The sequence below is a fragment of the Candidatus Ozemobacteraceae bacterium genome (assembly GCA_035373905.1).
Classification (GTDB): domain Bacteria; phylum Muiribacteriota; class Ozemobacteria; order Ozemobacterales; family Ozemobacteraceae; genus MWAR01.
In genome coordinates this window covers 1-115,343 of record DAOSOK010000005.1, presented here as the reverse complement: position 1 = coordinate 115,343, position 115,343 = coordinate 1, and the positions used below count along the sequence as shown (strand labels likewise).

91 protein-coding genes, 1 pseudogene and 1 riboswitch (1 of these 93 running past the window's edge) are annotated in these 115,343 nt (G+C 62.8%); of the genes and pseudogenes, 58 read left to right on the top strand and 34 right to left on the bottom strand.

Annotated elements, in window-relative coordinates; translation table 11 throughout:
* From PLU72_03720 to PLU72_03655, 14 genes are all read left to right on the top strand, one after another.
* Positions 1-280, top strand: partial view of a hypothetical protein gene (locus tag PLU72_03720; protein HOT27273.1) — the final stretch only. Its footprint begins 1,940 nt before the window's first position; only the last 280 of its 2,220 coding nucleotides appear in the window; its start codon lies off the left edge, out of view; the stop codon is at positions 278-280.
* On the top strand, positions 255-809 hold the full coding sequence (locus PLU72_03715; GenBank protein ID HOT27272.1) for a hypothetical protein: 555 nt from the start codon (positions 255-257) through the stop codon (positions 807-809). The genes PLU72_03720 and PLU72_03715 overlap by 26 nt, the downstream gene beginning before the upstream one ends.
* 14 nt (positions 810-823) lie before the next feature.
* Entirely contained in the window at positions 824-1,321 is a 498-nt protein-coding gene (locus PLU72_03710) for a hypothetical protein (GenBank protein ID HOT27271.1), read from the top strand.
* The gene (locus PLU72_03705; GenBank protein HOT27270.1) at positions 1,318-2,001 is read left to right on the top strand and encodes a prepilin-type N-terminal cleavage/methylation domain-containing protein; all 684 of its coding nucleotides are present in this window, start codon (positions 1,318-1,320) and stop codon (positions 1,999-2,001) included. Before PLU72_03710 ends, PLU72_03705 begins: the two co-directional genes overlap by 4 nt.
* 188 nt (positions 2,002-2,189) lie before the next feature.
* Entirely contained in the window at positions 2,190-3,857 is a 1,668-nt protein-coding gene (locus tag PLU72_03700; GenBank protein HOT27269.1) for an adenylate/guanylate cyclase domain-containing protein, read from the top strand.
* Positions 3,841-4,533, top strand: coding sequence for an HAD hydrolase-like protein (locus PLU72_03695; protein ID HOT27268.1), 693 nt, complete (start codon positions 3,841-3,843; stop codon positions 4,531-4,533). Before PLU72_03700 ends, PLU72_03695 begins: the two co-directional genes overlap by 17 nt.
* Positions 4,533-5,183, top strand: a complete 651-nt coding sequence (locus PLU72_03690) for a methyltransferase domain-containing protein (protein ID HOT27267.1) — start codon at positions 4,533-4,535, stop codon at positions 5,181-5,183. The genes PLU72_03695 and PLU72_03690 overlap by 1 nt, the downstream gene beginning before the upstream one ends.
* A 78-nt stretch (positions 5,184-5,261) precedes the next feature.
* On the top strand, positions 5,262-6,566 hold the full coding sequence (locus PLU72_03685) for a hypothetical protein (GenBank protein ID HOT27266.1): 1,305 nt from the start codon (positions 5,262-5,264) through the stop codon (positions 6,564-6,566).
* Positions 6,567-6,734: 168 nt separating this feature from the next.
* Positions 6,735-8,024: a hypothetical protein gene (locus PLU72_03680; protein HOT27265.1), complete on the top strand. Its 1,290-nt coding sequence runs from the start codon at positions 6,735-6,737 to the stop codon at positions 8,022-8,024.
* 8 nt (positions 8,025-8,032) lie between these two features.
* Positions 8,033-9,682: a glycosyltransferase gene (locus PLU72_03675; protein ID HOT27264.1), complete on the top strand. Its 1,650-nt coding sequence runs from the start codon at positions 8,033-8,035 to the stop codon at positions 9,680-9,682.
* A complete protein-coding gene (locus tag PLU72_03670; GenBank protein ID HOT27263.1) occupies positions 9,679-10,680 on the top strand; it encodes a radical SAM protein in 1,002 nt (333 codons plus the stop codon). Before PLU72_03675 ends, PLU72_03670 begins: the two co-directional genes overlap by 4 nt.
* Positions 10,677-11,537: a radical SAM protein gene (locus PLU72_03665; GenBank protein ID HOT27262.1), complete on the top strand. Its 861-nt coding sequence runs from the start codon at positions 10,677-10,679 to the stop codon at positions 11,535-11,537. Before PLU72_03670 ends, PLU72_03665 begins: the two co-directional genes overlap by 4 nt.
* Positions 11,534-12,433, top strand: a complete 900-nt coding sequence (locus PLU72_03660; GenBank protein ID HOT27261.1) for a radical SAM protein — start codon at positions 11,534-11,536, stop codon at positions 12,431-12,433. Before PLU72_03665 ends, PLU72_03660 begins: the two co-directional genes overlap by 4 nt.
* Positions 12,430-13,353, top strand: a complete 924-nt coding sequence (locus PLU72_03655; GenBank protein ID HOT27260.1) for a hypothetical protein — start codon at positions 12,430-12,432, stop codon at positions 13,351-13,353. Before PLU72_03660 ends, PLU72_03655 begins: the two co-directional genes overlap by 4 nt.
* A 2-nt stretch (positions 13,354-13,355) precedes the next feature.
* Here PLU72_03655 and PLU72_03650 read toward each other — a convergent pair whose 3' ends face one another.
* Positions 13,356-14,372 carry a polysaccharide deacetylase family protein gene (locus tag PLU72_03650; GenBank protein ID HOT27259.1) on the bottom strand — a complete coding sequence of 339 codons (1,017 nt, stop codon included), beginning with the start codon at positions 14,370-14,372 and terminating at the stop codon, positions 13,356-13,358.
* Positions 14,373-14,487: 115 nt separating this feature from the next.
* Here PLU72_03650 and PLU72_03645 point away from each other — a divergent pair, with 115 nt between their 5' ends.
* The 5 genes from PLU72_03645 to PLU72_03625 are packed head-to-tail and all read left to right on the top strand — an operon-like array spanning position 14,488 to position 21,816.
* Complete coding sequence (locus PLU72_03645) at positions 14,488-15,507, top strand: ankyrin repeat domain-containing protein (GenBank protein ID HOT27258.1); 1,020 nt, start codon at positions 14,488-14,490, stop codon at positions 15,505-15,507.
* 15 nt (positions 15,508-15,522) lie between these two features.
* On the top strand, positions 15,523-17,352 hold the full coding sequence (locus PLU72_03640; protein HOT27257.1) for a hypothetical protein: 1,830 nt from the start codon (positions 15,523-15,525) through the stop codon (positions 17,350-17,352).
* Positions 17,349-18,269 carry a hypothetical protein gene (locus tag PLU72_03635; protein HOT27256.1) on the top strand — a complete coding sequence of 307 codons (921 nt, stop codon included), beginning with the start codon at positions 17,349-17,351 and terminating at the stop codon, positions 18,267-18,269. The genes PLU72_03640 and PLU72_03635 overlap by 4 nt, the downstream gene beginning before the upstream one ends.
* A gap of 11 nt (positions 18,270-18,280) precedes the next feature.
* The gene (locus PLU72_03630; protein HOT27255.1) at positions 18,281-20,419 is read left to right on the top strand and encodes an ATP-binding protein; all 2,139 of its coding nucleotides are present in this window, start codon (positions 18,281-18,283) and stop codon (positions 20,417-20,419) included.
* A gap of 2 nt (positions 20,420-20,421) precedes the next feature.
* A complete protein-coding gene (locus tag PLU72_03625) occupies positions 20,422-21,816 on the top strand; it encodes a sigma-54 dependent transcriptional regulator (GenBank protein HOT27254.1) in 1,395 nt (464 codons plus the stop codon).
* Between the two features lie 34 nt (positions 21,817-21,850).
* On the opposite strand, the gene PLU72_03620 is transcribed toward PLU72_03625, so the two are convergent.
* The gene (locus PLU72_03620) at positions 21,851-24,487 is read right to left on the bottom strand and encodes an IPT/TIG domain-containing protein (protein HOT27253.1); all 2,637 of its coding nucleotides are present in this window, start codon (positions 24,485-24,487) and stop codon (positions 21,851-21,853) included.
* A gap of 228 nt (positions 24,488-24,715) precedes the next feature.
* Here PLU72_03620 and PLU72_03615 point away from each other — a divergent pair, with 228 nt between their 5' ends.
* Genes PLU72_03615 through PLU72_03605 form a run of 3 tightly spaced genes read left to right on the top strand, consistent with a single transcriptional unit; the run spans position 24,716 to position 32,682 of the window.
* Positions 24,716-30,109: an Ig-like domain-containing protein gene (locus PLU72_03615; GenBank protein HOT27252.1), complete on the top strand. Its 5,394-nt coding sequence runs from the start codon at positions 24,716-24,718 to the stop codon at positions 30,107-30,109.
* Positions 30,110-30,127: 18 nt separating this feature from the next.
* The gene (locus tag PLU72_03610; protein HOT27251.1) at positions 30,128-30,769 is read left to right on the top strand and encodes a tetratricopeptide repeat protein; all 642 of its coding nucleotides are present in this window, start codon (positions 30,128-30,130) and stop codon (positions 30,767-30,769) included.
* Positions 30,770-30,801: 32 nt separating this feature from the next.
* Positions 30,802-32,682, top strand: a complete 1,881-nt coding sequence (locus tag PLU72_03605) for a carboxypeptidase regulatory-like domain-containing protein (GenBank protein ID HOT27250.1) — start codon at positions 30,802-30,804, stop codon at positions 32,680-32,682.
* A gap of 87 nt (positions 32,683-32,769) precedes the next feature.
* On the opposite strand, the gene PLU72_03600 is transcribed toward PLU72_03605, so the two are convergent.
* The 3 genes from PLU72_03600 to PLU72_03590 form a co-directional block, all read right to left on the bottom strand.
* On the bottom strand, positions 32,770-33,525 hold the full coding sequence (locus PLU72_03600; GenBank protein ID HOT27249.1) for a hypothetical protein: 756 nt from the start codon (positions 33,523-33,525) through the stop codon (positions 32,770-32,772).
* Between the two features lie 221 nt (positions 33,526-33,746).
* A complete protein-coding gene (murJ, locus tag PLU72_03595; GenBank protein HOT27248.1) occupies positions 33,747-35,420 on the bottom strand; it encodes a murein biosynthesis integral membrane protein MurJ in 1,674 nt (557 codons plus the stop codon).
* Between the two features lie 19 nt (positions 35,421-35,439).
* The gene (locus tag PLU72_03590) at positions 35,440-36,918 is read right to left on the bottom strand and encodes an ion transporter (protein HOT27247.1); all 1,479 of its coding nucleotides are present in this window, start codon (positions 36,916-36,918) and stop codon (positions 35,440-35,442) included.
* Between the two features lie 127 nt (positions 36,919-37,045).
* Here PLU72_03590 and PLU72_03585 point away from each other — a divergent pair, with 127 nt between their 5' ends.
* From PLU72_03585 to PLU72_03565, 5 genes are all read left to right on the top strand, one after another.
* A complete protein-coding gene (locus PLU72_03585) occupies positions 37,046-39,241 on the top strand; it encodes a hypothetical protein (protein HOT27246.1) in 2,196 nt (731 codons plus the stop codon).
* Positions 39,238-39,750: a hypothetical protein gene (locus PLU72_03580; protein ID HOT27245.1), complete on the top strand. Its 513-nt coding sequence runs from the start codon at positions 39,238-39,240 to the stop codon at positions 39,748-39,750. Before PLU72_03585 ends, PLU72_03580 begins: the two co-directional genes overlap by 4 nt.
* Entirely contained in the window at positions 39,750-40,274 is a 525-nt protein-coding gene (locus PLU72_03575) for a hypothetical protein (GenBank protein HOT27244.1), read from the top strand. Before PLU72_03580 ends, PLU72_03575 begins: the two co-directional genes overlap by 1 nt.
* 4 nt (positions 40,275-40,278) lie before the next feature.
* Complete coding sequence (locus PLU72_03570) at positions 40,279-41,355, top strand: tetratricopeptide repeat protein (protein ID HOT27243.1); 1,077 nt, start codon at positions 40,279-40,281, stop codon at positions 41,353-41,355.
* Between the two features lie 154 nt (positions 41,356-41,509).
* A complete protein-coding gene (locus tag PLU72_03565) occupies positions 41,510-44,020 on the top strand; it encodes a hypothetical protein (GenBank protein ID HOT27242.1) in 2,511 nt (836 codons plus the stop codon).
* A gap of 207 nt (positions 44,021-44,227) precedes the next feature.
* On the opposite strand, the gene PLU72_03560 is transcribed toward PLU72_03565, so the two are convergent.
* Genes PLU72_03560 through PLU72_03545 form a run of 4 tightly spaced genes read right to left on the bottom strand, consistent with a single transcriptional unit; the run spans position 44,228 to position 49,825 of the window.
* A complete protein-coding gene (locus PLU72_03560; GenBank protein ID HOT27241.1) occupies positions 44,228-45,658 on the bottom strand; it encodes a tetratricopeptide repeat protein in 1,431 nt (476 codons plus the stop codon).
* Positions 45,658-48,489 (bottom strand): molybdopterin-dependent oxidoreductase, encoded by a 2,832-nt coding sequence (locus tag PLU72_03555; GenBank protein HOT27240.1) that lies wholly within the window; start codon positions 48,487-48,489, stop codon positions 45,658-45,660. The genes PLU72_03560 and PLU72_03555 overlap by 1 nt, the downstream gene beginning before the upstream one ends.
* Complete coding sequence (locus PLU72_03550; GenBank protein ID HOT27239.1) at positions 48,486-48,950, bottom strand: (2Fe-2S)-binding protein; 465 nt, start codon at positions 48,948-48,950, stop codon at positions 48,486-48,488. Before PLU72_03550 ends, PLU72_03555 begins: the two co-directional genes overlap by 4 nt.
* A 17-nt stretch (positions 48,951-48,967) precedes the next feature.
* The gene (locus tag PLU72_03545) at positions 48,968-49,825 is read right to left on the bottom strand and encodes an FAD binding domain-containing protein (GenBank protein HOT27238.1); all 858 of its coding nucleotides are present in this window, start codon (positions 49,823-49,825) and stop codon (positions 48,968-48,970) included.
* Positions 49,826-50,099: 274 nt separating this feature from the next.
* Here PLU72_03545 and PLU72_03540 point away from each other — a divergent pair, with 274 nt between their 5' ends.
* From PLU72_03540 to selD, 8 genes are read left to right on the top strand one after another with little or no spacing between them, the layout of a single operon-like run.
* On the top strand, positions 50,100-50,906 hold the full coding sequence (locus PLU72_03540) for an FAD binding domain-containing protein (GenBank protein ID HOT27237.1): 807 nt from the start codon (positions 50,100-50,102) through the stop codon (positions 50,904-50,906).
* Positions 50,906-53,776: a molybdopterin-dependent oxidoreductase Mo/Fe-S-binding subunit gene (locus PLU72_03535; GenBank protein ID HOT27236.1), complete on the top strand. Its 2,871-nt coding sequence runs from the start codon at positions 50,906-50,908 to the stop codon at positions 53,774-53,776. Before PLU72_03540 ends, PLU72_03535 begins: the two co-directional genes overlap by 1 nt.
* 9 nt (positions 53,777-53,785) lie before the next feature.
* A complete protein-coding gene (locus PLU72_03530) occupies positions 53,786-54,355 on the top strand; it encodes a nucleotidyltransferase family protein (GenBank protein HOT27235.1) in 570 nt (189 codons plus the stop codon).
* Entirely contained in the window at positions 54,352-55,140 is a 789-nt protein-coding gene (gene yqeB / locus PLU72_03525; GenBank protein ID HOT27234.1) for a selenium-dependent molybdenum cofactor biosynthesis protein YqeB, read from the top strand. Before PLU72_03530 ends, yqeB begins: the two co-directional genes overlap by 4 nt.
* Positions 55,137-55,835: a selenium cofactor biosynthesis protein YqeC gene (gene yqeC, locus PLU72_03520; GenBank protein ID HOT27233.1), complete on the top strand. Its 699-nt coding sequence runs from the start codon at positions 55,137-55,139 to the stop codon at positions 55,833-55,835. The genes yqeB and yqeC overlap by 4 nt, the downstream gene beginning before the upstream one ends.
* A 27-nt stretch (positions 55,836-55,862) precedes the next feature.
* Entirely contained in the window at positions 55,863-56,474 is a 612-nt protein-coding gene (gene yedF / locus PLU72_03515; protein ID HOT27232.1) for a sulfurtransferase-like selenium metabolism protein YedF, read from the top strand.
* 11 nt (positions 56,475-56,485) lie between these two features.
* On the top strand, positions 56,486-57,610 hold the full coding sequence (locus PLU72_03510) for an aminotransferase class V-fold PLP-dependent enzyme (protein HOT27231.1): 1,125 nt from the start codon (positions 56,486-56,488) through the stop codon (positions 57,608-57,610).
* The gene (selD, locus tag PLU72_03505) at positions 57,607-58,860 is read left to right on the top strand and encodes a selenide, water dikinase SelD (protein HOT27230.1); all 1,254 of its coding nucleotides are present in this window, start codon (positions 57,607-57,609) and stop codon (positions 58,858-58,860) included. The genes PLU72_03510 and selD overlap by 4 nt, the downstream gene beginning before the upstream one ends.
* Positions 58,861-58,976: 116 nt before the next feature.
* Here selD and PLU72_03500 read toward each other — a convergent pair whose 3' ends face one another.
* Positions 58,977-61,328, bottom strand: coding sequence for an HAD-IC family P-type ATPase (locus PLU72_03500; GenBank protein HOT27229.1), 2,352 nt, complete (start codon positions 61,326-61,328; stop codon positions 58,977-58,979).
* 119 nt (positions 61,329-61,447) lie between these two features.
* Positions 61,448-61,510: riboswitch (Fluoride riboswitch) on the bottom strand.
* A gap of 471 nt (positions 61,511-61,981) precedes the next feature.
* On the opposite strand from PLU72_03500, the gene rsgA reads away from it, so the two are divergent.
* From rsgA to PLU72_03485, 3 genes are all read left to right on the top strand, one after another.
* The gene (gene rsgA / locus PLU72_03495) at positions 61,982-63,052 is read left to right on the top strand and encodes a ribosome small subunit-dependent GTPase A (protein HOT27228.1); all 1,071 of its coding nucleotides are present in this window, start codon (positions 61,982-61,984) and stop codon (positions 63,050-63,052) included.
* 37 nt (positions 63,053-63,089) lie between these two features.
* Complete coding sequence (locus PLU72_03490; GenBank protein ID HOT27227.1) at positions 63,090-63,542, top strand: GNAT family N-acetyltransferase; 453 nt, start codon at positions 63,090-63,092, stop codon at positions 63,540-63,542.
* 166 nt (positions 63,543-63,708) lie between these two features.
* Positions 63,709-65,565, top strand: a complete 1,857-nt coding sequence (locus PLU72_03485) for a M48 family metalloprotease (GenBank protein HOT27226.1) — start codon at positions 63,709-63,711, stop codon at positions 65,563-65,565.
* Positions 65,566-65,676: 111 nt separating this feature from the next.
* Here PLU72_03485 and PLU72_03480 read toward each other — a convergent pair whose 3' ends face one another.
* The 4 genes from PLU72_03480 to PLU72_03465 all read right to left on the bottom strand — a co-directional run bounded on the left by PLU72_03480 (position 65,677) and on the right by PLU72_03465 (position 68,452).
* Positions 65,677-66,588: a class I SAM-dependent methyltransferase gene (locus PLU72_03480; protein HOT27225.1), complete on the bottom strand. Its 912-nt coding sequence runs from the start codon at positions 66,586-66,588 to the stop codon at positions 65,677-65,679.
* A 72-nt stretch (positions 66,589-66,660) separates the two neighbouring features.
* Complete coding sequence (locus PLU72_03475; protein ID HOT27224.1) at positions 66,661-67,311, bottom strand: TlpA disulfide reductase family protein; 651 nt, start codon at positions 67,309-67,311, stop codon at positions 66,661-66,663.
* Between the two features lie 41 nt (positions 67,312-67,352).
* The gene (locus PLU72_03470; GenBank protein HOT27223.1) at positions 67,353-68,279 is read right to left on the bottom strand and encodes a 4Fe-4S binding protein; all 927 of its coding nucleotides are present in this window, start codon (positions 68,277-68,279) and stop codon (positions 67,353-67,355) included.
* On the bottom strand, positions 68,276-68,452 hold the full coding sequence (locus PLU72_03465) for a CD1871A family CXXC motif-containing protein (GenBank protein HOT27222.1): 177 nt from the start codon (positions 68,450-68,452) through the stop codon (positions 68,276-68,278). Before PLU72_03465 ends, PLU72_03470 begins: the two co-directional genes overlap by 4 nt.
* Positions 68,453-68,585: 133 nt before the next feature.
* Between PLU72_03465 and PLU72_03460 the strand changes: the two genes are divergently transcribed.
* Both PLU72_03460 and PLU72_03455 read left to right on the top strand, forming a co-directional pair.
* Positions 68,586-68,855: a hypothetical protein gene (locus tag PLU72_03460; GenBank protein ID HOT27221.1), complete on the top strand. Its 270-nt coding sequence runs from the start codon at positions 68,586-68,588 to the stop codon at positions 68,853-68,855.
* 54 nt (positions 68,856-68,909) lie between these two features.
* Entirely contained in the window at positions 68,910-69,311 is a 402-nt protein-coding gene (locus PLU72_03455) for a YbjQ family protein (protein HOT27220.1), read from the top strand.
* Positions 69,312-69,485: 174 nt separating this feature from the next.
* Here PLU72_03455 and PLU72_03450 read toward each other — a convergent pair whose 3' ends face one another.
* Positions 69,486-71,273: a hypothetical protein gene (locus PLU72_03450; GenBank protein HOT27219.1), complete on the bottom strand. Its 1,788-nt coding sequence runs from the start codon at positions 71,271-71,273 to the stop codon at positions 69,486-69,488.
* 121 nt (positions 71,274-71,394) lie between these two features.
* Between PLU72_03450 and PLU72_03445 the strand changes: the two genes are divergently transcribed.
* The 3 genes from PLU72_03445 (at position 71,395) to PLU72_03435 (ending at position 73,695) form a co-directional block, all read left to right on the top strand.
* On the top strand, positions 71,395-72,675 hold the full coding sequence (locus PLU72_03445; protein ID HOT27218.1) for a DUF1576 domain-containing protein: 1,281 nt from the start codon (positions 71,395-71,397) through the stop codon (positions 72,673-72,675).
* Positions 72,672-73,214, top strand: coding sequence for a VTT domain-containing protein (locus PLU72_03440; protein ID HOT27217.1), 543 nt, complete (start codon positions 72,672-72,674; stop codon positions 73,212-73,214). Before PLU72_03445 ends, PLU72_03440 begins: the two co-directional genes overlap by 4 nt.
* Before the next feature lie 73 nt (positions 73,215-73,287).
* A complete protein-coding gene (locus PLU72_03435) occupies positions 73,288-73,695 on the top strand; it encodes a hypothetical protein (GenBank protein HOT27216.1) in 408 nt (135 codons plus the stop codon).
* A gap of 88 nt (positions 73,696-73,783) precedes the next feature.
* Here PLU72_03435 and PLU72_03430 read toward each other — a convergent pair whose 3' ends face one another.
* The 5 genes and pseudogenes from PLU72_03430 to PLU72_03410 form a co-directional block, all read right to left on the bottom strand.
* Positions 73,784-74,929, bottom strand: coding sequence for an FAD-binding oxidoreductase (locus tag PLU72_03430; protein ID HOT27215.1), 1,146 nt, complete (start codon positions 74,927-74,929; stop codon positions 73,784-73,786).
* Positions 74,930-75,021: 92 nt separating this feature from the next.
* Positions 75,022-75,285: pseudogene (locus tag PLU72_03425) on the bottom strand ((2Fe-2S)-binding protein).
* Between the two features lie 16 nt (positions 75,286-75,301).
* On the bottom strand, positions 75,302-75,787 hold the full coding sequence (locus PLU72_03420) for a 4Fe-4S binding protein (protein ID HOT27214.1): 486 nt from the start codon (positions 75,785-75,787) through the stop codon (positions 75,302-75,304).
* Positions 75,781-76,878, bottom strand: coding sequence for an NAD(P)/FAD-dependent oxidoreductase (locus tag PLU72_03415; protein HOT27213.1), 1,098 nt, complete (start codon positions 76,876-76,878; stop codon positions 75,781-75,783). Before PLU72_03415 ends, PLU72_03420 begins: the two co-directional genes overlap by 7 nt.
* Positions 76,875-77,189, bottom strand: coding sequence for a (2Fe-2S)-binding protein (locus PLU72_03410; protein ID HOT27212.1), 315 nt, complete (start codon positions 77,187-77,189; stop codon positions 76,875-76,877). The genes PLU72_03415 and PLU72_03410 overlap by 4 nt, the downstream gene beginning before the upstream one ends.
* A 220-nt stretch (positions 77,190-77,409) precedes the next feature.
* Between PLU72_03410 and PLU72_03405 the strand changes: the two genes are divergently transcribed.
* The 3 genes from PLU72_03405 to PLU72_03395 are packed head-to-tail and all read left to right on the top strand — an operon-like array spanning position 77,410 to position 81,029.
* A complete protein-coding gene (locus tag PLU72_03405) occupies positions 77,410-79,299 on the top strand; it encodes an adenylate/guanylate cyclase domain-containing protein (protein ID HOT27211.1) in 1,890 nt (629 codons plus the stop codon).
* Positions 79,296-80,432: a hypothetical protein gene (locus tag PLU72_03400; GenBank protein ID HOT27210.1), complete on the top strand. Its 1,137-nt coding sequence runs from the start codon at positions 79,296-79,298 to the stop codon at positions 80,430-80,432. Before PLU72_03405 ends, PLU72_03400 begins: the two co-directional genes overlap by 4 nt.
* A gap of 15 nt (positions 80,433-80,447) precedes the next feature.
* Positions 80,448-81,029, top strand: coding sequence for a hypothetical protein (locus tag PLU72_03395; GenBank protein HOT27209.1), 582 nt, complete (start codon positions 80,448-80,450; stop codon positions 81,027-81,029).
* Between the two features lie 12 nt (positions 81,030-81,041).
* On the opposite strand, the gene PLU72_03390 is transcribed toward PLU72_03395, so the two are convergent.
* From PLU72_03390 to PLU72_03375, 4 genes are read right to left on the bottom strand one after another with little or no spacing between them, the layout of a single operon-like run.
* On the bottom strand, positions 81,042-81,773 hold the full coding sequence (locus PLU72_03390; GenBank protein HOT27208.1) for a pseudouridine synthase: 732 nt from the start codon (positions 81,771-81,773) through the stop codon (positions 81,042-81,044).
* A gap of 6 nt (positions 81,774-81,779) precedes the next feature.
* Positions 81,780-83,525, bottom strand: a complete 1,746-nt coding sequence (locus PLU72_03385) for a hypothetical protein (GenBank protein HOT27207.1) — start codon at positions 83,523-83,525, stop codon at positions 81,780-81,782.
* Between the two features lie 57 nt (positions 83,526-83,582).
* Complete coding sequence (locus PLU72_03380) at positions 83,583-86,660, bottom strand: ATPase, T2SS/T4P/T4SS family (protein HOT27206.1); 3,078 nt, start codon at positions 86,658-86,660, stop codon at positions 83,583-83,585.
* Positions 86,653-88,092, bottom strand: a complete 1,440-nt coding sequence (locus tag PLU72_03375; GenBank protein HOT27205.1) for a tetratricopeptide repeat protein — start codon at positions 88,090-88,092, stop codon at positions 86,653-86,655. Before PLU72_03375 ends, PLU72_03380 begins: the two co-directional genes overlap by 8 nt.
* 110 nt (positions 88,093-88,202) lie before the next feature.
* Between PLU72_03375 and PLU72_03370 the strand changes: the two genes are divergently transcribed.
* Positions 88,203-89,642, top strand: coding sequence for an AAA family ATPase (locus PLU72_03370; protein ID HOT27204.1), 1,440 nt, complete (start codon positions 88,203-88,205; stop codon positions 89,640-89,642).
* A 62-nt stretch (positions 89,643-89,704) separates the two neighbouring features.
* On the opposite strand, the gene PLU72_03365 is transcribed toward PLU72_03370, so the two are convergent.
* Positions 89,705-91,522, bottom strand: coding sequence for a penicillin-binding transpeptidase domain-containing protein (locus tag PLU72_03365; GenBank protein ID HOT27203.1), 1,818 nt, complete (start codon positions 91,520-91,522; stop codon positions 89,705-89,707).
* A gap of 89 nt (positions 91,523-91,611) precedes the next feature.
* Positions 91,612-92,166, bottom strand: coding sequence for a LysM peptidoglycan-binding domain-containing protein (locus PLU72_03360; protein HOT27202.1), 555 nt, complete (start codon positions 92,164-92,166; stop codon positions 91,612-91,614).
* A 253-nt stretch (positions 92,167-92,419) separates the two neighbouring features.
* Here PLU72_03360 and PLU72_03355 point away from each other — a divergent pair, with 253 nt between their 5' ends.
* The 10 genes from PLU72_03355 to PLU72_03310 all read left to right on the top strand — a co-directional run bounded on the left by PLU72_03355 (position 92,420) and on the right by PLU72_03310 (position 109,520).
* Positions 92,420-93,634, top strand: coding sequence for an exonuclease SbcCD subunit D C-terminal domain-containing protein (locus PLU72_03355; protein HOT27201.1), 1,215 nt, complete (start codon positions 92,420-92,422; stop codon positions 93,632-93,634).
* The gene (locus PLU72_03350) at positions 93,631-97,308 is read left to right on the top strand and encodes an AAA family ATPase (protein HOT27200.1); all 3,678 of its coding nucleotides are present in this window, start codon (positions 93,631-93,633) and stop codon (positions 97,306-97,308) included. Before PLU72_03355 ends, PLU72_03350 begins: the two co-directional genes overlap by 4 nt.
* A 354-nt stretch (positions 97,309-97,662) precedes the next feature.
* Positions 97,663-97,917, top strand: a complete 255-nt coding sequence (locus PLU72_03345; GenBank protein HOT27199.1) for a type II toxin-antitoxin system prevent-host-death family antitoxin — start codon at positions 97,663-97,665, stop codon at positions 97,915-97,917.
* Positions 97,914-98,375: a type II toxin-antitoxin system VapC family toxin gene (locus PLU72_03340; GenBank protein ID HOT27198.1), complete on the top strand. Its 462-nt coding sequence runs from the start codon at positions 97,914-97,916 to the stop codon at positions 98,373-98,375. The genes PLU72_03345 and PLU72_03340 overlap by 4 nt, the downstream gene beginning before the upstream one ends.
* A 179-nt stretch (positions 98,376-98,554) precedes the next feature.
* Positions 98,555-102,169, top strand: coding sequence for an exodeoxyribonuclease V subunit gamma (locus tag PLU72_03335; GenBank protein ID HOT27197.1), 3,615 nt, complete (start codon positions 98,555-98,557; stop codon positions 102,167-102,169).
* Positions 102,166-105,627 carry a UvrD-helicase domain-containing protein gene (locus PLU72_03330; GenBank protein HOT27196.1) on the top strand — a complete coding sequence of 1,154 codons (3,462 nt, stop codon included), beginning with the start codon at positions 102,166-102,168 and terminating at the stop codon, positions 105,625-105,627. The genes PLU72_03335 and PLU72_03330 overlap by 4 nt, the downstream gene beginning before the upstream one ends.
* Positions 105,624-107,699 (top strand): exodeoxyribonuclease V subunit alpha, encoded by a 2,076-nt coding sequence (gene recD / locus PLU72_03325; protein HOT27195.1) that lies wholly within the window; start codon positions 105,624-105,626, stop codon positions 107,697-107,699. Before PLU72_03330 ends, recD begins: the two co-directional genes overlap by 4 nt.
* Positions 107,696-108,478, top strand: a complete 783-nt coding sequence (locus PLU72_03320) for an N-formylglutamate amidohydrolase (GenBank protein HOT27194.1) — start codon at positions 107,696-107,698, stop codon at positions 108,476-108,478. Before recD ends, PLU72_03320 begins: the two co-directional genes overlap by 4 nt.
* 116 nt (positions 108,479-108,594) lie before the next feature.
* Positions 108,595-109,200: a DUF6508 domain-containing protein gene (locus tag PLU72_03315; GenBank protein ID HOT27193.1), complete on the top strand. Its 606-nt coding sequence runs from the start codon at positions 108,595-108,597 to the stop codon at positions 109,198-109,200.
* Positions 109,197-109,520 carry a hypothetical protein gene (locus tag PLU72_03310; GenBank protein ID HOT27192.1) on the top strand — a complete coding sequence of 108 codons (324 nt, stop codon included), beginning with the start codon at positions 109,197-109,199 and terminating at the stop codon, positions 109,518-109,520. Before PLU72_03315 ends, PLU72_03310 begins: the two co-directional genes overlap by 4 nt.
* 44 nt (positions 109,521-109,564) lie before the next feature.
* Here the strand turns inward: PLU72_03310 and PLU72_03305 are convergent, their stop codons facing one another.
* The 7 genes from PLU72_03305 to PLU72_03275 all read right to left on the bottom strand — a co-directional run bounded on the left by PLU72_03305 (position 109,565) and on the right by PLU72_03275 (position 114,146).
* On the bottom strand, positions 109,565-109,891 hold the full coding sequence (locus tag PLU72_03305) for a hypothetical protein (protein HOT27191.1): 327 nt from the start codon (positions 109,889-109,891) through the stop codon (positions 109,565-109,567).
* Between the two features lie 50 nt (positions 109,892-109,941).
* Positions 109,942-110,148, bottom strand: a complete 207-nt coding sequence (locus PLU72_03300) for a hypothetical protein (GenBank protein HOT27190.1) — start codon at positions 110,146-110,148, stop codon at positions 109,942-109,944.
* A gap of 115 nt (positions 110,149-110,263) precedes the next feature.
* Positions 110,264-111,559: a VWA-like domain-containing protein gene (locus PLU72_03295; protein ID HOT27189.1), complete on the bottom strand. Its 1,296-nt coding sequence runs from the start codon at positions 111,557-111,559 to the stop codon at positions 110,264-110,266.
* Positions 111,556-112,650, bottom strand: coding sequence for an AAA family ATPase (locus PLU72_03290; GenBank protein ID HOT27188.1), 1,095 nt, complete (start codon positions 112,648-112,650; stop codon positions 111,556-111,558). Before PLU72_03290 ends, PLU72_03295 begins: the two co-directional genes overlap by 4 nt.
* A gap of 15 nt (positions 112,651-112,665) precedes the next feature.
* Entirely contained in the window at positions 112,666-112,983 is a 318-nt protein-coding gene (locus PLU72_03285; protein HOT27187.1) for an SWIM zinc finger domain-containing protein, read from the bottom strand.
* A 43-nt stretch (positions 112,984-113,026) separates the two neighbouring features.
* On the bottom strand, positions 113,027-113,569 hold the full coding sequence (locus tag PLU72_03280) for a hypothetical protein (protein HOT27186.1): 543 nt from the start codon (positions 113,567-113,569) through the stop codon (positions 113,027-113,029).
* A gap of 52 nt (positions 113,570-113,621) precedes the next feature.
* Positions 113,622-114,146, bottom strand: coding sequence for a hypothetical protein (locus tag PLU72_03275; protein HOT27185.1), 525 nt, complete (start codon positions 114,144-114,146; stop codon positions 113,622-113,624).
* A gap of 144 nt (positions 114,147-114,290) precedes the next feature.
* Between PLU72_03275 and PLU72_03270 the strand changes: the two genes are divergently transcribed.
* The gene (locus PLU72_03270) at positions 114,291-114,605 is read left to right on the top strand and encodes a hypothetical protein (protein HOT27184.1); all 315 of its coding nucleotides are present in this window, start codon (positions 114,291-114,293) and stop codon (positions 114,603-114,605) included.
* Positions 114,606-114,839: 234 nt separating this feature from the next.
* On the opposite strand, the gene PLU72_03265 is transcribed toward PLU72_03270, so the two are convergent.
* Positions 114,840-115,199, bottom strand: a complete 360-nt coding sequence (locus PLU72_03265; GenBank protein HOT27183.1) for a hypothetical protein — start codon at positions 115,197-115,199, stop codon at positions 114,840-114,842.
* Between the last annotated feature and the right edge of the window lie 144 nt (positions 115,200-115,343).

The window sequence follows — 115,343 nt, the reverse complement described above, 5'->3', positions numbered from 1 at the left end:
CTCGTACTCGATCGAAAACGTCTACCCGCCGCAGGCAGCCTCCGTCGAACTCCCGAACAACGCCTTCTCCACGCAACCTCTGCCCGTCATCTTCCGCGAACCGACCCCGCCCCTCAGCGGCGGGGCGAACCTCGCGACCCTTCAGAGCGGTAAGTTCCCCTGGGTCGAAGCCACGGTGCGCGATTACGCCGGCCAGACCAGAACGCTCAAAGTCTTCTTCACGGTGACCGATGAGAAAACCAGGATTCGCGTCCTTGAACAGAAGCATATCCGGAACTGACGCCGGCCGCCGAGGCCTGTCGCTCGTCGAACTGGTGATGGCGTTCTTTCTGATCGCCCTGATCATTCTGCCGATCATGCGGGCCCTGCCTCAGTCGTTCGGGATCGCGGGCAGGCAGGCGGACCAGGAAATCGCCATCAAGATCGGAGAGTCGACCGTCAACACGCTCCTTGCCGTTCCGTTCGAGACCGTCAGCGGATCCCCTGGAATCAAACACGTGCCGTTCGACCTGCAGACCGGTTCGGGAACCCTTCCCGTGAGCCTGCAGATCGACGGGCTCCTCGGCACCGGTTCCGTCCGGATCGGCCGCACGGACTACCTGATCCGGATCACGCTCAAGCCCGAGTATTCAGGCCCGCCCCATGCCGCGACGGCTCTCGTCTTCGGCTTCGCCGCACCGCCGCCGGGCGCCGGCGTCGCCTCGTATGCCTGCCCCGACCTGTTCATGATGATCCGGGTGGACGTCGAATACGGCCAGCGGGGGGCCCCCGTCACGCTCGCGACCTTCCGCGCGGACCTGAGGCAATGACCATGAGAAAACGCATGACCCCGCGCCACGGATTCGCCCTCTTCAGCGTTCTCCTGGCGGCCGTCATCATCTTCGTCCTCGCGGCAACCCTGTATTTCAACACCTGCTCCCAGACCGCCGTCCACACGAGACTCGCCGAACAGACGAAAGCCCTGATGGCCGCAAAAGGCGCGATGCAGCTCGCTCAGTACAAGTTCCGCATGCTCCCCTCGGAATTCTATATCCTCGAACATATTCACCGAACGGGCTCCCCCAACGACATCGCGCGCCACACTGCCGCCTGGATGGACGATTTCGACCCGGCCCGCCCCAATTCGCCCGCCGCGCGTCTCTCGGCATCGCTCAACGCCGTCGAAAGCGGCACCTACCAGCTCGGCGTCGCGACGTTCACCCTGGTCACCCGCACGGGAAAAGGGTACACGAAAGACTTCCTGCGCATCGAAAGCTGGGGAAGCTACAATGGCATCCGTCGCTCGCTGGAAACCCTGCTCGAAGTCGAGGTCACGCATTGAACCGCGCAGGCATCACCTTCATCGAGCTGATCGTCACCATCTTCATCGTCGGTCTCTTTTCGGGCGGATTGTATTTCGTTTACCGAAACAGCATGAACGCCTACCAAGCCGCTTCCTGGCGCCAGGAGCGAACCCGCCAGACGGAATTGTTCTGGACCGCCCTCCGGAAAGCCATCGAAGAGGCAACCGACACCCTCATCCGCGACGGCACCGGCCCGGAGTGGGTCGTGAGGGCCGATCCGCGGCCCTTGCGATGGAAACCAGCCACCTCGCCGGCGAACACGCCGGTCCTCGAATGGAAAACCGACCACCTCTCCCCGACCGGCGATCTGGAGTATCGGCTGGCCTACCAGGTCAGGCTGGTCGATCGCAGCCTGCGCATGAGCGCGAGCGTCGAGAGCGGTTCCCCGCCTCCGGGCTTTCAGGCAATGTCGGATCGGGTCATGGTCGATGATGTCGCATCGTTCGATGCGAAGGCAGCCCTGATCAGAGTTCATCCCGGCGATGAGTTTCGCGAATACATCGACACCGGCACCGGAAACCCCTCAGACCCTGTCGCGGGCAGCATTCTCGAGCTGTTCGTCGTGCTCGCCCCGCCGCCCGGAACGTCGTTTCCAGCCGGTCGCCTCCCCCTGAACGGAAAATTCAAACTCTCCATCGGCACGGCTGCCCTTCATTGAGTCCTGCTGAATGAAACCCACCCGTTCGCCCTCGAGGTGTCGAAGGGCGAGATCACCCCGGCTTTCCATTCGCTGGAATCAAGAAGGAAAGAGGGACGTTTGAAAGAGGAAGAGCAGCGTTTGAGTGCCGGGGGGGAATTGGTGTACAATTCCCGGCATCCGATGGATATAAACCGAAACTGAGCTGCATGCGACGCTTCATCCTGGCGCTGGCTTCACTTGCGATGTTTCCTGTCGCCGTTCGCGCGGCGGAGAGCGTCGAGTTCGTCATGCCGCAAAGCCCCCTGCCCTGGGCTCTGTTCGCGCTTTCGTCCGCGGCCGCGGTGGGGCTGGCGGGCGGCCTGATCTACGTCCTTCGGCATGTGCTCGGCGACCGGCGTGTCCGCCTGCGCGACGAGTCCCGGCAGCGCCTCGAAAAAGCCTATGCCGACCGCCTCCGCGAGGAGTATCAGAAAAAGAACGACGAACTCAAGAGCCGGCTGCAGCAGGTGCGTCGCCAAGCCTCGATGCTGTTCAGCAAGGTCAAGAACCTCACCACCACCCTCGATCCGGAAAAAGTCTTCACCGCCATTACGGAGATGCTCGTGCAGGAACTCGGGGTGGCGCGCTATATCCTGTTCCTCCACGATCGTTCCAGGAACGAGCTGTACCCGTTCCGATGGGCCGGCTTCAAGGACGAGATCAGGGACTCCCTCATCCTGCCCGTCGACAAGGTCGAGCATTTCCTCACCTGGTCGTTCTCCCGGGGCCAGCTCGTCTACCGGAACGCCGCCCTCGACGACCCGGAAACGCGCGGTCTCGTCGACCGCGATCCCCTTCCCGACACGCTCGTGGCGATGCCCATCGGCATTCCCGGAGAAACATTTGGTATGATATATATCGAGTCGTTTCAGGACAACCGGCAGGAAGTCGACGAAGCCGACCTGCGGTTCATGGTCTCGCTCGTCTCCTTCATGGGGATGGCAATCTCGAACGCGAACGTGTTCCTCCAGACCCGCACCGAACTGACATCGTCGAAGCAGCTCAGCGAGCGCGAACTCGCCGAGAAAAAGAAGCTCAAGGACATCTTCTCGAAATACACCTCGGCCGAACTGGTCGACACGCTCCTGGCGAATCCGGGTTCGGTCAACCTCGGCGGCATCGAGAAGAACGCGACGATCCTGTTCTCGGACATCGCCGGGTTCACGGCGTTCAGCTCGGGCCTTGCCCCGGCCCAGGTCGTCGCGGCGATGAACGAGTATCTGTCGGCGATGACCGACGTCGTTCTCGAGCACGACGGAGAGATCGACAAGTTCATCGGCGACGCCGTCATGGCCAGGTTCGGCGTTCTCGGCAACCTCCCGTCCTCCGGCAGGTCGGCGATCGAGGCCGCCCTCGCGATGCTCGACCGGCTGCGGCAACTCCAGGCCAAATGGGCGCAGGAGAACCGCGAATGTTTCAAAATACGTATCGGTATAGCAAGCGGCCCCGTTCTGGCCGGCAACATCGGCTCCGAACGACGCCAGGAGTTCACGGTCATGGGCTCCACCGTCAACCTCGCGTCGCGCCTCGAAGCGCTCAACAAGGAGTTCAAGACCACGATTCTCGTCGACGAGAATACTTTCGCCCAGGTGGCGAAAGAGGTGCGCGCCATCCCGCATGAGAACGTGCAGATCAGAGGAATGGAAGGGCGCCTCCGGGTCTACGAGATCCAGGGGATGGTCCGCGCGAAACAGGAAAATCGCAAGGAACTCGCGAACGTCCGCTCCCGCCTGGCCTCCGTCCGGACCGAACCCGTCGCCCCGGCCGAACCTGACAACGCGCCCGCGCCCTCCACATCGCCGCCTCCCGGAGAACCGCATGACGAGACCTCATGATCGCCTGATTCTGTTCGACATCGACGGTACGCTGCTTTCGGCGGACCGGAGCGGGTATTACGCGATCGAGCGGTCGATGATCGACGTGCTCGGCGCCGCGCGCGGTCTCGAAGGGATCCGGCTCGACGGCAATACCGATCTGAACGCGATCAGGCAAGTCTGCGACCGCGACGGAACGGCGTTTCCCGACCAGGAGTCGATCTCGAAATTCAAGGACCATTACACGGCGATCCTGCGCCGGGAAATCGCCGGCAAGGGCCATCTGAAACCTGGCGTCGGCCCTCTCCTGAACGCCCTCGCATCGTCCGGACGGGCCTGTCTCGGCCTGGTGACGGGGAACATTCGCGAAGGCGCCCGAATCAAGCTCGACCGGTTCGGCATCGCAGAGTATTTTCCCTTCGGCGCGTTCGGCTGCGAGCACCCGACGCGGGTCGAACTGGTCGGCCTCGCGATGCGTCGGGCCGCCGAACGCGTCGGAAAGCCGTTCGAACCGGAGACGGTGACCGTCGTCGGCGACACCGTTCACGACGTCGCTTCCTGTCACCCGTGGGGCGTGCGGAGTCTCGCCGTGGCCACCGGGTCAGCCTCCCGGCGCGAACTCGAAGCCGCCGGTGCGACCTGGGCCCTCGACGATCTCTCGGATCTCGACACCGTCCTGAACCTTCTGCTCGACTGATGACGCCATATCAGCCGTTTCGCGGGCGTGCCGCTCCGCCCGCCACAGGGCCGGATGAAAAGACCGTCGCCTACTACGACGAACGCGCCGACGTCTACGCCGAATCATCGTGGAAGCAGGATCTCTCGTTCCTGCTGTCGCCCTTCTGCAACCGGCTGCCCCCAGGGTGTCGCGTGCTCGACCTCGGCTCGGGCGCGGGCAGAGACTCGGAAGCCCTTCGTCGACGCGGGTTCGATGCCGTCTCTCTCGACGCATCGACCGGGTTGCTCGCGGCGCACAAGGCCCGGGGCGGCCGTCTCCTCCTGCGCGGCGATTTCCTGCGCCTTCCCTTCCGTGACGCATGCTTCGGCGGTGTCTGGGCCTGCGCGTCCCTGCTGCACGTGCCGGCCGCCCAGGCTCATGACGTATTATGCGATATCTACCGAGTGATGTCTCCGCGCGGGATTCTCGGCCTGTCGCTGAAAATCGGTTCTGGAGAAAACCGCGACGAGGAGGGCCGCCGCTGGACCTTTTACCTCCCCGAAACGGCGCGTGCCGCCCTCGAACGGGCCAGTTTCACGATCCTCGAGGAAACCCGCAATCTCGACACCTCCGGCCGCAGCATCGAATGGCTCAGCCTCCTGGCCTCCCCCGCCCGCTGCCGGAGCTGAGCTTGCCGGCTCTGGTTTTCTCTGTATAATGAAAAGATACTGGTACGCACAATGCTGCCATTTCGGGAGGATGAACGGATGAACGCACGAACGCCTACGCGACTCAGGCATATCACGGGGGTTGTCTGCATCTTCATGGTGCTGATCGCCTCCGCTTCCTTCGCATGGGACAGGCATTTTCTGCTGACCAGCGTCGCGGTCAACGCGCTCGAAGACGAACTGCCCGACCTGGACAAAGTGGTCAGGCCGACGACGCTCGCGTCGTTCGTCGCCCGAAACAACGAAGCGCTCAAAACGGCGCTCCGGCTGTTCCACGACTGGAAACAACGGGTGTATCCCCATCCGCAATGGCTCCTCTCGGATACGAACGCAGCTCTGCTGCGCCAGCCCGGAACGATGTCCCAGAAGCAATTTCTCGAGATTCTCGGCGTCGCCCCCGCCGCCTTTTCAAAAGTCGTCATCCCGCCCGGATTCGACGCCGTCCAGAACACCGCCCTGGCGAACCCGAGCATGGCACGCCGGTTCGGCGACTGGTTGGTCCTGTTCTCCGACGAACCCGACTGGGGAATGGATCAAGGCCTGTTCGGCGCCGGCGACCCGCGGTACGGCGAGATTCCCTACGGCTCGTTGAAAGGCACCGGTTCCCAGGCGCCGTTCCACATGTATTTTCCCTGCGAGAACTGGATTTCCCTCAAGATCAAGCCGTCCCTCAAGCAGGGCATGACGCATTTACGCTTTGTCGCATTCGCCAACCTGGCTCAGGTCGCCCTGTGCGCCGGCGACCGGTATTGGGCCGCCCGGTTTCTCGCCTGCACCATCCATTACCTGCAGGATATGACCGCACCATATCATGCGAGCGCCGTGCCGTTTCTCAATCCGCTCGTCATCGCAAAAGCCATCCTGGCGAAAGACAAGGATCGATTCAGCCGTGACAACACGCAACTCCTGTCGAACCGCCACTTTCTCTTCGAAGCCGTCGCGCTCCGCATGCAGATTCTGGGCGCGGCAGTCCCGGAAAAGCTGTATCCCGGCCTTTCGCAGAAGATTGCCTCCCTGTGCTCCGCCCGGGATAAGGCGGACGAACCGCCCACCACGATGCTGATGAAGCGGTTCAAGGCCGACAACAAGAGCGCCTTCGACCGGGCGCACAAGATCGACAAACTCGTGAGCAAAGCCTTCCCGAAGAAACTGGTCGGCGACCCGAGCTACGATCCCTTCGCCGACGGCGCGTTCGACGTGTCTCCCTATTTTTCCGATGCCTCGGTGCAAAGCTGGATCGACGGCCGGCGAAACAGGAATACCCCCCTCCTGAACGAGATCGGCGACAATCTCTCGAACGCCGTCGAGGCGACCCTGGCGACTCTTCTCGCCGTTCTTCGCTGACCTCACCCGCGCTTCCGGCAGAATTCCCCGCTCCCTCGGAGCCGGGCCGCCGTGTTACAGTGATCCCTGAACGTTCAAGGGAAACGCGCGGCCCGGTTTTTTATCTGCCGGCAATCAGGCGCCGCGCCGGGCCGGCGGCGAAAACGAGAATGGGAAGGTGAGAGATACGTGAGTGTTTACCGATCGACCGACGTCGTCCAGGCCGCCCGCGCCCTTTCCGAGACGGCGACGACGGAAATCGAGGAACTCCGGAAGCTCAAGGCCGAGAACACGTCGGCCCTGAACGAGGCCGTCAGAGCGCGCGACGAGGAAGCCCTGCGGCTGGCCGTGGCCCTGCTTCCAGAGCTGAGCCCGCCCGCCCTCGAGCGCGCCGCGCACCTGAGCGGCTGTCCCCTCCTGTCGCGCCCAGACCTCGTCATCAGGCGAGAGGAGGATCGCCGCGCCCGCACGGCCGAACTCGCCGAAACCGAGGCCGACCCGCGCTTTTCCAATGCCGCGAGCATCCTCTCACGGCTCGAAAAAAAGCGAGCGGAGCAGCTCGCGGAGTCAGCGCCGGCCCGCCAGTTGTCGGCCAAGGTTCAGCACCCCCGCCTGGACAGACTGATCGAATCCGGATACGATACTCCATCATATAGAACAGCATTCTGGCAGCTCGAGTTTTACGACGATTGGAAGGCAGGCGACGAGATTCTCGAACGGTTTCCCGATCTCGAGGCGTTCGCGCAACTCCGGCCGAGAATTCTCGACGCATGGAAAACCATCGAGGAATCTGACCGGGCGATCGCCGAGACGGACTCCCTGATCGCCGCCGTCGAAGCCGCCAGGCAACGCAGCGCCGAGCTCCGCCGGTATCTCGAGCACCTCGACGATCTGCACCTCGAGCGGGCGCACGAACTTCTCGTCCGATACCTGCTCGATGGCGATATGAGCTCGATCGACCGGCATCTCTCGACCGCCCCCGACCTCGCCGAGGCGTTCAAGACCCTTCGCGGCACGGCGGCGAAAGCCCTGTATCTCGAGCGCATCAATACCCAGCTCGATGCCGAACTGGCGCAACTCGGAGAGCTCAAGAACAAAGCCGATCGCGACACATACAAGTGGCAACGGCCGAAGCGTTACAACGAGACCCTCGCGGATATCGATTACGACCGTCGGTACGTCGCGCCGCGCGACAAGATCCGGAGGCGACGCAAACGGTATGCCCGCATGACCGGCACCATTCGCGATTTCACCGATTACGGCCGCGTGAACCTCACCGGCTCCGTCCTTTGGTGGGACGTTTTCACGGACGGCTTGTTCGACGGCGATTTTATCCCGGAAGTCTCCGCGTTCCGACACGACCACCCGGATTACCAGGGAGCCCATCGTCATCTCGGCGCCGAAGAGGCCGCGGCGGCGGCAGAAGCGGGGCTCCTGCACGGCGAAACAGGCCCCGGACGCTTCGCCGACGCATCGTAGCCGCGTTCATGGGCCAGACGCTTCGAATCGTCAACTACGCCGTCAACGGAGCGGGCGTGGGGCATCTCACCCGCCTGACCGCGATTTCCCGCTGGCTCCGGCGATACGCCCACGCGCTCGATATAAAGTTGGAGATATGGTTTCTCACATCCTCCGAAGCCGACGCACTGCTTTTTCACGAGCGGTTCGCCTCGTTCAAACTGCCGTCCAAGACGTCCGTGGCCGAGAGCGGGATCGACAAGACCGCCTACCTCGCCCTCGCCAAGCAGTGGGTCTGGCATTCGCTCGGGCTTCTGCGACCGGACCTGTTCGTCGTGGATTCCTTCCCGAGAGGCAGTTTCGGCGAGCTGCTGCCGGCGCTCGACCTCTGTCGGAAACGGGCGTTCATCTTCCGCCCGATGAAATCCGCGTTCGCCGAGCGGGCCGAGTTCCAGGCGATGCTTCCGCTGTACGACCGGATTCTCGTCCCGGAATCCGACGCCGCCGTTCCCGTGCCTGACCAGATCCGCGCGCGCGTGGCGCATGTCGGCCCCGTCATCGCACGGGAGCGGGCCGAACTGCTTCCGCGCGACGCGGCCCGCAGACATCTCGGCGCGCCCCCCGACCGCCTCGCCGTCTACCTGTCGGCCGGCGGCGGAGGCGACCCGACGGCCGCCGCCCAACTCGAATCGACGATCGCCGCACTCGCACCTGATTCTTCCCTGCATCTTGTCGTCGGGGCCGGGCCGCTCTACCGCGGCCGCCAGATTCCGGGAGAGCGCATCACCTGGCTGTCGGGACTCGGCGCCTCGGAGCTGATGGCCGGCCTCGACATCGCGGTCTGCGCGGCCGGCTACAACACGTTCGCGGAGTTGATGCAGGCGGGCGTTCCGGCGGTATTCCTTCCTCAGGAGAAGATCGCCGACGAGCAGGATGCCCGCGCCGCGAAGGCCGTGGCTGCCGAAGCGGCCGCGTTTCTTCCGCCCGGCCCCCTGCCGGAAACTCTGCCCGCCCAGGTTGACGCCTGGCGGGATCCCGTCGCCAGGCGGAAGGCGTCGGCCGCGGCGCATGCCCTCATGCCCGGCAACGGCGCCCGGCTCGCGGCGGCGGAGCTCCTCCGGCTCCTTCTGCCGGCCGCGCAGGTCGAAACCGCCGAAGCGATGGTCGGAGACGGGATTCTGCGCGCCGCGGCGGAACTGAACCTTCCCGAGACGCTGTTCGTCGATATGGCCCAGGCCCTCAACCATGACCACGGCCACGACAGGGTCGCACCGGATGCCGACCCGGCCGTGGCCGGCGCCGGCGCGATCGAGATCGCCGCCGACGCCGCCGGACGGGGTCTGCCGGTTGAAGCCGTGCTCCGGGCGGTCGTTTTTCTTGCGAAACGGCTTCCCGGGGCATCGCCGCACGGCCGGATCGATGCCGCGCGGCGCCTCGTCGAGGCGGCCGCGCCCTTCGGCGACTGGGCGGGTCTCATCGCCCTGCTGAAGATGTTCGGCAACGAGCGTGCCGACGCCGTCGGTTTCACGGCCGAGTTGTGCGCTTTTCTCGGGCATCTTCTCCGGCGGAAGGAAGACCTGTATCGCGGTATCGCCCGGCTGACGGCGTGCCAGCCCTCCGACGGCGCGCCCGTTTCGAACGTCGATCTGGTGCGCGCGGCGATGAGGAGCATGACGTGACGAAAGGCCCCGTCACCCTGCATCTCGACATCACGAACGCCTGCAACACCGACTGCGTGACCTGCTGGGACCATTCGCCGCTCCTGACGGCCCCCCGCGCGCCGGCCTGGAAGAGCCGGCAGGCCGATGTCGATTTCCTGCTGGCGACGGTCGCGGAAGCCGCCTCCCTGGGACGACTCTCGACCGTCATCGTTTCGGGGATGGGCGAGCCTCTCACCCATCCCCGCGTGCTCGAACTTCTCGCCGGCCTGAAGACCATGGGACTCGGCGTGACGCTGATCTCCAATCTTCTCGCCGACGCCGCAGACCGCCTTCCGGCCGGCGGGGTTGATACAATTCTTATCGGTATACATTCCGCCGACGAGGCCGGGTATCGGGCGTTCCACCCATCGGCGGCCGCGGATGCCTGGTCACGGCTCACGAGGCGGCTCGCCGCCCGGCGCGCAGCCGGCCGCCGCGACCGGCACGTCCAGGTCATCTGCGCCCTGAACGCCGACAAACTCGGCGACATGATCGATCTCGCCGCCGCATACGACGCGGAACGCGTGAACTTCAAGCTCGCGAGCCTCGGCCGCGGAACCGAAGCCGTGCGCATCACCGACGGACAGCGGAAGCGCCTTCTGGCCGAGTGGATTCCCGAAGCCTCCGCTCGCGCTGAACGGCGCGGCGTCAGGCACAACCTTTCCACGCTTCGGGCACAAGTGCTCGCGGGGGGAGCGGCAACGGCCCCCATTGCCGAGGTCGGGTGCCACATGGGCGACCGGTATGCGCGGATCGCCGTCGACGGCACCGTCTACTTCTGCTGCAACACCGAGACCGCGATCGGCAGGCTCGGCGACGGAACGGGATTTTCCGACCTCTGGCACGGTTCCGACTGGAACGCGATGCGCGGGAGGCTCGCGCGGGGAGAGTATTTCCCGGGATGCGCCCGGTGCGGGAAGTTCGAGCAGAACGCCAAGCTGGCCGCGAAGCTCCGCCGGGCGGAGAACGTCGCATGAGACAGCCGACGATCGAATGGCAGGTGCTCGGGGCGTGCAATTATAATTGCAGCTATTGCATACAGAATCCGAAACATCGCGTCGGCGTGCCGGATGCGGCCGCGATCGATGCGATCCTCCGGTTCTACGCGAACCTGCCGGTGCGGTTCGAGATCAAGATGAGCGGCGGCGAGCCGTTCACTCATCCGCTGTTTCTCGACCGGATCATCCCGGGGCTGGTTTCGGAAACACCGCACATGATCTCGGTCCTCACGAACCTGTCGGCCGGGAAAACCGACCTGGAACGCTTCGCCGAACGGACCGCCGGCCGGATCGGGATCGTCTCGGCGTCGATGCATCTCGAGCGCGTGACGCCCGAAGCCTTCATCGACCGGGCTCTCCATCTCCGGAGCCTGCTCGCGCCCGAGGCCCGGCTCGTCGTGAACTCGGTGCTGGTCCCCGGCCGGCTCGAAACGATCGCCCGGGCCGCCGGCATGGTGAAAGCCGCGGGACTGCGGTTCTTCCCGCAGCTCATGAAGACGAAACACGGGATCGCAGCCTACCCGGACGACGAAACGTCCCTGCTGGCGGAGCTTCTCGGGCACGCACCCACGCCGCACGAGGCGAATCTCGCGCCGAGTTACCGCGGCCACCGTTGTCATGCGGGCATCGAGTATTTCGTCGTCACGCAGACCGGCGACGTCTGGAGCTGCAGAACCGCGCGACGCAACGAGACGGGGCATCTCGGCAACGCCGTCGCAGGCGATTTCCGACCGTTGTCCGAACCCCGCGTCTGCACGTGGGACATCTGTCCCTGCACCGTTCCGGCCAACCGCGGCATGATCGAAGGGCTCTCCTCCGCGAGGACGGACGCATGAACGCAACGCCGAGGCCGTCGGAGGGCGTCGTCAGCTGGAACATGACGACGCGCTGCAACCTGCGCTGTTCCTACTGCACCCAGCGCCACAAAAGCGACCGGGGCCGCCCTCCCCGTCCGGCGAAGGCGTTCATCCCGGCGTTCTCCCGCCTGCCGGGCCGCTGGGAGATCAAGCTCTCGGGCGGAGAGCCTTTCATGCACCCCGAGCTCGACGTCCTCGTTTCGGCCATCGCCGGCCTCGGACACCGCGTCTCGATCGTGACGAATTTCACGGCTTCCCGCGAGCGACTCGCCGCCTTCGCCGCGGCGGCGGGTGGCCGCATCGGCGTATTCGCCTGTTCTCTGCATCTCGAGCATGTGAACGACCCCGCGAAACTCGACGAGTTCATCGACCGCGCCTGCTGGTTCGCGCAGGTCCTCGTGCGCGGTGCGGACCCCGGGCTGCCCCGACCGAACCTGTGCGTGACCTCGGTTGCCACGCGCGCCGCCCTGCCCCGCCTTCCCGACCTTGCTGGGCGGTTCGGAAACCGGGGAGTCGCGTTCAAGGTCCAGCCCGAGAAGCAGGACCGCGACGTCATCGGGTATACCGATGCCGAACGCGCCGCCATTCTCGCTCTCGGCGGCCATAATATGACGGGAGATATACGACACTCGTTCAAGGACCGCCCCTGCTGGGCCGGCTCGCGGGCCTTCATTCTCGACGACCTGGGCGGTGCCTGGCGCTGCTACCCGGCACGCAGATACAGGCTGGAGTCGCTCGGCGACTTCACCGGCGAGCGGTTCACCCTGAACGACGGGCCGCGACCCTGCCTGTACGACTACTGCAACTGCACCGTTCCCATCGCCCGCGGCATGATGCCGACGGACCATTCCTCATCATCGGAGACGGAAAGATGAGATACAAGACGTTCCGCGCCCTCGTCATCCTCGGCCTGCTCGGCATCGCCGGCGGCGGTCTTTACGAGATTCATCGGTATCAGGAACATGCCCGCGACGTGGAGGAAAAGGCTCTTCGCCGCGTGAACGAGGATCTCGAGCGGTATCGGCAGGCCCAGCAACAGCGGACGGGTTCGGACGCCGCCACCACGCCGGCGAGGCCGTCAGAACCGGCCGATCCGGCGCCCGCGGCGAACCCCGGCACGAAGCTGCCGGCCGGATACGTCGCGTTGCGGCCCATGGACGTGGAGATTCTCGCTGCGGCCGGGGCGAATATCTCCGGCGACAAGGTCAAGGACGCGATCCGGGGCCGGCCGTGGAAAGTGAACCTGTTCAAAGACGCCGGCCAGGCGAAGGTGAACCGCCTGAAAATCGACCTCGACCGCGACGACAAATGGGACGAGAAGTGGTCATGGGACCCGGAGGGCCTCCAGCGGCAGGTCGCTCCGGCGGACGACGAGCGGTATACGATTCAGACCTGGTATGACGTGAACCTGAACGCCTGGTCGTCCGCGAAACCGGCAACCGGCCCGGCTCCGACCGTCGCCGAAACGGCGCCCGGCATCCCCTCGCCCGCGACGGATCAGCTCGCCCTGCGTCCCATGGACGCCGAAATCATCTCGGCCGCGGTCGCGAACATTTCCGGCGACAAGGCGAAAGATGCCGTCAGAGGGCGTTCCTGGAAGGTGAACCTGTACAAGGACGCCGGGCAGACGCAGGTGAACCGTGCGAAGGTCGATCTCGACCGTGACGACAAGTGGGACGAGAAATGGACCTGGAAGAACGGCACCCTCACCCGCGAGGTCGCGTCAAACGACGACGAAGCCTACGACCGGACGTTCATCCTCGACAAGGGCGGAAAGGCCTGGCTGCCCCGCTGAGGTCAGGGAAACGCCCGGCAGAGCATCGACTCGAACAGGGTTCCGGTCCTTCGGGCCTTCAGCAGGGAAACCGCCGTCCAGGAAAAGTCGTCTTTCCTGGGCTTGAGCAGCGCCGCCAGAATAGGTCGATCGAGCCGGGCAAGATCGAGCGGGGGCATCTCGGGGATCCAGGGAAGGGTGACGGGAGCTTTTGCCGCCCAGTATTCGCGTCCCGAGGCCGGGGCGCCGTAGACGGCGGGGATCAGGCCGTTCTCGGTGAACGCGACCAGCAGCGGCTCGAGGGCCGCCACGGTGCTCGGCAGCGTGTCGTGCATCAGCACGATGCCGCCGCGCGTGCCGTTTCCGAGGTGAAGTTGGCGTTTCACGTTCTCGCAGGTTCGCACCATGCTCCGGTTTCGCCAGTCGTAGGGGTCTACGGACCAGAGCATCACGTCCATGCCTTCCTGCCTGACGGCCTGCAGAACGTTCTGGTTCAGCGCCCCGTAGGGCGGCCTGAACACGCGGGGTCTCGTTCCCGTGATTTTTTCCACGAGGGTGTTGAGTTGCCGAATCTCGTCGAGGGCCTTTGCCGCGGCCGCATGTGAAAGATTCGCATGGTGCGCGGTATGATTTCCGATCACGTGTCCTTCGTCATGGATGCGCCGGAGGATCTCGGGGTATTTTCGGACGTTCGTGCCGACGACGAAGAATATCGCCTTCATGCCGTGCTTTTTCAGCGTATCGAGGATATAGGGCGTCGTGTTCGGGTTCGGCCCGTCATCGAATGTCAGCAGATACTGCCTGCTGCGCCCCATCGTCGAGGCGATGAATTTCCGATTGTAGAATACGCTGGCGCCATCGGACGGAAGGCCAGACTCGGTGGGCGCGCTCACCGGAGACACCGCGGCCATCGCAAACTCGACCCGGGAGGTGACTCCCGCATCCGTCGCGGGAACGGCTTCGGCACAGGTCACCCCAACGAGCATGAGAGCGGAACACATCGTTACAACGCGCAGTGCGTATTCGGTCATCTTGTTCATAGCAGAAAATGTATCGGCAAATCCCTGTCCGATTCTGAGAACCTCCCGTGTGGTATGCTGTGAAAAGCGACGACATCATTTCTATCACGGATTCACCTTCATGGAAAAGCGTGTCATGACGACGTTTCGCCGGGCGGTACCGGCTGCGGTGCTGGCCGTCCTGTTTTTTTGCGGGTTCCCGGCGCTGGCCGGCGACATCCACGAGGCGGCGAAAATCGCCGACATCGATCGCATCAGGGAAATTCTCGCGCGGAATCCGGGCGAGGCGAACTCCCTGACGCCCTACGGCACGACCCCCGACGGGTATGCAATGACGCCGCTTCACTGGGCGGCCCGGATGGGCCATCTCGACGTTGCAACGCTTCTTCTCGCGCACGGCGCTGAAATCTCCCGTCGCACCTCGCGGGGCATGACGCCGCTGCACATGGCCGCCCTGCGGGGCCTCGCCTCGATGACCGAATTTCTGCTGGATCATGGCGCTTCGGCGACGGCAACCGACTCATACGGCGCCACCCCTCTCCACCTGGCGAGCATCTGCGGCTCCGTGCCGACGATCCGCGTTTTTCTCTCCCGCGGGGTTCCCGCCGACGTTCGGGGAAGCGGCGGCGCGACGCCGCTGATTGAAGCGGTCAGACAGGGAAGAACCGGCGCCGCCTTTCTGCTCGCCTCGGCCGGCGCGGATCTTTCGCGAGCCGACGATGCCGGGGAAACGGCCTTGCACGCGGCCGTCCGCCGCCGCCACGCCGTTCTCGTCCGCCACCTGCTCGCCGCCGGCGCTTCAACCGCGGCCGCGAACGGCCAGGGGCGGACCCCGTTGCACCTCGCGGCGCATCTTCTCTGGCCCGAAGGCGTGAAGATCCTGCTCGAGAGCGGCGCCTCCGCCGACCCGCTCGATCGGGACGGCAGTACGCCGTTGCTGCTGGCCGGACGACAGGCCTTCTGGGAGTTGTCGACGACCCGCGCCCGCGCGAAAGACCTGACGCAGTTGTTCGACGACGTTCTCTCGCTGTTCCTCGCGCACGGCGCAAACGCGGAGTTCAGGGCTGGCGACGGCACGACGGTCAGGACACTCGCATCCTTCATCGTCGGCACTCCCAGGCTCGAGCGCCTGCGGCGCGGCGCGGGGACCCGGTAAGGGCGAGCATTTCACGTGCAGACGCTCCGGTCCGTCATGAAGGCGATCCCCCGTCGCGCCGCCGCGGCGGCGGCCGTCATATCTGCTATCATATATTTTGTATGGGGATTCGCCGTCCCCGTCGCCCGGTGGCAGATATCTATTCCTATCGCTATAGATCACGAGACGGAGGCGACGCTCCCCTATCCCGCCCTCGAGACGGCCGGCATCCTCGCGGCCTATCGCGCGGCCGCCGCGCCGATTCTGCAGGAGGAATCGGACCGGACCGGTTGCCGCTGGAGCGTCGCGTACGTTTCCTCGCCCGCGACGGGGCTCTCCCTGACGCTGACGGCTCCGTTCGACTCCTCGATCGCGAAACGGGCGGACATCCTCGTTTCGCATCTCGCGAACGCCCTGGAAGCGACGAGAAGCGATCTGTTCGCGAGCATCGGCCTGAAGCTGGCCCACGACATGGAGCTTCTCGAAGCCGACCGAAAATCCTCCATCCCGGATGACGATCCGCTCTCGGACGAATCCCAACTCGCGAAACTCGATGAAATGTCCCAGAATCTCGCCCTCGCCGCCGAAAATCTGCGCCGCGAACTCACCCTGGTCGAGGCCGAGGCCGCCCGTCTACAATCGGCCGTCAGAAAGGCTCAGCCCCGGCCCGCACCGGAAAAGCAACGGTCCCAGATACGGCTTGGCCCCTGCGAGGGGGAAGGGCGCTCCGCCCCGACCCGGATCCGCGTTCCCGCTCCAAGGCGGACGCCTTCCGCGCAAACCGCGGACCCGGCCGCGGTCCGGGAGAACGCCGAAGCGCTCAGGCGCCTGAAGGCCGAAACCGCCCGAATACGCCAGGAAATCGACCTGATCGCCCAGTCAAAACAGCAGGTTGACGAGCGCAGGCGCACCGTCGCGATGGCCCAGACCGGTCTGGAGCAGAAAAAAACCGAGATCGCCCGGCTCCTCGAACAAAACAAGGCGCTGACCGGCCTGTTCACCTCGGGATACGGCAAGCTCGACGTTTCTCGCCAGACTCGAACGTTTCCCTCGCAACTCCTGGATGCCTGGTTCGCGGCGCAGCCGCTCGGCCTGCTTACCGGGCCGGTTCTGGTCTGGCTGACGATCCGCTGGAGAAAGGGCCGGTCGCAAGGCTCGATTCTCTGCGATCGGCCTCCCGTCATCGGCGCCATTCCGGCTCTGACACGAGAAACAGTCGAGGAAATGCTCCGTCCCCTCTCATTCGCGGCGACATCGCCCCGAGAAGCGCTCACCCTGACGAAAATCGCTGCCGACCTTGCAAGAAAGGCCGATGAGAACGAATGCCGGACGATCGCCATCGTCGGTTCCCATCGCGGCTGCGGCACGTCCGTCTCAGCCGCTCTGATGACCGCCGCCTTCGCGAACGATCGGAAGCGACCGCTCCTGATCGACCTGCATTGGAAGCGGCCGACCCAACACAGCCTCTGGTGGCTTCCCTGGGCCTCCGGAACGGTCAACTGGCTCGCTTCGAACGCCGTACCGCCCCAGATCAGCCGCGGGAATCCGGACGAAACCGCCCGCGCCGTCGTCGTTCCAGCCGGCCCTCTGCCGCCGTGTCCGGAAAAAGCCGTCGAATCGGCGCCCTGGAAACTGTGGCTCGGGAACTTTCCCCGCGAAGAGACGCAGTATCTGTTCGCGGATCTCGGAAACGTCGAAGACTCCCCCGACCTGATGGCCGGACTCACGACCGCGTTCGACGGGTTCGTCCTCGTATCCCGTCCGGAAACCCCCGACCAGGCCGAGAACGCCGCGGAAACGCTCTCACGAACCGGCAGGCCGTTCCTGGGCTACCTGTACGCGGGCGGCGGAGACTCCCCGTCATGAAGGCATTTCCAGGCTTCCGTGGCATCATCCTTCTCGCCCTCCTGCTGTTGTTCCCATCCATGCCGGGAGGTTGCGACACGATCGAGATACTGATGCCTTCCCGCCTGAATTTCCCGTCCTGGGTGCTCGACTCGCTGAGAAAGCGCATTGGAACGTTACTGGCGCACGAGGTCTCCCTTCACCTGCTTCCGATCTCGGCCGAATCCGGCCCCGTCGACGTGGCTTCCGTTCCGCTCCTGCTGATCGAGGAAGGAACGCATCTCGCCTCGGTCGCCGCCGAGATGCGCCCCACGCCGATCACGCTCCACGTGTTCTGGATGCTCGGCACGCGCATGGAGCGGCTTGCCGGCATCGCCTCGGCACCGCCGGCGACCCTTCGGGAGTTTTACGACCTTCTCGAACAACTACGGCTACGCAATCCGGACCATTACCCCTGGTTCGAATCTCTCGAGGCGCCGCTGACCCTGTATCGCCTCAGGCAGGCCATGCGGAAGGGACCGGAGGATGTCACTCCCACCCATCTCCAGAACGCTCTCGACAGGAAATGGCTCAATCCGTATTCCCTGGAATCCGACGAAAGCCTGGCTCATGAGGTGTTTGAAGCCGGCGATGCGGTATTCTCCTCTCTTTGGGTTCCCGGCGACGCCGTCGCCTCATCCGTCTTCGTCGCCACATGCGGAATCCGGTTCTCCCCCTTTCCCGGACCCGACGGACCGACGGCCGTCCCGCACATCCGGCTGAGACTCTGGGCCAATCGCGAGGATCCGCGCTGGTCCGGCCGCGCCGTCGCCCCCTTCCTTCCATCCAGGGAAATCGAGGGTGCCGTGTTCCTTCCCTGCGACATTCTCTCGGAACGTCTCTGGGTCAAGCGCGAGGGATCGCGCTACTTCAACCGCCTCATCGAAGGCGAGCCCTGACGGGAGCAGCCATGTATATCTCTTTGCGAGTCAAGATCCTGTCGGTGCTGTTCGCCGCCATCGCCGCGCTCGGCTTCGTTTTCAACGAAAGCGCGACTAGGCTCATCGTTGAGAAAACCGAGGAGATCTTCCAGGAACGCGTCGAGACGCTGCTGCAATCGATCCGCTCCTCCTGGGAATCCGAGCGCAACCAGGTTCTGCGCATGGCGACGCTGTATTCCGAATCCGACAAACTCGTGAACTACTCGGTGTATGGGCTCACGAACCTGCTCCAGAAGGAGATGAACCGGCTTATCGCCAACTCCGGCTATTACGAACTCCGGCTTCATCTGAAATCCGGCCTCATCCTTTCGTCCCGATCCGAACCCGGCCACGGGCCGGAAATCGCGGCACCCAATCCTCGCATGACCCTGTCGCGTATCGAACTGGCCACCGTCGGCGACAGACTTATATTATCTGCTATAGTACCCGTTTTCAAAACCGAGGAATTCATTGGCTTCCTGTCTCTCACCCGGGAACTCGACGACAACCGCGCCCGCCGGATGGCCCGTAACCTCCTTGCCGACGTCACGATCGCCGTCCAGGACACGGTCATGGCGACCTCGCTCTCCTCCAGATCCCGTCAGGACATCATGCAGGCGATCGGCCAGTCCGCCGCACCGACGCATATTTTCACGCTCCGCATGGGCGGAGTCCTGCATTCGGTCGGCCAGGTCGAGTTGGCCGAAACCGTCGACAGGCAGCCGTTCCGCATCTACTGCACCATCTCCCAGGAAGGCATGCTCGCCCTGGTCTCCCAGGCCCGCAGCCAGACGCTGAAAATCACCCTCCTCGCACTCGCCGTTGTCATGCTCGTTTCGGTGTTTCTCACGAACAGGGTGCTCCTCGCCCGCATCCGGCAGGTGCGCGACGGCGCCCGACGGCTTTCCCAAGGCGATCTTTCCTATCGTCTCTCCGAACGAGGCCGCGACGAACTGGGCGATCTCGCCCTCTCGTTCAACGAGATGGGAGCCGCCCTGTTGAAGGGCCGCGAGGACATCCAGCAGACGATCGATCGTCTCGAGACGCTGAAAACCTACATCCAGAACATCCTGGCGAGCCTCAGCACCTCCGTTATCACCTTCAACCGCCAGGGCTGCGTCGAAACTGCGAACGGGGCCGCGTTCAGAGAGCTCGCCGGCGTCCTCACCCCCGAGCCCGGGCTTCCCTTCCGGAAACTCTTTCGAGTCATCCACCGGGATTCGAGACGCGCCTTTCTCAAGGCAACCCGGAAGCTTCTCGACAACGGCGAGGAAGGCGTTCCCTTCGACGTCCAATTCGATCTCGGCGCCGGCGGCGGCGTGAAAGTGATGGAATCCAGGTTCACCTTCCTGCGCGATGCCGATCAGAAGCCGTACGGCATGGTCATGACCCTCGACGACATCACGCAGCGGCGGATCATCGAACAGCAGCTGTACCACGCGGACAAGCTGAGTTCGATCGGCCAGCTGGCCGCGAGCGTCGCCCACGAGATCAAGAACCCGCTCGCCTCGATCAAGACCCTCGGCCAGCTTCTCCAGGAGGAAACGCCCTCCGGCGACGGCCGCCGCGAATACATCGACGTGATCGTCTCGGAGGTGAACCGCCTCAACGGCGTGGTCGAGAAGCTGCTCACCTATGCCCGCCCCGAAAAGTCGCAGATCCGCCGCATCGCATTCGCCGAGATCATCACCCCCGTCCTCGCCCTCGTCGACCACGAAGCCAGCCGCCACCGCGTCGAGCTGAAGGCCGAGTATCCCTCCGATCTCGAGATCCTCGTTGACTCGGAAAAGATCAAACAGGTATTGTTAAACTTGGTTTTCAACGGAATTCAAGCCATGCCGGACGGGGGAACCGTGACGATCTCGGCGAGTCATGTCGCGAACAGTCCTTGGTCCGTCATCCGGGTCGCCGACACCGGAATCGGCATGCCAGCCGACATTGCGGCGCGCGTCTTCGAGCCGTTCTTCACGACGAAGCAGCGCGGAACCGGCCTCGGTCTGGCGATCGTCAAGAAGATCATCGATCTCCACGGCGGCAGAATCGAAGTCGAGAGCCGCCAGGCAGCCGGCGGAGCCGCAGCGGGGACCACCTTTACCATCTATCTCCCGCAGGAAAGGAAGGAAGCGTAACCATGGCTTTTCAGTCGAACAGCATCCTGATCGTGGATGACGAAAAATCGATTCTTTTCAGCCTCAAGGCGGCCCTGACCAAAGAGGGCTACACAGTGCGCACGTCCGAAAGCCCGCAGGATGCGTTGAAGCTGGTCGAGCCAGGCGCCTTCCAGGTGATCATTTCCGACTTCAACATGCCGGGAATGACCGGCGTCGACCTCCTCAAGCGGATCAGACAAGTCGACCCGGAGGTCGTCTTCATCCTCATGACGGCGTACGGCAGCGAGAAGCTCGCCATCGAGGCGATGAAGGAAGGCGCGTACGATTATTTTTCCAAGCCGTTCGACATCGACGAGATGCGTGTCGTCGTCGCCAAGGCCTGCGAGCGGTTCACCCTCGCCTGGCAGAAAAAGAACCTCGAGGAGCGCTTTCTCACCGAGACCGAATCCGACCGCATCATCGGCGTTTCCGAGCAAACGAAGCAGGTCAAAGAGCGTATCGAGCAGGTCGCGAAAAGCGACATCACCGTGCTCATCCAGGGCGAGTCGGGCACCGGCAAGGAACTCGTCGCCGAGGCGATCCAGCGCCAGAGCCTCCGCGCCAGCGGTCCCTTCGTGAAGCTCAACTGCGCCGCCCTCCCGGAAAACCTGATCGAGAGCGAGCTGTTCGGCTACGAGAAGGGCGCTTTCACCGGCGCCGCGGGCCGCAAACGCGGCAAGTTCGAGGTGGCGAGCGGCGGCACGATCTTCCTCGACGAGATCGGCGACATGTCGCTCAACACGCAGGCGAAGGTGCTGCGCGTCATCCAGGAGCGCGAGATCGAACGGCTCGGCGGCAACGACCGCATCAAGGTCGACGTGCGACTGATCGCGGCCACCCACAAGGATCTCAAGGCCATGATCGCCCAGGGCCAGTTCCGAGAAGACCTCTTCTATCGCATCAGCGTCGTCAACATCGCCCTCAGCCCTCTGCGGGAGCGACCTGAAGACATCGCCCTGATGGTCGAGCATTTCGTCGGCATCGCCGCCCAGAAACTGGGACGCACCCTCAAGGGCGTCGCCCCGCGCGCCATGACCGCCCTGAAGAATTTCAAGTGGCCCGGAAACGTGCGCCAGCTCGCGAACATCATCGAGGGCGCCGCCGTCTTCGCCAAGGGCGACCAGATCGAGCTCGAGAACCTTCCCGAGGAAGTGAGGCTCGGGTTCGAACCCGAATCGGCCACGTCGGGTCTCGATTGGATAGCTACAGAAATAGAAAAGGGCCGCACGCTCGACGAGATCGTCGCCGACATCGAGAAGGAAATGATCTCCCGAATCCTTCGCGCCACCGAGGGGAACCAGTCGCAGGCGGCTCAGCGTCTCGGCATCAAGCGCGGCACGCTCCAATACAAGATGAAGAATTACGGCCTCTCATAATTCCCATCGCGCAGGGCCGCACGAGCATGCACATCTAGGGTTTATAATATATAACCCAAAGTTTGTAATTGGGAACCTCGGGCGGCGGAGCCACGGTGATCTCGAGGTCGCCGCCGTTGGAGGTCGCGCCGTCGTATTCGACGACGTCGGCGGCAAATCCCGGCATCGTGAGCGCGGCGGCGTTGACGGGCGATTCCGCGTAGGAAAGATGCTTCAGCCCGTTCACGTTTGAGACCCAGCCGCGCAACGAGAGGTCCCTGAACCGGTGCGCCTCTGCTGAGAACCCGGGCAACGAGGCCGAGAGGCCGAGTTCGTCGCAGTACATCGCCAGCGCGAACTCGTTGAAGAACCCCTCGACGCCTGCCGTCACGGGAACCGCGTTGTTCAGCAGCGCCGTGGCGATGTCGGTGAAGCCGCTCTGCCCGTTGTCGTATTCAAGCGACCGGATGGCGGCATACCCGCCGCACCGCTCGAAGAGATACTGAATGAAAAGGTAGGAAAGACCGTAACTTTCGAGCCCGCCTTCTTCCGGCCAGTGATTCAGCGATGCCTTCGTCGGGCCGTTCAGATACATCGCGACCTGACTGACCGGCGTCGACATCTTCTGGGTGAACCCGTAGCCGGCGACCTGCTGGGCCCAGACCGAGAGGCCCTCGTTCAGCCAGTCGACTCCACGGGCACCTTTCTGGTTGTGATAGATCATATGCTGGAATTCGTGCGCCAGGACACCCTTGAAATCGTCGGGATCGTTTTTCATCCACTGATCCCACAGGTAGATGACTTCCGTTCCAGCCGAATGGGTCAGCGCCGGGTTCTTGTCGCGCGGATGGAAATATCCCAGGGTGACAAGCCCGCTCGTCACTCCCTGATTGATTTGGGGGGTAAGGAAGAGAATCACGCGCGGCTGGCCGTCGATGTTGCCCTCCGGATACTGCTGATGGGCGTTCACGCCGTCCCAGCAGGCGGTGGCGAGCGTGGGCCGGATGGCGTCGAACCAGGCCGCGATGTTTTCCGCATCGGAAGCGACCAGGACCGATCCCGAGGCGTCGAGATAGACAAGGCAGTGGGTTCCCGTCGCGGCGAGCGTGCCCGTGGCCAGAACGTCGTTCGCGGAATTTTCGGGCGCGGAACTCGTGAAATCGATCATCCAGAAATTCGCCGTCCCCGGCGCATCGTCAAAAACGCTTGGCCGGACCGAACGACGCGAAGGCCGGACGGCCGCTTTCCGATACCAGGACCTGATCAACGGTCCGACATCCCTGAACCGGCTCGTGGATACCTGCCCGGCCAGACTTCCGGCCGGCCGGCGCGATGCGGGAAGCTCGGGAATATCGGTCGTCAGACCACCCATGACGCCCGTAAACGTCCAGGCGTAGGTTCCGTCCAGCGTTTCGGCGGACGTCCCGCCCGTCACCGAGATGAAGGCGAGCTTTTCACCGGATTCGAGCGCCGGAAGGTGAAGGGTTCCGTTATTCGCGACGGTCGAATTGAAAAAGTCATACACTCCATATTCACCGATCGGAAGAGTCGTGAGCGTCCCGTCATAGGATGTCCAGTCGATCGAATTCGTGGTGTAGCCGTTCACCTCGACCCTGATCGGAACAGTCTGTCCGGAAGGCACGACGTTCACTTCAGGGGCCTTGAACGTGATTTTCGTCTTTGAAATGGAGAGAATCTCGTTTCCCTGCACGGTTTTCGAATCACCCACCTTCACCTTCGTGACGGAACTGTCCGGAACGAAGTTCGTGCCATACAGCGTCAGGGTTTTCCCGGGCACGGAGCGCCGGGGGCTGAGATGCACGAGTTCGGGTTGTATGGTGATCGTAACGCTCGAGATGCCGTCGAGCTGATACTCGGGACTGTTGATGGCCACATCGAGGATCCCCGTCTCCGCCTTCGCCGGCAGTTGAATCCGGAGGTCCCGTCCGGGAGTTGTGTATCCGAGAACCGTGCAGTCGAGGCCATTCAGGCGAACCCGGTTTGACGAACCGACGAGATGGAAGTTTCTCCCATACAGGGTGACGATGCCATTCGGTTTCGAAGATGCCGGCACTACCTCCCGGGCAATGGGCTTCGCCGTGAAAATAACCGGCGAGGCTTCGTGTGACATCTCGCCGCCGATAATGACCCTGACCTCGCCCGTTTCGACCTCGGCCGGCAACTGAACCGTGATTACACCGTTGTTTCCGGTGTTCCAGTCGAGAATGGAGACTTCTTTTCCGGCAACGGTGACTTTTCCCCGGCCGGTTCCAATACCGCGTGCAACGACGGCAATTCTGTCACCATCGGTTCCGAAGGCCGGGGACAGGGACACGACCTCGAAATCGTGCGTCGCCGTCGCCGTCGCATCGGTCATGGTGATATTCACGCCTTCGGTGATCATACCGGAGCGCACGCGGATATTTTCCCTGTAAGACGGAGTATACCCGTGTGCACGGGCCGTCACCCGGTAATCCCCGGCGGCAAGGTTCAGCATCAGGAATGTCCCGTTGCTGGCGGTGATCGCCTGATTGTTTCCGGCTTCGACGATGGCCTGGTCGATCGCTACCGAGGCGCTCGAGGTCACCGCGCCAGAGATGCCCCCGGAATCAAGGTCGGTGATATATAGCGGTTTTCCGCCGGATTCATCGGCGGAGGAATTCACCCCGCCGCACCCGGTGAAAAACATCATTGCTCCAAAAAGGAGAGGGAAAAGGTATGAGAGCACCGTTCTTTTTTCCCGGGGCACGCCCAAATTCCCTCCAGTCTTGTCAGGGGAGACTGTGTGCATAGTGTAGAAAGTCGAAAGAATTCTGACAGATCAGCTATACCCTGTCAAGTTTGGTGCACTTTCTGCCGAAATCACTAGGGAGAAATTCTGTGTTCACGGTGCCACGTTCCAGAACGACAGGAGATACGTATGAGGCAAACGACAACGTCCACCTATTCCACCACTATCCTGAAAGGAAGCAGGATTTTCGCAGTCATCCTGCTTCTCCTTGCCGGCGTCGGCACGCTGTTTGCCGACGTCGGAGGAGTCACGCTGACGGTGGATACGGAGCCCTCGTATGCGTCAGGGATGATTTTCAACGGTGGCGCCAAGGTCACCCTGAAAGCCGCCTGGACGCAAGGTGACACGCCGCCCTTCGGCGCCACCTTCATGACCGGAGGGAGCGCGATCGGCACCGTCAACACCTCCGAAAAGTCGGCTCAGTTCGTCACATCCGGCGCGGCTCTCGGCCCCGGCGACAAGGACTTCACCGTCTCCGTCATCGAAACCGCCGTTCCGAACGCGGTCGCCAAGACCGGCACGGGCAACCGCACCATCACGATCAATACCGAGGCCCCGAACGTCACCGTGACGATCGACAACGGTTCCAGCTTCTCGAACCAGTCGCCGAACAACGTCGTGAACGTTACGGTCACCTGCACCAACAAGGACATCAGCGGAACGCCGGATATCACCATTTCGCCGAGCGCAGGCACCTCGCTCGCCCAGGACGGCACGCCCACGTCCCGCGTGTTCAAATACAAGATCACCCTTTCGTCCGCCTCGACCGGCCAGTATACCGTCCGCGCCGTCTGCAAGGACACGACGCAGCCCTCCACTACCGCCAACACCGGAAGCGGCCAGACGGCGTTCAACGTCGTGAACGAAGGCCCCGCCCCCGCCGCGATCACCCAGATCTCGACTCCCAATCCCACGCATCTCAATGCCGTGACCCTGTCCGGAACTATTTCAAGCAATATCAAAACCGTCGCTGTCTATGAAGGCGCCAACAAGGTTGCGGACGCATCCGTCAATACCTCCGCTCTCACCTGGACGGCCAACCTCTCGGGGCTGACGGAAGGAACCCACACCTACGTGGTCAAGGGAAAAGACGCCCTGGGGAACGAGTCCGCACCCTCCGCCGACTTCAAGGTCGTCATCGACCAGACCAAGCCCCAGGCCCCGACGCTGATCCAGCCGCCCTCCCCGACCTCCTCAAAGAAGATTACGATCACCGGCACCGGCGCCCTCGATCTGGGAACGACCAAATCGACGCCGATCACCGTCCTGCTGTTCGACATGACCGGCCAGATCGCCAGCGTGACCGCCAACGCCGACGGCACGTTCACCTTCACCGACGTCACCCTCAAACAGGAAGGCGACAACATCCTCTACGCCCGCTGCGAGGATAACGCGAAGGGTTCGCCCGGCAACACGTCCGACAGTTCTCCCGCCATACGCGTCGTCCTCGACACGAACGCCACCACGCACACCACGGTCAATGCCGTCGTCGTCGCCCAGGGAACCAATCTCGCGAGCACCTCGGTGCCCTTCCCCGCAACGACGTATCTGGCTCCCGGTGATTACTCGGTTCAGATAACCTACAACGAAGACATGGACCGCACCGTCACGCCGAGCATCGGCGTCAAGCCGACGACCGGTTCCGAAGTCGTCACCACCTCCGGCTCCTGGATCGCGTCGAACACGTTCGTCGGCCAGTTCTCGATTCCGTCCGGCCAGGGAGCCACCTGGGACGGCCAGGCCGCCTTGCGGATTTTCGGCGCCAAGGACGCCGCAGGGAACCTGCAGGACGTCTACAACCAGGCGGCCGCGTTCCGGATCGACACCACCGCTCCGACCACCAGCATGGATTCGATGGATACGATCTACGTGTCCAGCTCCACGACCAGCATCACCCTCAAGGGAACGTCCAACGACAACGGTTCGCTCGTCGGCTACGTCGAGATCGCAACCGCCACGTTCACGGGCGCTCCGCCGACCAGCGGGCTGCGCGTGCCGATCTTCAACGGCCCGAACGTCTCCTGGACGCACAACTGGGACGTGTCGAACCTGCCCAACGGCAAGTACAAGCTGTGGGCGTATGCCGCCGACCAGGCCAAGCCGAATCCGAACGTCGAAGCCATGTCGAACTATCGCACGGTCATCGTCAGCCGGGCGAATCCGACCATCGTCAGAATCAGCCTCGACGACGAGACCACCGACCTTCCGGCGGCCGCCACCCCGAAGATCGCGAGCGACGTCACCAAGATCACCGCGGTCTTCCAGGACGGCGGAACCGCCGGCCTGAACCTGAACGTGCCGCCCACGATGTTCACCCTCCTCCACAACGCGACCAACAGGAACATCACCGGCAACTTCACGAACAACGGCAGCAACACGGTGATCTTCACCTTCCCGAAGCTGACCGAGAACGGCACCTACACCATCTCGGTGCAACCGGTCGACAATGCCGGCAACACATCGGTGGCGGTCGCCACCAGGTCGTTCAACCTCGACACGAGCGCTCCCACGGGAGTGACGGTCATGCCCGGAACCGGCATGTATGCGAATACGACGTATCCTTCGCTTCACGTCGACCAGGTATGGGCCACCATCCAAGATGACGAGGCCGACTACGCGCGCTCTCTCATCAATGTCGCCTATAACGGCATAACGGTAGGCAATCAGCTCATCGGCGCATCGACGACCGCCGTGGTCTGGGATCTCTACGGCGCGACCGCTTCGGCGCCGCGGGATCAGTCCGGAGACGGCCGGTATGACGTCACCGTCACCCCCCGCGATATCAGCGGAAACACCGGAACGGCCCAGAAATCCTACTTCTATTTCGATTCCCAGCCTCCGGTGATCTCGAACTTGTCGCCCGCTTCGGGAACCTGGATCGGACTTGCCAGCGATGCGATCATCCTCACCATGTCCGACGCCCCGGCCGATCTCGTGAAGTATGCCGGCGCGCAGACGGCGCAGGATTCGACCTGGCAGAACGGCCCCGGCAGCGGCTGCAACACAGCCATGTCGTCGTTCACCGCGACCCTCGGCACCGTCGTGAACCAAGGCACGGCGAGCGGCCCCAACTCGCTCACGGTCAAACGCCACCCCGCTCCGACTGCCTCGACGGTCCCCGAGGGTGTGGCGACGCTCTCGATGCGCGCCATCCTGCTCGACAACGTCACGAACTCCTCGCCCAACACCCGCACCATCGATTACACCTACCAGTTTGACTTCCTGCGGCCCACCTTCAAGTTCACGAAGCCGTCCCCGAGCCAGAAATACTGCAAGACCTCGCTGACGGTCGAAGCCGGCGTGGCCGACCGCGGAACCGGAGCGGACCTCCAGATCACGCAGTCGGAAATCACGAATGCCGCCGGGAGCTGGGTCGCCCTGAGCCAGATGCCCGCGCTTCCGGCCAACCAGTCCACCGGAACGATCGTTCTCGACATCTCCACATGGGCCGACGGGAAGCATACGATCAACGGCCGCTGCTACGACCGGGCAGGCAACATGTCCGACGTGAGCGCGTCCAGCGACTCGCCGGCTCCCACGACCGTCGAGATCGTCGTCGACCGCACGCCGCCGGCCGCTCCCATCCTCGTGCTGCCGCTGAACGACAGCGCGTCCCGCGAGCGCAGCTTCCGGTTCAAGTGGAGCAAGGTGACCGACGCCGACCGGTATCTCATCCAGGTCGCCGACGATTCCGCCTTCAATAATATTCTGAACCATATCAATACGGCCGGATCCTATACGGGCCTGCTCGGCCAGGTGACCCAGATGCAGGAGGCCACCTTCACCGCTCCGAAGGAAGGCACCTACTTCTGGCGCGTCGCCGCGATCGAGACCTGCGCCGACGGATGGAATATCAGCAACTATTCCACGACCTGGCGTTTCTCCGTCGACACGGTCAAGCCCAAGGTCCTCGAAGTCCAGCCGACCCCCTCGTCGGGCAACAAGATCACGACCGGCATGGTGACCTTCACGCTCCGGTTCAACGAGAAGATGGACACGACGATCACGCCCTCCGTCTTCCTCACCTCGGCCGGCGGACAGCAGATGCTCGTCGAACAGGTCAGTTTCGTCGAGAACACCTGGACCGGCACGACCGTCATCCCGAAGGACAGCAGCGCAACGTACGACGGAAACGCCGTCATCGCGATCTCCGGCGCCAAGGACCTCGCCGGGAACGAGATGGCCGCCGATTCGACGAACATGGTCGTCATCAACACGAGTCCCGCGTTCGAGATCAAGATTTTCTCGAATCCCGCCCATGAATACGAGATCATGATCGTCACCCGGGCCTCGGAAGCGCTCCAGAGCGCCCCCACCTGCTCCGTCTCGCAGGGCGGTGCGGCGGTCCCGGTCACGATGAACTTCCTCAAGGAAAAATACTACGCGGGCTCCTACCGCATCGATCCGGACCAACCCGGCAAGGCCTACATCGACATCACCGGGACCGACCTCTTCGGCATGGTCGGCAAGGGCTCGGTCCAGTTCACCGTGGCCGCCCTGACCGCGGAATCCCGCCTCAGCCTGAAGACGCCGGACGGCCTCGCGACGCTCGACATCGCCACGGGCACCGTTTCCAAGGCGGCGGGTCTCTACATGCTGTCCAGGTCCGACCTCGACAACGGCGGCGCGAAGTCCCCGCTCGCGAAGATCCTGCCCTCGCTGCTGAAGAACACCGTTTCCACCGGCAACTCCTCCGACCTGGTCGAGGTGATGCCGCTCGAGGAAGTCGGGCCTTCGTCGCTGCGCCTGTCGCGCAGGATCTGGTATACCGCGTCGGTGAAGAACCTGAACCTGAAGGTGCCGGCCGAAAAGGTCCATCTGTATCGCCAGGTGAACGGCAAGTGGATCTTCGTGGGCGGCGTCCTCAAGAACGATCGCGTCACCGCCCAGCTCGGCGGGCTCGGAAAACTCGCCCTGATGGCTGATCTCAAGGCCCCCTCGCTCAGCAACATCAGCCCGTCCGACCGCGAGAAACTCGAAGATCCGCAGCCTCTCCTCGAGGGCACTCTTCGGGACGACGGCGCAGGTATCGATCCGGCCAGCTTCAAGCTGCTGATTGACGGGATCGAGCAGACCGGCGCGGAGCTCGGCGCCGACGGTTCGTTCGCCCATCAGCTCAAGCGCGCGCTCCCGAAGGGCGAGCACCAGATCGAAGTGCTTGCGTCCGACCGCGCCGGCAACGAGATCCGGCAAGCCATCACAGTGACCGCACCCGGCCCGTTCGGGATCAGCGAACTGATCTCGTATCCGAACCCGGCCCGCGGCAACTCGGTCTGGTTCACGTATAACCTCGAGCAGCGGCCCGACGAGCTGTCTCTCTCGATCTACGACGCTTCCGGCGACAAGGTCGACACGTTCGATCTCACCGACGCGAACGGCAACCAGGCCTCCGGCAAGATCCGGTGGGATCTGACCAACCGCCAGGGCAACCGCGTCGGAAACGGCGTCTACTTCTACAAACTCGAAGCCACACGAAACGGCAAGACCATCAAGTCCCGCGGCAAACTCGCGGTGCTCCGCTGACGGCGAAGGAGAGCAACCATGGACAAGCGCATTCTTCTCGCACTCGCGTTGTCTGTTCCGACCCTGCTGGGCCTGACCGGCTGCAGCGGCGGCGTGGGCGGCGAGGGCAGCAATACGTATTCCGACACGGCCGGCACTCCGATCGTCCGGTCCGACACGTTCAACGACAAGGGCTGGACGCTGATCTCGAGCGGCCAGTATGAGAGCGCCATTTCGGCGTTCAACCAGGTGCTGGCCGACAACCCGACCGACGACGAGCGGGCCGAGGCCAACAACGGCCTGGGCTGGGCTCGCGCGAATCTCGGCAGCCTTTCCGACGGCATGCCCTGGTTCGAGAAAGCGATCGCACGCTCGGCCGATGCCAAGGTCGGCCTGGGCGCCGCATACATTCAGAAAGGTTCGAAAGCCGACCTGGAAATGGCCGTCAACCTTCTGTACAAGCAACTCGGCGGGGAAAACCCGCACTTCCATTACGTGCCGCGCCGCGCCACAGGCGTGAGCGATGCCGAGGTGCATGCGCTTCTCGCCTACGCGTTCGCCGCCCTCGGCCAGACCGACAACGCCATCACCCAGATGGAATACGCCAAGGAACTCAATCCCGCATACGAAAACACGACGATCGATCAACTGGGTAAAATGGTCGACTTCCTGCTCCGATAAGAGAAAGAACGCCCCGGAAAAAGGAAGCATCGATGAGCCACGTCCGATCCACAACCGTGTCCCGCCCGGCCGACACCGGCCGCGGGCCCGGTTCCGTCGCGAACGGGAAGCGGATCTTCATCCTCGTCCTGATGCTTCTGGCGGTCGGTTCGATCACCGGCTGCCTCCAGTCGTCGAGCCCGATGATGGGCAACGTCACCGGCAAGGTGTTCGATTCGAACGGCCACGTTCTCAAGGGAGCCACGGTCGAAATCTACGGCGGCAACCACAAGGTCTCGACCGACGAACTCGGCAGATACACGATCACCGGCGTGGAGCCTGGCGAAAAGCGCATCGTGGCGACCTACCAGGGGCGCTCCGTCGTGATCAACGTGAACATCATCCGGGGCGAGACGCTCGAAAACGCTGACCTGACGTTCGCCGTGATCGATGGCATCCCGCCGGTCATCACCGACGTCGCGGTCGGAAGCCTGACCGAGAACGTCGCCGTCATCACCTGGGTCACGAACGAGTCGTCCGACTCACTCGTCGATTACGCCACCGGCCCGATCGGGGTCGGCACGTATACCTTCCAGGCCTCGGACTCGGCCATGGTTCTCGATCACTCGATCCAGCTCTCGGGGCTGCTTCCCGGCGTGACGTATCACTTCCGCGTCAGGTCGCGCGACTTCGCGCTCAACGAAGGCATTTCTTCGGAATACCAGTTCATGACCCCGTCGGGCGACGCCCCGGCCACGCCGGTCGGCTTCACGGTCTCCCCGTCGGTCGAGATGGAGCGCCTCGCCCTCTCGTGGACGGCAAACACCGAAACCGATCTCGCGGGATACAACCTGTATCGCGCGGAGAGCAGCGCCGGCCCGTTCGCCAGGGTCAACGCCAACCCGATTACAACGGCCAGTTATCGCGACGACGGTCTCAAGATCGGCGTCAAATACTATTACTACCTGAAGGCCGTCGATACGGCACGTAACGAGAGCGCGCCCACCCAAACCCTTTCGATGGTTACCACCGGCACGCTCTCGGAAAACCGCACCTGGCTGCGCGCCGAAAGCCCCTACGTCATCACCGGCGATATCCGCGTCCGCGGCGGGGCCCAGCTGACGGTCGAGCCCGGCGTCGAGGTGAAGTTCACCCAGCGCGACTCGCTGCCCGACTCGAACGGTGCGACCATGACCGAGCTGATCGTCCAGGGTGCGTTGTATGCCGTGGGCACCCCCGACGCGAAGATCGTCTTCACGTCGGCCGAGACGTTCCCCTCGAAGGGGAACTGGGGCGGCTTGATGTTCCTCTCGACGAACGACCCGAACAACCAGATGAAGTTCGCGACCGTGATGTTCGCCGACACCGGCATCCGGAGCGAGGGCTCGACCCCCGCGATCGAGAACGCCGAGTTCGGTCTCTGCGTCGTCGGCCTCGACCTGGGCCTCTCGACGGCATTGAATATCAAATACAATATCATTCGCGACTGCAACATCGGCCTCGTCTCGGCCAACTCGAACATCCGCAACAATCTCTTCATCGACGACCAAGTCGCCGCCAGCACGCTCGGCGCGGACGTGTTCGAGTTCAACACGGTCGACTGCCTGGTCGGCCTCGAGATTCCCTTCGGCGAGCCGACGATCAAGAACAACATCTTCGCCTACACCGGAAACGGCCGCGCGCTCTACGGCATCAACCAGACCCAGACGACCGCCACCCCGTCGATTTCGTTCAACGATATTCATAACTATGCATTTCCGACGAACGGCCTGACCGTCGCGACCGGAACCGGCAACATCGAGCTCGATCCGCTGTTCGTCGGCGGCATGCCCTTCGACTACCACCTGCAGACCACCGCCGGAGGCTACGCATCGGATTCCCCCTGTCTCACTTCCGGCGAAAACGGCGCCCAGATGGGCCGCTACGGCGAATGAGTCCTCCCCCGTTCTCCATGACGACAACCGGCGCAGATTGAATCTGCGCCGGTTGTCATTTACAGGGATGGAAACGAGGTTCCGGTATCAGGCCTCGGAAGGTTTGTCGGGGGGTGTTTTGTCGTCGGTCGGCGTCTTGCCGCCGTCACCGTCGTCGTCTTCACCTTCGGGCTCGCCGCCCTCGGGATTTTCGACGAGTTCGCCCTGCTCGAGGGCGCGGATCCACCAGTTGATCAGCTCGCCGTTTTCCTTCAGGAACTGCTTGAAGCTGACTTTCTGGCCATCTTCACACTCTTCGCGATACTGGTCGGTGACGAACTGGGTGAGCGGCTCCATCACGACGGGGTCGAGGAACACGCCGGCGCCGACGAGAAACCGCATCTCGCCGAGGCGGAGAACGCGGGTGTAGAGGATGCTGTCCTTGGTGATGCCCTCCGCCGACCCGGCGGACTCGAACACTTCGAAATCCTCGCCCAGGAAGACGTCGCGCAGGCTGATCGAGCGGCCCGGCGTGATGTCCTTCACCTGGAGGAGCGTGAGGTGCGTCTCTTTCAGGGCTTTGCAGATCTGGGTTTCCTGGAGGCTCAGATCGTCGGAATACCGGCTGAGGAACTCGTCGATGAGCACGTTTCCGGCCGCGTCGGCGTCGTCGAGCAGGAACCACGACATGAAGAGGAACTCTTCGGTCGGGTTGAACTCGTATTCCTCGCCCTCGGCCATGTTGTAGAACACTTCGAGCGCTTCGCCGAGCGCCTCCTGGAATTCGTCTTCGAGGGTGAAGGCCATCAGCTTCGCGAACAGGTCGCCGAACATGTTTTTCAGGGCGTCGATCTGGGGTTCCATGAATGCCTTTCCTTTTGCGATGTCACATCCTACCCCGCCCCGCCCGCGAAATCAAGCCGGCAGACGGGGGAACCGCATCGTTTTCTGACAACCACGCATCCAAGAGACATAAAAGCCCGGGCAAGAACGATCCGCAGATGGCGCAGATTATTTTATTTCTTACATAATACTATGTGTGCCGTCAGCGTCATCTGCGGATTTCCGTTGTCCGGAACAGGGCTTCAGGACATTGACTGTCGGCGCCTGAGACGTCGCAGGATCATGGCGAATCCTTCGTCCGCCTCGTGGTGGCGGAGGAGTTTGGCCGTTGCAACGAGGACGATGCCGCCCGCAAATCCCGCCGCCGCGAGCGACAGAAGGCCCGCCGGAACGGCCGGGATTCGCGGCAACCCGCCGACTCCCGCCCGAAGCGCCTCGAACACCGGGGTTTCCACCCACCACATCGCCCCGGCCATCGCCGCGCCGGCCAGAAGCGTGCGCGCGAGCGATCCGGCCACGCCGTATCGCCCGAAACCGCCCATCCGACCGCTCAGCACGGTATAGAGGATCAGCGCGTTGACACCCGAACCGACGGAGGTGCCCAGCGCGAGGCCCCAGTAGCCGCACGGCCCGATCAGAGCCAGGTTGGCGCCGATGCAGGCGGCGACGGAGGCGAAGCTCGCCTTCACGGGCACGGAGGTGTCTCCGAGCGCGTAAAAGGCGGGGCCGAGAACCTTGATGAGAGAGAAAAACACCAGGCCGGCCGCATACGCCTGGAGGGCGGTCGCCGTTGCTGCCGTATCGGCGCAGGTAAAACGCCCGTGCTCGAACAGAAGTCGGATGACGGGCACGGAAAGCGCCGCCAGTCCCATGGCCGCCACGATATTGATGAAACTCGTCAGTTTGATCGAACCCGCGAGCGTGCCGGCCATCGCCTCGCGGTCGTTTGCGGCCGCCTGACGGGAGATGATCGGCAGGGTCGCCTGCGCGATCGCAACCCCGAATATGCCAAGCGGAAGTTGCATCAGCCGGAACGCATAGTTGAGCCAGGATACGGCCCCGTCGCCTTGCGATGTCGCGAGTATCGTGCTGATCGCCACGTTCACCTGCGTCGCCGCGAGGCCGATGGTGCCGGGCAGCATCAGCGCGACGATCCGTTTCATCCCGGTATCTCCCGGCTGATACACCCACTCGAAGCGAAACCCGGTCCGACGCAACGCCGGCCACTGCGCAGCCAGCTGCAGGAAACCGCCGATCATCGCACCGACGGCCATGCCCTCGATGGGACGTCGGCCGAGGGTTTCAAAAAACGGGCAGAGAGTGAACCCGGCCACGATCATCGCGAGATTCAGGAACACCGGAGCGACGGCCGGAACGAAAAACTCCCCGAGCGAGTTGAGAACGCCCATCACCAAAGCGGCCAGCGAGATGACCAGCAGGAAGGGAAACATGATCCGCGTCATGTTCACCGTCACCGCGAACTTCGCCGAATCCGACGCGAACTCGGGCGCCATGATCTTCACCAGCATGGGCGAGACGGCGATTCCCAGGGCCGTGATCGCTCCCACGACGAGAACGAGCATCGTCAGGGTGATGCTCGTCAGCCGGAACGCCCGTTCCCGCCCCTCCTTCTCGAGGACAGCGTTGAACGTCGGCACGAACGCCGCGCTCATCGCGCCTTCGGCGAACAGGTCACGAAGCAGGTTGGGGATCCGGAACGCGACGTTGAACGCGTCGGTCCAGGCGCCGGCACCGAAGAAATACGCGAAACTCTGCTCCCGCACCAGGCCGGCGATACGACTGAAGAACGTCGCCACGCCCATGACCGCCGCCGAGCGCATGATGCCGCCGCCGACAGCGTTGCCGGTTTTTGCGGAGAGAGGCGCAACCTCGCCGGATGGAATCCGTTCAGTCACAGGAACGCAGGCCGCCCGATCATGCGATTGGAAGGATCAGGAGCAACTGATCGTCTTTCTCGAGTTTCCGCCCCCGCGGATTTACGATCAACGGTTCATCTTCGGGCTTGACGGCAACAAGAATGGCATCCCGGTCTTTTCTGAGGGTTCCCAAGGCCTCCTCGACATCGGCGCCGACGAGTTTTTCAGGAACCGGCATGAACGTGAGCCCGTTTCCGCTCTGGTTCGTCAGCAGATCCCTGAAGAAACCGAGAAGTCCCTGCTGCATCGCCACTCGCGCGAGGAGACGGCCAGAGACGTCGCCCTGGATGACGACGTCCTCGACGCCGGCAGTGGTGAGATGATCTGCATACTCTGCATTATATAATTCAGCGGACGTGTGAATGCCGGGATTCAGACGTTCGATCGTGAGACCGCAGAGGATCGTGCGGGCATCGATGTCCTGCGTCGACCGGTTTTCCCCGTGTTCGGAGAGGATAATCGCCGTTCTGGCGCGCTTGATGCCGGCGCGAAGCAGAGTGTCCATCTGGGTGAAATCCTCTTTCATGATCGTGAGACGATCCGTACGCACGCGTTTGCTTCGAAGCTCGTTGATGTCGGCAAGTTGGGACACAATCAGGATATCCGTTTCGGCGAGTTTCGGCTCGGACGAAAACTCCGCGACCAGAATCGCAATCTTCGCGCTGAATCCGCAGATGATGATATGTCCGTTCAGGTCTTCGGGATTGGCGGTCCGCTGCATCGCATTCTCCTTGAGCTTCTGGATCATCAGGGCCGAAAAGGTACCGGTAAGCATCGCGAAGGTTCCCATGCCGAACAGCAGCATGATCGCGAATACGATCTTGCCGCCGAGCGAAGCGGGGTAACTCGCGTATTCCCCGGACAAAAGCGTGAACAGGGACTTCCATAACGCATCGCCCGGCGTCTTCAGTTCGGCGTCGAGCCCCACCTCATACTGCGAAAAACCGACGCCTCCGAAAATGACCGCAAAAAACATGAACGAGAGAATGACCGCGTATTCCAGCGTCCGCCCCTCCAGAATCGCCCCGAAAACGGCGAGCCGCCGCTGCAGAACCGTGGCGAGGGAAAAAACCCTCACGATACGGACGAGTTGAAACACGCGCCCGAGGCGGAACACGCGCAGGAGGGGAAGCACGGCAAGCACATCGATCCAGTGGCGCCTGAAAAAATGCCCGGTGGTCTGGCTGACAAGCCATCTCATCAGAAGTTCGACGACGAAAATCATCGTGATGACGTCATTGACGATCTCGATGTCGAAGTTGGCTTCCGGCGTGAGCCCTCCGAACGTCTCGACAAGGATGAGGACGACGGACAGGAGGATCAGGCCGACAATGATCGCCACAAATACCGGATGATCGACGATCGCCCGAATTTTCGGATGTTTGCGCCGCTCCGGATGCAGTTTCGCCTGTCGGGTCGGACAGTCGCCGCACGGAGGCGCAAAGCCGTTGGCTGGAGGCACGGGCGCTGAATTCATGCGCGTATTCTAGAGCAGGCGATACGCACTGGCAAGTGAGAAGGTTTCGTCCGGTCTCGGAAGCCGAATACGCCCGTCCCGTCGAGATTCGTGGACGAGAACGGGGCCAAGGGGGTATACTTTCGCCATGGCTTTCAGGCTCGGAACGCATCGCGGTACGGTCACGGTCATTCTTCTGGGGTTGATCAGCGTGATCGTCGTTTTCGCCTTCTCGCTTTCCCGGCGTCTGTCGAGCCACACGCAACTGCTCACGATCGGCGACCACACCCAGATCGCGCGATACTATCTCGAGTCATATACCGGAGACGTCATACGGCAGATCGGGCGACAGGCCAACGACCCAACATCCGATATTTACAACCTTTTTAGACAGGCCGGAACCGGCGAGTTCACGATCCCGTCGGACGCGTTTCAGCCCAACTCGCTCCTGGCAGGTCTGAAGAAGGAACTCGGCATCGAGCACGTCGGGGCGCCCAAAATCAACGTCCGCGGCCAGAAGGCCCTTCCCTACCCCGAAATCGTCCAACTCCCGGAAAAGTTGCGCGGACTCGAAAAACGCGGGTATTTGTCGATCTCCTGCTCGATCAAATTCAATAAACGCCCATATACCATGGCGGTACGGTCGCCGTTTCTCGTCGCCATGCGCATGACCCCCGTGTTGCGCGAGTTCGTCCTGTTCTGCGACCGCCTCCATCTCGAGCAGCCGCGTCCGTTCGGCAGCCAGGACCGCATCAACCTGACGTTCACGAAGGGGAGCGAGCATCCGAAGGATGTTCCGGCCAACTATTCCGCGTACAAGGGCCAGCCGTGGGTGCTGTGGCCCACGCCGAACGTCGAGGGAAACAAGGACAAATGCGGCCGCGTCTTTCTGGGAGCCGACGACAAGCCGATCTATCTCAACCTCGCCGGAGAGAAAAATTTTCAGGGCTATATGAGCGACCTGTGGCAGGTGTTCCCGGAATGGATAAAAGTGAACAGGAAAGGCGACAAGTTCCAACTTCAGCCCATCTTCCTCGATAACTCGGGAAAGCCCATCAGCCTGCGCGGCATCGACGTTCCGCTCAAGCTCCGGAACCACATGGCCAAGATCGGCATTCTCGGGTTCTGCCACGAAATCGCCGACGACGCCGAGGACGGAATCTTCTCCAATTCGTTCCGCACGCTGCGCGACGTCATGGGCCCCGATCCCGCTTTCCAGGCCCTGATCAATGACAATCCGCAGGCGCTCGCCCTTGCGTCGTCGCTGAAACTGTTCGGAAAGAACGGCGAGTCGGAAACCGCCGACGGGGTTTATTACGGCCCGGCTCGCGAGGTGTTCGGGCGGGTCTTCGGACGGTTTCTGATGATCACGTTTTTCGAGTATCCGTCGGCGCAGGGAGGCGGCCAGTCGCTTCCGTACAACGCAAACTGGAATTATCAGCCGCCCCCCTTCGCGACGTTCAACAACGTCAGCCAGGTCCAGTTCACCCCTGCGGAACCCGGACAGCAGTACGGCGACTTCATGTCGCGCGTCGTCTCGGGCGGGCTCGACGCCGGCGGCCCGGCCCTTGACACCTACCTGTGCGTCAACCCCGAGAGCAAGAAAACCCGCCGCCCGTTCGGATACAACGAATTCGCCCCCGCCGACGGCCTGCGCCTGAAAGGTCGTTTCGACGCGTTCGGGCCGGCCTGGTTCGCGATCGACCCGAAGAAACGTCCTGGTGATCCCTCTCTTTCGACGGTCCAGTCGCGTATCATGCGGACCTTCGCGAACCAGGCGGCGTTCACGAAGGCCGTGGGTGACGGGGTGACGAAGTTTCACGTCGACGGCGTCGTCTACGTGAAAGGCAGTCTCACCCTGAAAGACATCACGACGACCGACATTCGCGGAGGCGTGGTCCTCGTCGAGCAGGACATCACGCTCGGCAATGTCACCAGGGGCATCAGGTTCGACCAGGACAACAACGCCATGATGACCGCCCTGATCGAGAAGATCGGCAAGCTGAAGCAGGAGGAACTCCTGACGTTCGTGAGCCTGTCGGGCCGCCCCATCAGGCTCGCGGGCGACAAACAGGTCGGCGTTCACCTGATCTCGATGAACGAGAAGGTTGGCGTCCCGTGCGACCAGGTCACCTGGGAAGCCGTGAAGCGGCCCGTTTTCTGCGGCGGCATCGCCGTCAACACGCCCAATCTCAGCCAGCGGGTGCGGGAATTCGGCAGAGCCGGAGAGGATCCGATCTTTTTTTACGTCCCAGCGATGGCCGATCCCACGCCTGCCGTCGCGGTCGGCGTCAAATCATATATGGAGGGCTATAGACTTTCCGCCGACGAGGTGAAGGAGTGAGCGACACGACCTTCCGGGGCCGGATTTCCGGCGGCATGAGCATGATCGAGATCCTCGTCGGCCTCGTCATTTTTTCACTGGCCATGGTCCCCCTGCTCAGCTTCGGCTTCACCACCACCCGCGGAACCCACTCCGTCGGCAAGCACATGATGGCCGGCCAGCTCGCAGCCAGCCTGATGGACCGGCTGCTCGCGAAGCCGTACGACGAGTCCCTGGCCAACGCGAAAGCCCTCGCGTCGAAAGGCTGGTCCGACGCCCTTTCGGATTCGCTCCTGGTCTCGATTCTCGATCACGCCTCCCTCGCGGCGAAGAAATCCGAGATCGAGAAGGACCTGCGAAAGTCGTTCAGGTTCTTCAAAACCCGCGTCACCGTAAAAAACGCGAGCGGCGAGGAAGCCGACCGGATGTTCCTTCTCACCGTCGAGGTCAGCTGGCGCATCGACGACGGAAGCGAATCGTCCCGCCAATCGATCGATCTGAAGGCCATCAAATACCGGGAGGAGGAGTGATGCGGACGCACCTGCAACGGCACGGCATGTCCGTCATCGAAACCCTGATCGTGGCGACGCTCGCCAGCCTCGTCCTTCTCGCCGGCACCCTCATCATGAGCCGCACCACGCGCTCGTTCAAGAAGGGAACCGACATGCTCAACACGCAGGTGCTCATGGATACGATCGTCGAGCGCCTCCGCACCGACGTGCGATCGCTCAAAACCCTGACGTCGGTGACCGATACGGCATTTTCGTTCGTCGCGCTCGACGGCAGCGCCGAAAAGGTGATTTCCTACGAATTCGATGCCTCGTCGAAAACGCTGACGCGGTCGGAGGGCGGGAAAAAATCGGATTTTCACGGAGCCAGACAGGTCGAGTCGTTCCTGTTCCAGCCGCTTCCCTCCAGCGGCGATTTCCAGTATCTCAACGTCGCGATGCAGCTCAGATCCGACGCGGTCGGCGAAGGAGCCGGCTCGCAGCTCTCGATCGTCTGCCAGTTCCATTCCAAGTGTCTCGAACCATCATTTTCCTTCGGGAGGTAGCCTGATGCGCGCTTTCACATGCCTGTTGCTGGCCTTTGTCCTGTGCTTCGCCGGCGGGTTCCCCGTCACCGCGGCCGATCCGACCGACGCACTCAAGGAGTGCCGGGCTCTCGAGCGGGCCGGCAAATTCGAAGACGCTCTCGAGAAATATCTCGTGCTTCTCAAAGCCGCTCCGTCAGAGGAACTGTATCGTGACACCGGTTCGCTTCTGGGAAAACTCCAGCGATACGCCGAAGCCGAAAAACTGCTGAAGGAAGCCACGCAAGCCTTTCCGCGCAGCACCGCCCTGCTGAACCTGGAAGCGCTGATCGCTCTCCGGCAGGGGCGAGGGGACGACGCCCGCAGGATCTGGAAGACCGTTCTCGAGATCGACGCCGGCAACTCGTTCGCCCGGCGGGAACTCGACAAACTCGAACACCGCGGCACGGCGTCTCCGGCGAAAACGCCCGCTCCGGCCACCGCGCAGATCGAAACGCCCCCCGCTCCGGCCACCCCGCAGATCGAAACGGCCCCTGTTCCGGCTCTCGAAAGGCCGGTCATGGGAAAGGAAGGAACGCCCCTTTCCCCCGAAGAACAAAAAAAACTGGCGGAAAAGCTGTATGAAGAAATGCTCGGTCTCGACAAATGGGAAACAGCCAGATTCGAGGAACTGCACAGGCAGGTCATCGAGAAGTGCCCGGCGACGGATCATGCGGTGGAATCCTGCTGGCGTCTGTCGAACCTGTATCTGATGGCCGACGATCAACCGCGATACGAGGACGTCATCCAGGTTCTCGAACATCTCGTCACGAAGTATCCGAATTCCCGGATCGTTCCCGATGCGAAAAACCGGCTTCTGCTCGCTTACAAGAACGGCGGGCATCCGGATAAAGTAGTCACTATGTATCAAGAACTTTTCAAAATCAACTCAAACCCCGACGACCGCACGTTCATGCTCTGGGGACTCGAGTATGCCGATGCGCTCTTCGCCGTCGGAAAGGCCGAGGAGGCACGCGCCCTGTATCAGCAGGTGATCGAAAAAGACGGCGGGAAGGACCAGCTTGAAGCCAGGGTCGCCCGCGAACGTCTCGGACAGAAATGAGAAGAACGACGGGAGTCCCCCACACCACAATTGGTATAATCAGAAAACAGGCTTGTTTCACTCTGTACAAATTTGTTGCGCGGCAAAACTTTCGCCGCCATCGTGCGTAGCAAATAAGAACCGATGAAATACGGTTGTTTCAAGGAGATATGACATGCTGAGAATTCCTCGCCGGGCACGCCCATGGATCCTGCTTTTTGCGTTCTGGCTGATGATCGAACCGATGATCGTGCCGATTCTCCAGGCCGAAGAACTGCCGTCGCCCACGGTGAACTCCGAACAGGTGAACGGCATCGCGAACATCGAAGACGTCATGAGCCCCGACGAATACCTCCAGTACATGCTGGAACTGCGCGGTTCCACCAAGGAGGAGTGCGAGGCCAAGGCGTGGAGCGACTGGCTGAGCACGATTTCAGGCGTGTATATGATGATGGATGCCGGCCAACAGGACGTTTTCAGCTTCTACTCGACGATAAAGGCCATCTCCGGCCTGCCGAACACGGCGAAGGACCTGGCGGGAAATATCAAGGGCCTCACCAAGAAAGCCACGCTGGCCGTCAGCTTTTTCGGCAAAATCAACCCCTCGATCCGCGGCGCCAACATGTTCAACGGTTTCCTCGCCTGGACGAACAAGCTCGACCGGGCAATGGGCAAGAACAAGGCATTCACGTTCCTCGAGTTCATGGCGCCTCCCCCGTGCTGGAACAACCCGAAGGTCGCCGGTGAAGGCTTCAAATCCTATCTTCGCTGGGTGAAAAAAACCACGGGCCATAACGCAGGCCCCGGCCGCACGATTTCCAACGTGAAGGGCGCCGCGAGGACCTGCGGTATCGGCCTTGCCGTGCTGGGCTTGGCCCTCTCGACCTGGCAGCTCATCAAATCGGAAGATCGCCAGGGCGGGCGCTACGGATCGTATTCGATGGTGAAAAACTACGTCGATATCGCCTTCGGCGCGGCAGCCCTCGTCTGCATGTTCTGCATCCCCGTCGTCGGCCAGGTCGTCGCGGTTCTCACGCTCGCCTGGATGATTCTGACAACCGTCGGCGATATCATCGGCGAGCACAACAAGAAATGGAAAGAAGCCTACAGGGCTTCCCACTGGTTCCTGATGCAGAACGACAAGGAATACGAATCGTTCTACAATAACCGGTCGAGCCTGAAGCAGGAAGAAAAGTCCGCATCCCTGATCCTGGCCGAGCGCGACTATGGCCAGTATATCGCCGAGCAGCAGCCGTCGACCGATGAGGACAAGAAGCAGTACGAAGCCGGAAAGGCCGTCTACACCGAGCTCGAGAAGCAGGGCGTCCTGATGACCTATTACAACCAGACCGGCTTCACCCTGCCCGACTTCGACATGGCCCGCCTCATGGAGCTTTGGCACAAGAAGGCGGACTACATGTCGTGGAAACCCAACGAAAAGGAAAGCGACGAGGCGCAGAAGCGAGGCTTCTTCGGCACCATCGGCCACGTCATCAATCCGATGACCTATATTTCGTGGGTCGGCAACAAGATCGATTCGCACGGCTACGAGAAGGAAATCAAGAACGCCGACATCAAACGCGTCTTCTTCAATCCCGACTACGTGCTCGTAAAGAAGTACAAGAATTATCTCATGGCGAAGAATCTCAAGGAGGGCATCTACGATGCGGTCGGTCTGCGCATCGAGCAGTCGCCCTTCAACTATATCTACCTCCTGGGCATCGATACAGGCGCCTACAGCGAAGAACTTCTCAAACAGTCACTCGAGGCCGACGCCTTCATCATCGGCTCCAAGGAGATGATGTTCTTCGCCAAGCAGGCGGAGATCGCCCGCGAAAGCATGAAAAAGGTCATGAAGGAGAACGACAAAATCATCGAAGGCCTGGTCAAGAGCCTGGAGAGCACGCAGCAGATCCGCCGGGCTCTCTCGGGCCTGCTCGAAGCCTACAAATACGATCCCGACGTGGTCAACAACGATCTGTATAAGAAATGCCACGATGCGTTCGGCTGGCAGATATCCGACAAGAAACTCAAGACCCCGAAGGCGATGATCGATCGTTACAAGGCGCAACTCGAGGAAATTCTCGCGTATGTACCGGTCAGCACCTCGCAGAAGGCCGCCGAGATCGTTCTGATCATGCAGACGATCAAGCACAACCTTGACACCGCAAAACTGATGAACGATCTGTGGTCCGAAAAAGACTCGCTTCTGAACGTCGATTTCGATAAAGATTTCACCAACGACGCCATTCGCAGATACCTGAAGGAAGGCACGTTCCTCGACGTGAAAGGCTCTTCGGGCTTCCTCGGCGCCGACTGGCTGAGCGGCATCTATCCGGCATACGAGGAGCATCGCAAGTTCAACAAGCTCTACCTGAACGAGGCGAAGGAGTTCTCCTCCCTCGCAAACCGTTCCAACTCCGACACACGCGACGGCTTCCTGGGGATCGACTACCACGTCAAACCGCCGGCGGAGCTGCTGCAGGAATACAATCAGGAGATCTCCAGCCTGAAGGAGATCCTCGAGGGCTGGAACGAGGTCAAAGACCAGATGGACATCAAGGTTGCCTACGGCGAGAACCCCGAACTGTACCAGGGCGTTTTCAAAGAAGGCGGCTTCCAGCCCGTCTGCGATACCGAGGCGATGGATCTTGACAGCCCGGTTCTGATGCCGATGAATCAGTAGCCACGCCCCAAACGGGAAAGCCGGCCGGAGGCGCGTGCCTTCGGCCGGCTTATTTTATTGAGTCCTGCATATCAAAAACCAACTTCGTGTTTCCGTTCGTGCTGAGCTTGTCGAAGCACGAACAGCCACTTGCCGATGATTCCTCATTTCGCCCTTCGACAGGCTCAGGGCGAATGGGTGGCTTTCATTCTGCAGGGATCGATCGTATTATCGCTCTTTTTTCAGATCGTCCATGGCCGTTTCGGCAGCGGCCTGCACGCCGGGATCCGGATCGAGGAGCAGTTCTTCGAGAACCGGTGAGACGGTTTCGGCGATCTTCTTCATCCGGCTCAGGGCCCGGATGAGACGGATACGCCGATCGGGATCGGGATCGGGCAGGCGCTCGACGACCACGGGAAATGCCTGTTCGGCATACAGCGCCATCTCTTCGCAAGCCTTGTCGGCCATCGCCGGATCCTCGTCGAACAGCCTGTCCGCCATCGCCTGGAGGAGCGAGTCAGAAAGCGGGGCGGCTTCGGTCGCCGGTGCGCCGGCGGCAGCCTGCGCCGTTTCCGGAGATGTCGCAGCCTGCACCCGCGCAGGAGCGGAAGCCGCCTGCCGGGAAGGAGTCGCACCATCGGTGTCGCCGGCGGAAGCGGATGCCGGTGGCCGGGACGCTGCCGCGGCCGATGCTTTCGTTGCCAAGGGCAGCGTAGATGAGACGGGGCGAGGCTCGATGCCCTCATACGGATTTTCGCGAACTGTCGTAACCACAGGTTTCGGGGCCGGCGGAACCGCGGCTTTCGGCTTGTCTGATCCAGAAGGCGTTCCCGGAACGGCGTAGGGATCGTCCGCAGGAGCGGCGATCCGTTCAGGCGATTGTTTCTGGGTCACGACGGGCTTCAGGCGGGCCTGCCGCATTGATTCGGCAAACTGTCGGGCGCGGTCCGTATCCGCCCCGAGGAGGCCGTTGTATGCGGCTTGCGCCTCTTTTGCCCGCTTCGTCTCGAGCGCCAGCGTTCCCATGGCGGCCCAGGCGTCTCCGAACTGCGGGTCAAGACGAACGGCTTCGCGGTATGCCTTGAACGCGTCTTCATACCGCTGTTTTACAGCGTGAATATCTCCGGCTATTTTATGCGGCAGCGGGTCGTCTGGATCCAGCGTCGTCGCTTTCACGAGGTCACCGGACGCCAGGTCGAGATTGCCGAGCCGGACGTTCAGTTCGGCGGCCCGGCACCAGGCCGCGGCGAGCGCGGCCGGTTCGTATCCGAGTTGTTCGGCTAAGGGCAGTCCCGCTTCCAGCATCGCCGAGGCGCTTTCCGGAATATTTATATCGCTATAGATATCGGCCAGTTCGAGATACGCTTCAGGGAGGGCTGGGTCGATCTGCAGAGCCTGTTTGTAGGTCTCGATCGCCTGTTCGTTCTTCCCTTTCTCGCGCAGGACGCGGGCCTTCTGAAGCATTTTCGACGCGACGGCCGAGATTTTCTGCGCGGAGGGCGCGCCGGCGGACGTTTTTCCCTTTTTCTTTTTGCCCCAGGCCTCGGCGGGCAAGGGCGCGATGACGGAGGAAAGGCCGCAGACGAGAACCAGCGCCACCCCCAGGCGGGGGCGGCGCCGGTTCCCGCTCTGAGCGATCGAGCGGTTGCCGCAGGCCATCACGCGTGCGTTCCCGCGGCTTTTTCCCTGAGCGCCCGGAGCACCTTCTCGGGCGTAAAGGGGGACCGGGTCAGGCGGATGCCGACGGCGTCCCTGATGGCGTTGGCGATCGCCGGCAGCGGGCCGTTGATGCAGATCTCGCTGACGCTTTTGGCGCCGTACGGGCCGGTGGGTTCGTAGGTGGGTACCAGGAAGGTCTTGAGCTCGGGCAGGTCGGCCGTGCTGAAGATCTTGTAGTTCTTGAAGGTCGGGTTGAGCAGGCGGCCCTTCCCGTCGAAGACGAACTCTTCTGTAAGGGCGAAGCTGATCCCGTTGAGCGTGCCGCCCTGGGTCTGGCCGTCGGCGAGCTGCGGGTTGATCGCGGTGCCGCAGTCGACCGCCGCGACGTATTTGAGCACCTTCACCTCGCCGGTCTCGATGTCGACCTCGACTTCGGCGAAATGCGCCGAGAACGGGGGCGGCGAGGCGTGGGTCACGTGACTGCCGATGGCCGCGATCTGGAACTGGTTGTATTCGTACATCGCGAACCGGCAGATCTGGCCGAAACTGAGCTTGCCCTTCGGATTTTTGCCCCAGGCGAACTTGTCCTCGATCGTGATGCTCTCGACCGGCTCGTTCAGCATCGCGGCAGCGACGGCCTTGATCTGGTCGCGCACCTGCTCGGCCGCGCGGATGACGGCGCCGCCCGAGAGATAGGTGGTCGAGCTTGCATACGCACCGGTATCGAACGGCGTGAAGTCGGTGTCGGAACTATAGACAACGATATCGTCATGGTCGCAGCCGAGCGTTTCGGCGGCGATCTGGGCGAGAATCGTGTCGGAGCCGGTTCCAAGATCGGTCGCACCGACCATCATGTTGAACGAACCGTCGTCGTTCATCTTGATGAACGCGGCACCCATATCGATCTCGGGAATCGAACTTCCCTGCATCAGGATGCACATGCCGACGCCGCGCCGTTTCGGGCCGTAGCCGGGCCTGCCCTGTTTTTCCTTCCAGCCGATCTCTCGCGCGCCGATCTCGATGCACTTCGGCAGACCACAGGAGCCGATCTTCATATCGACGCCTTCGCGGCCTTCGCCGAGCGCCTTGAAGACGGGGGAGGTCTCGCCTTCCTTGATATGGTTCATCTTGCGGAACTCGAGAGGATTCATCCCGATCGCGGCGGCCATCTCGTCCATCTGGGACTCCATCGCGAACGCGGCCTGGGTCGCCCCGTAGCCGCGATACGCGCCGCAGACGGGTAGGTTGGTGTAGACGGTGTCGCCGATGAACTCGACGCAGTTCGTCTTGTACAGCGGCAGAACCTTCGAGCCGCAGTTCGACATGACCGTGAGCGCGTGGCTGCCGTAGGCGCCGGTGTTGCTCAGGATCTTCATCGAGATGCCAGTGATCGTGCCGTTCTTCTTCACGCCGCTCTTGATCGTGACGACCATGGGGTGGCGCGTGCGGGCCGAGACGAACTCCTCCTCGCGGGTCAGTTCCCATTTCGCGGGCCGGCGGGTCTTGAGGGTGACGAAGCCGCAGACGTCCTCGAGGAGCACTTCCTGTTTCGAGCCGAAACCGCCGCCGATGCGGGGCTTGATCACGCGGACCTTTTTGAGCGGAATGCCGAGGGCCTGCGCCGTGATGCGGCGGGAGTGGAACGGCACCTGGGTCGAAACGTAGATCGTCAGGCGGTCGTTCTCGTCGAGGTGGCTGAGGCAGACGTGCGGCTCGATCGCGCAGTGATGTGCATAGTGCGTGTAATATTTTCGTTCGAGCACGACGTCGGCATCTTTGAACGCCTTCTGGATATCGCCGAACCTGGCATCGACATGAGCGCAGTGATTGCGTTTCGCGTCGTAGAACGCCGGGATCGGCATCTTTGCCTCAGGCTCGTCGTGAATGACGGGAGCGTCTTTCTCCATCGCCTTCTCGGGATCGAACACCGCGGGAAGCACCTCATACTCGACCTTGATCAGCTTGCAGGCCTCGAGCGCCGCCTCGACAGTCTCGGCCGCCACGATCGCGACACGGTCGCCGACGAACCGGACCTTGTTGTCGAGGATGAACGTATCGTAGGGCGACGGCTCGGGATATCCCTGGCCTGCCGTCGTATGAGCGATGCGTGGAACGTCTTTCCACGTATAGACGGCAACGACGCCGGGGACCTTTTGCGCCTCGGACGTGTCGATGTTTTTGATGCGGGCATGCGCGTGCGGGCTTGTCAGCACCTTGATCCTGAGGGCGTCCGGCATGTCATAGTCACCGGTATATTTTCTGGTGCCGCACACGAGGCCATAGCCGTCGATCTTCTCGCGACTGTGGTTGACGACGTTGAACGCGTCAGGCCGGTCGAACGCGAAGACAGGTTCGGGAATCGGAGACGCCTTCCTGGAGATGATCTTCGGAGAGATGATCTTCGGATCGGCAACGGACTTCGAGGGCTTCCCGGTCTTCGAGGGTTTCGCGGCAGGCTTTCCGGCCTTTTCGACCTTCGCGGGTTTCGCGACGGACTTCACGGGCTTGATCGACCTGACAGTCTTCGCCGGTTTTTTCGTTTCGGCCGGTTTGACGACGGATTTTTCCATCTTGGCCGGTTTCACGGATTTCGCCGGCACAACCTTGATCGGCTTCACAGCAGATTTCACGGGTTTCACGGCGCCGACTTTTTTCGGTGTGGCAACCGGCTTGCCCGGTTTTCGTGCCGGCTTCACAGCCTTCACGACAGGTTTTGCCGGTTTGAGCGGCTTGACCGCCGATTTCACCGTCTTGACCGCCGGTTTCACGGCGGATTCTGCAGGCTTGGCGTTCTTCACGGGCTTCACGGCAGATTTCACGACCTTCTTCATGCCTTTTTCCCTCCCGAAGCGACGTCCATCACGGCTTCGATGCGCTTGACGTAGCCGGTGCAGCGGCAGAGGTTCCCGTCGAGGGCTTCCCGCACCTCGGCTTCGGTCGGGTGCGGGTTCCGGTCGAGCAGGGCCTTCGCGGCGATCAGCGAGCCGGGGTTGCAGTATCCGCACTGGGTCGCGCCGTGTTTCACGAACGCGGTCTGCAGCGGGTGCGGATGTTCGGGGGTCCCCAGCCCTTCGGCAGTGGTGATGGTTGCGCCTTCGCATTGTGCCGCAAACAACAGGCAGGAGTTCTTCGGGCGACCGTCGATGAGCACGGCGCAGGCACCGCACGAGCCTTCCCCGCAGCCTTTTTTGACGCTCTTGTATCCGTTTGCGCGCAGCAGATCGAGCAGCAGCGTGCGAGGATCGATCTCGAACGTGCGCTTCTTTCCGTTGATCGTCATCGTGACGTTCATATGCTTCTCCCCTTCCGTCAGGCGCGGGCCTGGTGCAGCGCTTCGTCGATGCAGCGACGCACGAAGACCGGCAGCACCTCTTCGCGATACTCGCGTGAGGCGCGGAAATCGGTGGTCATATCGAGATCGCGGGCGGCGGCTGCAGCGGCTGCGGCAATGCGTTCGGCCGTCGGAACCATGTTCTCGAGCTGTTTTTCCGCATCGGGCCGCCGCTGGGCCTTTTTGCACACCGCGTTCAGCGCAATGCGGGCTTCCTTCACGGTTTCGCCCTGCATCGTGATACGCACGGCGACGGTGATCATCGCGTAATCGTTGGTCGTCTTCGAGAACTTGTGAAAGGCAACGCCGGTCCCGCGGCCGTATTCCGGCACCTGGAGCTCGACCAGGATCTCGCCCGGTTCCATGTAATGCCGAGGGCCCGTTTCGATCAGGTTCTTCACCGCCACGGTGCGCTTGGGAACGCCGCGCCGGCAGAGCGCCTGCGCGTCGAGCGCGAGCAGGGCGGGAGGCAGGTCCGACCACGGGAAAAGGGCCATCAGGTTGCCGCCGGCCGTGATCGAATGCCGAAGCAGGGTCGAACCGATCCTGCCGGCGGCCGCCCGGAGAAGCTGGCCGGACGGACCGACGAGCATCGATGACTTGAAAACGTCCTGAACGGGGGTCATCGCGCCAATCGCATATCCTTCCTCGGTGCGCCTGATGTAGGAAAGATTCAACCCGCCGAGATCGACCAGTCCTTCGATCGTCGAGTCGTTGACGGCCGCAATGTGGGTTCCACCCGCGAGGACAGCGTTCCGCCGATCTTTGGCGGCCAGCAGGGCGCAGGCTTCCTCGATCGTCGCCGGACGGTAAAACTGCGTGAGATGTTTCAGCATTCCCCTCTCCTGTTATGTATTCACAGCCCACAGACCACTATGGGCAGAATTATAGCCAATGAAAACAGGCTTTGTCACTCTTGATCGCATACCATCCTCTGAGAACGGCGCCAGGAGGCGCACACAGGGAAAATCCCCCCTCCTTTTGAGGATTGCCCGGAAAAGCTGCTCCCGCCACGCAGAAATGGGTCTTCGCTGCACCTTGCCCGGCAATACCGGCGATGGTATGCTGAATAGCTGATTCAATCACATGTTTGTCTATCGAGGAGGCGCCATGGTTCCTGCATATCATCGACCGGCTTCGGCATCCGAAGCCATGCAACTCAAATCGAAACTGGGGCCTGGCGCCGTCTTTCTTGCCGGGGGCACCGAGGTGAACAACCTCCACGCCCCCCGCCCCGCGGCCCTCATCGACCTCGCCGGACTCGGCCTCGACAAGATCGAGACGACGGCCGACGGGCTGCGCATCGGAGCGCGCGTCACGTTCCAGCAGCTCATCGAGCACCCCGCCGTTCCCGAATTTTTGAAGACGGCGGCGCACCAGATGACCAACCGCAATATCCGCAACGTCGCGACGGTGGGCGGACAACTCGGCGCCAACAAATCCTGCGCCGACCTGATTCCGGCTCTGCTCGCCGCGGAAGCCCGTGTCGTCCTGGCCGACCGCGAGATGCCGGTCGAGGCGTTTCTCACCGGTGCCCCCGAGCTGATCATCGCCATCATCGTTCCGACCACGAACCGCACCTTCGGCCTGGCGAGCCACAGCCGGACGGCCTCCGACATCTCGATCGTCACGGCGGCGGCCTCGCTCACCCTCGATGGCGACATGCTCCGCCAGCCGATGCTGGCCATCGGCGGGGTGGCCCCCCATGTGGTGCGGCTGCACGAGGTCGAGAAGAGTCTCGACGGCAAGCCCCTGCCTTCCCCAGAGCACCTCGAATCCCTGATCGCCGGTGCGGTCCACCCGATCGACGATCTTCGCGGCAGTGCCGCTTTCAAGCGCCAGATCGCCGCCGTCCTCGGTGCGCGCGTCGTGAAAGCTGCTGCAGCCCAGACCGGTTCCAGGAAAGGAGCCCGCTGATGTCCATCTCGATCACTCTCAACGGCTCCCCCCGCAAGCTCAATGCCGAGCCCGGCGAAAATCTCCGCGATGCCCTGCGACGCGAAGGCATTCTGTCGGTGCGCAACGGCTGTGACGGGGAAGGCACCTGCGGCGCCTGCTCGATCCTCATCGATGGCCGCCTGATGAACACCTGCCTCCTGGTCGCCGGCCAGGTCGAGGGAAAGCACCTTCGCACCGTCGAGGGGCTGGCCCGGCCGCGCGAGCTGAACCACCTTCAGACCGCATTCGTCGACTCCGGCATCGTCCAGTGCGGCTACTGCACCGGCGCCATGCTGATGGCCATCGCTGAACTGCTCGAGAAGTTCGAACGCCCGACCCGGGAACAGATCCGGGATGCGCTCTCAGGCGTCTTCTGCCGCTGCACCGGTTACGAACAGATCTACGGGGCGGTGGAACTGGCCATCGCGCGCCGCCGCGATCCCGCCACGCCCTTCGAGATGCCGAAATTCCGCGAGGGAATGCGCTACGTCGGCGCCGCCCACGGCAAGCTCGACGGCTACCTGCTCGCCCGGGGCGAAGCGGCCTTCGTCGAGGACCGGGTGCGGCCGGGCCACTGCCATCTCAAGGTTCTCCCCAGCCCGCATGCGCACGCTTATATCACGCGTATCGACACCACCCGCGCCGAGGCGCTTCCCGGCGTCGTCGCCGTGTTCACCTACAAGAACTGCCCCGACGTCTGGTACAACCCGGCCGGCCAGGGCTTCCCCGAGCCCTCGCCGTACGACCGCCGGATGTTCGACCAGAAGCTTCGCCACGTCGGTGACCGCGTCGCCGCCGTCGTCGCCGAGACGCTCGAGATCGCTGCCGAAGCCCTGAAGCTGATCGAGGTCGAATACGAGGTTCTGCCCGGCGTCTTCACCATCGACGAGGCCAAGCGCCCCGGGGCCCCGATCGTCCACAACGCCCATGTCGAGTATGTGGTCGGCGCGCCGAAAGATATCGATAGCTATAACAAGAACGTCGACCCGCGCGAAGGCAAGATCATCTACCAGTTCCCGATCCATGCCGATCCGCACCGCAACCTGGCCGCATCGGTCCACGGCGGGATCGGCGATATCGAGAAGGGATTCGCCGAGGCCGAGGTCGTGTTCGAACAGACCTACGAGACGGCCCAGGTGCAGTGCACCCCCGTCGAGCCCCACATCGCCTACAGCCGCATGGATGGCGACCGTCTGGTCATCCACGCCTCGACGCAGGTGCCGTCGCACGTGCGCCGCATCATTGCCCGCATTCTCGGCGTGAAGGAGAACCGTCTCCGCGTCGTCAAGGAGCGCGTGGGCGGCGGGTTCGGCGCGAAACAGGACATGGTGCTCGAGGAAGTGGCCGCCTGGGCCACCTGGATCACCGGCCGCGACGTGCTGTACCGCTACACGCGTGAGGACGAGTTCATCAACTCGCGCACCCGCCACACGATGAAGGTGCGCGTCAAACTCGGCGCGAAGAAAGACGGCCGCCTTACGGCGATCCACATGGACCTCGAGGCCAACACCGGCCCCTACGGCTCGCACTGTCTCACCGTGCCGATGAACGCCTGTTCCAAGGCCCTTCCGCTGTTCCTCTGCGACAACGTGCGGTTCGACGTCCATACCTACTACTCGAACATTTCCCCGACCGGCGCCTACCAGGGCTACGGCGCGCCGCAGGGCTCGTTCGCCCTCCAGCTCGCCGCCGCCGAGATGGCCGAAAAACTCGGTATGGACCAGCTCGCCTTCCTCGAGAAGAACCGGGTGCGCGAAGGGGTCATGCTCGAGATCCTGCGCTGCCTCGGCGAAGGCCGCGAAGGCACGCCCCAGCTCGTCCAGACCTGCGGCCTCGGGCCGGCCCTCGAACAGGGCAAAAAGCTCATCAACTGGGGCAAAAAAGATGCGAGCGACGACCCCGACGTGAAGATCGGCCAGGGCGTCGTGATCATCCAGCAGGGCTCCGGCCTGCCCGGCCTCGACTCGGCGAACGCGGCCATCATGCAGTTCGGCGACGGCACCTTCATGGTGCTGTCGGGCGGCACCGACCTCGGAACCGGGCTCGAAACCGTCGCGGTCAAACTGACCGCCGAGACCCTGAAGGTGCCGATGGAACACGTGGCCGTGCTGGCCGCCGACACCGACTCCACGCCGTTCGACGTGGGCGCCTACGCTTCGTCCGGCACGTATTTCTCGGGCGGCGCCGCCCTCAACGCCGCGCTGAACATGAAGGCAAAGCTGATCCGGGAAGCCGCGGACATGCTCCAGGAGCCCGAGAACAACCTCGAGCTCGCCTGGCCCGGCGTGGTCAGGGGGCTTTCCGGCGAGGTCACGTACGAGCAGATCGCCCGCCGCACACAGAGCGGCACGGGCCACGGTCAACTGATCTCGACGGCCCACTTCATCACCGACAAGGGCTCGTTCCCCTACGGCGCCCACTTCTGCGAGGTCGCCGTCGACACCCGCACCGGAAAAGTATATCTCAAGAAATACTACGCTCTGCAGGATGCCGGAACGCCGATCAACCCGGAGCTCGCGCTCGGCCAGATCTACGGCGGCGTTCTCAAGACGATCGGCCACAGCCTCTACGAGGAGATGATCTTCGACGAGAAGGGCCGCTGCCTCAACCCGAACTTCATCGACTACAAGGTGCCTCAGATGGGCGACCTGCCCGAGGATTTCAAGGCCGTTCTCATCGACACCAACGATCCGTTCGGCCCGATGGGGGCGAAATCGATCTCCGAGATCTCGTGCAACGGCGCGGCCCCGGTCATCGCGGCCGCCATTCACGATGCGGTCGGGGTCTGGATCCGGAGCTGGCCGTTCACACCCGAGAAGATTCTGCGGGCCCTCGGACGGATTTCGTAAGGAACCGAGATGATCCTGGGGATTCTCCTCGCCGCGGGGGCCTCGCGGCGGATGGGCCGCGACAAACTCGGCCTGCCGTGGCGAGGAACGACGGTTCTCGGGGCCACGCTCGACCGCTGGGCGGCGGTGCCGGAGCTCGACGAGATCCTGCTCGTCCGACGGCACCCCGACCCGGCCAGCCAGCGCCCCCGGGTCCGCCTGCTCGTCAATGACAACGCCGACGAGGGCATGGGCAGTTCGTTCCGGCTTGCCGCCAACGCACTCCCCTCCGGAACCGAAGCGATTGTCTTCGGCTTTGCGGACATGCCGGAGATCGCCCCGGCCACCATCGCCGCCCTCATCGCCGCCTGGCGGCCGCTCGGCCCGCGCGCGATCGTCGCGCCTGTCTTCGCCGGGAAACGCGGCCACCCGGTGGTGTTCGGCGCGTATCATTTCCCCGCCCTTCGGGAACTGACGGGCGACCAGGGCGGCCGGGCCATTCTCCAGCGGCATGCCGCCGATCTGACGCTCGTTCCCGTCGACGATTCCGGCGTGTTCTTCGATCTCGATACGCCCGCCGACCTGGAGACACGGGCATGAAGGTGCTCATCCTCGGGGCGGGCGAGCTCGCCAGCGGCACGGCACACCGGCTGTTCCGCGCCGGGTTCGAGGTGGCCATGACCGAGGTGAGCGAGCCGCTCGCGATCCGGCGGGCCGTGTCCTTCTGCAGCGCCGTCTGGGACGGCGAAATCGTGGTGGAAGGCGTTCGGGGACGTCGCCTGGAGTCAGATACCCCGCTCCCTGCCCATCTCGACCACGTTGTCGTGATCGTCGATCCCGAAGCGAGGCTGATTGCGGCGTGGCACCCCGATGTCCTGATCGATGCCCGCATGCTCAAGCGGCCGGGCGGAACATCCGTCGCGCAGGCCCCGCTGGTTCTCAGCCTGGGCCCGGGGGCCGTCTGCGGCCGCGATGCGCACCTCGTCGTCGAAACCAACCGGGGTCACGATCTCGGCCGGTTGATCGAGACGGGCAGCGCCTCTGCCGACACCGGCGTTCCAGGAGCCATCGGCGGCGTCGCGGCGGGTCGGGTTCTGCGGGCACCGGCAGCGGGCCAGGTGCGCGGGATCCGTGCGATCGGCGATCTGGTCCAGGCCGGAGACCTGGTGGCTTGGGTCGGTGAAGAACCTGTTTACACGCGAATCTCCGGGGTCCTTCGGGGCATCCTGCACGACGGTGTGACAATCACGCTGAACACCAAACTGGCAGACGTCGACCCGCGCGGCGAGGTTCGCGCCTGCTTCACCGTGTCGGACAAAAGCCGCACGATCAGCGGTGCCGTGCTGGAAGCGATCCTGAACCGGTTTTCCCTCGTCGGCCGATGATCCCCCTGTTCGATTACGACGACGTCTGGCTCATCGGCGGCGGCGGCAAGACGACCCTGATGTTCCGGCTCGCCTCCGCCTGGGCCGCGCGAGGCGAACGCGCGATCTGCACCACCACGACGAAGATCTGGCCGCATGAAACGAACGCATGTTCCGACGTGCGGATCGGTGATTTCACCTCGATCGTCACGGGCCTGCGCGAGCGGCCGGCTCCGATGATCGTGGTCGCAAGCAGAATCGAAGGGGGCAAATGTCACGGGTTCTCCGCCGGCGAAGCGATGTCGCTCAAAGCGTTCGCGCGACGCCTGATCGTCGAAGCCGACGGCTCGGCCGAGCGGCCGGTCAAAGCTCATGCACCGCACGAACCGGTGGTCGCGGCCGAAGCCTCCTGCATCGTCGCCGTGGTCGGCGGCTGGTGCGTCGGAACACCGCTCGATGCCGTGCATGTCCATCGTCCCGAGCTATTTTCCGCTATAACCGGCCGGCCCATCGGAGCGACGGTCACGTCGGAGGATGTGGCTCGGGTGATTCTCGACGAGGCTGGTTGGATCCGCGCCGTGCCGCCCGGCGCGGCCTTTCACGTGGTCGTGACCGGCCCTGACCAGGGCATCCCCGCCGCCCTCGAAGCTCACCCGCACGCAAACCGCCTTGCCGGCATCCACATGTCTCACGGCGACGATATTATACATTTATGATTATATATTTGCGCAAGGAGAACAGACATGAGTGAGAAGCGGATCGATGCACGCGGAATGCTGTGCCCCAGACCGCTCATTCTCGTGAAAAAGGCGTTGAGCGAGACCGCCGCGGGAGATCAAATCGAGGTGCTTCTGGATAACGCAACGGCGCGCGACAACGTGGTGCGTTTCCTTCAGGATTACGGATGCAAGCCCGCCTGCACGGAAACAGGCGAGACGTTCACGATTCGCGCCACGGCCGTGACGCCGTCCGCGACCGGGCCCCGTCCCGACGAGTATTGCCGGCCCGACGGCGCCGCCAGACCCTACGTCCTGGTGCTGAACCGGCTCTTCATGGGCACCGGAAGCGAGGAACTGGGGAAGATCCTGATGCAGGCGTGCATCAATTCGATCAGGGAGACGACGCCGCTGCCTTCCGCCATCCTGCTTTACAACGCCGGCGTGAACCTGGCTTGCGAGAACTCCCCGGTTCTGCCGGCCCTTCGCGACCTCGAGTCGCACGGCATACGCATCCTGGTTTGCGGCACCTGTCTCGACTATTTCGACCTGAAGCAGAAACTGCTCGTCGGCCGCGTTTCCAATATGTATGACATCATGCAGACCATCGCCTCTGCCGGCACGGTTTTCACTCCGTAAGGGAAGCCTCTTTGTATATCAATAAATATTTCGACAACGGCGCGACTTCGTTTCCCAAACCGCCCGAGGTTGCCCGGGCGGTGAGTCGATATCTCGCGGAACTGGGCGGGCCGTACGGCCGCAGCGCCTATCCGCGGGCGGTCGAGGTCAGCCGCACGCTCGAAGCCGCCCGGGACCGTCTCGCCGCGCTGCTGGGCATCGGCCGGCCCGAGTGCCTGGCGTTCCAGCCCAACGCCACGACCGGTCTGAATCTCGTTTTGCAGGGTTTCCTGCGAACGGGCGATGAGGTATTGGTCTCGCCGCTCGAGCACCACGCCGTCACGCGGCCTCTGGCCGCTCTTCAGCGGCTTCGGGGCATCGTCTGGCGGACGCTGCCCGCCGAACCGGACGGCTTGGTGCGGGTCGGCGAAATTCGCCGCGTTCTCACGCCGCGCACTCGGTTGCTGGTCGTCAGCCACCAGAGCAACGTGAACGGTCTCATCCAGCCCCTGAAGGATATTCGCGAGGCATGCGGCGAGATTCCCCTGCTGGTCGATGCCGCCCAGTCGGCCGGAGCGACGGAACTGTGCATCGACGATTGGAAGCTCGACTTCGTGGCCTTCACGGGCCACAAGAGCCTGCTGGGCCCAACCGGCACCGGAGGCGTATTCATCCGGCGGCCCGAAGAGGTTGAACCCCTCGTCTACGGCGGCACCGGCAGCGTCTCGGAAAGCACGGCCATGCCCGCGTTCGCCCCCGATCTCTTCGAGGCCGGCACCGGCAACATCGCCGGGATCTTCGGCCTGCTGGCGGCCGTCGAGCATTCGCCGGCCCCGGGCCACACCCGCCAGGAATACATGGCCTTCATCGATGCCGTGGCCGGGCTTCCGGGAGTGACCATGCTTCGCGCGGCAGATCCTGAGCGGCAGGGGAACCTGTTCTCGTTCCGGCACGATCGGCTCGATCCGTCCGTCATCGCCACCCGACTCAGCGAGCGGTTCGGCATCGAGGTTCGGGCCGGCCTGCACTGTGCGCCACTCGCCCACCAGACGCTGGGTTCGTTCCCTTCGGGCGCGGTCCGGCTGGCACCGTCCCGTCTTCACACGCCCGCCGAGTTCGAGTTTCTGCTGAGCGCCCTGCGGGAGATTCTCGCATGAAAACCGTCCTGCTGCTGTTCCGCAACACCCGCGAGGTCATCAAGGCCGAGGAGGCCTGCCGCCGGGCCAATCTCGCCCTCCAGGTGATCGCCACGCCGAAATATATCGCCTCCGATTGCGGCATGTGCCTGCAACTCGGAGAGGCCGATACGCAGCGGGCTCTCGAGATTATCGCATCACTGGGAATCCAGGCACGTTCGCAAAGCGACGGCGTGTCGTTCGATCTGCTCACCACCGTCAGGGAAGGCGGTTGCTCGGCGAAACTGGCTCCCGATCTGCTGGTCGAGGCGTTACGCCGCTTCCCCGCCCCTTCTGACCGGCGACTGCTGGTCGGCCTCGACACTTGTGATGATGCCGGTGTTTTCCAGGTCAGCGACGATATCGCGCTGATCGAAACGACCGATTTTTTCCCGCCGATCTGTTCAGATGCGTATGAATTTGGCCAGATTGCCGCCACCAACGCCATGAGCGACGTTTTCGCCATGGGCGGCCAGGTGCTGACGGCCATGAATCTGGTCATGTTTCCCGCGGCCGGCATTCCCATGGAGGTGCTTGGCGAGATCCTGCGAGGCGGGCAGGAGAAGGTCGTCGAAGCCGGCGGCGTGATCGTCGGCGGTCATACGATCGCCGATTCGCCGCCGAAATACGGGCTGGCCGTTACCGGCGTGGTTCACCCCTCGCGCGTGATCGCCAATTCCAAAGGACGACCGGGTCAGGCGTTGATTCTCACAAAACCGCTGGGAACCGGCGTTCTGGTGGCGGGTCAGCGGGTCGGAGAAGCCGAGCCTGCCCAGTACCGCACGGCGCTCAAGTCGATGAAACAACTCAACGGGGCCGGGGCAGAGATCATGCAGAAATACGGCGTGACCTGCGCCACCGACGTCACAGGCTTTGGCCTGCTCGGCCACGCGCTTCATATCGCCCGCGCCAGCCGCATCACACTCGAGTTCGAGGCAGCCCGACTGCCGGCGCTGCCGGGCGCGCGCGCATTGCTCGAACTCGGCTGCATCCCCGGAGGCGTATTCCGGAACCAGGCGTATGTCGAGAAAGCAGCCGTCTTCGACGGCGGAGTTTCCCAGGCCGATCGCATGCTCACCCTCGACCCGCAAACCTCGGGAGGTCTGCTGATGCTGATCTCCCCCGACGTCGCCGAGCCGGCCCTGGCCGATCTTCACGCGGCCGGTTTCTCATCTGCCGCACTGATCGGCCGGTCTACGGCTCTCCAGGAATGGTTTCTACGGGTTTCGTAGCTTTTCGAACGTTGACGAAGCAGTCCAGAGTATAATCTCAAAGATATATATTCGAAGAAACATTATCACCGCCCGGCATCCTTCATTTCCCGGGGCTCGATCGTCTGAAAACAGCCTCAATGGCTACGTTGCTGGAAACCTCCGTCCGAAGGCTCAGGATTTCCCAGAAGCCCCGTCTTTTGGAACACCGAGATCTTTATCTGGTCGAGCAGGACGGTGGCGCCCATGACGGCACCAAAGGTTCCCCCCAGCAGACTGAGAGGAACCGGAGCCATGAGAATGCCACAAGCAGCCAGGATGGATGCCAAGACGGCATTGCCAATCGTTGCGACGGCGACGAAGAGACTGGGGGCCTCCGACCAGAATCGCCCCGGAACGCGGTTGATGTAAATCGTTGTTTGCGCGGAATACATGAGGAAGACGAAAACCAGGGTCTGGACCTGGGGAGTGGGCAGTTTCAGAACGTTCATCGCTACCCACAGAAGGGCGAATCCGAGGATCAGCCACCCTCCGGCAAGAACCCCACCGATCTTGGCGATTTCCCGGACGTTCCATTGCCGGGGGGTGGAAGAGCCATGAACCCGGTCGGTCGCTAATGTAATCGTCACGATATCGTTCAGGACAACGATCACGGCGATCAATTCCAGAGGGGTCACGAAGAACCCGGTGGCGATATAGCCAAAGGTCAGCAGTGCCGCGAGTTCCACCGTTCGGGAGATCTTCGTGATCGTCCAGGTCAGCATGCGCCTGTACACCCGCCGGCCACCCGAAACCACCGAAACGATGCCTTGCAGCCCGGGAACCGTCAGAACGATCTGCGCGGAAGCCTTGGCAACATCCGAGGCCGATTGAACGGCGATGCCGACTTCCGCCTGTTTCAGCGCGGGGGCGTCATTCACGCCGTCCCCGGTCATTCCCGCGATCCGGCCGGAACGCTGAAGGGCTTGTACCAGACGGAATTTTTCCTCGGGATAGAAATTGGCGAAGCCATCGTATTCGAGCGGCTTGTTCACGGCATCTTCCGCAAGGCCGAAACGGTCTCCGAGGCCGACGGCATGACTGACCGCCTGGGCAGTAGCTCTGGTATCCCCGGTAACCATGATCACCTTGAGGCCAAGCTGGCGGAGGGTGTCTACCAGTACCGCCGCATCGTCACGAAGCGAATCGGCCAACGACAGGAGGCCCCGCACGACCAGGTGACCTGCGGGGCCAGCCGCCACTGCGAGGACGCGGGCACCGGAGGCGGCCAGAGCGTCGATCTTTTCCTGGAGTTCGGACTCCGGCTTCGAACGTTTTTGAATCACCAGAGGAGAGCCCAGTATCACGTGGATCGTCTGTCCATCCCTGTCGACAAACGCCTCGGAGCACTTGTTCGCAGGCTCGAACGGGACGAACTTCGTCCGGGTCAGCGAGGGGATCGACCGGGCTTTGACCACTTCGAGGATGGCCCGTTCGATGGCCCCCTGGGACGCTTCATGGCAGGCGGCGGCGGCCCAGGCAAGAATTTCGTTTTCAGACTCACCGGTGAAAGGGAGGACGGTAGCGAGGCTTTCCTTGTTTTTCGTCAGCGTGCCGGTCTTGTCGATGCAAAGAACGTCCATGGTCGCCGCTTCCTGAAGGGCCGACAATCCGGTCACGAGAACGCCCTCATCCACCAACGCACGCGCCTCAACCGCATTGGCAACTGTGAAGGCGGCAGGCATCGTCACCGGAACCGTTGCAATCACGAGAACCATGAAAAAGGGCAGAAGCGGAAGCAAGGGAGACCCGCTCCAAAGGACTGCCGCGACGAGAATCGCGGCCAGAACGGCATCGATGCTTACCAGATACCGGACCACGGTGAAAAGGAGCTTGTCGAGGTGACCTGCCGGGCTGGCGGTCCGAACCAACTCCGCTGCATGTCCAAAGTAGGTGTGGATTCCTGTTGCAATGACCGTTCCGGAAGCTTCGCCGCGACGGACGGTGGACGCCGAGTAAATTGTCTCACCGGATGAACGGGGAACAGCGCCGGATTCACCCGTCAGTGCGGACTGATCGACCTCCACGGTACCGTTCCGGATCTTCATGTCGGCAGGGACGATATCCCCCATCCTGACGTGAACGAGGTCGCCGGGAACGATCTCCCGAGCAGGCAGAAGCCGCCACTGTCCCGTGCGGCGAACCCGGGAGTTTACTTCCAGGCGGCTGCGAAGGAGGTCCAGCGCGTTCCGGGCGCGACGCTCCTGGATTCCTCCGAGAATCGCGCTGAAAAGCAGCCAGACGGCGATCAAGGCCGGGCCGGCCACTTTTCCCAGGGCCACCTCAAAAACGAGTGCGGCTTCGAGCATCCAGGGAATTGGGCCCCAGAGGCGCTTCAGAATCCCTTGAAGAAGACCGGCCGGCTCCTCCCGGATTTCGTTGAAACCAGCCCGGGCCAGGCGTGTTTGCGCCTCCGCATCGGAGAGCCCCTCCTCAGAATCGATAGACATTTCCCCGGGTTTCTGACCTTCCGTGCTTTCAGCGAACTTTTCAGGGATGGAATCGTTCTCAAAACTCATAGCAACACCTCACCTTTCGGCCCAAAACGAAAAAACTCCCGGTGGTCATCAAGCCACCAGGAGTCATTAGCCGTTCAAGGCGGTTATCGGGGAACTCCATCCCCGCGCGGGTAAGCAAGTCTAGCAAAAAGGGCTCGCCGAATCAAGATCGACGCACCCCAACCAGCACTTCTCACTCAGCAGTCTGATACCGTTTTCCGACGTTCTTTTTTGCCGGGCCGTGGTTCAAAAGCATCTCATCATGCTCTTCTCCGGAAGGTGGTAGCAACATGGCTTTACTACTCGTCTCATATGTTATTGAGTCCTGCAGAATGAGAACCAACCGTTCGCCCTGAGCCTGTCGAAGAGCGAAATGAGGAACCATCGGCAAGTGGCTGTTCGTGCTTCGACAAGCTCAGCACGAACGGAGACACGAAGCTGGTTTTTGATATGCAGGACTCAATAAACCCGCTTCCGCATTCAACGTGTGAATTTCTGATCCCCGCGGCCCTGACTGGGATTTGCTTGACGGCGAGTGATATACTGAATCAAATCCACGGCGATCCTTTCCAGGAACGATTGCGGCAAGCGATAGAACGAGACAGATGAGCACGAATCACGACGAGTTGAAGATTCTCGGGTGGAGCGACTGGTTTGAAACGCAAGCGGCAGGCAAGCCGACGATGGCGATAGCCCGTGTGGCGGCGGTCGATCGCGAGCAGCTGCTGCTCGTCGACCCGGCGGGCCCTTTCCGCGCGAAGCTGTCGGGAAGCTTTCTGCACCGGCATCCTCTGCCCCACGAGCATCCGTGCGTGGGCGACTGGGTCTGTCTGGAACGACAGCCAAACGATGACTTCGGCATGATCCATGCCCTGCTCGAGCGCAGGACTGCGCTTCGCCGGCGGGCGGCAGGCTCCGGGGGCGACTCCCAGATGATCGCCGCGAACATCGACTGCGCCGTGATCGTCCAGTCCTGCCACTACGACTTCAATCTCAACCGGCTGGAGCGCTACCTCGTCATGGTGATGGACGGCGGGGCCGTCCCGCACATCCTGCTCACCAAGACCGATCTCGTCGGCCCGGACATCCTGGCCGGCCAGCTGGCGCACATCCGTGCCGCCGGTATCACCGCCCCGGTTTCGACACTGAGCAACATGACGGGGGATGGCCTCGCAGCCCTCGAGCAGCTGCTCGAACCCGGAAGAACCTACTGTTTCGTCGGCTCGTCCGGCGTGGGCAAGAGCACCCTGATCAACCACCTCGTCGGCCGCGGCAGGCAGGAGACCAAGGCCGTGAGCGGAACGGGCGAGGGCCGCCACACGACGGTCCGGCGCGAGCTGATCCGTCTCGACGGCGGTGCGCTGGTCATCGACAACCCCGGCATGCGCGAGTTCGGCGTTTGCAGCGCGGAAAACGGCATCGAGAGCGGGTATTCCGACATCGCGAGCCTTTCCTCCGGCTGCCGGTACCGGAACTGCACCCACACGGGCGAGCCCGGCTGCGCCGTTCGCGAAGCCGTTCAATCGGGCAATCTCAGCAGCGAGCATTTCGATAACTATAGAAAGCTGTGCCACGAGTCGGAGTTCCATCAACTCTCCCACGCCGAAAAACGCAAGAAAGACCGCGACTTCGGCAAATTTCTGAAAACCGCCAAGAAGTCATTCAGGGACAAATGAACGGCCCGCCGTCGAACGTTTTGAAAAGGATTCTGGCGTGATACGCTTGGTGAAACCCGGGGACATTCCCGCGTGGCTGGAGCTGGCGCGCGAGGTGGAGCCGCTGTTCGGCCCCATGGCGGACAGCGACGATTTTCGCAACGGCATCCGGCAGGTCATTCTCGACGAGAGCGCCTTCTGCGGCGAAACCGAAGGAGGAACGATCGGCGGCATCATCGCGCTCAATCGTCAAAGGAACGAGATTGCTTGGCTGGCCGTCTCCTCAGCCTGTCGCGGCAGGGGGATCGGGCGCCTGTTGATGGAAACGGCGATGCGGGAACTCGATTCGACGGCGGAGATCCTCGTGCAGACGTTTGCCGCAGGGATCGCATCCGGAACGAGCGCCCGTGCGCTCTTCACCGACTTCGGCTTCACCGATGCCGAGGCTGCCGGAAAAAACCTGGCCGGCATCGACACCGTGATCATGAAACGCCGTCCCCGGAGTCCGTGAGAACCGAAGCCTTTTTTTCGTCAATCTGATGGCCCACCGGTGCGTTGCATGAAGTGACCCTTCCGGGCGGACCGCTCGGGGACTCTTTACAGGCGCCAAGGGGGTGTCGGATAATAGGGAGGTCATTCCTCGCTGCCAGAGCAGCCACGGCTCAAAGGAGTTGTATATGAAACGGTTTACATTGAAAGCGGCGCTTGCGGCTTCGCTTCTGTTCGGAACCCCCTTCGCAGCGGAAGCCCGCAATATTCTCGGCGACCTGCTCAAGGCATACCAGACGTACGAGCAGGTGAACATGATGCTGTGGTTGACGGGCGACACGAAAGCCGAGAAGCGGGTCGGGCAGGAAATGAAATGGTTCATCAATCTGACCAGCAAGAAATACAAGGATCCCGAGGCCAATCGCTGGGTCGGCTCGGTGTTCGATCGCGTCAAGGGCCAGTTCCGCGACAGGGGCTTCGACTACAACATCACGGTTCTGAACGACAGCACCGTGAACGCGTTCGCCATTCCCGGAGGCAACATCTACATCTATAAAGGCATGCTCGATTTCATCGGTTCGGACGACGAACTGGCGGCGGTACTGGCTCACGAGCTCGCCCACGCCGAGCGGCGTCACTCCCTCAAGCAACTGCGGCAGAACGCGGCATTCCAGCTGCTGCTCCAGAAGGCTGTGAAAAGCGGCCGCGACCGCGACACCTGGGGCCAGGTCGTCGGGGCGCTCACGATGCTCAAATTCTCGCGCGACGACGAGTACGAAGCCGACGAGATCGGCCAGACCCGCCTCACGAACGCCGGATTCAATCCGCTCGGTCAGGTCGTCCTCTGGGAAAAGTTCGTCCAGAAGTTCGGCAAGGGTGAAAAGGGTCTCATGCAGTATTTGAGCACCCATCCGCCGTCCCAGGACCGCGTCGAGAAGGCCAAGAGCCGTCTCGTCTCGCTGGCCCCCGGCAGTTCCACCGCCCTCTCAGCCGCGCCCGGCGTTCCGGCGACACAGCTCGCCGCCGCCGATCTGACGCTTTCGTTCAACATCCTCTCGGACACCCCGGAAAATCTGCTTCAGAACAGCAGTTTCGAGACAGACCTCGCGAAAAAAGGCACGCCCGACGCCTGGACCGTGAAGGAAGGGAACGTTGCCTTCGACCGGGAACAGGCTGTCACCGGCCGCGGTTCGCTCTGCCTGACCCCCGAGTCCCATCTTCGGCCCGTGCGGGTCGTCTCGGAGATGATCGCGGTCAATCCGTCCGAAGCGTATGTGCTGTCGGGCTGGATGCGTTCGAGCGACGGCGCCGCGAAAGTCAGCGTCGGCGCCGAGGTATACGATAAGGCAAAGCGCCTGCGCGGCTTTATCTGGCCCGTGCTTTCGGGCGCCACGGTTTCGACCTCATGGCAGGCCGTCGAAGGCACGTTCTCCGGCAACGGGGCCCCGGGCGCGAACCTGCCGAAGGACGCCGCGTTCATCCGCGTCCTGCTCCAGAACGGTCCGATCTCGAGGGGCCAGGTCTGGTTCGACGATTTGCGCCTCCGCCGTGCGACGGCGCCCAAAACCGAGAATCTCGTCGACAACGGCGATTTCGAGTATGGCGACGGGAACGGCGTTCCGCGCGGCGTCGTCGCGCCGGCCGGCCAGGCGGCACGCGATCTCGGCCAGCCGAAAACCGGCTACGCCTCCCTGCGCATCACCGGAACCGACGCGGGCGAAACGACCGTCGAACTCCCGCCGATCCCCGTTTCCTCACTGAAGGAAGGGCAGCAACTCCAGGGCTCGTTCCAGTTCAACGGCTCGGGCGAGATACGCGCCCGCCTCCTGGTGGAACTTCTCGATGAAGCGGGAAATCCCCTCTCCAGGCGTCTCGTCGAACGCGGTTTCATGACGAAACCGAATCTCTGGCAGGCGACCGGCTTCAAGGCCGTGTATCAGCTCCAGCCGGAAGAAAAGGCCCTCGTCAGAAGCATCGGCATCAAGTTCGCGGGCGCGATCCCCGCGACGGGCACCCTCTGGCTCGACAACGTCGTCGTGCGCTGACTCGGAGCAGAGCGAGGCGCTGAGAGTGTTTGTTTGACGAGTGTTGCGTCACCGGGGCGGGTTTCAAACCCGCCCCTATGCCTCTGTATCGAAGCTGTTTTTCCGGGAATCTCAGGTCGGCCGGTGGTCGTGGAAATCGGCGTAATGCGTTGCGACGATGCCGTGGCGCGGGGTCAGGCATGCCACGCCGTCCAACTCGGGATACAGCAGGAGAGATGATTCGGACCAGTAGCCGCCCGGAATTTTCGCCAGTGGCCCCTTTCCCACCGGGCACACGAACTCGGGCGCGGGGCCGGAAACGGCCGAGGCGTTTTTTTCGATCACCAGGATCGCCGTCGGGTTCGACGGCCGTGCCGAGACGGACGCGGATCTGTATTCTTTGATATAATATCCAAGCTTTTTCGCCGCCTCGGGCAGCCCCCTGATGAATCCCAGGCGCTCGATGCGCGCCTTTCCCTCGTCGGTCGCCATCTCGTAGGACGGCTCGAACAGGACGAGGTATTTCCTCGCCACGCGGAACAACTCCGCCAGGGCCTCCGCCTCACGGCCGCCGTTCGGTTCGATGGAGTGCGATGTGTAGACGACATCGATCGAATCGTCGGCATACGGAATCCGGAAGAGGTCGCCGAGAAAGAAACTCGCCGACCCGCCCGCGACGGATGAATAATATTTATATGCATATTTGATTCGCGACCAGGAGATGTCGAAGCCGGAGACGTGCGGGGGCCGTTTTTTCAATCGCTTCACGACGTTCGCGAGGGTCGTCGCCTCTCCCACCCCGGCCTCGAGCAGAGACGCGACGCCGACACCAAGGCCGTCGATGAGGGAGGCGATCTCAGTCGTATATTTTTCACTATACTCCGCATGGGTGGTCCGGATGATCTCGATGTATGAGCCGGCCTGGAGATCGTAGCTCATTTCGACGGCCGTATGACGGTCGACCCCCTGCCGTTCGAGGTGTTCGATGATGTTCACTCCCCGGGCATACAGGGCCTGCAGCTCTTTCAGATCGATTCCGGGCATGGTTCGGTCCTCCGATGAAAATGGCGGCCACCGTTTTTGGGTGGCCGCCACCGTACAGGTCAATTCACGAAATCAGGGCGCAGGGGTGGGTTCGGCCGCGGGCGCGGGGGTCTCTGACGGGGCAGGCGTTTCCTGACCGGCGTCGGCAGGAGCTTCGGGCACCGCAATCACGTCCGTCGGCGCGATCGGCTCGACATCGGTCGCCGGGGCGGCAACAGGCTCGGCCGCGACCGGAGCGGGAGCGGCAGCCTTCAGCAGAGGCTCGATCTCCTTTTCGAACGCCGCGGTCTCGACGAAGCCGACGTGCTTGCCCACGATGTTCAACTGATGATCGAGAATGAACGTCGTCGGAATCGACTGGATGCCGCCGTAGGCTTCCGTCACTTCCTTCGTGAAGGTGACGATGGGATAATTCACGCCGTTATCGGAGACGAACTTCTTGAGTTTGTTCTCGTCCTTGTCGACGCTGACGCCGATGATTTCGAGGCCCTGGTCCTTGTATTTCTTGTACAGTTCTATGAATCCGGGGATCTCTTCGCGGCAGGGCGGGCACCAGGTGGCCCAGAAGTCGATGATGACGACTTTTCCCTTGAGCGAGGAGAGGGTCAGGTCCTTCCCGTCGAGGCCCTTGAGGGTGAAATCGGGAGCCGGGCCGGAATCAGCCGCGAATCCCGGGACGGCGAGGGCAATGATGAGAACGAGCAGCGAGAGAATTCGTTTCATGAGATGTCTCCTTTTATGGAAGTGTTTCGAAAAAATCAGCGTCACCCATGCGAACGGATCTGATCACACGGGGATTTTCCGGCAAGGCCCGGGCCCATGGTCGAGATCGCCAGTTTCGGACACGTTTTCACGCATTCGAGGCATCGGACGCAGTCGGCCGTATCGAGTTCCCGTTCGGCATCGAGACCGGCGGGGCAGACCTTCGCGCACATGCCGCAGTGAATACATCGATCCTCGTCGAGTTCGAGCCGGTACAGGCTGACGCGGTTGAACGGCCCGAGCCAGGCCCCGAGCGGGCAGGCCCAGTTGCAGAACGGCCGTCGGAAGACGGTCATCAGGCCGAGAAACACGACCAGGACGAACGTCTTCCAGGCGAAGAGCCGGCCGAGCATGCCGCGGAGATCCGGCTGGAGAAGCGGCAGGATCAATCCGCCCTCCAGCGTGCCTGCCGGGCAAAGGAGCTTGCAGAAATACGGTTCGCTGAATCCGAACCGGTCGACGACGAACAACGGCATCAGCACGACCATCACGAGAAGAACCAGGTATTTTCCGTATCGGAGGAATCCCGGGCCGGCGTTCCGCTTTTTGAAGGGAACGGGGATGCGATGCGCCAGGTCCTGCAGCCAGCCGAAGGGGCAGGCCCAGCCGCAGGAAGCCCGCCCGACGAACGCTGCCAGCAGTGTCAGGAACCCGACAACGAACATCGGCGCGCCTGACAGGATGCCCGAAAGTTTCGTCCAGATGGTGTGCGGCGCAGTCGGGTCGAAGCCGCCGCCTCCGGCCAGCACGACCTGGGCGGCGCCGACCGGGCACGCGAACAACGCTCCCGGGCAGCTGTAGCAATTCAGGGTGGGCACGCAGACGTGCTTCAACGGCCCGGTATAGATGTTCCCGGTGACGAAGCCCCTGAGGTAGCCGTTCGTCAGGACGGTGGAAACCGCCTGGACCATCGTTCGTCGCTCGCTCATCCGATGCCGATGCACTGCAGGCAAATCGCAGTGGCCTTCTCGAAGATTTTCGCGGGCTCGCCGAGCATGACGCCCAGAGCGAGAAGAACGGCGCCCCCGCCGGCGAAGACGAGCCAGGCATAGCCCCTCAAAGCTCCGCGCCCCGCTTCCCGGGGCGATCGTTGTTCAGACATGGCCCAAATTGTAACCGAATCGTCACGCCATGGCAAACCGGGAACGGGAATCGATTTCGCTCAACGATCTTCCGAATGTCGCCGATAAGAAGACACGAACCGTTCAAATCTCACCGTTCAAAAGGAGGCCTGCATGGGTGTCGTGATCCCTCTGTTCCGGAAGAAGGATTCCACCGGCGACCTGCCGCTGTCAGCGGAGCAGCGCATGCGGGTGACGCTGCTCACCAACTCGATCGAGGCGCTGCGCAAGGAAGAAAAATCGCTCGAGGATGCCATCACCAAGAAGTGCCGGGAAGAGATCGACCGCCTGAACGCCGTCGATTTCCGCATCCGGCAGTATGAAGCCGAGATCGAGCAGCTCTGCATGCAGGGCGCCATTCATTCGGCTCCGAACAAGGCGTAATACCATGCTCAGACACGATGGATGCTCTGATGCATTCGTGAAGCGGAGGAACGCATGCTCATCACAACGACCGACAACATCGACGGACACGTCATCGAACAATATCTCGGCCTCGTCACCGGCGAAGCCGTTTTCGGCGTCGGCACGCTGGCCAACATCGCGGCAGGTTTCAAGGATCTGGTGGGAAGACGGGTGGAGAGTTTTGAAAAGGAACTCGAGTCCGTCAAAAACGTCGCCCTTGTCGAAATGATCAAGGAGGGCAAGACCCTCGCCGCGCACGCGATCGTCGGCGTCGATGTCGATTACCACGAGTTCATGGGCAAGTATGTGATGGTCGTCTGCAACGGCACGGCCGTGCGTCTGAAGGGCTTCAAGGAAAAGGAACTGCCCGATAACTTCATGATGCCCATCACCGACGATTCGCCCCACCCCGATCTCCCCAACCCCGAAGAGTAACCCGACCGAAATGGAACACCCCCGGAAGCCTCCGGGGGTGTTGTTTTTTTATGCTCTGCGTTCTGACGCTTCGGAAGAGCATCCGCAGATGTTGCAGATTACGCGGATTTTCTGTTGAACTCTGCTGGATGAATCTGTGCCATCTGCGTCATCTGGGGATCGTGATTCTTTCCGTCAGTTGTCGCCGCTGAGGCGCATCTGGTCGAAGTCTTCCGGATACAGCGTGGTCAGCTGCTTCGTCGAGTCGCCGGGCTTGGCGGGCTGATAGGGTTTGAGGCTGCTTTTTTCCATGACCTGTTTGAACTCGGCGCCAAGAGCGCTTTCGAGAATTTTCAGCGGGCTGCCGGTGAAGAAGCCCTTTGCTTCGCGGTCGGCGATGATCTTCGCGGCCGTTTCCGGGGTGGCGCCGAGGGCGACGAGCATCTTTCCGGAGACGGTGTTCAGATCCATGTTGAAGTTCCAGACGTTGTCCTTCTTCCCGCCGAACTTCGCGGCCAGCTTCAGCTTGGTCTCGGCCGAGCCGGAGCGTTTCTCGCCCTCGAGTTTCAGCGCGCCGGAGAACCACAGCTCAGGGCCGACGTTTGCGAACGGATCGGCGCCCTTCATGGCTTTTTCGAACAGGTCCTCCTTGAAGGAGACGAACGCCTGCTTCGCCTTCTCGAAGGCGTCCTTGTCGAGCTTCTTCGCGACGTAGGCGAGCTTCGCTTCGTAGTAGGCCTTGTAGAGCGGCGCCGCCTGGCGATCCATCGTCACGTAATTGAGCCCTTCGAGAAGGATGCGATAGAGAACCTTCTTGTCGTCCGGATACATCTTCACGAACTCGCGGACGAAAGCGGGATAGCTTTCGGGCTGAGTGAGCAGCATGACGGAGATGCACTTTTCATAGGCGGCGGTGATGGCGCGGCTGGTCAGGATGTCGTAGAACTGGCCGGCCACGACGCCTTCGGTGCAAACCAGCTGCAGGCCGTTCTTGAGGACGCCGGTCTTCTTGCCGGTCGGCCGGGCCCAGATGTACCGATCGCGCCGGATCGGATCCTGGCGGCCATATAAAAACTCTGAAATATTATATTTCTTGCGATCTTTTTCGGCGAGTTTCGGGTTCGCCGGGCCGTAGACGGCCTCGAACGCTTCGGCCCAGCCCTCGATGAAGGCCATGCCGAGATCGGTGATGTATGGGGCGTCGTGGCCGTTGGTCGAGATGCGCTGGATGGCGCCGAACGCCCGCCCGTACATGTCGAACATGATGCCGTGCGCGTTCTCGTGGGCGAGCACGAGATCGAGCGTGTCGTTGTTCAGGGCGTCGCTCACCGAGAACAGCTTCTGCCCGTCGGACTCGATGTCGAGCACGCAGATGCCGGACGTCTCGAGGCCGAGCCGCTTGCCGGTCTTCGCCTCGACGCGCTCCATGCCGAGCGGAATCATGCACGGCCCGGGAGTCGGGACGAAGGAAGGCATGGGCGACTTCTCGAGCACGACCAGCGAAGAGCCGGCCTGCTGCGACAGGAAGGTGGTGATCGCCTGCTTCTGATCGGCCGTGAGTTTGTCTTCCGGCAGATTCTTGAGCATCTTGCTGACGAGCTGGAATTTCAGCTGGCGAGCCGTCCGGCGCAGTTTCAGCGAGTCCTGCATCTCCTTGCTGCCCTTGAGATACGGCAGAACGGTCGTCGCATGGTATCCCTTGGGGCTCCCGGCCGTGACCTGAATGGCATCCATGCCGAGGGCATTGAACAGGAAGCCGACGTCGTTGATCTTGACGGTCTTCGGGATGTTCAGCATCTTCCCCAGCGTTCCGGTAATGATGCCGCTTCCGGTGGTGACGGGCGTGCAGATCGTGAACGCATCGTCGTGCAGGGGATCGTTGTCGGTCGACACCGTCGTCGGAGCCGTGCGGGCATCCGCGGCACACGCGACCAACCCGGCGATACAGGCCGCGAGAAGAGGCTTTCTGAGATATTGGAACATGATCGACCTCCCTGGTGAAGTGAGTTCCTAAGTCTTTCCATTATAGCAATTTTCCATGAGCCCGCCAGGGTACCCGAACGTATTTTCCGGGTTTTTTCGTGATATCCTGACCGCGATGCCGATGACAGACCAGACGATCATCAGACTTGTCCCTCTTTGCTACAGTCTCCTCCTGCTGGGAGGCGGAAGCGCCCTCCATCCATGGACGGAACCGGCAGGGTTCTGGTGCATCCTCCGTTCCCCCAGCCTTCTCCTCACCGATTACACCCTCGTCGGGGGTCTCGGTCCCGCCCTGGTGAACGCAGGGTTCCTGGGATGCATCACCAGCGCCATCCTGTGGCTGATCCGCATGGAGCATTCCGGCTATCTCCTGGTGTGCGGCCTGATGGTTCCCGCATTCGGCCTCTGCGGGAAAAACGTGCTGAACGTCTGGCCCCATATTCTCGGCGTCGTGCTGTTCTGCCGGGTCACCGGAAAGCCTCTCCGCGACCTCGGCCCCGTCATGCTTCTCGGAACATGCCTCGCGCCTCTCTTCAGCCAGCTCGCTTTCGGATTCGGCTTCGGGACCGCCGGACTGGTCGGGGGCGCCGTTGCCGGAACGGTCGCCGGATTTCTGCTCGCAAGCATTTCAAGCCATGTTCTCACCCTTCACCAGGGATTCAGCCTCTACAACGTCGGAACGGCGGCAGGATTTCTGGGCATCATCGCCTCGACCCTGATGCGGGGTTTCGGGTTGAAAACCACCCCCGTCTACCTCTACGCCACCGATTCCTCCGAACTTCTCCACGGCATTCTGATGATCTTGATCGCCGGTCTGGCGCTTCTGGGCATCGCTCTTTCACAGAGACGGGGAAAGACGCTCGCGGAAGGGCTGAAAGCGATTCTTTCGGAAACCGGCAGACTGCCCTCGAACTTTGTCGAGGTCGGCGGCCTGGGCCCGGCCTTCTTCAACATGGCCCTGGTCGGAAGCTGCGGTCTCGCCTATCTCGACTTCGTCGGCGGCCCCGTGAACGGCCCGACGTTCGCCGCAATCACGGCGATGACGGCGTTCGGAGGCCTCGGAAAGCATCCGCGAAACATCCTGCCGCCGATCGTGGGACTGTATCTGATCTGCCTTCCCAAGATCTGGTCTCCCGGCGATCCCGGTCCGGTCATCGCGGCGTTGTATTCCGGCACCGTCGCCCCCTTCTGCGGCCGGTTCGGCCCGTTCGCCGGTCTCGCCGCCGGCATGCTGCACCTGCCGCTGGCCATGCATCTGGGCGAGATTCACGGCTGGCTGAACCTGTACAACAACGGTTTCGCCGGGGGAATCGGCATGATCTTCTTCGTCGGCGTCCTTCGCGGCCTTTCGCCGCACACCCTCGACGAACCCTCGCCCTCAGCCGGAGGACCGCCCCGATGAAACCATTGCGCATCCCCCATTCCCGATGGCTCCTGGCTGCCGGTCTCATCGCCGGGTTCTGGGTATTCGGGCATTTTCACGATGACCTGAAAGCGTTCGCAACCTATCTCGTGAACGTCTGGGGCGACCCGGCCCTGTTCCTTCTCACCGTTCTCGCGGACGGCATCATCCAGCCGGTCCCGCCCGACGTGTTCGTCTTCGGCTCGGCGTTCGGCGGCGAGCGGCCGCTCCAGGTCGCGCTCGTGGCAGGGGTGGCCAGCGCCTGCGGCGGCCTGCTGGGCTGGGCCATCGGACGCAGGGTCGGCCCCTGGCGGTTCCGGCGCTGGTTCGGCAACGACCTGCTGCGCGCCGGATGCCGTATTTTCCGGCGATACGGCTGCATGATCGTCGTGGTCGGCGCGGTCACCCCCGTTCCCTACAGCGCCACCTGCTGGATCGCCGGCATTCTCCGGCTTTCACCCGTCATCATCTTCCTCACCAGCCTCGCCTGCCGCATTCCGCGCTTTCTTCTCGTCGGATGGATCGGCTCGATCAGCTGATCCGCCTTCCGAACGCGGGATCTTTCGGTCAAACGGCTCATGGAAACCGGCGTTTCTGCCGAAAGAGGAAGACATGAAAAAGTATTTTCTGACGGCAATCTGCATCGGCATCGTGGCATTCGCGGCCTTTTTCTATTTTGGACCATATAAATTAACGAACCCCGATTACCTTTTCTGGGATATTTCCGGCAAACCATGCACGTTGCCAATCTTCGAGCAGCATATCATTCACGATGCCCACCGCAGTTTCCTGATCCGTGGCGTGCAGGAAACGGACATCCGCAACCGTTTTCCCTTCCTGTCGGACGGTGATCGATTCGCATCCGACTCGGTTCGCGGCATCTTTCTCACGAGGCTGAAAAAGTTCGACTACAAGGATCACGACGTCAAGCTGCTCTGGTATCCCGCCGAAGGCGACTGGGGCGTGGCGCTCATTCTGCTCGACGGAAAAGGCCACCGGTTCGAGTTCTACAAGCCCTGAGGCAGCAGACACGAGATTCTTTTTTTCCAGACACGGACAAAAATCCCGCCCCTACGATGGGGGCGGGATTTCGTTTTCGGACCCGGCGTCAGACGACGGATTTTTCGCGGTGGAACTCGCGCTTGCCGCGGAAGCGGCGAACGTGCAGGTCGTCGATCGGGAGGGAGGTCTTCCCCGTGGTGACCTGCTCGGCGAGAAGCTCGGAAACGGCCGGGGCCAGCATCAGGCCGTGGCCCGAGAAGCCGTTGGCCTGGTAGAAGTTCTCGACCTCGTCGACGGGGCCGAGGACCGGCTGGGCGTCGGCAGTCATTTCGTACAGGCCGGCCCACTGGCGCACGATGCGCAGCCCCGCGAGTTTCGGGAACAGCAGCGTGAACCGGCGGCTCATCTCGAACATGAAGTGCATCGAGCTGCCGACGAAGGTGCCGACCGGCTCGTTCGGATCGCCCATGCCCATCACGACGCCGCCGCTGTGCTCCTGGCGTGCGTAGAGACCGATGCCGAAGTCGATGATCATCGGGTTCCAGAGCTTCTCGACCGGCTCGGTCACGAGGATCTCATGCCGGTACGGATCGACCGGAATCTCGACGTTGAGCATCTGCCCGATCGTGCGAGAGAAGCTGCCGGCGCAGTTGAACAGGATCGGCGTCTCGTAGGTGATTCCCTTGTCGGTCATGACGAAGAACACGTTGCTCTTCTTCATCAGGCCCGTCACGTTCGTCCAGAGATGGATCTCGGCGCCCAGCCGCCGCGCGGCGTTGGCGTAGGCTTGGGTCAGCAGGAACGGGCTGATGTGGCCGTCCGTCGGGCACCAGGTCGCGCACTCGATCCGGTCGACGTCGAGATAGGGGTTGATCTTCTTCGCATCGGCCCGGTCGACGATCTTCACGTCGAGGCCGAGCCGCCGCTGCATTGCGACGTTCTTCTCGAACTGGGCCGTTTCTTCGGCGCTGTGCGAGAGAATCAGGTAGCCGCCCTGGAAGAACTCGGTCTTGTAGCCCAGCTCCTCCTCGATGTGCTCGAGGCGCCTCACCGACCTGATGGCAAGCCGCGTGTTCGCCTCGGTGCTCCACTGCTGGCGAAACCCGCCGCCGCACCGGCCGGTCGAGCCGCTGGCGAGATACCGCCGCTCGATCACGCAGATGTTCTTCATGCCGGCTTTCGCCAGCTCATACGCGGTGCTGACACCAAGTATACCACCGCCTATAATAATCGCGTCGAAGGAAGTCTTCATGCCTTCTTCCCTCCCTTCGGGGCGGTTTTCTTCGCGGCGATCTTCGCGGCCTTTTCGGCCGCTTTCTCGGCGGCCTTCTTCTCGGCTTCGAGCTGTTCCGCATACTCGTTCATGATCAGCTTGAACGGCACCGGCCGGTTCGGCGGCCGGAAGGTCGGCGGGTAGATCTCGCCGGCGGGCTTCTTCAGCTCGCGGCTGATGATCTGCGACACCAGGCGGCGGCAGGTGCGGCCCTGGCAGGGCCCCATCCCGGCGCGCACCAGGCGCTTGATCTCGTCGATCGTCGTGGCACCCTGGCGGATGGCGGCGATCACTTCCTCCTCGGTGATGTCCTGGCAACGGCAAACGATCTTCATCGTCCGGTCTCCTTCCTCACGCCACCCTGATCGCGCGCACATCGAGCGCGCGGTCTTTCGGGATCTCGATGGTCACGACATGCGTCCTGTCGAACTTCTTCGCCGACAGCACCTTGAGCACCTTCGCCTCGCACACCGGCTTCCCGGTTCGGTCGAGGCCCTTGACCACCTGGCCGACCTTCGGCACGGGCTGCATCTCGTAGGGCAGCGAAAGGGCGGCCGAGCGCTGGGCGTGGGTCATGTCGAGAACGAAGATCGCCAGACCGGGACAGCGCGGCACGCAGAGGCCGCAGCCGATGCAGCGCGCCGCATCGAGCGTCGGGCGATCGGTGATGCCGGCCTTCATCGAAATCGCCTTGGACGGGCAGGAGGAAACGCACGGGTCGCACGGGATATCCTGCAGGCACTCGATGATCGCCACAGGTCCCTTCTTGAACCGCTCGTCGGTCGGAAGGACGGTCGCGAGTTCTTCTCGGGTGATGATTCCATCGTTGATCAGCATGCCGCAATCTCCTTCTCGATCTTCTCGCGGCCCCAGCGGATGCGCTCGCCGGTCGAGCCGGACCGCAGCGTCCGCAGTTCAGAAAGCGCGTCGGAAACGACTTTCACCGCTTCGGCGCTCTCGCCGCGAACGCTCTCGGTCGCGCGCGCGCCGGCGATGCGGCCGCCCAGGATCGCCGTCGTGGCTTCCTCGATGCCCGAAGCGTCGCCCGCGACGTAGACGTGGGGGTTCGTGGTGCGCATGTTGACGTCATGCAGCGGAACGAGGCCGCCCAGCTCGCCGACGTGAACCATCTTGCAGTCGGCCTGCTGAAACAGCTCGATCAGCGGCGAAAGACCGACCGCGAGACAGATGCAGTCGCACTCGACGTCGAACTGGGTGTTGGGAACCATCTGGAACTTTTCGTCGACGCGGCACAGCCGCGCCCCGGTGACGCCCTCGGTCCCGAGGGCGCTGACGATGGTGTGGCCGGTGTAGATCGGCACGCCAAGACGGCGAATTTTGCTGGCATGCACGAGGTAGCCGCCGATCGTTTGCATCGCCTCGACGAGGCCCACGACCTGGACGCCGGCCTGCATCAGCTGGTAGCTCACGATCAGGCCGATGTTGCCGGAGCCGACCATCAGGATCTTGTTGCCGGGCCTGATTCCGTGAACGTTCATCAGTGTCTGGACCGCGCCAGCACCGTAGACGCCGGGCAGGTCATTGTTCTCGAAGTTCAGGCTGTTCTCGACGGCGCCCGTGCAGACGATGACGCGCTCGAACGTGACTTTCTCATACCGTTCCGGCGAGAGAATGCCGGCTTCGGTGTCGCCGTAGAAGCCGACGACGGAAGTGTTGAGCAGAATCGTGAGGTTCTTTTTCAGCTCGGCCGCCTGTTTCAGAAGCTCCTCGGCGATCGTGAAGCCGCGGATGCCCGCGTCGCGCGCACTGCTGCCGAAGAACCGGTGGGTCTGCTTCACGAGCTGGCCGCCCAGGTTCGGGTTGTCGTCCACGAGCAGCACCTTCGAACCGAGCTGGGCCGCGACGATCGCGGCGGAAAGGCCGGCGGGTCCGCCGCCGACGACCAGGATTTCCGTCTTTCTGCTCATGGCTTGATCACCCCGTGGCCTTCCTGGCGGTTCACGACCATGCCTTCCTTCAACGGCGTGATACAGGTCATGACGTTCACTTCGCCGTCGACTTCCATCATGCAGCTCGAGCAACGGCCGATCGCGCAGAAGAATCCGCGCGGCCGGTGTTTGTGCGGGCTGTGCCGAAGCAGCCGGACGCCGGCTGCGTGCAGGGCCGCGGCGATCGGCTCGCCTTCGAACCCTTCCATCTTCTTTCCCTCGAACGTGAACGATACCTTTTTCCCCTTCTTGAATGACAGAATGGGGTGATCGTCTATTCGCAGGCTCATTCCTGTTCCTCCTTGGCCGCCCGTTTCGGCGTGAAATGCAACGGCGACCGCCGCCATGATAGCACACCGCCGCAATCCTGCACGAAATTCCACATGAAGTCTGGAAATAGAGCCATGGCAGAAGGTCGGGCGGGCTTGAAAACCCGTTTCTACAGAAACATGGCGAGGCGGATGAGCGTGTGATACGCTTATTCACACGCAATCACCCATGGAGATGACGATGCAGACCCTTTCACGGACTACGCTGGCGCTGATGTTCTGCGTCCTCGCCGCCGCCCTGCTGTGGCTGCCCCCCGTAGCCGACCTGGAACGCTGGAGCATCGACCGGCGGTTCGCCTGGCGCGGCCCGCGGGCGCCCCTGTCCGACCTGGTCATCGTCGGCATCGACGACGCCTCGGTGCGCGCCGCCGAGCGCCCGGGCTACCTCTGGAACCCCCTGTATGCTGAGTTCCTCAAGGGTATTGCCCAGGCGTCGGCCTCGACCGTCCTGCTCGACATCGTCTTCAAAGCCGGATCGGACCTTGCTCTGCGAGAGTATATCGGCCGTTTTTTCGCCGACCGCGGCTTTGAAATACCATCCAATATATTACGTCAGTTCAGCCTCGACCAGCCCCTCCGCGAAGCCGTCCTGACCGCAGGCCGGGCGGGACTGCGCATCGTGCTCGGGTACACCTGGGAAAAGGGACAGCCGCTGACGATCGAGGACGCTCTGCTTCGTTCCGTCCCCTTCGGCCAGGTCGGTTTCTTCAACGTCTCGACCGACCCCGACCGCTCGATTCGGTCCGCCGTCCTGTACGGGCGCGAGCCCTCGACGAACCGTCTGCTGCCCTCGATCGACCTCGTCGTCGCCAGTCTCAGTCGGCCGGGCCTGTTCGCCGTCGCCGGGGACGGTACTCCCACCGCCGCCGGACATCCGCTCGCCGATGCGGACGGTGAGCGCGAGGCCCTGATCGATTTCGCCGGCCCCGCGGGCACGATCCCGATCGAATCCTTCAAGGACGTCCTGGCGGATGTTCGCGAGCACCCGGAACGGCTTGCGCGTTTCGCCGGCAAAACGCTGCTGGTCGGCGTCATCGAGATCGCCGACGTCAAGATGACGGCCGCGGGGCTGATGTCAGGCATCGAACTGCACGGCAACATCATCGAAAACCTGGTCAATCGCCGTTTTCTTCGGCAGCCTCCCGTGTGGTTCGAGCCTACGGCGCTTGCCGTTCTGCTGTTTCTCATGACGGCGGCATGGGGAAGAAGCCTCATGAGCGGCCTTCTGCTGACCCTGCTCGGGAGTCCCGCCTGGTTCGTCCTCGTCACCCAATCGTTCAAGGCCGGCCATCTGCTTCCCTTCGCACGCCCCACGCTGCTCTTGATTGGCGGCAGCGCCCTCGCCGCCCTCTGGATGTACCGGCGCGCCGAGGAAGGCCGCCGGAAAGTGCGCGAGCTGTTCGGCAGATACGTGAACGATTCTATCGTATCTTCTATATTACAGCAGTCGCCCGACTCGTTCATCGGCGGAACCCGCCGCGAGGTCTGTGTCATGTTCTCCGACATCCGAGGTTTCACCACGTTTTCTGAAAACAGGTCTCCCGATCAGGTCGTGAAATTTCTGAACCGGTATTTCGAAGGGCTGACCGAGATCATCCTCCGGCACGACGGCGTGGTCGACAAGTTTCTCGGAGACGGGCTGATGGCGTTCTTCAACGCGCCTCTCGACACGCCCGACTACGCCATCCGCGCGACGGACGCCGCCCTCGGGATGCGGGAGTTCGTCCGGACTGAGGAAATCCGCCGGCTGGTCGATCCGTTTGTCCTGAAGATCGGGATCGCGCTCCACGGGGGACCGGCCCTGGTCGGCAACATCGGCTCGATTCGGAAAACCGAGTTCACGGCGATCGGGGACACCGTGAACACCGCTTCCCGGCTCGAAAGCTTGAACAAGGAGTACGGAACGGATATCATTGCAAGCGAGACACACGTCAAGCTGACCGGCCGGGCCTTCGAATGGCGCTTCCTCGAAGAGAAGCCGATTCGCGGCCGGGAACAGTCGATTCGCCTGTATGCCCTCATCGGGCGGGCCGGGAGCAACCCGGTTCACGGCAGAGGAGAACGATCATGAGAACCTTCACCTTCAGACACGCGCTCCGGATCTTCGTGTTCGCCGCGGCGGCAGGCTCGTTCGCCGCGTGGGCGGGGGACGCCGCGCTGATCTCGGCAATCGATGGAAACAAGGTCTGCACAGCCACTCTCGACGATGCAACCTGGACGCCGTTGCTGGGCGAGACGATTCCCGAGAAGACCGGTCTCGACGTCGGCGCCGATACGACCGTGAACCTCGTCCACTTCGGAACGAACAGCGAGGTTACGTTGCCGGCCGGCGCCAGGGTCACCGTTCTGATGAACAGCATCGAAGGCCTCGCATCGGGTACAAGTCAGGCGAAGCTCGAGGAGATGCCGCAGGGCCTCGACCTCGAAGCCCGCCACCAGCAGCAGGTCGGGGCCGTGAACATGCAGCACATGGCCCAGGCTGCGCCTCAAAAGGTGCTCCGGGCGAAGGCCGAGATACGCCCGGCGCCCGAACCGTCCGGTTCCGGCCCGGCCGCTCCTCCTCCCCCCCCGACGCCCGTCGTGATGCCGGCACCGGCTCCCGTTACGGCTCCGGACATGTCGGAAGCCATGGACGTGCAAAAGCGCATCGGACTCACCAGGGGCGGCAAATTCAATAAAGGTGCCGATATCATCGATTTCGAAGAGGGAGCTTCGGCAAGGGAACAGGCAAATGCCGCTCTGGAAGCAAAAATTGCCCTCGAGGAGAAGTTCGACGCCTCATCGGCTCTCATGCGCACGGTCTCGATCGCCCTTCCCGTCACCCGCCTGACCGACCGGCTCGGCCGGCTCGAAACCCTGACGATATCGCGCGTTCCTCAGTCGTTCACGTCCAGGGACATTGCCGACGAACCCGGCGTTTCGACCGGCACCTGGGCCCTAGCCGACGTCCGGCTCCTCGGCGGCGATTCCCAGGCGGACGTCAGGCTGACCGGCCCGGACAAGCGCGAAGCCGCCCTCACCGTCGCCTTCCTCGAGGACGCCGACGTGTCCGTTTCGACGGCCGTCCGCCTCGAGTTCCGGGGATTCCCCGCCCAGGCGGCGGCTGTCTGGATCGAACTGTTGAAGCGGGAAGCCGTGTCGACCGAGATCGCGGCCGCTCATCTGCGGCGCCTGGCGGCGGCGATCGTGGCGAAGCTGCATTGACCGGGAGTTCATCCGATGCCGACCACGCGCGAAACCCCCCTGCTCGATATTGCCTGGCGCCAGACGAAGGGCGTCGTCCTGTTCGCCGACATCGAGGGGTTTTTCCCGATGGCCGGCAAGATGAAACTCGGCGAACTCTGCTCGTTCACCCAGGCGCTGTACAGCCTCTGGGGCGGCGAGATCAGGCACCAGCGCGGCGAGGTCGTCATGCACGTCGGCGACTCCGTCGTCGGCCTGTTCACGGCGGAGGGGTGCGGCAGCGCCGATCCCGAATGGTGCGCGACGCTGGCGGCGTTCCACATCTGCAAGGCGGCAAAAAAACTCCGGCCCGACCTCGAGATCAACGTCGCGCTGAACATCGGTGAAGTTGCCGACGGCCGCTGGGAAGAGCAGGGCCGCACCATGCGCGCACTCCTGGGCGACCCCGTCAACCGCGCCGCCGTCATCCTGAACGGCAAGCAGAAAGGCATCTTCGCGACGCCACCGATCGTCGACGTGCTCGGGCCGCGTGTGAAAACCGAGAAATTCTCGCTTCGCATGACGTCCGGCAACGGGCAGGACGAGACCGTGTACAAGCTTATATCGCTTGTATTATAGAATAAACGCGGTTCATTTCCCGAGCCCTGCGGCTTGCCGCAGGGCTTTCGTTTCGGCTTCGGTCAGCGGCCGGGTTGCGCCAGGCTCCAGCGTGCCGAGGGTGATCGGGCCGAAACTGATGCGGTGAAGGGCCGTCACCTCCCGGCCCAGCGCAGCGAACATGCGCCTGATCTGCCGTTTCCGTCCTTCTCGCAGGGCGACGAGATACACGCCGGGTTGTTTCGACGGCTGCAGGCGGCACGGCGCCGTCAGGCCGTCGTCGAGATCGAGGCCTGAGGCGAATCGTCGTTGCTCGTCGGCAGACAGGGGTGTTCCGCGAATCTCGACCCGATATCCCTTCTCGACCTTATATCTGGGATGCAGCAGACGATTCGCGAGTTCTCCGTCATCCGTCATCAGCAGGAGACCGGTCGAATCGAGATCGAGCCGGCCGATCGGAAACAGGCGGGGAAGGCCCTTCGGAAGAAGGTCGGGAAGCGCTTTCCGCCCGTGCTCGTCGGACATGGTGGAAACGTATCCGAGAGGCTTGTGGAGGGCGAGATAGCATCTCCGCTCAGCGGAAGGAGCCGTCACCCGGCGCCCGTCGACCTCGATCGTGTCGACGTCCGGATCGGCTTTGGTCCCCTGCTGGTCCACCACCCGCCCATTGAGCCTGATGCGGCCGGCATCGATCCATTCCTCGACGGCGCGTCTCGACGCGATGCCCCAGGAGGCGAGCAGTTTCGTGAGACGGACGGGGTCCATGCCGGGTCAGCGGGCAACGCGACGAGCCGTCACGATGAAGGACATCAGGCGCCCGGCCTTATGGTCGCGATAGCTCCCCCGCTCGAAGAATGGTTCTATAACGCCTGGTATTTTCTGAAGCGCCGGAAACAGATCGGAAAAGATGAGCCGGCTTTTCAGCGTCAGCCCCGTCATCGAAAAGCGTTCGGGCTGATCAGCCGCGACGCCGGTGACGATCAGGCCTTTCTCGAGTTCCTGCTCGGGCCTGTTCCACGGAAGCGATGCCCGGACAAGCGTGTCGACCGTCGCGATGATCGCCGCGGAGTCGGGAGCGTCGCCTTCCGAAAGAACCAGCGTTGTCCTGCACCGGGAGCCCGGAGGGCAGTCGACGGAAAGAGACCGGATACGCCTGCCGTATTCGCCCCGCAACTTCTCGAGTAGCTTCGTCGCTTCGGAAAAATCACAGGCGGCGACCAGCCTTCGTCCTCCCTGGACGTTCCTGTCCTCGAGAAGCTCCGCGAAGCCCAGGAAGCGACCGAGCGAGGTGTCGACCGCGACGTTTCCGCCGGCGGCGGCGGGCGCCCGCCCGAAGCCGACCGTCAGCGAGCCGCTCTCGAGGCTTTCCCGCCGTTTCGCGCCTTGGTAGGTCAGTCCTAGGGTTGCAGCGACCGGCTTCAGGGATTCCACATCCTGCTCGGTCGTGACGACGGCGTTCATCTGGATTCCCGCCGGGGCCCAAGAGAACTGAAGGCCGCCGCGACGCGCGGAGGGCCATGGGGCGCTCAACAGCCCAACCACGTCCGCGAGCGGCGAGACAGCCTGTTCGGCCTGACGACCGGAGGGCGAGGACGAGCCCGTCAGCAGCGTCACGGCCCACATCGGCGACGCGAGGGGCACGGCATCGACTTTGAGAATGGCCTGCCCGCTCTCCCGGGCGATCATCGCACCGGCCTCCGCCAATTGCTCCGGCGTGAGGTTCAGAACCATCCTGTGAAGCCGGCTTCCGTCAGGCGCCATCTGGACGCTTATCTCGCGCAGATCGCGGCCGTTCCCCAGCCGCTCGAAGCGGCCGATCAGGTCGGCGGCGGGCATGAACGCGGCATCGTCGCTCAGGTCGAGGGTGAACACCTGCACGGTTCCGACCGTCGAGCGGGAGATCGTTTTCGACATCGCCGGAATCGCGCTTCCTCCCCGTTTCAGGACAGCCGACAATTCGCCAAGGCTCGGCGCGACGATCTGCAGCGAGCGAGGACCTTTCGTCTCCACGCTGCAGCTGTATAACCTGATTCCGTCGATCGCCGGCCGGGCCATATTGAAAACCGGCATCTCGTCGAAGGGCACGAGCCGAACCAGGGCGTCGCCGCCGGCGGTTTCTCCCGCGTCGGCGTTCAGACGCAGGACGAGATCGAACAGCGCCGTCCCCGCAGGCGAGCTCGAGGATACGGACGGCCTGACGACGAACTTCTCAACCAGAACGGTCCTTTTCCGGCGAAGCTTTTCCACGAGCCGCTTCACGTCGGCCGTTCCCGGGGCCACGACCGAAACCTCGACCAGAGACTCTCCACCGGCGGGGGCGGCGGTCAACGCGCAGCGGCTCAGCTCGAGTTCGGCCTCGGCGGCCGTGCTCATCAGTTCCCCGACGATATCGCCGGAATCGCGCAGCGTCGAAACCGCGTCGGGAAAAGCGGACGGCCGCTGCGCGAAAACCGGTTCGCACGAAAACGCCGCGAGCGTGCAGACGATCAGGCCCAGAGACGAAAGCTGGCGAAGCATGGCGGTTCCTCCATTCCGGTAGGTATCCACTGCCGGCGGCCGAGGCCGCCGCCGCGGTCAGGAGGCCGCGGGGAACTCGATCGTGACGAGCGTGTTCGCTCCGGGCGTGCTCTTGACGAGGATCTGGCCGCCGCAGGCGTTCATCAGTTTCCGGCTGACGGCGAGGCCGAGACCGAGCGTTTTGCGGCCGAGCGGCGAGAACGGCGTGAACAGCCGCGCCTGGTCATCCGGGGAAATGCCGGCGCCGTTGTCGAAGATGACAAGCTCTACGCGATCGGCCGCGCCGGGCTTGAGTCGGCTCATGACCTTCAGTTCGCCGTTCGGCTTCAGGGCCATCAGGCTGTTCACGACGACGTTGGCGACCACGTGACGGAAATATTCTATATCGAAATATATATTCGGAAGGTCCTTCGCGAGGTTCTTCGCCACTTTGAGGCCCTGACCGATGTCGGTACGCCCCGAGAGAAGCCGCGCCGTCACGACGTGTTGGCGGAGCTTTCCGATGATCTCCGTGTCGACCAGCTCGTTGAGCGGCAGAGCGGCTCTCGATGCCGCGGGCGCGCCGAAGTGGTACATCATGTTCCGGATGTTGAAATCCATTTTCTGGCCCTGGGCCTGGATGATCGGAAGAGCCTTGGCGGGGTCTCCCGCCTGGGCCAAGGTCTGAATCTGCGCCAGGGGATCGGCGAGGCTCGACCTGAGCATCTCGGGCCCGATGGCCACCTGACCGCCCGCCGGCGCAGAAAGCTTTTCAAGGCTCGCCCGAAACGCCTGGAGTTCGCCGGTGAAGCTGGTGAGCGCGCCCATATCGGCGGGGACCGCCCCGAAGGCGGCCGCGGCGGCGGCCGGCTGGGAAGCCGGAACGGAAACCGCACCTTTCTTCGCACCGGGCTTTGAGGCGCTCTGATCGTCTCCGCCGGCGTCGAGCGTCGTGCGGAAGATCTCCTCGACCGTCGTCCGCTTGTTCAGCAACTTGTAGATCGCCGACTCCCGCAGGGAAAGCATGCCGTCGGCGAGGGCCTGCCTGCGGAGGTCTTCCGTGCTGGCCTTGTTCTCGATCATCTCGCGGATCTTGCCGGTCATTCCAAGCACCTCGTAGATGCCCTGGCGACCCTTGTAGCCGGAGTTGTCGCAGTCCTGGCAGCCCGTGCCCTTCGAGAAGGTGAGGTTGTTGAGATCGAGCTCCGTCAACCGCAGCTTCTGCAAGAGCTGGGGGGTGATCCCAAGGGATTTGACGACGTCCGGCGGCGGCTTGAATTCCGTCGCGCACGATTTGCAGATCTTCCGGACGAGACGCTGGGCCTCGACGACACGAATCGAGGTCGTCAGGCTGAACGGTTCGATGCCCATGTTCAGCAGGCGGCTGATGGTCGAGGGCGCATCGTTCGTGTGGAGCGTCGAGATGACCAGGTGGCCGGTCATGGCCGCCTTGATCGCGATGCTCGCCGTTTCGAAGTCGCGGATTTCGCCGATCATGATGACGTTCGGATCCTGGCGAAGGAACGAGCGCAGCGCGGCGCCGAAGTCGAGGCCGATGTCGGCGTGGCACTGGACCTGGTTGATGCCCATCAGGTTGTACTCGACCGGGTCCTCGGCCGTCATGATGTTGATCGCGGGATTGTTGAGCAAAAATAGCGATGAGTATAGAGTGGTCGTCTTTCCCGAACCGGTCGGGCCCGTGACGAGCACGATGCCGTTCGGCGACTTGACACCGTCCATGAACAGTTCGAGCACGTGCGGCTCGAAGCCCAGGTCGGTGAGGTTGACCTTCAAGTTGCCCTGGTCGAGCAGGCGCATGCAGACCTTTTCGCCCCAGACGCACGGCACGAGCGAGACGCGCAGGTCGACTTTGCGGTCGGCGAGATGGAGCTTGATGCGGCCGTCCTGTGGCACGCGCGTCTCGGCGATGTCGAGGTTCGACATGACCTTGATGCGGCTGACGAGACCGGCGTGGGCCGCCTTCGTGGGCTTCATCTGCAGCTTCATCACGCCGTCCTTGCGGAATCGCACGCGAAGCTCGTCTTCGAACGGCTCGATGTGGATATCCGACGCGCCGCTCTGGACAGCCTGCGTGATGATCAGATTCACCAGCTTGATGATCGGCGCGGCGTTCTCGCCGAGGTCTCCCAGCCCCTCGTCACCGCTGTCGGCGGCGCCCGCTCCGCCCACCTGGTCGGCGAGGGCGTCGACGCTTTCGCCGTACAGCTTCCCGAGAGCGGCCGTGATCGAAAGCTCGGAACTGACGACCGGCGAAATGCGCATACCCGTCATCATCTCGATGTGATCGATCGTGATGATGTCGGTCGGGTCGGTCATCGCGACGACCAGTTTGCTCTCTTCCTTTTTGACCGGGCACAGGATGTGGTCGTAGCAGAGCTTCTTCGGAAGCAGCGTCGCCAGCACCGGGTCGACGAGGCTTTCTTCGAGATCGATGTAAGGGATGTCGAACTGCTTGGAAAGGGCGATCGACAACTGTTTGTTCGAGAGAATGCCGTTCTTGACCAGGTAGGCGCCGAGGCGCGTCTTGTCCTTCTTCGCCTTGTCCAGCGCATCCTTCATCTGTTCGGCCGTGCAGTATTTGGAATCGACGATGATGTCGCCGAGCCGCTTGCGAGGGCCTTTTTTGCCGCCTCCCGTCGATGCGGCCGGCTTTTTCTGGTCTGAGAGCTGCTTGAGGCGCTTTTCGAGGGCGTCCCAGAGAACCTTGGCCGGCTTGAGCGCGAGCGTCGGGTTTTTGGCCCCGAGCGTCTGGAAGATCTCGGAGGATTTCGCGGGAGCCAGCATGCCGACCAGCAACTCCTGGCCGGTCAGCTTGATCGGAATCGCCTTGTGCTCGACCATCAGCTCGAGCGTGAAAAGTTTCAACACTTCCGACGGGATCTGCACGGCATCGAGGTCGATGAAGGCGACGTCGAGAATCATGGCCTCGATCTCGGCCAGCATTCGGGGCGTCACCTGCTGCCGGGTGGCGACGGCGAAAACCAGTTCGTCGGGATCGGTCTTCTCTTTCCGGAGAGTGTCCCACTCTTCGTTGGAGACGGCCTTCTTCTCGCGAAGCAGCACGCCGAGCTTCTGAAGCATGAACGAGTCGGTCGGAAACGCGGGGAAACTCCCCTGGAACAGCACGTCATCCATTGTCGGTTGGTCCTCGATCTTCCGGCATGGCTGCGAGAATGCGCTCGGCCATCCCGGCGAAGGCCGGCCGCAGGCCGATCGTCAGCGCCTGCATCAGATGCTGCCTCGCCTTGGCCGGCGCCTTTTTCCGCAGGAGCATGCCGAGCTGGAACTGGGCGTCGGCGTAACGCGGGTTCAGCTCGATCGCCTTCCGCAGGCCCCGTTCGGCCGCGGCGCGCTTTCCAAGCTGGAGGGAGCACAACGCCATCCAGTAGTAGGCGTCGGGATACCGGCTGTTCATACCTGCCGCTTCCTCGAAATGCCTCAGGGCGTCGGCCCAAAGGGCGTCTTCGAAATACTTGATGCCCAGGTTGATGCGGCTGGCCGCCATGTCAAGCTCGATGACGGCGATCTTCTTCAGTTCGATCAGCGCCTCTTCGAGATACCCTTGCCCGAGAAGGGTCTCCGCGGCCTGGAACGCCGGCGCGACGCTCTGCTTCTTGTGAAGCACCATCTCGCGATACGCCGAAACGGCCGCGTCGAAGTTTCCCTGCATTTCTCGGAGGGTCCCGAGGTAGAAGTAGGCGGCAGTGAGACCGGGATGTTTCGCGACCAGCTCCTCGAGCAGCGAGCCCGCCTCGCAGAACGCGCCCCGGAACAGGAGAGCCTTTCCGAGGGAGAGGCCGATGTCCGGGTAGTTCGGGTGCGCCCCGTATTCCCGTCGCAGGCGAGTGATCTCGAGGTCGAGATCGGCGATGCGCATGCGAAGACTGTCGAGATTACGCCGGGCGACGGCCATCTGGGGCTGGCGGCGCAACACCTCTTCGAAACAGCCGCGCGCTTCGTCGAGACGGTACATTTCCATTCGGAGCGAGCCGAGGTTGTTCACCACGCGCATGTCTTCGGGGGCCAGGCGGCGGGCTTCCATGAACTGTTCCTCGGCGTCGCGGAACAGGCCGCGGGCGAGGAAGATATTGCCGAGATTGTTGATGATTTCCGGATCGTCGGGGAACAGCGTGTTCGCCTGTCGAAGCGTCTTTTCGGCCTCCTCGAGATGCCCGAGGCGCCTCTGAATGCTCGCTTTCAGGAGAAGCAGGGGCTTGGACTCGGGAACGATCGCTTCGGCGGCGTCGAGCCGGGAAAGCGCTTCCTGTGTTTTGTCCAGGCGGAGGAGCTCCTCGATCTTGCTGCCGAGGGCACCGGATCCCTCGATGACCAGCTGCCGGGAAAGCGTCTGAGTCTCATCGTCGAAGGCGGTCTCGATGAAGGAGGAAAGCTGACCGGTGACCTCGCTGGACTTCTTGCGGGCCGCCTCCAGCATGAAGGCGATGTTCGGGTATTCGGGGTCGAGCTGCTGTACCATGCGAAACTCATGCAGTGCGGCCGGGAAAAAACCGCCCCGGAAATAGTGGATGGCCCTGTCGAAGTGTTCCTCGGCCTCTTTCGCTCTCATCGTCGTCCCGTCAAATGTGGGGTGTTGCCTTATGGTTGGGTTGGTGATACACTCTGGTATACCCTATCAGATAGTGCTTGTCAACGGGAAAACCCCCCAGGAGGGCTTCCATGGATTCCACCCCCGGAATCAAGATGAAGTTTTGTGAGTCACTGGACCGCTTTGTCGCGATTCGGGCGTTCACGCCCGAACAGAAGCAGCAGCTCTTCAAGAACATCAAGATCACTGACAAGAAGTCCTACAAGCGTCTGATCATCAACGCATCGGTAGTGAACTACCTTGACGAGATCGCGCCCCTGGTGTTCGGGAACAACGAGTACCCGCTTCTAGGCGAGATCATCGAGCAGGAGTTGTATAACCTGTGCGTCAAGGTCAACCCTTCTCTCGACATCAAGGAAGTGACCATCCAGGTCGACGAGAATCAGCCCCAGGGCGCGATTCCGATGCTCGGTTCCGAGGCCGCCGACGAGGCGAAGGCGAAGAACCAGCGCTTCATGGAGATCGAGAAGCACCTGAAGAAGCGCATCATCGGCCAGGATGAAGCCATCACGGCCGTTGCCCAGGCGATCCGAAAGGCCAAGGTCGGCCTGAAGAACCCCAAGCGGCCGATCGGCAGCTTCATCTTCGTCGGCCAAACCGGCGTCGGCAAGACCGAGCTCGCGAAGGCGCTGTGCGAGTTTCTGACCGGCAGCGAGACCGATCTCGTCCGCGTCGACTGCTCGGAATACGCCATGAGCCACGAGTATTCGAAGCTCATCGGCGCGCCCCCCGGCTACATCGGCCACAATGAGGGCGGCTACCTGACCGAGGCCGTCAAGAACAAGCCGAACGGCGTCGTCGTGTTCGACGAGATCGAGAAGGCGCATGAGAAGGTGCATAACCTGCTCCTGCAGCTGCTCGACGAAGGCATTCTCACTGACAGCAAGGGCGAGATGGTCAGCTTCCGCGAAGCCTGCATCATCATGACCACCAACGTCGGCGTCAGCGACATTACCTCCGAGGAGAGCAAGCCGGGCTTCCGTGTCGGCGGCGACGCCGCCAAGGCCAAGACCGACAGGCCGAAAGAGAAGCTCGAGGAGCTGTCGCACGCGCAGAAGACGAAGATCACGCGCAAGAGCCTCGAGAAGAAGTTCCCGCCCGAGTTTCTCAACCGCATCGACGACATCATCGTGTTCCGCGCCCTGACGAAGGAAGACAACCTCCAGATCCTCGATATCATGCTCAACGAGGTCGCCTCGCGGCTCTCGAACCTGAACATGAAGATCGAGTTCACCAACGAACTGCGAACCTTCCTCGTCGATTCGGGCACCGACCTGAAATACGGCGCCCGCCCCCTGCGCCGTTGCATCCATCGCCACATCGAGAACCCGCTCGCCGAGCTGATCCTGAAGGGCGAGCAGTTCAAGGCCGGCGACATCATCTCGGCCGTGCCCGGCAAGGACGCCGACGGCGAAGACACGGCGGCGTTCAAGGTGACGGGCCAGTTCGAGGTTCCGAAGCCCGATTCGGCCCCCGTGCCGCCGGTCCCCGAGCAGACCCCGAAAAAATAGCAACAACTATAACGGCATCGCCTTCCGGACCCCGGAAGGCGATGCCGTTTTTTATCTACACCCTACTTGCGCGCAATGCGCGAGTTCGCGGCCCCGCCCGGCGCCTTTCCCGTATACAGTTCGTAGGCGATGCGCCCGGCGAGCGACGCCGCACGCACCGACGAGAAGCCGGGCTGACCGACCAGCACGGTGAGAGCGAGATCCCGGCCGCCGGTGCGGGTGAAGCCGCCGAACCAGGTGAACAGGTAGTGCGGGTCGGTCCCGGTCAGGGTGCCGGTCTTGCCGCCGCTCGCGGTTGCGAGATCCGGGCAGGTCTTGTAGCAGGCGAAGCCGCGCTTGCCGGTTCCGTGGATCGTCGTCGTGCGCATCATTTCGTAGATCTGCGTGGCCACGCCGGAGGGAATGGGCTGGGCGAGCGGGAACGGCTGTCGCCGGAACACCACCTGGCCCTTGTGGACGATATAGTCGACCAGGTAGGGTTTCATCATGCGGCCGCGGTTGAGCACGGTCGAAACGATGCTCGAGACGTGCATCGGCGAGACTTCGAACTCGCGATTCAGCCCGGCGGCCGATTCCCCGAGTTTCACGCCGGAATCGGGGATGTCGGCGACGGATTTCGTCACGGGCAGGTCGAAGTAGAACGGCCGGTTGAACCCGAACGCGTTCGCGTAGGCGAGGAGGACGGATTTGCCGACCGCCCGGCCGACGACGCCGAAGACGCCGTTGTGGGACTTGGCGAACGCGCGCCACAGTTCGAGCGAGGCTTTGCGGCCGATGCGGATGCGGCTGGCGGGAACGACTTTCTGCCGGTCGATGCCCGCGGCGGCGGTGATGATCTTGAAGATCGAGGCAACCGGGAACGTGGCTTTCAACGCCCAGTTGTCGGTAATGAAGCCGGGCGAGTCGGGCGAGAGAACGTTGCGGCCTTCGGAAGAGGTCAGGGCGAGAATCGCGCCCGTCTCGGGATCCTGGATGACCGCGGCTCCCATCTTGGTCGTGTAATGCTTGAACGCGCTTTCAACGAGGCGCTGGAGAGCAGGCCTGATCGTCATCACGATCCGGGTGTCGGCGTTGTAATCGACGACGTACCGGTCGAGGCCGGGGTCATATCGCCAGGGGCGGCTGGGGAGAAGGCGGATGACCTCGAGAATCGAAAGCTGGCGGCCATCCACCGGGGCGTTCGCAGCCTGTGCCGCGGAGGACTCCGGAGTCACCGCGGCCGGCGCCGGAGCGACCATCGGCACCGAGACGGGGGCCATGGCCGAGGCCGGTTTCACTTCGGGGCGCATGTCGATGACGGGGGACTGGTTGTCGGAATTCACGGTTGCGACGGTGGTTTCCGGCGTATCGCCGTCGATATCTTCGGAACCGCTGGCGCACTCTTCACCGTCCTCCCCGGACTCGTCGTCGTCGGTCGTCGCGAGGGCGTCGGCGGTGAAGGAGGCGGCGCCATTCGCCTCTTCGATGACTTCTTCGTGCGGGGCCGCCATCTCGTGCGATTCGCCTGCGGCGGCAGCCACGGAGGCTTCGATCATGGCGGCACCGGAGGTGTTTTTCATCGCCAGCCCGGCATTCATCGTGATGCTCATCGAGGACGTCTGCGAGGCGGTCGAGGTCCGCATCGCGGCCGTTTCGACCCTGCCGGAACCGCTCAGGGGCAGGGATTTGAACTGGACCGCGGCGAATCCCGCAGGGCCGGCGTCGGGCTTCCCGAGGGACGTAGTACGGACCGCGCCGGTGGTGAAGACAGCCGTGCCGTTTTCCTCGGAGACGAAGAATACAAGCGCGTCGACGATCGACGAATCAATCGCGAGCGTCATGAACATGAGGTAGCCCACGATGCACAGCAGGTTCAGCGACTTGATGGAGGTTGATATCATGCGGTTCCTGGTATGATTTCAGCGGATTCCGCCCGGCGAGGGCGGCGGCGGCGCACCGTGACGGGGCGGCGCAGGGCGTTGGGGTTCGGTCAGCGGGCGGCCAATCGGACGACCAGGCCGGTGCGGGGCAGGAGCAACCGCTCGCCGAGCCGGAGGGCCTTCTCGTCGCGGATTCTGTTGAGCCGGACGATCGCCCCGGTCATGCGGGTGTTGCCATAGAGCTTCGTCGAAATCGAATCGAGCGTGTCGCCGCGTTCGATTGTGTATTCGAGATACCGCCCCTTGTCCTGAACCTGCGGCCCCTTGGCCGCCGTGGCTTTGGCCAATTCCTGCGTGGCGGGAGCCGTTTTCGGAGCGGCCGCGACCGGCTCGGGCGGAATCGTCCTAGCCGCCGGGGCGAATGCGCCTTCGGGGGCCGGCCGTACCGGCTGCCGAATGACCGGTTGGTTGATCAGGCTATCGATGCGCCCCACCAGCAGCGGCGACGCCGGCCGGTCGATGCCCGGCACGACGGGCGACTGCGGCCCGATGTCTCCGTGAATGGTGAAGGCGAAGGCGATCTGCAGCATGAACAGACCGACGACGAAGAACAGGAACAACCCGCGATGCGATGCGGGTGAACGGCGTTTTGCGCGGGAGATCATGAAACAACCTCCAGAATAGGCTAGAAAACCTATCGGCATCCCCCGCCCCGTTCATGAGCGCTCGGTTGCCTGATCCCGTAAGAGATAGCTTTTTCCAGGATTTCCGTATCAAAGGAGGGCTCATTTGCATTCATCGTGCTGACTCACAAAGGCAACATTTCATTCAAAACGAATCTGATAGGATATACAAACCTTGCCTCGAAATTCCGGAACTTCACACGTTCCTGGAGTGAGGCGTCTGGGAGGGCGTGCAATGAAGGTTCTTCATACGTCGGACTGGCATCTCGGGCAGTTGCTGAAACAGCAGAAGCGCGACGAGGAACACCGCGCGTTTCTGGAATGGCTTCTCGTCACAATGAAGGAAGAAGCCGTCGAACTCCTTCTTATAGCTGGTGATATATTCGACTCGGGCCTGCCGCCGAACTACGCCCTCGAGATGTATTACTCCTTCCTCAGCCGGTGCGCCGCGCAGGGCTGCCGCAGCGTCATCGTCACCGGAGGCAACCACGACTCGCCCGCGACGCTCCAGGCGCCGAAGCCCGTTCTCAAGGCGATCAACGTCACCGTCACCGGCATCCGCGACCGGGAACAACCCGACAACGACCTCGTTCTCGTGCGTGACGCCGCCGGAAATCCCGCCGTTCTCGTCTGCGCCATTCCGTTCCTCCGCGATCAGGACGTCTACATTCCACAGGTCGGGGAGAAAGGCGACGTCCGCACCCAGGGCATCATCAGGGGAACGGCCGACTGGTACCGCCGGCAGGTCGATCTCGCCCTCGCCCGGCGGCAGGAACTCGGCCGCCCCGACCTTCCCATCATCGCGACGGGCCACCTGTTCGCCGAAGGCGCTTCCCTCGCCGGTTCCGAACGCGAACTCTACGTCGGCAACCTCGGCGCCTTCCCGGCCGCCTGCTTCCCGGGCGAAGCCGCGTATGTCGCTCTCGGTCATCTGCACCGGCCCCAGGTCGTTCCGAACCATCCGCGCGTCCGGTATTCCGGTTCGCCCGTTCCGTGCTCGTTCGACGAGGCCGCGCACGAGAAACAGGTGCTCGTTTTCGATTCGGCGTCCCCCGACGACGCCCGGGCGATCCCGGTCCCCGTCTTCCGCCGCCTGGCGACGGTCAGGGGCGATCTGACAGCCATCGGGCATCAGATCAACAAGCTCATCCATGCCCCCCTGAGAACCTGGGTGTTCGCCGAGTATACGGGCGACCTCCTCATGCCCGACCTCGAAGACAGGGTGAACGACCTAGCAAAGAACCTCCCCGTCGACCTCATCGGGTGCCAGGACCTCTCACACCGGGTCACGGTGGCCGCCGAGCCCCAGCGCTACGCAAACGAACTGACCCCGAAGGAAGTGTTCGAGTTGTGCATCGAGCAGTCGGGACTCTCAGAAGAAGACAGAGTCCAGGTCCGCGAAGCTTTCCAGGAAGTATATCTGAAGGTATGTGAGGGAGCAAACGCATGAAAATCCTGAGCGTCCGGTTCGCCAACATCAACTCCCTCAAGGGCGATTTCGAAATCGACTTCACCAACCCGGAACTGGCCGGCCGCGGCATCTTCGCGATCACCGGCCGCACCGGGTCGGGCAAAACGAGCATTCTCGACGCGATCACCCTCGCCCTGTTCGGAGGAACCCCGCGACTGGACATCTCGACGAAAGAAAACGAGTTGATGAGCCGGGGAACCGGCTTCTGCCAGGCGGAAGTGACGTTCGAAGCCGTCGTTGACGGCCGCCAGCTCCGGTTTCGATCGAGATGGGAACAAAGACGCGCCCGCGGCAAACCAGACGGTGCCCTGCAAGCGGCCCACATGCAGCTCATTCAGGAAACCGACAAACGGCCGGGCGACACATGGGAATCCACGCGGCTCTCCGAAGTCCCAGGCAAGGTCGAGGAAATCACCGGGCTCGACTACAAGCGGTTCACCCGCACCTGCCTGCTCGCCCAGGGCCAGTTCGCCGCCTTCCTCGAGGCGAAGCCGAATGAACGGGCGCAGATTTTGGAACAAATAACAGGCACCGATATATATCGTAATTTGTCTGTCGAGGCCTATCAGCGTAACGCCGAGGTGGAAACGAAGGTTACGGAACTCCGTCATCGGCTCGAAGGCATCACCCTCCTCAGCGACGAAGAGTTCGACGCTCTCAGCAAGGCGTCCGAGGAGCTCCGCAGGAATTGGGAGGCGTGCGACGGCCGCAGGCAGGAGGCCCAGCGGCAGATTGCCTGGATCCGGGAGTTCCAGGCTCTTCTCCAGAACCGGAACGACCTGCTCGCCCGTCAGCAGGCCCTCGCCGCCGAGCGCGAATCGCACGCCGCCGAGTTCCGGAAGCTGGAGACCAGCCGGAAAGCCGAGCCGGCACGACTTCCTCTGGCGCAGTGCGATGCACTCGAGCAAAACCGCAAAAGCCGCGAAACCGAGCTGAACGCCGTCGTTTCGGGAATTCCCGCCGCACGCGGTGAGTGTGAAGCCGCGCAGGTCGCGCTGGAGCAGAGCAGAGCCGCGAAAGCCGAGTTCCAGAAGAGTTCTGCCGTCGAACTCGACCTGATCAAGAACGTCAGGGCCGTGGACCAGAAACTTCGCACCAGGCTTGAGACACAGGCAAAACTGTCCGCTCAACTCGAAGACCTGGGGAAGAAAAAGACGGAGGCGGAAGGCCGGGTCCGCACGATCGAAAAGACGATCTCGTCCTGCGAGGCAAAAAGGAGCCGCCTCGAGGAGGAACTCGCGAAAACGGCGATCGACGCCTCGCTTGCCGGAGACCTGAAGGCGCTCGAAGCCCTCGCCGGCCGGCACGGAGAGATCGAGAAAAACCTGCACGCGACGGCGAAGGAACTCGAGAAGTGCCGGAAAAACCTCGTGACGGCGAGGCATGACGTCGACACGCTCGCAAAAAGCATCGAAAAGGCCGAGAAAGAAGTCGCAAAAAAGGCGGCAGAGCTTCAGAAACAGGAAGAGTCGCTTGTTCATACCTTCCGCGGAGCCACGGTCAAAAGTCTGCAGACGGCGGTCAGAGATGCCGCGAAACGGCTGACCGGCGCGGAGGAAGCGCAGAGCCTCGCGGGGGAGCTCCGGGAGGCGGCCGGCGAAGAGCGCCGCATCAGTGAAGCCGTCGCCAGGAGAAAAGGCGAGGTTACGAAAGCCGCCGCCGCGGTCGAAGAGCTCGAAGGGAAGACGACCGGCTTCGAAGCCGAGATCGAAGAACTGAACGAGCAGAAGACCCGTCTGAGCATCACGGCTTCGTTCGAGGACCAGCGGCACCTGCTCGAGGACGGCAAGCCATGCCCCCTGTGCGGCGCTCTCAAACACCCGTTTGCCGCCGGAGTTGATGGAACCTCGGAGATGAAGAATATCGAAGCCCGGCTGAAAAAGGCGAAGGCCGCGCAGAAGAAGAACGCGGAGTCGCTCAAAAAAGCCCGAAGCGCGCATCAGACGCTGGTTGCCGATCAGGCAGCCGATGAGCGCGCGGTCGCCGACCTGCGTAAATCGGCGGCAGTCGCGCAGGAAAAGTGGAAAAAATGCGCCGAACATCTCGCCGAGGGTGTCACCTTCGAAGACGAGACGCGCCTGACGGAACTGGTCGAAGCGGCCGGCGCCTCGCTCAAAGCTGCGGAAAGCGCGTTCGAGAAGCACCAGGCGGCGACGGAGGCGCTGGAAAAAGCGTCGAAGGCCGTGACAGCGAGTCGCGAAAAGCTTCAGGGTCTCGAAAAAAATATGGCGACCGCTATTGGAAAGCGGCAACAGCAGGAAACCCTCGAGCAAACCTTCGAAACAAAGCGCCTGGAATTGCAAGCCCAGCTTCAGGAAACGGTCGACCGGCTGAGAAGCAATATCATGGTCTATGGTTATTCCGAGTTCGACGAGCAGGTTCTGCCCAGGCTTCGCGAGCGGTGGGAAACCAGGCAGGAATCGCAGAAACAGCTCGAACGGACGCTCAAGACCTGGAACGACGAGAAGACGAAACTGGCCGGCGCGACCAGCGAGCTGGAAGCCCTTTCCCGACAGATATCGGCCGTCGAAGGCGAACGGAAACAGGTGGCCGAAGAGGTGGAAGCCGTATCCGCGGAACGGCGCGAACTGTATCAGGACCGGAACCCCGACGTCGAGGAGCGGAAACTCCGGAAGTCGGCTGCCGAGCACCAGGCCGGGGAAGACGAGGCGGCCAAACGCTACCAGTCCCTGCTGGTTGCCCTGGAACAGCGGATCACGACCGAGAAAAATCTGCGGGCCGCCCTCGAGTCGCTTGCCGCCGAGATCACTGCCGCCCGGCAGGCGCTCGACGCGGCCCGGTCCGCCGGCGGCTTCGCGGATGAAGCGTCTCTCCGGGCCGCCCTTCTGCCTCCCGACGAAGTTGCGCGACTGGGCGGGCTCGAGAAGCGTTTCCTGACCGAGTCGGCGCAGATTCTCGGCAGTCTCAAGGGAATCGACCGCCAGATCGCCGAGAAAGAAGCCGTGCGCCCAACCAGTCTTCCCCTCGAAACTCTCATCGAGCAGGAGCAGGAAGCCGCGGCGGCGGCGCACCAGGCCCAGGTGCTCTGGCAGGAGCGCGCGAACGAACTGGCCGTGCATGGCAATAACCGGGAGCAACATCGAGACATCGCCGCCCGTATCCAGGAAATCCGGAAGGAGGGCGAACGTTGGGCGAAGCTGAACGCGCTGATCGGCTCATCGAAAGGCGACAAGTTCCAGGAGTTCGCCCAGGGCCTGACGTTCTCGAACCTCGTGTACCAGGCAAACCGGCAACTGGAGAAGCTGTCAGACCGGTATCTCCTGGCGAACGACAAGCTCGAACTGCGAGTGATCGACAATTACATCGGGGGCATGCAGGCGACCGCAAAGAACCTGTCGGGCGGCGAGAAGTTCCTCGCCAGCCTCGCCCTGGCCCTGGGCCTCGCCCACATGGTCGGCCGCAAATACCGCATGGACACCCTGTTTATCGACGAAGGCTTCGGCGCCCTCGACCCCGAGACGCTCGAAACCGCCCTCTCCGTGCTGTGCGCCCTCCACCAGCAGGGCAAGCTGATCGGCGTCATCTCCCACGTCGAGTCCCTCCAGGAACGCCTCCCCTCCCGCCTCGAAGTCACCCGCCTCGGCGGCGGCCACAGCACCATCACCGGCCCCGGCTGCACCCGCCACGGGTGATGATGCGACAAAGGCGTTCCATCTTTCATCGCAGTATTACTCGTCTCATATGTTGGGCAACAGCTATCACGAGAAATATAATTCCTCCAGACCGACATGACACAGCTGTTCGTCCTGGGCTTGTCGAAGGGCGAGTGAATTCGTGCTTCGACAAGCTCAGCACGAACGGCATCGAGTATGCGAGTATACGGGATGAGTGTCGTGTTACTTTTGCGACGAGTAGTAAATCGACATTTTGCACAAGTAAGTACCATGAAATGTTCATACTGTTTGAAAACAGTCACAACTGGTATTTGACAGTATCAACTAGTCAGACTAGACTAATATCGAGTGATGCGAGACTGACGGAGGTTTATGATGAAGCCGAAATGGAAACTGCAGGATGCGAAGGCGCAGTTCAGCAAGGTCGTCGAAGATGCGTTGAAACATGGTCCCCAGTATGTGACCCGGCATGGCGAAACCGCCGTCGTCGTGGTATCGGCCGCGGAATATGAAGAAATGACGACGCATCGTCAGTCGTTCGGGGAATTCTTGCTTTCCTGTCCCAAAGCAAGCACGAATCTCGATCTCGAACGGAAGAAGGACGCTCCGAGGAAGATCGAACTGTGAAATACCTCATCGACACCTGTGTCATATCCGAAGTCGTCAAATTGTATCCGAACCGACAGCTCCTGGACTGGCTGACAAACACGCCATCAGAACGTCTGTTCATGAGCGTTCTGACCATCGGGGAAATCCGGAAAGGGATTGCGAAGCTTCCCAGTTCGAAGAAAAAAGCCAGGCTTTCAGAATGGCTGAACACGCTCATCGAGGACTACGAAGACAGGATCCTTCCCATCGATCTGCCCGTTTCCGAAACATGGGGCGAACTGCAGGGCGCGGCGGAAAAGAACGGTCTTCGCGTATCGACGATCGACGGTCTGATCGCATCTGTCGCCAGGGCCCATAACCTCGTCCTGGTCACCCGGAATGAAAGCGATTTCAAGGCATGCAACATCCCGCTGTTCAACCCCTGGGCCGAGGAACCTGCCCAGTCGCATCGCAAACATCCTTCTTCCGCCAGATAGCATATATAATGGTATAACTGGGGTGATGACTCCAGGCACGATTGCCGATTCATGATGGAGGTATCATGATAAGAGGTCTCTCGTGCTTCGACGGGCTCAGCACGAACGGGAACGAAGAAACGGGTCCGGGATGCGGGAATTGCCATGCAGGTATCAAGACCTGCGGAGAGGGTTCGGGAATGGGGATGCACCTGTTTACGGCTGCGACGCTTGACCGGCTTGTGGGGATGCTTGGGGGGTATCTTCGGGAGGCGACAGGGAACGTCGGGGCGGATCTGTTCGAGGCGTGGCCGGTCATCACGCCGAACGTTTCGGTCCAGGAGTGGCTGAGGCTCGATCTCATCCAGCGGTTCCAGGGCGGCCTCGAGCCGGCGTTCTCGAACCTCGGGGACGGGCTGTGGGGCCTGTGGAAACGGCATGCGGGGCCGTTCGATCCCGAGCCGCGACTGCTCTCGGACGGACACCTGCGCGACCTGGTTCTCGCGGCGCTTCTCAGCGTGACAGAGAAAGCCGACGGGCGTCTCGCCCCGGTGCGGAGCTACCTGGAAGCCGGAGGCGGAGCCGACAGGGACAGGCGGGCCTGGCAGTTCGCGGCGCAGATCACGGGGTTGTTCCTGCGGTATGAGACCGAGGCGGGACTGCCCGACGGCGTCGATCCGTCCGCTTTTCCCCTGATCGACGAGACCGTCGCCCGGCTCAACGGAAGTCCGGAGCATCTCGCCTGGCAGAAAATACTATATCATAACATATTCCAAAATAACGGGCTGAGATCCACCGTTTTCCCCGACCGGTTCACGCTCAGGCAACTCGCGGCGGGGCATCCCCTCGCGCGGCCGGCGGGCTCAACCGGGGTCCGACCGGTCGTCGTCTTCGGCTTCGACTCCCTGCCGCCGCTGGCGCTCGACATCCTTCGCAGGCTGGGCGACATCCTTCCGGTCGCCCTGTTCCTGCTCGACACGGGCAGTCCCGCGGCCGTCACCCACCCGCTCGACCGGTGGCGGGCGCCGTTCCTGTCCCTGCGGCGCAGCCTCGGGAACATCGCCTCGTCCGCGGCACCTTCCGAGCCGCCGTCGCCGGCGCCCCGAAGCCTCCTCGACACCCTCCGGGCGAAGCTGCGGTCAAGCCCGGGCATCGATCCCGTCAAACGGACGCAGGATGCCTCCCTCCAGTTATGGGCCTGCCCCGGCCCCCAGCGCGAGGTGGAGACCGTCGCACGCCTCCTGGCCGGACAGACCGACGCCACGGCGGCCGACACGACCGAGACGGCGGTCCTCGTGACCCGGCCGGATGAATATCTACCGTTATTCAGAGAAGCGTTCCAGCGTCTCCGCATCCCGTTCTCCGCGGCCGGCGACGGGAGCGACCTGCCGGGCCCGTATGCCGACGGCGTCGAGGCCCTGTTCGACCTCGCGAAAAACGGCTTCACCCGGGCGGGTGTGTTCCGGATCCTGTCGAATCCCTGCTGGCAGCACAAACGGTGGGTTCAGCCGGGGATGGTGCGGGACTGGCTGACCTGGGCCGACGAACTGGGCATCTTCGCGGGCTTCTCCACCGAGGACAAGTGCCGATCCTGCGATCTGCCGGGCCGGGAGCCGTGCGACGCGTGCAGAAACCCCGAGGCACGTGAGCAAGGGAACGGCATGACCGGGGCGCACACGTTCGAGTCGGCCCTCCGCCGCCTGCGTCTCGGCCGTCTCATGGAGTGCCGGAACTTCTCGCCCTCCGACACGGAGATGCCGGCCTGGCGCGGCTACGTCCCGTTCCAGGACTTCGCGACCTCGGATGCGGACACGCTGGGCGCCTTTTCGGTCGGCGTCGAGATGCTCCACCTCATGACCCGCAGGCTGAAAGACACGTGCGGGGCCCCACCCTCCCCCGCCTGGGCGGAAACCCTGCGGGGCATTCTCGACGCCTGCCTGGCGGCGCGCCCCGACCAGCCGGACGAGATCGCCGCCCGCAGCCACGCGTTCGGCATGATCGATCATTTCGCGGAGCTCGAGCCGCTGGTCTCGAACGGGCTGGGTCTCGAACTCGTCCGGTCGGGGCTGGTCGGCGCCTGCGCCGGCGCGGGCGGGGAAGGCGCCGGGCGGCTGTTCATGGGCGGCGTGACGATCGCGCCCCTGTCAGCCGCGGCCACGCTTCCCTGGCGGCGCGTCTTCATCGTGGGTCTCGAAGAGACCCGGTTCCCGGGCAGCGGGCTCAGCTCCAGCCTGAACCTGCTCGAGCCGCTCCCGGGCGCGGCGGAACGGGCCGCTGACGGGCCCGTTTCGGGCGACGAGACGAACCGGCAGGCTTTCCTGCAGGCCCTGCTCGCCTGCCGTGAAAAAATGGTCCTGACCTACAGCTGCATCGACCCGGCCAAGGAGGCCGAGCTCAACCCGTCATCCGTCATCTGCGAACTCGAAGCCTTCCTCCGGGACCACGTCCTGGCGAACCGGGAAACGCTCCGCCGCGTGATCGTCCCTTCGACGCCGCTGAGCGACCGGTTCCTTCTGCCCGACGCCGAGCCGTGGCACGACACGCTGCGGCTGGTCGACCGCGACGAGTGGCTCACCTCGCTCCTGCTGGCCGACCGGAACAACTCCCCACGACTCCCCCGGGGGCCCGCCACCGACCGTCTGATCGAGGAGGCCCGCGCGAACCGGGGCATCCAGCTCCCGCAGGCCGTCGAGACCGCGCCGAAGGAGCTCACCCTCCGGGTCTGGACGTCCCAGCTTTCGACGTTCCTCCAGGACCCCGCCACCGCCGTTCTCCAGCGCTGGATCCGGACCGACACCGACGACTCCGCCGACGACTGGGAAGAGATCAGGTCGGCACCGCTCGCCGCGGACTGGCGCATGGGTCGGAACCTCATCCGGAACGCCGCGAACGCGTTTTTCCAGATGGAACCGCGCGACCGGCCGGATCCTCCCGCGACGTTTTTCCGGAAAGCCTACGACTGGGAGGTTCTGCGTTCGCGGCTTCCGGACGGCCTCTGGGGAAAGATCGACCGGGAACGCCTGGCGGACCAGTTCGACGATCTCGTGGAGTCCATCCGAAAGCACCAGGGCGACCGGGTGCGCGACGAGAGACTGGAAACGATCCTGCTCGGGCGGTTTTCAACCTCCCGGCACGTCCGGGGCATTCCGCCGCTGAGAACGCGCGTTTCCGCGCCGCCGGCCATGACACCGACGCCCACGGCGCAGGGCGTGGCGGCGAAGGAGTGGACGATCGAACTGCACGGCCGGCTTCCCCTCGTGTGGCGCGACGATGCCGGCCTCAACGCGCTGGTCATCAGGAACGCCAAAACGTCGAGCGCCAAACTGGACGGCAATCTGCTGACCCCGCTTCTGACCTACCTGGCCCTGCTCGTGCGCGACGAGGATGCCGCGACGGCCGGCGCGCGCGTCGTCGACGGTGCCCCCCTGTGCCTGCACGCCATTTCCACGGACGGATCAGCCACGTTCCGGTTCCTGCCTGATGCCGGGTTTGCGCGGAGCTACCTGAACGAACTGGTCAGGGAGTATCTCGCCCAGCGCAGTTTCGACGACCTCCGTCTGAAGATCGTCAATAGTATCAATTATCCGGAGGAAAACACACCCGCCGAGGAGTATGCAGCCACGCTGGCCGAAAAGCGCGACGAGCTTCTCGCCGGGAAATATCCACCTTCCTATTTTACCGACCTGTTCGAAACGCTCGACGAGCCGGCGATCCCGGAGGATGCCCTGGAGAAGGTGAAACGGCGCCTGGCGCCCCTCGAAACGCGCCTGGCGCGCGTCGAAAAGAAGCCCGCCGCGGAAGAGGAAGAAGCATGACCACGACGACGAAGATGAAACACCGGGTCCTCGAGGCGTCGGCCGGAACCGGCAAAACCTACCAGATCATCAAGCACGCGCACGAACTGATCATCGAGCGGGGCGTTCCGATCGAGCGACTCGCGATTGTGACGTTTTCGGAACGGGCCGCGGGCGAGCTTCGGAAGCGGCTTCGCGAAGACCTGGAAGCCTGCCTGCCGGCCGACGAGGCGCCCGCGGAACGGTGCCGCCGGGCGCTGACGGGGCTGGACCGGGCGATGGTGACGACGATTCACGGCTTCTGCTTCGCGATTCTCCGGGAGTATGCGTTTGAGACGGGCGAGTTGTTCGAGCAGGGCGTCACGGATATGGCCGACCTGTTCCCCGACCTGTTCGAGAGGTTCGTCCGGGGCGAACTGCGATGCATCGTTCTGAAGGAACCGAAACCGGAGGAGACGGCGCGCAGGCTTGCCGAGAACGGGTTTTATCAGGATCTCGCCGGGGAGACATGCCGGTTTTACCACCCGGAGACCTGCGAACTGCATCCGGATCCCGACCGGCCATTCGATCCGCGGCCCCTCTGCCAGTCCATCGTGAACGAACTGTCAGAGGTGAAGGTCGTGAAAAAGTCGACGGGTGCCAGGGATACCATCCACAAGACCGCGGCGGCCCTCCGGGAGATTCTTACCGACGGCGCCGGCGGCAGGCAACTTGCAGACACGCTGATGGAACGCCAGGACTGGCGGGTCGTCTTCAACAAGAACGGCAGTCTGAACGCATATGTAGAAAACATCCTGAAGAACGAGTGCCCGTCCGGGGAAGGGGCAGCCGGGCTTCTCAACGATCTCGTGCGTGCGCTGCACACGGCGCCCAGGTGGATCGTCTCGCGCATCGTCCGCGACTGCGCGCGATTCGGCCGTCTTCTGATGCGACACGAAGGGCTGATCGACTACCCCGCCATGCTGAACCGCACGCTCGAAGCGCTCGAGGGGTCGCCGGCCCTTGTGAAACACCTCCAGGTGCGTTTTGCGGCGGCGCTCGTCGACGAGTTTCAGGACACCGACCCGGTCCAGTGGCGTATGTTCGAGAAGCTGTTCACGGGCGGGCCGAACCGGCACCTGTTCGTCGTCGGCGACCCGAAGCAGGCGATCTACGGGTTTCGCGGGGCCGACGTCGTGACGTTCCAGGACGCCGTCACGCGACTGGTTCGCGACAACGGGGCCGAAACCGAGACGCTGGACCGCAACTTCCGTTCGTCACCCATGCTGGTGACGGCTCTCGACCGGCTTTTCTCGGAGAGCGGCATCGTCAGCGGGTATCAGAAGGTCACGCCGGCTTCGGAGCGTCAGCTCGAGGAGAACGGCGAGCCCGATTCCCGGCCTCTCCAGTTCGTCGGTTCGACCGCCAGGAGGGCATCAGAGGCCCGCGAGGAGTATGTGGCGTTCGTGGTCCGGGAAACGCAGGACCTGCTGAGCGGCCGGTATTCCTTCCGGGGCAAGGAGACGGTGCGACCGCTGAGCCCCGACGACATCGCGATCCTCGTGCGGGGCGCTCCCGATGAGCGACGGGTGACGAGCGCGCTCGCCGAGGCCGGAATCCCGTTCGTCACGCGGCGTCATGCCGGGCTGATGCAGTCGCGCGAAGCCGGCGAGATCGCCCTGGTGCTCGACGCCGTGGCGAACCCCTCGGATGCCTCGGCCGTCAAGAAAGCCCTGTTGACGAGGTTCTTCCGGTATCCCGTCGACCGGCTCGAGGGATTCACCGGACTTTCCCCCCGCGATCAGCTGGCCGTGCGGTTTCGCGCGTGGGCCGAGCTCGCGGAGGCGGGGAAGTGGCCGACGCTTTTCCGGGCCCTGCTGACCGAAACCGGCAGGCTTCTCGACGCCGCCACGTCCGACGATGACCCGGACGCGGGCGTGACGACGCTTCTCGACCTGGGGCGGGAGCTCGCCCTGATCGCGGAGCGGGAGCGACTCGACCTGGCCGGCCTCAGCCGGCGCATCGCAGCCGATCGGAAACGCGGGACGATCGACGACCAACCCGGCCTGTTGCTGCGTGTCGAGAGCGACCAGCCGAAGGTGCAGATCATGACGATGCATGCGGCGAAGGGGCTCGAGTTCCCCGTCGTCTTCATCCTCGGCTGGTTCACCTCCACCGATTTCGAGACGTTCCGACGGTATCACGTGCCTGAACCGGGCCCGGCGGGAACCCGGAAATGGCGCATCGACCTTTCCGGCTCCGACGAGGCGAAGCGGCTCAGCGCCCACGAGGAGCAGGACGAGGAGCGCCGCCTGTTCTACGTCGCGATGACACGGGCTATCGGCAGAGTCTACATGCCGCTCGGCATCCCGGAAAAGAATCCGAAGAAAGCGGGGCCGATCTACGAGTACCTGCGCGAAGGGATCGAGAAGGCGTTTCCCGGCCTGACGGCCGGCCCGACCGGCAATCACGCCGGCGTCGCGCTCCGGCTCACGGAGCCGGCCGATGGGGCGGGCCCGGCGCCATCGGAGCCCGGGATATCCGCCCGAACCGTCTCGTCACAGCTCGTCCTCGAACCGCCGCCGGAGCGGATCCCGACGCGGGATCGCCTGTTCATCCCGGTCAATTCGTTCAGCAGCCTGGCTTCACGCGGCGGGCCGGAACCGGTCGCGCTCGAGGATGATCGCGAGACGACGGGGGCGACCATCGAGTTCCTGCCCTGCGACGAACCTCCGGACGCGGAAGAGGCAGCCGGAGCGGCTGCGGAGCCGGATATCGGGCTTCCGGCCGGGGCCCGCACCGGCACGCTGTTTCACGCCCTGATGGAGCAGCTCGATTACGAGGCCGTCATGGCTGCGAAGACGCCGTCGGATCTTCTCGCGGAGGGAACCCCGTCGGCCGAGCTGATCGGCCGGCTGTTCCGGCGGTATCCCATTCGACGGCTTCACGACCCCGCGGATGCCGCACGCCTGGCAGAACTCGCCTGGAACACGCTTCGCACGCCCCTGGAGTTTCTCGGCGGTCAACCGCTGGCCGCCTGCCGGGAGCGACGTCACGAGATGGTCTTCTGGATGCCCGCGCCCGGCGCCGCCGCCCGCGAACTGCTCGGAACGACCGTCAGCAAAGGTCTGCTGACGGGCGCCCTCGACCTGGTCATAAGATATAATAACGCATACCATATCATTGACTTCAAAACAAATCGCTCCCGCGCCGGGTATGGAGGAACCGCGCTCGACGGTATCATGGAGGAGCATCGGTATCGTCTGCAGTATCTCCTGTATGGCGTCGCCCTCCGCCGCCTCCTGCGCGGGCCGGAGCAGAGAACCGAAGCGACGCCGCTCGCCGGGGCCGGGTATCTGTTCGTCCGGGGCATGACCGGGGCGAAGGGCTCGCCCGGCGTTTTCCATGGGGATCTTTCGGACGCGATTCTCGACAGGTTCGAACGGGAGACGCTCCCGGCGCTCCTCGGGAAACGGACAGGCGCGGGAGGCGAGGCATGAACCGGAATCACGAAACCCTGACGCGCGACCTGCAGGACCTCGGCATCTGGCCGGAATCCGCCGACGCGGTCCGCGCCGCCCTGTTCGAAACCGTCGTCCGCGAAACGGACCTGACGGCGACGGATTTCCAGACGATCCGCGACGTCTGCGAGATCGGCGGCATTCCTGCGGGCGAGGCCCGGACCGCCCTGGAAGCCGCCATGATGAACCTGTTTCTCGTCCGGGTGGAGGGCGGCCTCTCGATGACGCTCGACCCGGCTCGGCCGTTCGACCGCCTGCCGGCGTTCGAGGGACGGGATATATTATTCGATATTCTTCTGAAAAACCTGAAGAAGAAAACCTATGCCTCGATCGTGGGCGACGCCGCGCCGACGCCGTTTCTGCCGCTGATCCGCGACGAACGTCGCCTGGCCTTCCACCGGTATCGGGAAGCCGATGACCGTCTCCAGAGCGCCTTGCGGGAACGGCAGAGCGCCCCGGATACGCCGGAAACGGGATTGCCCGCCTCCCCGGAAGCCTGGCGGGACATTTTCCTGACAGTAACGGAACATTCCGCGGTCACGCTGGGTGACGACCAGAAGACAGCCCTGGCGGCGGCGCTGATTCGCCGGTTCTTCGTCATCACCGGGGGCCCCGGCACGGGGAAGACCTCGGTGGTGTTCACGCTGATCCGCTGCCTCCTGCAGGCGGGCCTGAAGGCGGACAGGATCGCCCTGGCCGCGCCGACGGGCCGGGCGGCACAGCGGTTGGGCGAAACCCTGCGCATCCAGCTCGGGCTGCTCCGGGAAAAGAAACGGCACCTGCCCGGTGACGAGATGATCGAATGCCTCGAACCGCGCACCCTGCACCGTCTGCTCGGCTACTCGCCCTCGAAGCTCACCTTCTCTCATTCGTCGGAAAATCCCCTGGAGGCCGATCTCATCCTCGTGGACGAAACGTCGATGGTCGACACGGAGCTGATGTCCCGCCTGCTCGACGCCGCGCCGCCCGAGGCCCGCATCATCCTGATCGGAGACCGCGACCAGCTTCCCTCCGTCGAGGCCGGAACGGTGCTCGCCGACCTGGTCGGCGACGTCCGGCAGTCGACGTTCAGCCATTTTATGGCAATGAATATAAATAAGATCCTCGGCCTCGCCCCTACCGCCGAGGCGGGCTTCCTCACGTCCGGCAAAACGTCCGGGCAAAGTCCGATGGCGGACCGCATCGCCGTTCTCCAGACGTGCCACCGGGCGAACACGACGATCATCGAGGCCGCGCGGGCGATCAACGGATACTGCCCCGGGGGCGATTTCACCGCCCATCTGCGCGGCATCTTCCCGCCCGGCCGGGAGAACATCCTGGAGTGGCGGAGCCCCGCGGAGTGGACCTCCGACGGGTTTTCGAAGGAAATCGCCGCCTGGTCGGCCGAGTTCGCGAAAGGCTCGGGCAACGCCTTTTCCGACGTCATCCGGAGTTGTCTGAAGGAAGGCATTCCCATGACCGGAGAATCGCTGAAACCGGAGCATCCGCTCACCGGGGCGTTCGAGTTCCTGACGCGGCGGAAAATCCTGACCGTCTACCGGGAGGGGCCATTCGGCGTCGAGTCGATCAACCGCCTCGTCTCGGCGCAGCTGCGGAAGCAACTTCCGGGCGAGGGCTGGGGCGCCTTTTTCCCGGGCGCGGTGGTGATGGTGACCCGAAACGATTACCGGCTGGAGCTGTTCAACGGCGACACCGGCCTGGTCCTGCCGGCGAAGGACGGCGGCCTGTTCGGCGTCTTCCCGCGCCCCGGCACGATTCTGCGGGTGCCCGTCGACGAACTGCCGGGCCCCGAGCCGGCCTTCGCCGTGACGGTGCACAAGAGCCAGGGATCGGAATACGACGAGGTGTTCCTGATCCTTCCGCTCCCGCCCTCCGACACCGCGGCCCGCCTGCTGTCACGCGAGATCGTCTACACCGGCCTCACCCGGGCGAAACACCGCGTCACCCTCCTCGCCGACCCGGAAACCCTCCACAACGCCTGCTCCCGCCGCGCGACCGGCCCAGCCGTGGTTTCTGACGTTCCGTCTCCTGGCCCGAAGGTGGATTCATGAAGCGGTTCCCTGCGCTGATCATCCACGTTCCCCATGCATCCACGGTCATTCCGGAGGATGTGCGGAAGACGTTCTGTCTGGATGACAGGGAACTCGCTGAGGAGGTCCGGCTCCTCACGGACCATTTTGCCGACAAACTATTCGCCTGCGATCCCGAGCGGGCCGTCACGATCGGTTTCCCGGTCAGCCGACTGGTCGTCGATCCGGAGCGCTTTCCCGACGACGCCCGGGAGTCGATGGCACACAAGGGCATGGGGGCCGTCTACATGAAGACCAGCGGCGGGAAGCCGCTGAGGCATCCTCTCGACCCGGGAAGCCGGGAGGCCCTTCTTACCCGGTATTATCATCCGCACCACGAGAGGCTGACCAGGGCCGTCGACGAAGCGCTGGAGCGGCGGGGCGGCTGCCTGATCATCGACGGACACAGTTTTCCCGATCATCCCCTGCCCTGCGATGCCGACCAGGAAACCCCGCGCCCGGATATCTGCCTGGGAACGGATCCCTTCCACACACCCTCCTCCCTGGTGGAATGCGCCGCGAATTATTTCTCCGAAGCCGGCTTCCAGGTGAAACTGAACCGTCCCTATGCCGGCACCATCGTCCCCCTGTCCCATCACGGCAGGCGTTCCGCCTGTCTTTCTCTCATGATCGAAATAAATCGTCGTTTATATATCGATGAAACGAACTCCCGGCGCTCTCCCGACTTCTCCGCCGTCAGGGAACACGTCCAGACAGTCATCGACCTGCTGGCCTCGAAAGCGCGGATCCCAGGAAAGTGACCGGTTCTAGAACACCCAAATATTGATGTTTCATTCCCCCGAATACGACCGGTGTTTCTCATCCAGGAAAAGGACGAAACAGAGCTGGCCACCGGAATCGTTTGAAGGAGGAAGTCATGAAAGTCGTGATCTGGGACAAGGAATACGATTTTGAATGGGATGAGGGAGATGTCGTTGACATCGACGCGCTCAACGCGATCACGCTTGAGGCGAAACAGGCATATCTGCGGGGACTTCGCGACGGCACGATCGGCAACCCTCCTGGCCTGTGGGATAATTCACCCAGCCTGCAAAGTATCGACGAGATCATTGCCTGTCTCCCCTGTTTTGAGAAATCTGGGTCCTTTACGGTCGAATGGCCTCCAGCAGAGAAATTCTTCAAAAACATGACCAACTTCCCATATCCATCATTCAGTCATGAATTTTATTTATTCCTTAAATTGCTTCACGACTCTGGATTTATCTTCGTCTTCAACTGGATCAAGTGGGAGGCTGGTCGGAACGTTTTTCAGAAGATGCCTGAATTGATCGACGTGGCAGGCTATGAAACCATACGACGGATGTTCACTGCGCACGTACGGCAGGATCGATTCTGCGAGGGTCATCTGGCAAGGATGCTCACGGAGGGAGTTCTTGCACGACTTGTCCAGCGGCTTGCGAAGCTGAGGCAGGACAATCTTCTCCCTCTCGCATTGGTCAATTCGACAGGAGGCGCATCATGACGGAAGCTCAGAACTGGATTGAGTTCGAATCACTGATCGAAAAGTGGTTCGACGGAGAGGCTCTCTCCCACGCGAAGCCCATGTCTGATCGAGAGATCTCGAATCTTCGGCGCCAGTTCACGACGGCGCTCGACTGCGGGATCCTTCCTGACCAGGAATGGGTCCATCTCATCGTTGTTAATCTCATCACGACCCTCGACCTGCGGAGCGAGGATCCCATCCTCATGACGGCCATCAGGCGCGAACTTCGCCAGTGGAACGGCCTGCTGGCCGAGATCACCCCCATCGGTTTCGCCCAAGCCAGTGAAACGCGCCAATGATCGCATGCGAAGGCGGCCGGCAGATGTGCCGGTCGCTTTCTGTTTCATCGTCTTCCGGTGTGCGCGCCCCTCGGTTTTCTTCGTGCCGCCGCCTTTTCCCGAGGCTGTTCGGGCCGTTTCCTGAACTCTTCATCCCTGGCCAGCTTCGCGGCGACCCGGTCGGCGATTTTATTCGCTATTTTATCCGCGACCTTGTCGGACACACGGTCGGCGATCGTGTCGATGAAGGAGAGACAGGCCTGCATCACCGTCCTGTATGACACGACGGCGACCTGGCCGTCTCGCTTTTGCGCCCATTCGATCAGCCCGATCGACAGGAATAGTGATATAACGAACGCAATACATATACTCGCGTATGGCCGGATGATCATATCGCCACCCCATACGGCAAAGCCCGGGAAGGCATCCCGGGCTCCCGGGATCACGCCGCGCGCCGACGAGGGCGGCGCTTCCGCCGGCCGAGGCCGGGGAAGGGGCGAAGCCGGAGATACGAGCAGGCTTCCAGATTTCTCCGATAGCCCTCCGTCTCGATGGAGGAGAGTTCGATCTCCTCGCGCACCCAGCGCCGATCCCCTGCGCTGAAGAAGGAAAGAAAGCCGCCGATCGAGCACGAGTCTTCGTTATACATTTCAATCCTCCTTATGTTTGTTTCTTTCACTCCCTATCAACCGGACGGATTATCCAGGTTGAACCACAAATAAAGTGAATCGCCTCAAAGGCGCGCCCGATCGGCACGAACGGAGTCAGGAGATGGTGATGACCCGGCCCCAGGGGGCCTTGCCGTGCTTGGCGCCGGTCACCCACAGGACGGGGTACGTCGGCGCCTTTTTCGGGAAGGTGCTGAACAGGTCGGTGAGGCCGATGAACAGCTCGGGCCGGATATTCCGCTCTTTCAACCAGTCGAAGACGGGGCGATGGTCGGTTCCGCCGCCGCCCTTCGCCTTCAGGTTTTCGATCCAGGCGTCGATCCGGGCGGTCGGGACCACTTCGTGAACCTGGGCATCGGCGACGATCAGCAAGCACTCTTCGGCGAACTGCGACAACTGCACGATCTCGACGCATGCGGCGGAAAGCTCGCTTTCCGTCATGCTTCCCGAGGTGTCGAGCGCGATCACCAGGCCGCCGATCCGCTCGGAATAAAGGCCGGGCACGACGAGATCGCATTCGAGATATCTCCGGTTGGGCCGGGCCAGCGAGTAGTCGTCGCGCGCCAGGGCCTGGCCGACATACGATTGCAGGATGCGCTGCCACGCGACTTTCCCCCGCTCGCCTGGAAGCAGGTCGCGAAGTTCCCCGGCCGGGAAGTGGCCGCGTCCCTCGCCCCTCTGCCACTGTTCGATCGCGTCGATCACCCGCTCGACCAGTTCTTCGTGCTGTCCGTCGCTCAGATCGTACGGAAGATGGATATCGATGTTTCCCTGCCGGTGCCGGAGCCCCGGAAGATTCCAGGGGCTCGAGTCCTCGCCGGGCCGGGGAAGAGTGATCGTGATCTCCACGGCGTCCGCCATGGCGTCCTCTTCCTCCTTCAGCAGGGTCTCGTAGATGGTTTCCGCAATCATGTCGTCGAACCGCTCGTCGAACAACAGCGAGACCTCCCCGAGCCCCGGAATGCTGGCTTCCGGCCGCTCATACAGGGGCTTGCCCCGGAAAACAGGGTGAGGAATCTCCGCGATGATGCGGTTGATGGCGTAATCGGTGGCGCAGTTCCAGAGATGGAGATTCCGGCCGCCCCGGCGATGATGCGAGGCGAACACCAGATGACATACCTCATGCAATAGAACGAAACCGAGCTGGGAAACCGACAGGTGCCGCGTATACTCCGGGTTGAACCAGATATGGTGCAGGCAGTCGGTGGCGGCGAACGCCGGGAGCTCGGGATCAGGAACCAGCTTCAAAGGCAGGAGGAGAAACCCCCAGAACGGATGAGACTCGAGAAGGCTCATCCGAAGGGAAACGAGGCGCTTCATCTCGACGGCCGGAATCTGCCCGGCATCGCCCCTGGAGGCATCAGGTCTGTCAGTTCTGCTCACGCGCTTCATCTGTAATTCTCCAGTTTGAGATCGACGAGCCTGCGGGCCAGCTCCTGAAAGGCGGGAATGGGCTTGAGGCGGTCGACCAGGTCACTGCGCGACTTCACCTGTTTCAGGAACAGCATCACGTACTCCGGGTCGAGGCCCGGCGAGGTCAGGAAGGTCACCACGTTGGGAAGCTGGGCGTCCGTGGGCGGATTCCCGCGAGCGACATGGCTCGCAACGGCAAAGACGGCGGCATAGATGAAGCTCGGATCGGCGTATTTCCCCTTCGTGAAGTTCACGGGAGCGCCCTGGCCGATGATCTTCGCCGCGTTGATCTCGCCGTAGATGCGCCGGAAGCTGAAATACCGCTCTGCGGCCCCCACGCCCACGCATGCCGCGACAGCCCGCTTCTGATCCGCCTCGTGAATGGCGGGAAGAACCCTGCTGGCCATTTCCCATGTGCGCGGGGAGGGAAAGGCGACATCACCGGAGTTGTCATAGAGCGCCTCTTCGCCTTCCTGGCCGATGTAGGCCATGATCGACGGGTCGACGCCGGCCCGGATGCCCCAGTCCAGCCAGGTGCGGGCGTCCACGCGCAGGATGAAGTGCGCGAACCGGTTGCACAGGGCCGACGAAAGGGCGGTGACGATCGCGTTGTCCTCCTCGAGGTTGCCGGCCGCCATGACGACGGTTCCGGGATGGAACGCGAACTCGCCGATGCGGTGCTCGAGGACGATCTGGTAGGCCACGGCCTGGTGGAGCTTCGTCACGGCCGCGTTGATCTCGTCGAGGAACACGAAGCTGGGCTCTGAGCAGGCGTCTCTGACCCATTGCGGCGGGAAGAGGTCGAGCACCTTCCGCTCGCGGTCGGGGAAGTGGACGCCGCCGATCTCGGCCGGGTCGCGCTGGGCCAGCCGGATGTCGATCAGCGGCAGGTTCATGGCCTGCGACAGTTCGCGTGCGAGCGACGACTTGCCGACGCCGGGGTGGCCGCGCAGGAGGACGGAGATGCCGGAGTGGAGCATGCCCCCGACGAGCGGCAGGAGTTGCTGATACGTGTAGCCCTCGGGAAGGGCCTTCGCCTGGGTGGTTTTCGAGCGTGCGATTCTGGCCATCTGGCGTTCCTCCCTTTACAGAAACAGGTCGAGCAGCTGCGCCTGGAAGCGCGCGTCCTTGATCATCAGGGCGATGATGTGCTTGCAGAAGCCCCCGGTATGTGTTTTTGCCCGGTTCTCGGCGTCCGGGCAGGTGCAGGCCGGCTGAAGCAACCAGGCCGGGTCGATGGTCACCTCGTAGGGCTTCGTTCCCCCGGTCACCCGGAACGTCAGCCTCCCGTCGGGCCCGGCAACGGGTTGGCCGTAGGCATATTTCGCGAGCACGTCGCGCGCCGCGCGAATGACGCGAACCTCGCGCGAATACAGGTCGATCTCATGAGTCTGGTCAGCCATCCGTACACCTCCGGTTTCTCTCTATGGCGTTATCATACGGGTTTCATGCAAGGAACTTTACCCAGGAACTCACCACCGTGCGGGCGTGGAAAAGCATCAGCAGGACGCGATGTTTCATAATACCCGTTATTATTTTGGCCTTCACCGCCTCGGGTGCGCCATTGAATTTCGCCTGGAACTGCTCCTCGTTCATCACTGTCGAGGCAGCCCCGCAGGACCGACATCCTCCGCCCCCAACCGCCGTTTCCCATAGAAGAGCGCCGCATCGAAGACAGAAATAAGGGATGAATTTTTCATCCTCGAGGTGCAGGACACGCGGGATTACCGTGAAAAAGCACCTGGCTCTCAGTCTCCAGTAGCGTTGCTCGATCGCCTCGAGAATCCTGTGCCTGACGCTGCCGGGGGCATCGTCAAAGGTTCGGGCCAGGGCCGATTCCGTCGATATGGACAGAGTCATGCCGCACGACTCGCACTTCCCGCAGGCCAGCGAGGCATTGCCGTATTCACAGCCGCAATCCAGGCAGAAGTAGTGGAGAAGCAGGCTCTTGCTCTCTTCCATGCCATTCGAACATGTGTAGAATATCATAGGCTTTTCTTTCCGCCGATTCGGCGTCGCATTCCAACGATCTGCCGGTATTTCAGAAGGTTGTCCGTGTGCGGCCCCGGAAAAACATCAACAGGGTGCGGTGATACATGATTCCCTGGATGATCTTTGTCTTCACCGTCTCCGGCGCGCCAAGGAAATCGGCCTGGAGTTGCTCTTCGGTCGCCCGCGTCACGGCGGCCCCGCAGCACGTGCACGCTCCGCGGTCGAACGAGGCGCCCCACAGGAGCTCGCCGCACCCCACGCAGAATGATCCGATGTGTTTCTCGTCATCGAGGCGCATGATTCGCGGGGTGATGGTGAAGAATATTCTGGCCTGGAGTCTCCAGAATCGGTGTTCGATCGTCTCGAGAATCTTCCGTTTCACCCGGCCGGGGGCATCCTCGAAGGCTTGTATCAGGGCCGTTTCCGTCGAAATAAACAGAGGCTCGCCGCAGGATTCGCACTTCCCGCAGGTCAGCGAGACGTCGCCGTATTCGTTGCCGCAGCCCAGGCAGAAAAAATGGAGAAACCGGCTCCATTGATCCTTGAGGACGTTCGAACATGTATACAGGATCATATATTCCCTCCCTCTCATTTCGTCGACACATTCCATAAACCGGCGGGAACGAAGCTTATGAACCACGAAAAAAGAGAGTTCATCTTCGTGAAACGATCCGGTTCTCACTCTGTGAGACGAAATTTTTCGAGAGGAGAATGAACGATGTCATCGGAAAATGCGCGCCTGACAGCCAGAGAGAAGCTGGATCTCCCGGCATCACGGATGATTCGCCTGCTGTTCGACGAGGCTTCGGAGGGAATTCCCGACGAACCGGAAGTTCACGTGAACATCGAGACGACGCCCGGCGAGTTCAAGGAGATGCTGATGTTCGCGTACGAAGGGCCGCCCGATCCGGACGTGAAGTGGCAAAAACTCGTCCGGTATATGAACCGGTATCTCCGCCTCGTCCAGCAGGGGTGCGAGCTGATGGAGGATCCCGATTTCAAGATGAACGTCCAGCTCGGGAAAATCCGATGAGTCTCTATTCCTAACAGTCGCGGACATTACGCGACTCAGACCTGCACCATGCCCCCGGAAACCTGCAGATGAAAATCGATGCTCCGTTCTCTCTGAGGTATCGAAGCCTGTCCTGAGCCTGTCGAAGGGGGCGAGAGGCATTTCGTGCTTCGATACCTCAGCACGAACGGTATCGTGTGTGCGAGTTCACTGTCGTGCTATGTCTGAGACACGTAGGAACTCCCTGCTTTTCTCTCAGGGGGTCTTCTCATACCAGTCTTCATGAAGCGACCAGCGCGAGCAGGCCAGGCAGCAGGTCCATTTCCACTGATGCAGACAGCCTGGACACTGGCCATGCGTCAGAAACGTATTCCAGCTCGTGAAGCACCCTTTGAGAAAGCCTTCAGGGGATTCATTGGGCCCGCACGACCAGAGGTCCTTTTTCCGAGGCCGCCAGCCGCACAGAGGGCATCGAATCTTCTTGAAATTCGTCTTTTCGCGCTCCAGCCTGAGTTTCGAAAAGATTTTCAGAGAGGGCAGACTGATGTTTTCCCGAAGCAGCTGATACGAACCGCCGTTTTCCCCCGGCGTGCTCACATTGAATTCGCTCTGCATCCCAATGTCTCCTTCTCTTCCCGTTCGAAGACCACACCCTCGACCAATTTTACTCCTGCCGCTATAACAATTGAAAAGCCCCCTTTTTTCGGGCTTACGTCCCGTCAAGTGGTGTAATTTCTGGTCATGGTTTCCTGGATCGGC

Bases quoted from the DNA above. Each gene is read 5' to 3' on its own strand.
- PLU72_03710 (HOT27271.1), top strand. From the start codon at position 824: ATGACCCCGCGCCACGGATTCGCCCTCTTCAGCGTTCTCCTGGCGGCC.
- PLU72_03700 (HOT27269.1), top strand. From the start codon at position 2,190: ATGCGACGCTTCATCCTGGCGCTGGCTTCACTTGCGATGTTTCCTGTC.
- PLU72_03695 (HOT27268.1), top strand. From the start codon at position 3,841: ATGACGAGACCTCATGATCGCCTGATTCTGTTCGACATCGACGGTACG.
- PLU72_03690 (HOT27267.1), top strand. From the start codon at position 4,533: ATGACGCCATATCAGCCGTTTCGCGGGCGTGCCGCTCCGCCCGCCACA.
- PLU72_03685 (HOT27266.1), top strand. From the start codon at position 5,262: ATGAACGCACGAACGCCTACGCGACTCAGGCATATCACGGGGGTTGTC.
- PLU72_03675 (HOT27264.1), top strand. From the start codon at position 8,033: ATGGGCCAGACGCTTCGAATCGTCAACTACGCCGTCAACGGAGCGGGC.
- PLU72_03665 (HOT27262.1), top strand. From the start codon at position 10,677: ATGAGACAGCCGACGATCGAATGGCAGGTGCTCGGGGCGTGCAATTAT.
- PLU72_03660 (HOT27261.1), top strand. From the start codon at position 11,534: ATGAACGCAACGCCGAGGCCGTCGGAGGGCGTCGTCAGCTGGAACATG.
- PLU72_03655 (HOT27260.1), top strand. From the start codon at position 12,430: ATGAGATACAAGACGTTCCGCGCCCTCGTCATCCTCGGCCTGCTCGGC.
- PLU72_03650 (HOT27259.1), bottom strand. From the start codon at position 14,372: ATGAACAAGATGACCGAATACGCACTGCGCGTTGTAACGATGTGTTCC.
- PLU72_03645 (HOT27258.1), top strand. From the start codon at position 14,488: ATGACGACGTTTCGCCGGGCGGTACCGGCTGCGGTGCTGGCCGTCCTG.
- PLU72_03635 (HOT27256.1), top strand. From the start codon at position 17,349: ATGAAGGCATTTCCAGGCTTCCGTGGCATCATCCTTCTCGCCCTCCTG.
- PLU72_03630 (HOT27255.1), top strand. From the start codon at position 18,281: ATGTATATCTCTTTGCGAGTCAAGATCCTGTCGGTGCTGTTCGCCGCC.
- PLU72_03625 (HOT27254.1), top strand. From the start codon at position 20,422: ATGGCTTTTCAGTCGAACAGCATCCTGATCGTGGATGACGAAAAATCG.
- PLU72_03620 (HOT27253.1), bottom strand. From the start codon at position 24,487: ATGATGTTTTTCACCGGGTGCGGCGGGGTGAATTCCTCCGCCGATGAA.
- PLU72_03615 (HOT27252.1), top strand. From the start codon at position 24,716: ATGAGGCAAACGACAACGTCCACCTATTCCACCACTATCCTGAAAGGA.
- PLU72_03610 (HOT27251.1), top strand. From the start codon at position 30,128: ATGGACAAGCGCATTCTTCTCGCACTCGCGTTGTCTGTTCCGACCCTG.
- PLU72_03605 (HOT27250.1), top strand. From the start codon at position 30,802: ATGAGCCACGTCCGATCCACAACCGTGTCCCGCCCGGCCGACACCGGC.
- PLU72_03600 (HOT27249.1), bottom strand. From the start codon at position 33,525: ATGGAACCCCAGATCGACGCCCTGAAAAACATGTTCGGCGACCTGTTC.
- PLU72_03590 (HOT27247.1), bottom strand. From the start codon at position 36,918: ATGAATTCAGCGCCCGTGCCTCCAGCCAACGGCTTTGCGCCTCCGTGC.
- PLU72_03585 (HOT27246.1), top strand. From the start codon at position 37,046: ATGGCTTTCAGGCTCGGAACGCATCGCGGTACGGTCACGGTCATTCTT.
- PLU72_03575 (HOT27244.1), top strand. From the start codon at position 39,750: ATGCGGACGCACCTGCAACGGCACGGCATGTCCGTCATCGAAACCCTG.
- PLU72_03570 (HOT27243.1), top strand. From the start codon at position 40,279: ATGCGCGCTTTCACATGCCTGTTGCTGGCCTTTGTCCTGTGCTTCGCC.
- PLU72_03565 (HOT27242.1), top strand. From the start codon at position 41,510: ATGCTGAGAATTCCTCGCCGGGCACGCCCATGGATCCTGCTTTTTGCG.
- PLU72_03560 (HOT27241.1), bottom strand. From the start codon at position 45,658: ATGGCCTGCGGCAACCGCTCGATCGCTCAGAGCGGGAACCGGCGCCGC.
- PLU72_03555 (HOT27240.1), bottom strand. From the start codon at position 48,489: ATGAAGAAGGTCGTGAAATCTGCCGTGAAGCCCGTGAAGAACGCCAAG.
- PLU72_03550 (HOT27239.1), bottom strand. From the start codon at position 48,950: ATGAACGTCACGATGACGATCAACGGAAAGAAGCGCACGTTCGAGATC.
- PLU72_03545 (HOT27238.1), bottom strand. From the start codon at position 49,825: ATGCTGAAACATCTCACGCAGTTTTACCGTCCGGCGACGATCGAGGAA.
- PLU72_03540 (HOT27237.1), top strand. From the start codon at position 50,100: ATGGTTCCTGCATATCATCGACCGGCTTCGGCATCCGAAGCCATGCAA.
- PLU72_03535 (HOT27236.1), top strand. From the start codon at position 50,906: ATGTCCATCTCGATCACTCTCAACGGCTCCCCCCGCAAGCTCAATGCC.
- PLU72_03530 (HOT27235.1), top strand. From the start codon at position 53,786: ATGATCCTGGGGATTCTCCTCGCCGCGGGGGCCTCGCGGCGGATGGGC.
- yqeB (HOT27234.1), top strand. From the start codon at position 54,352: ATGAAGGTGCTCATCCTCGGGGCGGGCGAGCTCGCCAGCGGCACGGCA.
- yqeC (HOT27233.1), top strand. From the start codon at position 55,137: ATGATCCCCCTGTTCGATTACGACGACGTCTGGCTCATCGGCGGCGGC.
- yedF (HOT27232.1), top strand. From the start codon at position 55,863: ATGAGTGAGAAGCGGATCGATGCACGCGGAATGCTGTGCCCCAGACCG.
- selD (HOT27230.1), top strand. From the start codon at position 57,607: ATGAAAACCGTCCTGCTGCTGTTCCGCAACACCCGCGAGGTCATCAAG.
- PLU72_03500 (HOT27229.1), bottom strand. From the start codon at position 61,328: ATGTCTATCGATTCTGAGGAGGGGCTCTCCGATGCGGAGGCGCAAACA.
- rsgA (HOT27228.1), top strand. From the start codon at position 61,982: ATGAGCACGAATCACGACGAGTTGAAGATTCTCGGGTGGAGCGACTGG.
- PLU72_03485 (HOT27226.1), top strand. From the start codon at position 63,709: ATGAAACGGTTTACATTGAAAGCGGCGCTTGCGGCTTCGCTTCTGTTC.
- PLU72_03480 (HOT27225.1), bottom strand. From the start codon at position 66,588: ATGCCCGGAATCGATCTGAAAGAGCTGCAGGCCCTGTATGCCCGGGGA.
- PLU72_03475 (HOT27224.1), bottom strand. From the start codon at position 67,311: ATGAAACGAATTCTCTCGCTGCTCGTTCTCATCATTGCCCTCGCCGTC.
- PLU72_03470 (HOT27223.1), bottom strand. From the start codon at position 68,279: ATGAGCGAGCGACGAACGATGGTCCAGGCGGTTTCCACCGTCCTGACG.
- PLU72_03465 (HOT27222.1), bottom strand. From the start codon at position 68,452: ATGTCTGAACAACGATCGCCCCGGGAAGCGGGGCGCGGAGCTTTGAGG.
- PLU72_03460 (HOT27221.1), top strand. From the start codon at position 68,586: ATGGGTGTCGTGATCCCTCTGTTCCGGAAGAAGGATTCCACCGGCGAC.
- PLU72_03455 (HOT27220.1), top strand. From the start codon at position 68,910: ATGCTCATCACAACGACCGACAACATCGACGGACACGTCATCGAACAA.
- PLU72_03450 (HOT27219.1), bottom strand. From the start codon at position 71,273: ATGTTCCAATATCTCAGAAAGCCTCTTCTCGCGGCCTGTATCGCCGGG.
- PLU72_03445 (HOT27218.1), top strand. From the start codon at position 71,395: ATGACAGACCAGACGATCATCAGACTTGTCCCTCTTTGCTACAGTCTC.
- PLU72_03440 (HOT27217.1), top strand. From the start codon at position 72,672: ATGAAACCATTGCGCATCCCCCATTCCCGATGGCTCCTGGCTGCCGGT.
- PLU72_03435 (HOT27216.1), top strand. From the start codon at position 73,288: ATGAAAAAGTATTTTCTGACGGCAATCTGCATCGGCATCGTGGCATTC.
- PLU72_03430 (HOT27215.1), bottom strand. From the start codon at position 74,929: ATGAAGACTTCCTTCGACGCGATTATTATAGGCGGTGGTATACTTGGT.
- PLU72_03420 (HOT27214.1), bottom strand. From the start codon at position 75,787: ATGCTGATCAACGATGGAATCATCACCCGAGAAGAACTCGCGACCGTC.
- PLU72_03415 (HOT27213.1), bottom strand. From the start codon at position 76,878: ATGAGCAGAAAGACGGAAATCCTGGTCGTCGGCGGCGGACCCGCCGGC.
- PLU72_03410 (HOT27212.1), bottom strand. From the start codon at position 77,189: ATGAGCCTGCGAATAGACGATCACCCCATTCTGTCATTCAAGAAGGGG.
- PLU72_03405 (HOT27211.1), top strand. From the start codon at position 77,410: ATGCAGACCCTTTCACGGACTACGCTGGCGCTGATGTTCTGCGTCCTC.
- PLU72_03400 (HOT27210.1), top strand. From the start codon at position 79,296: ATGAGAACCTTCACCTTCAGACACGCGCTCCGGATCTTCGTGTTCGCC.
- PLU72_03395 (HOT27209.1), top strand. From the start codon at position 80,448: ATGCCGACCACGCGCGAAACCCCCCTGCTCGATATTGCCTGGCGCCAG.
- PLU72_03390 (HOT27208.1), bottom strand. From the start codon at position 81,773: ATGGACCCCGTCCGTCTCACGAAACTGCTCGCCTCCTGGGGCATCGCG.
- PLU72_03385 (HOT27207.1), bottom strand. From the start codon at position 83,525: ATGCTTCGCCAGCTTTCGTCTCTGGGCCTGATCGTCTGCACGCTCGCG.
- PLU72_03380 (HOT27206.1), bottom strand. From the start codon at position 86,660: ATGGATGACGTGCTGTTCCAGGGGAGTTTCCCCGCGTTTCCGACCGAC.
- PLU72_03375 (HOT27205.1), bottom strand. From the start codon at position 88,092: ATGAGAGCGAAAGAGGCCGAGGAACACTTCGACAGGGCCATCCACTAT.
- PLU72_03370 (HOT27204.1), top strand. From the start codon at position 88,203: ATGGATTCCACCCCCGGAATCAAGATGAAGTTTTGTGAGTCACTGGAC.
- PLU72_03365 (HOT27203.1), bottom strand. From the start codon at position 91,522: ATGATATCAACCTCCATCAAGTCGCTGAACCTGCTGTGCATCGTGGGC.
- PLU72_03360 (HOT27202.1), bottom strand. From the start codon at position 92,166: ATGATCTCCCGCGCAAAACGCCGTTCACCCGCATCGCATCGCGGGTTG.
- PLU72_03355 (HOT27201.1), top strand. From the start codon at position 92,420: ATGAAGGTTCTTCATACGTCGGACTGGCATCTCGGGCAGTTGCTGAAA.
- PLU72_03350 (HOT27200.1), top strand. From the start codon at position 93,631: ATGAAAATCCTGAGCGTCCGGTTCGCCAACATCAACTCCCTCAAGGGC.
- PLU72_03345 (HOT27199.1), top strand. From the start codon at position 97,663: ATGATGAAGCCGAAATGGAAACTGCAGGATGCGAAGGCGCAGTTCAGC.
- PLU72_03335 (HOT27197.1), top strand. From the start codon at position 98,555: ATGGGGATGCACCTGTTTACGGCTGCGACGCTTGACCGGCTTGTGGGG.
- PLU72_03330 (HOT27196.1), top strand. From the start codon at position 102,166: ATGACCACGACGACGAAGATGAAACACCGGGTCCTCGAGGCGTCGGCC.
- recD (HOT27195.1), top strand. From the start codon at position 105,624: ATGAACCGGAATCACGAAACCCTGACGCGCGACCTGCAGGACCTCGGC.
- PLU72_03320 (HOT27194.1), top strand. From the start codon at position 107,696: ATGAAGCGGTTCCCTGCGCTGATCATCCACGTTCCCCATGCATCCACG.
- PLU72_03315 (HOT27193.1), top strand. From the start codon at position 108,595: ATGAAAGTCGTGATCTGGGACAAGGAATACGATTTTGAATGGGATGAG.
- PLU72_03310 (HOT27192.1), top strand. From the start codon at position 109,197: ATGACGGAAGCTCAGAACTGGATTGAGTTCGAATCACTGATCGAAAAG.
- PLU72_03305 (HOT27191.1), bottom strand. From the start codon at position 109,891: ATGATCATCCGGCCATACGCGAGTATATGTATTGCGTTCGTTATATCA.
- PLU72_03300 (HOT27190.1), bottom strand. From the start codon at position 110,148: ATGTATAACGAAGACTCGTGCTCGATCGGCGGCTTTCTTTCCTTCTTC.
- PLU72_03295 (HOT27189.1), bottom strand. From the start codon at position 111,559: ATGAAGCGCGTGAGCAGAACTGACAGACCTGATGCCTCCAGGGGCGAT.
- PLU72_03290 (HOT27188.1), bottom strand. From the start codon at position 112,650: ATGGCCAGAATCGCACGCTCGAAAACCACCCAGGCGAAGGCCCTTCCC.
- PLU72_03285 (HOT27187.1), bottom strand. From the start codon at position 112,983: ATGGCTGACCAGACTCATGAGATCGACCTGTATTCGCGCGAGGTTCGC.
- PLU72_03280 (HOT27186.1), bottom strand. From the start codon at position 113,569: ATGATATTCTACACATGTTCGAATGGCATGGAAGAGAGCAAGAGCCTG.
- PLU72_03275 (HOT27185.1), bottom strand. From the start codon at position 114,146: ATGATCCTGTATACATGTTCGAACGTCCTCAAGGATCAATGGAGCCGG.
- PLU72_03270 (HOT27184.1), top strand. From the start codon at position 114,291: ATGTCATCGGAAAATGCGCGCCTGACAGCCAGAGAGAAGCTGGATCTC.
- PLU72_03265 (HOT27183.1), bottom strand. From the start codon at position 115,199: ATGCAGAGCGAATTCAATGTGAGCACGCCGGGGGAAAACGGCGGTTCG.